Genomic DNA, 87,905 nt, shown 5'->3' with positions numbered 1-87,905 from the left:
CTGGTCCCGGCTCACCCGGGCAAGGCCCGCGGTGCCGCGCCGAGCATGCGGTTGTCGCTCGTCCCGTACGGCTGACGGGCAACAACCGCATGCCCGAGCCGCCAGGACCGATGGTCGGCCTTGCGCTGCACGGCCCTCGCCGCGCCGACACGCACGACCCGGGGACCGCCGTCGGCGGACCACGGCTCTACCTCGGCGAACCGGGCCTCTACCTCGGGCGACCACGGCTCTACCTCGGCGCACCAGGCCTCTACCTCGGGCGACCACGGCTCTACTTCGGTGGGCCGGGGGCGAGCACGGCGGGGGGGTGACGGGACGGCTGAGCGGGCGGGGCGGCGTCGGATGTGAAGGGCGTCAAGGCCGCGCTCCTAGAACTCACGCCCGACAGACCACGGTGACGGCGCGGACAGCCCGAGCACCGACGCCGCCCCGCACGCGGACCCAACCACGAACGGCCCGGCCCGGCCCGAGACGGGCCGGGCGACGAGATCAGGCCTCGGCGGCGGCGAGTGCCTTCTCGGCCTCGGCCTGCGCCGCCGCCTCCTGCTTGGCGGCGCGCTTGGCCGCGCGCTTCTCGCCGCGACGCTCGGCGAGCGTGTAGAGCACCGGCACGACGACGAGCGTGAGCAGCGTGGAGCTGAGCAGGCCGCCGATGACGACGAGCGCGAGCGGCTGGGAGATGAACGCGCCGCCGCCGGTGATGCCGATCGCCATCGGGGTGAGCGCGAAGATCGTCGCGGCGGCCGTCATGACGATGGGCCGCAGACGCTTGCGCGAGCCTTCCATGACGGCGTCGTCGAGCGTGCGGCCGCGCTCGCGGTACTGGTTGATGAGGTCGATGAGCACGATCGCGTTGGACACGACGATCCCGACGAGCATGAGCAGGCCGATGAGGGCCGGCACGCCGAGCGGCGTCGCGGTCGCGAGCAGGAGGAGCAGCGCGCCCGTGGCGGCGAACGGGATCGACACGAGCAGGATGAACGGCTGCAGGAGGCTGCGGAACGTCGCGACCATGACGAGGTAGACGATCGCGATCGCGATGAGGAGGGCCAGTCCGAGGTCGGCGAACGCGTCGGCCTGGTCGGACGCGACGCCACCGATCTCGACGGTCGCGCCGCCCTCGAGCTCGAGGCCGTCGATCGCCGTCGTGAGCTCGGCGGTGAGCGCGCCGAGGTCCTGCCCGGCGGGCGTGACGGAGATCGTCGCGCTGCGCTCGCCGTCGACGCGCGTGATCGAGGTGGGCACCTCGACCTCGGCGACCTCGGCGACCTGCGTCAGCGGCACGGGACCGGCGGCGGTCGGGAGCACGACCTGCTCGAGCTCGGCCACGGTCGCGGGCGCCTGGCCCGCGAGCACGCGCACCTGGACCGGACCGTCGCCGAGGTTCACGGTGCCGACCGGCGCCGGGGACATCGCCCCCGCGACCGTCCCGGCCACCTGCGTCTCGGTGAGCCCGACGGCGGCGGCCGCGTCGCGGTCGACCGTCACCTGGACCGTCGCCTGGGCGGAGGCGAGGTTGTTCGTGACCTGCGCGGCGCCGTCGGTCCCGTCCGCGAGCTCCTGGACGTCGGCAGCCGCGGCGGCGAGGGTCTCGGTGTCGGGGGCGCGGACCACGAGGTCGACCGTCGAGCTGCCGAACGCGGCGTCCGCCCCGGCGACCTCGATGCCCTCGCTCGCCTCGCTGCCCAGGCCGTCGACGGCGTCGCGCACGTCCTGCTGCGCCGCCACTGGGTCGGCGTCGGGGTCGAGCGTGACGGCGAAGGTCGCCGTCGGGGACCCGCCGCCGCCGAAGAACGCCGCCTCGGGACCGCCCGCGGTCCCGACCGTCATCTGCACGGTCGTGACGCCGTCGACGCCCATCAGCGCCTCCTCGACGTCGCGCGCGGACGCGTCCTGGGCGTCGAGCGACGTGCCCGGCGCGAACGACTCGGTGACGGTCAGGGTGTCCTGGCCGGTGTCGCCGAGGAAGTTGGTCTCGAGGCGGGGGACCAGCGCGAGCGTGCCCGCGAGGATCGCGACGGAGACCGTGATGGTGATGACCGGGTGGCGGAGCGCGGCGCGCAGCGTGGGCAGGTACCCGCGCTGCCACAGGCCGCGGCGCTCCTTCTCCTCCGCCGTCGCGCGGGCGCGCTCGCCCGCGAGGCGTGCTGCCTCGGGGTCGGCCGGGACGGGCGGGGACTTGATGAACCAGTACGCGAGCACCGGCACGATCGTCAGGGCGACGAAGAGCGAGGCGAGCATCGCGATGGCGACGGTCACCGCGAAGGGGCGGAACAGCTCGCCGACCATGCCTCCGACGAGCGCGATGGGCAGGAAGACGGCGACGGTGGCCACGGTCGACGACGTGATCGCACCGCCGACCTCCTTCACGGCCCCGACGATCGCGCCGCGCTTCTCCTCGCCGTAGGACAGGTGCCGCTTGATGTTCTCGATGACGACGATCGAGTCGTCGACCACGCGCCCGATCGCCACGGTCATGGCGCCGAGGGTGAGGATGTTCAGCGTGTAGCCCGTGGCGTTCATGACGATGAACGTCACGAACAGCGACAGCGGGATCGAGACCGCGGCGACGAGGGTCGAGCGCAGGGACGCCAGGAAGAGCAGGATCACGACGACGGCGAACACCAGTCCGAGCAGGCCCTCGGTCGCGAGCCCCTCGATGGACTCCTCGATGAACGGCGCCTGGTCGAAGACGACCTCGACGCGCACGTCCTGCGCCTCGAGCACGCCGTCGAGGTCCGCGATCGCGTCCTGGACGGCGTGCGAGACCTCGACGGTGTTGCCGGCGGGCGTCTTGGTGATCGCGACGGCGAGCGCCGTCTCCCCGTCGAGGCGGGAGTACGACGTCGCGGGCTCGGGTCCGGCGGTGACGGTCGCGACGTCGCCGAGCGCGACGGGCGGGGTGCCGGGCGCGGCGGCCGGCGAGAGGAGCGGCAGCGCGGCGAGCTCGTCGACGGTCGTGACGGCGGTGCCGACCTGCACGCTGAGCGTCCGGTCGCCCTCGCTCACGGTGCCCGCGGGGATCACGACGCCGTTGTCCTGGAGGATCGTCGTGACCTGCGCCGGGCTCAGCCCGGCCGCGGCGAGCGCGGCGACGTCGAGGTCGATCGTCACCTGCTGGTCGGCGACGCCGCTCACCGCGACGCTGCGCACTCCTTCGACGTCCTCCAGCACGGGGACCACGCTCGACTCGACCGTCTCCGCGAGGTCGGCGTCGTCGGCGCCGCCCGAGACGGCGAGCTGGATCACCGGGAGGTCGTCGATCGAACCCGTGACGACCTGCGGCTCGACGTCCTCGGGCAGCTGCGACTGCAGGCGCGTGATCGCCGTCTGCAGCTGGGACGCGGCGGAGTCCATGTCGGTGCCGTAGGCGAACTGCACCGTCGTCACGGACATGCCGGTCGACGACGTCGAGGTCACGTCCTCGACCCCCTTGACGGCGCGGGCCGCCGTCTCGACCGGGACGGTGACCTGCTGCTCGACGATCGCGGGCGCCGACCCGGGGTACACCCCCACGACGGCGGCCGTGGGGATCTGGAGGCTCGGGATCAGCTCCTGCTTGAGCGCTCCCATGCTGACGACGCCGAAGATCGCGATCGCGACCGTGGCGAGCGCGACGAGCGCACGGTTGGCCAGCGACAGCCGGGCAAGACGAGACACGGAGCCTCCAGGGGTTCCAGGTCGGGTGGGGAGACGACGTCGGCGTCGCAGATTTCGTGAGCCTAACGCGAAGCATCTGGCGATGGTTCCCCGGTCCTCCCACCGTGCTCGGTGAGAGTCTGCGCCGTGACGCAGCCCGAGCGCCCGGCGGACCCGGACCCTGCCGACGACGAGCGCGCCGCGCTCGTCCGGCGGTTCCACGACGCCCAGGGCCGGCTCGCCGAGCTGCTCCTGGGATCGTGGACCGGCTGGAGGCCGCCGGCGCCCGACCTACCTGAGTCCTGTCGGGCGGGTCGGACCTCTGCCAGCTCCCCTCCGCCACGGTTCCCTCGCGGGCAAGGAGCCTGTCAGGTCGAACACCTGCATCGGGCAGGCAACTGTCTGTAAGGTGCACGCATGAACGTTGCGGGGGGAAACGATCTCGCCGCGCAGGAGGCGCTCGGTGCGATCGAGCTCGAGGTGGCCCAGCTCCAGCGCCGCGCCGAACACACCGGTGCGGCGGGCTCGTCCGGGACGTCCCCTCGGGGCGGGACGCTCGACCGCTCGGGGTACCTCCTGCTCCACGCGCTCGACACCCACGGGGTGCAGGCCGTCAGCACGCTCGCCGAACGGCTCGGGCTCGACGCGTCGACGGTGACCCGGCAGGTCGCGGCACTCGAGCGTGCGGGCCACGTCGGCAGGGCGCGCGACCCGCACGACGGACGCTCCGTCGTCGTGCGGCCGACGACCGACGGCCTCGACGAGCTCGCGCGGCACCGTGCCGCCCGGACCGAGCTCTACGCGGACGTCCTGGGCAGCTGGTCTCGCCTCGATCGCTCGCTGCTCGCCGAGCTCCTCGGCCGCCTCAACGCCGACCTCGACGTGCACCGACGCCGACGCGACGACGGCTGAGGCCCGCGCGGCTCACGGCGTCGGGAGCGACCAGCGCACCAGGCGGGTCACCGCCGCGCCGGCGGGCCTCGCCAGCCTGCGGGGGATCCCTCGGACGTGCGGCATCCCGTCACGGGCCCAGGCGGGCAGCGACTCGCGGGCCGCGAGCGCGAGCCCTGCGTAGAGCGGGCGGGCGGCCCGCGGCAGGGGTGGCTCGACGAGCAGGAACCGCGCGGCGTCGAGCGCAGGCGGCGAGAGCGTGAGCTCGTCGCGGTAGCCGTCGACCGCGGCGTCGAGCGTCCGTCGGGTCAGGGGCGCCTCCTGGACCCCGAGACGACGCCCGACGACGGCCGCCTGCGCCACGTACTCGTCGCAGCCCGAGGCGTCGAGCGGGCGACGCCCGAAGGTCTGGTGCGCGACGAGGAAGCTCTGCGTCTCAGCGACGTGGACCCAGCGCAGGAGGTCGGGGTCGCTCGCGGAGTAGGGCCGGCCGTCGGCGGCGCGGCCCCGCACCCGCTCGTGCACGGCGCGGACGGCGTCGACCGCCCGCTCCGCGTCGTCCGCCGTGCCGAAGGTCGTGACGGCGATGAACGTCGACGTGCGCTGGAGCCGGCCCCACGGGTCACCCCGGAAGCCCGAGTGGGCCGCGACGCCGGCCATGGCGAGCGGGTGCAGGCTCTGGAGGAGCAGCGCGCGCAGGCCGCCGACGAACATGGACGCGTCCCCGTGGACCCGCTGGATCGGTGACCCCGCCGCGAACCAGCGCGGGCCCGGCGTCTCGTGGATGCGGGCCCGCGTCGCGGCCGCGTCCGGCCCGGCGATCCTGCGGAAGATCGCCTCCTCGGCAGCGCCCCGTGCCCGCTCGACGACGTTCTCCATGCCCCGATGCTCGCACCCGGTGCGCGCCCCTGCCTCACAGGCCCGGCGACCTCCAGAAGAACTCGCTCGCGCACCCGTTACGGATCCAGATCCTCGACCTGCTCTCGACCCACGGCGCGCTCACCGCGAGCCGGTTGGCCGGCCTGGTCGGCGAGTCGAGCGGGTCGACGAGCTATCACCTGCGCCAGCTCGCCCGGCACGGCTTCGTCCGTGAGATCCCCGGGAGAGGCACAGGCCGGGAGCGGTGGTGGGAGCGTTCGCCCGGGGGCTTCACCGTGAGCCTCCCCGACGACCGCGCCGACGCCGACACGGCATCGACGCTCGCGGGCACGATGGTCAGCCGCGAGTTCGAGAGCGCCCGCGCGCGCAAGATCCAGGCGTTCCTCGACCGGTCCCCGCCGAGCTGCCCTCGCGGTGGCTCGACGGCGCACGCCTGTCGACCGCGAGCATGTGGCTCACGGCGGAGCAGATGGACGAGGTCGCCGAGGCCTGGGACGCGTTCGACGCGACCCTGCGCCGGTTCCAGGGCCAGGAGCACGTCCCGGGCGCCCGCCCCGTTCAGGTCCACTTCAACGTCTTCCCCACGATCGACGGCAAGGAGAACCCCTCGTGAGCGCCTGCTCCCCCACCCTTCCGCGCACGTCGGACCTGCGCGGGACCGACCGTTTCCTCGTCCACGTCGGGTCGAAGCTGACTGACCTCGGCCGCCGACGCGCCGCCGCGCGCGCCCGTGCGCTCGACGCCCGGCGCGCTGCCGTCGTCGTCTCGACGGCGGCCACCTCGCTCGAGGCCGGCCCCGGCACCGCGCTGGACACGGCGAGCGAGCGCAACCAGGACCGCGCCGCGATGTCCCGAGTGTCCCTCCTTCCCTGAAAGTCCCGTGATTCCACCCGCCCGGGGAGTCCTCCCCATCGACGGGCGCCCGATCTGCTCGGTTATCCTCGTGTGGGCGTTCTGTGGGCACGAGCGCGCATCCCTCACCTGACGCCACCCGGCGCGACACGGCTGGACTGCGCGAGTGCCCCGAACCACGGACTGAGGGAGCATCGGTGGGTCTTCTCACGAGCATTCGCGAGCATCGTCGTGCGGTGGCGTCGGTGAGCACGGTGACGGTGTTCTCGACGGCGTTGGTGGGCCTGGCCATCTTCTACGAGGGCGAGGCGACGGCGGACGTCGACCTGAACGACTCGGGCGTGTGGGTGACGAAGACGTCGGCCGGGCTGCTGGGGCGGTTCAACTACGAGTCACAAGCCCTCGACGGATCGCTCGTGGCCGGGAGCGGGTCGTTCGACGTGCAGCAGGACGAGGGTCGGGTGCTGCTCGACGACGCGGGCGCCGGGACGGCGTCGCCGGTCAACGTGGCGCACCTGAAGCTGGACGGTCAGGTCCGCCTCCCGGCGGGGGCTCAGGTGGCATCGGGGGGTGCGACGACGGCGATCCTCGACGGCGAGGAGGGCCTGCTGTGGGTGCTCCCCTTCGACGGGGCCACGTCGTTCGACGCGGAGAAGCTGGACCCGACGGCGGAGGTCGGGGGCGAGGGTGCGCTCACGGTGTCCGGGGACGGGACGGTGTTCGTCGCCGTGCCCTCGACCGGGACGCTGTGGACCGTCGCCACCACCGACAAGGGCGCGGTCGAGGGCGAGCCTGCCTCGTCGTCGCTCTCGGTGGGCAAGGGCTCCGAGGTCGAGGTGACGGCGGTCGGCGGAGACCCGGTCGTCCTGGACCGGTCCGCGTCGACGCTGGTGCTGCCCGGCGGCACGTCGGTGCCGATCGAGGGCGGGGACGAGGCGCGGCTCCAGCAGCCGTCCGACTCCTCCGAGAAGGTCGTCGTCGCCACGGCGTCCGGGCTCGTGTCGCAGCCGTTGAAGGGTGGCGACGCGCAGACGCGCGCGGCCCAGGGGACGCCGGCCGCGCCCGTGCAGCTGGGCGCGTGCACCTACGGGGCGTGGGGGACGACGGGCCAGGTGATCCGCGACTGCGCCGGCACTGACCGTGACGTCGACGAGCGCCTCGAGGGGATCGACCCGCAGACCCGGCTCGAGTACCGGGTGAACCGGCACGTGATCGTGCTCAACGACCTGTCGGCCGGGACCCTGTGGATGGCGGCGGACGAGTACCAGAAGGTCGACGACTGGGAGCTCGTGATCCCGGAGGAGGCGGAGGGCGAGGAGTCGGACGCCGAGCTGACCAACCCCGAGCAGGTGGACCAGTTCATCGCCGACCGGACGCAGCCGAACAAGCCGCCGCAGCCGAAGGACGACAGCTTCGGGGTGCGCCCGGGCAGGACGACCATCCTCCCGGTCCTGGGCAACGACGTCGACCCGGATGGCGACGTCATGACGGCCTCGCTCGCGGGCGACTCGCCGGACAACGCCACGGTCCAGGCGATCATGGGCGGGGCCGCCGTGCAGGCGGTCGTGCCCGAGGATGCGGAGGGCGCGAGCTCGTTCCGCTACTCCGTCTCCGACGGCCGTGGCGGCGTCGCCGAGGCCGGCGTGAGCCTGAAGGTCTCGCCCTGGGGCGAGAACGCCGCCCCGGAGCAGACCGGCGACCCGGTGCTCAAGGTCGCGCAGGGCGGTGAGGCCACCATCAAGGTCCTGCCCTACTTCAAGGACCCCGACGGCGACGACCTCTACCTCGCCTCCGCGACGGCCACCGTCGCCGGCGACGACGTGCGCTCGCGCCCCGACGGCACGGTCGAGTTCCGCGACGGCGGCGGGTCCACCGGCCGCAAGATCGTCACCCTGCTCGTCTCCGACGGAGAGCTCTCCTTCGAGGGCAAGCTCCTCGTGGACGTGGTGCCCGGCCCGCAGCCGCCGGTCGCGGTCAACGACCACGTCGTGGTGCCCGCCGGCCAGCCCGTGACGGTCGAGCCGCTGCGCAACGACACGGACCCGAACGCCGACGAGCTGCGCCTGGCCTCGGTCTCCGAGTCGGCTCCGGCCGAGATCACCCCCAACTACGACGCCGGCACGTTCACCTTCGTCTCGATGGAGCCGCGCTCTTACGACCTGTCCTACCAGGTGACCGACGGCCCCAACGCGACCACCGGGCTCGTCCGCGTGGACGTGCTCCCGCCGTCGGCCGCCGAGGGCGCCCCGATCGTCGTCACGGACACCGCGCTCCTGCCCACGGGCGGCAAGACGCTCGTGGACGTGCTGGCCAACGACACCGACCCGGCCGGCGGCGTGCTCGTGGTCCAGTCCGTGCGCGTTCCCGACGACGCCGGCGTGTCGGTCGCGATCCTCGCGCACCAGATGCTGCGCATCACCGAGATCCGGCGCCTGGACGGCCCCGTGACGATCGAGTACACGGCCTCCAACGGCACCGAGACGGCGACCGGCCAGGTGCGGGTCATCCCCGTGCCCGCCCCGACCCGGCTGCAGCCGCCCAACGCAGCAGCCGACGAGGTCACGGTCCACACGGGCGACGTCGTGACGATCCCCGTGCTGAAGAACGACACGCACCCCGACGGGCTGGAGCTGTTCCTGCAGCCCGAGCTCGAGCAGGGCGTCGAGGCCGAGCTCGGCGAGGCGTTCGCCTCCGAGGACACGCTGCGCTTCAAGGCAGGGGCCGAGGCCGGCACGGCGTACGCGATCTACCGGGTGCGCGACGCCAACGGGCAGGAGGACTCCGCCCAGGTCACGATCCACATCCGCGACGACGAGGACAACGCACCACCGCAGCCGCGCGAGATCGAGGCCCGCGTGCTCTCGGGCGCGAGCGTGCGCGTCGCGGTCCCGCTCGACGGGATCGACCCCGACGGCGACTCGGTCCAGCTGACGGGGATCGCGTCGCCCGCGTCGAAGGGCACCGCGAGCGTCGTGGACGGGTACCTCGAGTACGCCGCGTCGAAGAACGCGACGGGCCACGACACGTTCACCTACTCGGTGCTCGACGCGCGCGGCGCGACGGCGACCGGCACGGTCCAGGTCGGCATCGCCCGCCCGGCGGAGGCGAACCAGTCCCCGGTCGCGGTGGACGACGAGGTCACGGTCCGGCCCGGTCGGACGGTCGCCGTCGACGCCCTGACCAACGACACCGACCCCGACGGCGACCAGGTCGGCCTCGTGCCTGCCGGGATCGAGGACACGCACGACATGGACGCCGAGGTCGTGACCGACCGCGTCGTCATCACGAGCCCGGCCGAGGACGGGTCGTACACGTTCTACTACGCGATCCAGGACACCTACGGCGCCCGGGCGACCGGCGCGATCACGGTGAACGTCGCGGCCGACGCGCCGCTGCAGCCACCCGTCGCGCGCGACGACGCGGTCCCGGTGGAGGACATCCTGGGCAAGACCGAGGTCACCGTCCCGGTGCTCGACAACGACGACGACCCCGACGGCGCGGCGACCGAGCTCACCGTGACCAGCGACGCGACGACGGCGAGCGTGACCGACGACGGCGAGCTCGTCGTCACCCTCGGCGAGGCCCGCCAGGTCGTCACCTACACCGTGACCGACATCGACGGCCTCACCGCCAAGGCGTTCGTCAAGGTCCCCGGCCTCACCGACCAGGCACCCACCCTGCGCCCGGGCATCACGCCGCTCGAGGTCAACAGCGGGGAGCCGCTGCCGATCGACATCACCGACTACGTCCTGGTCGTCGAGGACCGGACCCCGCGCCTGACCACCGAGGACAAGGTCACGGCGCTCGAGGGCACGCGCGAGGTCACCTCGACCACGGAGATCACCTACACCTCGAACGCCGGGTACGTCGGCCCGGCGGCCGTCACCTTCGAGGTCACGGACGGCTCCGGACCGGACGACCCCAACGGGAACACCGCGCTGCTCACGCTGCCGATCAGCGTGATCCCGCCGGAGAACCTACCGCCGGAGCTCGGCACCCCGACGCTGGACGTCGCGGCGGGCGAGGAAGCCTCGGTCGACCTCGCGCGCTTCGCCACCGACCCCGACGGGGACGCGCTGTCCTTCAAGACCAGCGGGGGCGCGGCGGGCGTCACGGTCACCCTCGAGGGCAGCACCCTGCACGCCCAGGCCACGCCCGAAGTCCCCAAGGGCTCGGTCGTCCAGGTCCCGCTCACCGTGACCGACGGCGAGCACCCGCCCGTCGAGGGCACCGCGACCCTCACGGTCGTCGCGTCCACCCGCCCGCTCGCACGCGCCAACCAGGACACCGTCGACGACGCCCACCAGGGCAAGCCCACCACCGTCGACGTCCTCGCCAACGACTCCAACCCCTTCCCCGACACCCCGCTCGAGCTCGTCGGCGCGGGTGTCGAGACCGGCCAGGGGGACGTGACCTACGCGGGGAACGACGTGACGGTCACGCCGGCGGACGACTTCGTCGGCGTCATGGTCATCACCTACCGCATCCAGGACGCGACGAAGGACGCCGACCGCATGGTCGAGGGCCGCGTCCAGGTCAAGGTGCTCGGCAAGCCGGAGGCGCCCGCTATGCCCACGGTCGAGGAGGTGCGGTCCAAGACCGTCGTGCTGTCCTGGGACCCGCCGAACAACAACGGCGCCGACATCACCGGCTACACCGTGCGCTCCCAGAACGGGTACGAGAAGGCGTGCGGCACCACCACCTGCACCCTCGACGGGCTCACCAACAACGTGAAGTACACGTTCACCGTGTTCGCGACCAACGCCGTCGGCGACGGACCCGCCTCTCCGGCCTCCGAGGAGGCGCGTCCCGACGAGAAGCCCGACCCGCCCGCCGCCCCGACCCTCGAGTTCGGCGACAAGTCCCTCACGGTCGCCTGGACGAACAAGGCGTACACGGACCGGTCCGCGATCGAGACGGTCGACCTCGAGATCTCGCCGGCCCCGCCGAGCGGTGCGATCCAGATGACGTCTCTCGCGGGCACCCAGGTCGTGTGGACGGGGCTCGAGAACGGCGTCGCCTACCGCGTCCGCGTCAAGGCGTACAACCAGGCACCAGACCCCTCGGAGTGGGGCGAGTACTCGGACGAGATGGTGCCCGCCGGGGTGCCGGAGGTGCCGGGGGCGCCGAGCGCCGTCCGCGCCGCGGACACCCCGCTCAACGGTGGCTCCATCGACGTGTCGTGGGAGCAGCCGAACGAGAACGGCGACGCGATCAATCCCTACCGCCTCCAGCGGTACAAGAACGGCGCGGCCGACGGCCCAGCGCTCGAGCTCACCGGGCTGAGCCACAAGGCGACCGGCCTCGACAACGAGTCGTCGTACTCGTTCACGGTCACGGCCGAGAACAAGGCGGGCGAGACCGCTCAGAGTGCGAGGTCGGCGGCCGTCGTGCCGTTCGGACGTCCCGAGGCGCCACCGCAGCCGAGCGTGCAGAACGTCGGCTCCGCGTCACAGAACAGCGGGATCCCGCGAGTGTCGTGGGGAGCGGCCGACGCCAACGGCAGCCCCGTCACGTCGTACACGGTCAAGGTATCTCCGGGTGGTGCGACCAGGCAGGTCAACGGGACGTCCGTCGACTTCACGGACCTGACCCCCGGGTCGTACACCTTCACCGTCACTGCGACGAACCAGGGCGGGACGTCGACCTCGAGCCCGGCGTCGCCGTCGATCAACGCGTACCAGAAGCCCATCGCCCCGGGGATCAGCCCGAACAAGACCGGCGCGACGTCCGGCACGTTCACCATCACGGCGCCGTCGTCCAACGGCGGAAGCGGCGTCACCCAGTACAACTGGCAGCTGTCCGGAAGCCAGAACACGTCCGGTAGCGGGACGACCGTCAACGTCGGCAGCGACTACGACCAGAGCTTCACCCTCATCGCGCAGGCGTGCAACGCCGCCGGGTGCGGCCCGTGGAGCGGTACCAGCACGATCAACACGGACCCGAGGCCCGTCCCGCCGACCATCTGGGTGACCCGTGGCCCGCAGAGAGACACCGGAAGCTCCGGCGACTGCAACGACTACATGTGCACCGTGTTCCGGGTCAACGCGAATGCGACGTTCCCCTCGGGCGAGTACAGGTTCGAGTGCTACTGGGACGGCAACAGCGTCTCAGGCAACTCGTACTCTGCCTGGCTCAACGCGGGCAGCTACGTCGACCTGCCGTGCATCCTGGGCAACCCGTACGGCGGCGCCTCGGGACGAGCGCCCCAGGTGTGGGTGAGCATCTCTCCTGCTCCCGCCGGGATCGTGGTCCAAAACAGGAGCTGGCCCATCATGTGACGGATCTGAGACCCGATCTGCCGTCGGCGAATGTGCCGACGGCAGATCGGCGCCTCGGTCGGCATCACGCCCAGGCACCGTGGTCCCATGACCACGCACCTCTCCGACCGTCCGCCCTTCGCCGACCACGCCCTGCGCCCCGTTGCGGAGGCCGGCCCGCAGTCCGCGTCGTCCTTCGACGACCAGCTCACGACGCGCCTCCTGCACCAGCGCATCGTCGTCCTCGGCACCGCCGTGGACGACGCCGTCGCGAACCGCCTGTGCGCGCAGCTCCTCCTGCTCTCGGCGGAGGACCCGCGCGCCGACATCGCGCTCTACGTCAACTCCCCCGGCGGCTCGGTGAGCGCCGGGCTCGCCATCTACGACACGATGCGGCTCGTCCCCAACGACGTGTCGACCGTCGCGATGGGCTTCGCCGCGAGCATGGGGCAGTTCCTGCTGTGCGCGGGGACGCCCGGCAAGCGGTACGCCCTGCCGCACGCGCGCATCATGATGCACCAGCCGTCCGCGGGCATCGGCGGGACCGCCGTCGACATCGCGATCCAGGCCGAGAACCTCGTCTACACCAAGGGCCTCATGCACCGGCTGACCGCCGAGAGCACGGGCCAGAGCGTCGAGACCATCGCCGAGGACTCCGACCGCGACCGCTGGTTCACGGCGCAGCAGGCGCTCGAGTACGGCATGGTCGAGCGCATCGTCGAGTCCGTCGACGACGTCCGCCCCGCCCGGACGGCCCGGAAGGTGGGCCTGTGATGGCGAGCTACACGATCCCGACCGTCGTCGAGAAGACCCCGCTCGGCGAGCGCGCGTTCGACGTCTTCTCCCGTCTGCTGTCCGAGCGCATCGTGTTCCTCGGCACCGAGATCGACGACGGGGTCGCGAACGTCGTCATGGCGCAGCTCCTGCACCTCGAGTCCGACGCCCCCGACCAGGAGATCGGGCTGTACATCAACTCCCCCGGCGGCTCCGCGACCGCGCTCATGGCGATCTACGACACGATGCAGTTCGTCCGCTGCGACGTGTCGACCATCTGCATGGGCCAGGCCGCGTCCGCCGCGGCCGTCCTTCTCGCCGCCGGGACGCCCGGCAAGCGGTTCGTGCTCGAGCACTCGCGCGTGCTGCTGCACCAGCCGTCGGGTGGCGGCGAGGGCACCATCTCCGACCTCTCGATCCAGGCCGAGGAGATCCTGCGCATCCGGTCCGAGACCGAGGAGGTCCTCGCGCGGCACACCGGCCAGACGGTCGAGCGGCTGCGCGTCGACACCGACCGCGACCTGGTCCTCACCGCGCGCCAGGCCGTCGAGTACGGCGTCGCCGACGCGGTGGTCACGTCGCGCAAGATCACGGCGCGCAACGCGGCCTGACGTCAGCCGCGCCGTCGGAACCAGGACCGGCGGCGCGTCTCCGCCTCCTGGACGGGTCTGGAGCCAGGGTCGGCCTCCTGGGCGGACGTGGAGCGTTGCTCGGCCGCAGACGGCGGGTTCCCCGCGAGCTCCCGCTCAAGCCCGGCCCCCGCCTCCGGCTCGGGCTCGGGCTCGGGCTCGGGCTCAGGTTCTGGCTCGGGCGTCCCGGCACCGGGCGCCGCCCCGTGCTCGACGTCCTCGAGATCGTCCGCCGCGCCGTCGGCCTGTGAATCGCCGTCGCTCGCCGGGCGACCGTGCTCGTCGCCCGAGGCGCCGTCGGTGTCGGGCGCGTCCGTGGGAGGTGTTCCGGCCTCGACCTGGATGCGAGAGATCCTCCGGGCCGCGTCGAACGTCACGACGACCGCGCCGTCGGGCAGCGCGAGCACGAGCCGGCCGCGGTCCTCGGTCAGCGGGAGCGAGCGACCCTCCGCGTACGCGACCACGGCGCGACGGTGGTCGACCACGGTCACCGAGAGCAGTCCCTCGCTCAGCGTCCGCACGACGCGCGGCACGCTCGGCGCGGGCAGCTCGAGGCTCGGGTGCTCGAGGAGGAACCACGCGCGCGTCCCGCTGCCGACGGGCGCGCTGTAGTGCGCGTACGACCCGGTGGTGGCTTTCGCGGCGAGCGCGAGGCGGTACGGCAGGTCGTCCGCGAGCGCCAGCTCGGCCTCGGTCGCCTCACGCAGCCCGGTCGCACGGGTGCGCTCGGCAGCGCGCAGCACGTCCTCGGGGAAGCCGTTGACGTTGTGCCAGGACCACATCCAGCTCCCCGGCCCTGGTGCCGCGGTCCCGAGGAACTGCAGGCGGCACTCCGTGGTGGCTCCGGAGTCGGCCGTGAAGGTGAACGTCCCGGTCGACATCTCGGCGTGCCAGGGGTGGTCGCCGTACCGGTCGACGAGGTGGAGCTGCTGCTCGTGCGAGAGGAACGCGGCGTCGTCGACGAGGTCCTGGAGACGCGCAGGGGTGTCGTGGCGCTCCGGCGCGGCCAGCTCCGCCGTGCCCTGCGCGGTCTGCTGCTCCGTCATGATCCGACCGTAACCGCGCCGCTCGGTCACCCGTGGGGTGCGACACGCGGCAGGACCCGCGGGCCCCGGCCGGCTCTCAGGCACTCAGGCCGCGACGAGCAGCGCGTCGCCGGCCCGCCCGAGGGTGCGGACCGTCGTCGTGCCGCGGGCGACCGGGAGGTCGCGGACGGGTGCGCCCGCCGGTCCGACATGGCGCGGGGCGGACAGCGCGCCGCGCTCCCGGACGGACGACAGCACGCGCACCGGGGCGACGGGCCGCAGCTCCTCGCCGGTGCGCGCGACCAGGTCGACGAGACGGATCCCCAGCGCCCCGCACACCGCGGCGAGCACCTCCGAGGACGCCTCCTTGCGGCCGCGCTCGACCTCGGACAGGTAGGCGGTCGAGACGCGGGCCGAGGCGGCGACGTCGACGAGCGTGCGTCCCTGCGCGAGCCTCGCGCGCCGGAGGATCCCACCGATCACGTGGCGCAGCAGCGGTTCCGGTCGCGCGCCGTCCCGCCGGGCGGTCTGGTGCCCCGTCGTCCCGCTCGTCGCGCCCATCGTTCTCCCCGTCCGTCGTCCGCGCCCGCCGCCTCACCGCGGTGCTCGCCACGCTACCCGCGCCTCGCCCGGGTGCCGAGCACCCGGGCGAGGATCTGCTCCTGGCGTAAGGGACGACGTCGCGTGCCGGGCAGCCACCGTCACCTCCGACGCGGCGCGCTCACCACTGCTCGAGCGACCACGCCATCTGCCAGAACCGGATCTCGTGGCGGCAGCTCAGCTCGAACGCGCGCTCCATGCGCGCACGTTCGGCCGCCCCGGCGTCGGCTGCGAGCGCGTCGAGGCGGGCGCGCAGGTCTCCGAGCACGCCCTCGGTGCGCTCGGCCGCGTAGAACTCCCACCAGCCCGCGAGGGGGTGGTCGTCACCGATCGACCCCGGCGTGGTGGAGCGCTCCGCGAGCCAGAACCGGCGTGCCGACCAGATGTACGTCCACGGGCACGGCAGCAGCGCGGCGAGCAGGACGCCGAGCGAGTCCCGGCCCGCCGCGAGCATGTGGTCTACGTACGCCTGGGCGCTCGGCGCGAGGCGCGTCGTCTGCGCTTCCTCGTACGTCACGCCGAGGAAGTCGCACATCGCGTGGTGGGCGTGCGACTCGTCGTCGAGCAGGAAGCCCGCCTTGTCGTGGAACCAGCCGGCCCACGCGCGGTCCGGGGCGAGCGTCATGCCGAGGCCGTAGCAGCGCAGGTACGCCGTGAGGTACTGGTGGTCCTGGCCCACGTAGTGCCGGACCGCCGCCGGCTCGACCGAGCCGTCGCGCAGGCCGGCGAGGAACGGGTGGTCGTAGAACTCGGTGAACAGGTGCGCATACCGGCGGCCGAGGTCGGCGGTGAAGCCGGCCTCACCGTCCGGGACGAGGACCGTCGGGTCGTCCGCGAGGACAGGGTTCAGGGTGATGGCAGCAGGCGTCGTCATGCCCACGTTCCTCCGCTCGTGCTAGCGAGATCAGGTTCGACGGGTCCGGGCGGCCGTACCGCTCGTCTCAGTCCCTCGGCCCGGGCTCGTCGCCCGGGCGGGACACCCCGCGTGGTTCGTCGGCACCCTAGCAGCGCCTCGCCGGGGTCGCACGACGGTCCGCCGCGCGGGCGCGTCATCGGGGCGCGACGATGGAGGCACCCGAGGACCGACGCGCACCGATGCCGGGAGGCGACGATGTTCCGCAGCCTGTTCCCCATCCTCTCCGTGGCCGACGTGGAGCGGTCGCTCGGCTTCTACCGCGACCTGCTGCGCGGGACGGTCGAGTACGCGTTCCCCGACGACGGCCCGCCCGTGTACGTGAGCGTGCACGTGGGCGACTCGCCGCTCGGCATCGGCCTCGACGACGGCTCGGTGCCCGACGGCGTCGCCCGCACCGCGCTGTGGGTGTACGTCGACGACTGCGACCGCGCCGTCGAGCACCTCGCCGCGGCCGGCGTCCCCGTGATCCAGCCCCCGACCGACCAGCCGTGGGGAGAGCGCGTCGCGCGCGTGCAGGACCCTGACGGCAACGTCGTGGTCCTCGGTCAGGAGACCGCGCCGCCCGCCGAGCCGGACGGGCCGACGGGTCTGTCGTGAGACGCGACGGAGACGTGCCCCCAGCGGGACTCGAACCCGCACTGCGCCGGGTTTAAGCCGGCCGCCTCTGCCAGTTGGGCTATGGGGGCTGCGCCCGACCCTACCGGCACGCGACGAGGGGCGAGCCACGTGCGCGGCCCGCCCCTCGTCGTCGGGCAGCTGTGCCGGGCCGGAGCCCGGCGGAGTCAGGAGGCCTTGGCCGCCGGCGTCCTGTCGTCCGCGTCCACGGTGCCGGCGCCCGACTCCGCGGCCGCCGCCGAGCCCTGGGCGGACTGCTTGACCGGTTCGCCGTCCTTCTTGGGAGGCACGGACGCCGCGCGGAACTCCGCGCGCGGGTCGTGCAGCGAACCGAGCGACACGAGCTCGCGGCCCATGAGGAACTGGCCCATCCAGCCGATGAAGATGCGGATCTTGCGGTTGCCCGTCGGCATCGCCATGACGTGGTAGCCGCGGTGCATGAGCCACGCGAGCGTCCCGCGAAGCTTGAACACGCCGAAGAGCTCGGCGACGCCCTTGTACAGACCGAGCGACGCGACCGTACCGACACTCTTGTGGCGGTACTCGACCGGCGCCTCGCTGTGCAGCTCGAGCGCGAGGTTGTCGGCGAGACGCGTGGCCTCGCGGATCGCGTGCTGCGCGTTCGGGGGGCAGAACTTGCCGGGGTTGAGCACGTCCGGGACGGCGGCGCAGTCGCCCGCGGCCCACGCGTTCGGCACGACGACGCCGTCGGAGTCCGCGACCTGGAGCGTCGGGAGAACGGTGACGCGACCCAGCTTGTCGACGGGGAGGTCGGACGCCTCCTTGATGACCGGGTTCGCCTTGACGCCCGCGGTCCACACGATCGTGTCCGAGTCGAACTCGACGCCGGTCGACGTCACGACGTGGCCGTCGACGCACGAGGACAGGAACGTGCTGAGGTGGAACTCGATGCCGCGCTTCTTCAGCTCGTCGAGCGCGTACAGGGCCATGGGCTCGCTGAGCTCGGGCAGGATGCGCCCGGCGCCCTCGATCATGACGAAGCGGAGGTCCTTCTCCTCGATCGTCGCGTAGTTCTTGGTCGCGTAGCGCGCCATGTCCTCGATCTCGGCCAGCGCCTCGATGCCCGCGAACCCGCCGCCGACGAAGGTGAAGGTCAGCATGCGGCGGCGCAGGTCCTCGTCCCATGTGGACGACGCCACGTCCAAGCGGTTGAGGACGTGGTTGCGGACGGCGATGGCCTCCTCGACGTTCTTGAAGCCGATCGCGCTCTCCGCGAGCCCCGGGATGGGCAGCGTGCGCGACACCGAGCCGAGGCCGACGATGAGGTGGTCGTAGGTGACCGAGTAGTCGTCGCCCTCCTCCGGGTGGATCGTCACGCGGCGGTTGCCGTGGTCGATCCCGACGACCTTGCCCTGGAGCACGTCGACGCCCTTGAGCGCGCGGCGGTGCGGCGCGACGACGTCGCGACCGTCGATCGAGCCCGCAGCCGCCTCGGGGAGGAACGGCGCGTACGTCATGTACGGGCGTGGGTCGACGACGACGATCGCCGCCTCGCGGCGGCCGAGCTTCTTGCGCAGTCGTCGAGCGGCGTACAGACCCACGGAACCACCGCCGAGCACGACGACGCGCGGCACCTTGCGGGGCCGCGGCGAGGCGGTCTGGGCACGGCTGACCGAGGTCAGGTCATTCTGAGGCATGGTTCCAGAGTATTACCGGTTGCGGCACAGGCGAGCCGGAGCGTCCGTCAACCGGGCGTGACGCGCCCCACGCAGCCGCGCCCGCGGGTCGCGAACCGGGCGAAAGCGGGCGACGCGCGCCGGGCGCGCCCGACCGAGACGTGAGGATCCGCCCCGGAATCTCGCAGATCCGGGGCAGATCCTCACGTCTCGACGAGCGAGTTCTCAGCCGATCGCGCCGAGGACCGGGGTGGGCCCCGCGGGCTGCGGCTGTCCGCCGTCCTCGGGCGCTCCGGGTGCGGGCGTGACTGCGTCCTCGGGGGCCGTCGGGTCGTCCGACGGCGCGGGGTCCTCCGGCAGCGCAGGGTCGTCCGGCGGCGCAGGGTCGTCCGACGGCGCAGGGTCGCCCTCGCCGGAACTCTCGCCCTCGTCCGTCGCGCTTGCTCCCGTGCCCTGCTCCGTGTCCTCGCTCCCCGCGCTCGACGGCACGGACGTCGGCGCCTTGAGGAACGGCCAGGGCATCGCGTGCGTCCGAGTCCCGGTCGCGGGGACGGGCCGGCCGTCGGCGTCGTCGTGCTCGATGTCCTCCTCGGCCACCGCACGCAGCGGATAGACGTTCCACCGCTCGCGCCCGTCGGTCGAGAGCGTGGGCTGGAAGTACCAGGAGCCGTCCACGTCCGGGACCGTCCAGGCGCCGAACGCGCCGTCCTCGGTCACGGTGCGGACCTGGCGGCCGCGGTCGTCGAAGATCTGCACGTCGCGGACGGGATCGCCCGCGGCGTCGTAGACGAAGAGGTTCGAGACCTGCGCCCCGTCGACCCACACGCCGTCGCCGCCGGGACCGAACCCGCCGTCGTACGCGACCTGGTGCGTCCCGCCGCTCGCGTCCGCCCAGCCCTGCTGGTACCCGCTGTCCCAGCCGGACACGGTGACCGAGCCGCTCGCCGCCGTCACGTAGAGGACCGTAGGGACGGCGGCCACTGCCGCCGCGACCGAGATCGGGCGCACGAACCTCGGCAGCCACGCCGTGGGCAGCCACCGGCCCCGGCCCCACTGCACGCTCACGACGATCGCCGCCAGCACGACGAGCCGGGCCGAGACGTCGCCGGGCATGACGGCGATCCCGTAGCCGCCGACGAGCGCGAGCAGCAGCGTCGCCACGACCCAGCCGCGCAGGATCCACCACGCAGGGGTCAGCGTCCGCAGGAACTCCATGACGGACGCCCACTGCGGCGTCGAGGTCACGGGGTGCCACAGCGAGCGCCACCCGGACGACAGGATCCCGCCGAGCACGAGCAGCCGCCCTCGTAGGCCGATGCGCGGGCGTCGTCCCGGTCCCGGTGCCGCCGCGGCGCCGAGCCCGGCCGCTGCCCGCAGCTCGGCCGCGTAGGCGGCGGGCGGGCCGAAGAACGCGACGAGGTCGAGCGCCGTGTCGACGTCGCTCGCCCCAGGGTCGAAGGGCCCCGCTCCCCCGGGGACGTCGCCCTCCGGGGCGCCCGGACCGCCGTCGGGCACCTGCCCGCCGGCGTCACGACGGCGCGGGAGCGCGCCGGGTGCGTCGACCACCGCTTCGGCGAGGTCGGCCTCGAGACCGTCGGTCAGGTCCTCGACCTGCTCGGGCCGCAGGTCGGCGAGGTGCGCGCGCACCTGCTGCGCGTACGCGTGGACGTGCCCGTAGAAGGCCAGGCCCACGGGTGGGCCGGGGGGCGTCGTCGTGCTCATCAGGCGGCCACCTCTCCGGTGCGCAGCAGCGCGGACACGGTCCCCGCGAACGTCTGCCACTCCTTGCGCTGCAGGTCGAGCATGGCCCGGCCCTGCGCGTTGATCCCGTAGTACTTGCGGTGCGGGCCGGCGTCGGACGGCACGACGTACGTCGTCAGCGCCCCGCTCGCATACAGGCGTCGCAGCGTCCCGTAGACCGACGCGTCGCCCACGTCGTCGAGCCCCGCCGCGCGCAGCCGGCGCACGACGTCGTACCCGTACCCGTCCTCGTCGGCGACCGCGGCGAGCACCGCGGCGTCGAGCACCCCCTTGAGCAGCTGTGTGGCGTCCACCGCACCCTCTCCCTGTCGAGTCTCCGCCGCCTCCGTGCGACCGTGCTGTGCACACTACCGCGCTCTGCGCAGTACCGCGCACAGCAGTACGCGGAGACTCCGCGATCCTGACGCTGAGCGGACCTCCCGGCCGCCGAGAAGTGCCCTTCCGCCCTGAAATCGCGCGAATCGGGGGCGAGTTCTCACTTCTCGGCGGGACGCGCGCGTTTTCTGGCGGTGCACAGGCCCGACGTCGGGTGGTCCCGTCCACAGGAGCGGCTCTCGTCCGAGCATGGCGGTTCTCGTGCGGCCAGGCTCCCGGTCCATGGACACGCCGCCTCGACCACCGTTCACGCTCGCGGAAGGGAGCGCTGTCGGGCTCTCCGACAAGGCCATGCGACATCCACGCTTCGCGACCCCGACGTCAGGCGTCCGGGTCCCGGCCGAACTCGCCGACGACCTCGTGGTCCGCGCCCGCGCGATGCTCCGTGTCTCGCCCGACGGCTCCGCGATCAGCCATGCCACGGCGCTCCGGCTGCACGACGTCGACCTGCCCACCTCGATCGCACGGGACGAGCGTGTCCACGTCAGCGTCCCGTCGAGCGCGGTCGTGCCCCGCCGGGCCGGGCTCGCAAGCCACACGTTCGACGCGGCGGTGCTGCCCGCACTGACCGTGCGGGGGGTGCTGGCCGTGACGCCGGAGCACGCGTGGCGCCAGCTCGCGGGTTCGCTGTCGATCGAGGAGCTCGCCGTGCTCGGCGACGCGGTCGTGCGGCGGCGTCGGCCGCCGACGACCGTCGCCGCGCTCCGCCGAACGGTGGACACGGCCCCCGCCGGCACCCGCGGGATCGCCCGGCTGCGGGTAGCCCTCGAGCTCGTGCGCGCGGGGACGGACTCGCCGATGGAGTCGCGGACCCGACTCCTGCTCGTGGGTGCAGGACTGCCGTGCCCGCGCATCAACGTTCCGGTCCACGACGCCGCGGGCGCCTTCGTCGCAATGCCGGACATGACCTACCTCGAGGCGAAGGTCGCGATCGAGTACGACGGCGACGTGCACCGCACCGACCGGCGGACCTGGCGTCGCGACATCGCGCGCAAGCAGCAGCTCGAAGAGCTCGGGTGGCGCGTGATCGTCGTGACGGCGGACGACGTCTACCTCCACCCGGAACGCCTCGTCGCCCGGGTCCGCGCGGCCCTACGACGTCCGGTGACCGCCGAGAAGTGAGCTTCCGCCCCGGAATCGCGCGAATCCGGGGCAGATTCTCACGTCTCGGCGGCAGGGACGTCAGGCGATCGACCAGGCGATCCCGTCGAGGATGTCGTGCTCGCTCGTGACGACCTCGGTGAGCGACCCGCCCGCCGCGGCGACGTCGTCGCGCACCCGGCGCACGACCTCCGACCACACGAGCGCGCCGGCGCCGATGACGTCCACCCGGCCGGGGTGCATGAAGCCGAGAGCGGCGCGCTCGGCGCGCGTGCGGTGCAGCAGGTCGTCGCACGCGGCGAGGACGTCCTCCACGGGCAGCACGGACCCGTCGATCCGGTCGCGGTCGTACGCCGCGAGGCCGAGCGCGTGCGCGGTCACGGTGGTCACCGAGCCGGCGAGGCCCACGAGCGTCGTCGCCTGCCCCAGCGGCACGACGGCGGCCGCCTCGTCGAGCGCGGCCCGCACGTCCGCACGCGCCAACGCCACCTCGTCCGCGGTCGGCGGGTCCGAGCGCAGGTGCCGCTCGGTCAGGCGCACGCAGCCGACGTCCATGGAGAACGCGGCGTCGGGGGTCTCGGTGCCGAGCACGAGCTCGGTCGAGCCCCCGCCGAGGTCCACCACCACGTAGGGGCCGGGCCGTACGGCCGCGACCGTCGACGTCGCCCCGCGGAACGACAGCGCCGCCTCCTCCTGGCCGGAGACGACCTCGGGCTCGACACCCAGCGCGTCGAGGACCCCGGCGACGAACTCGTCACGGTTCTCGGCGTCGCGCGTCGCCGACGTCGCGACGAACCGCGTGCGCGTCGCCCCGAGCTCGACGATGACGGCGGCGTAGCGGCGGGCGGCGTCGAGCGTGCGCGCGAGCGCCTCGGGAGCGAGGCGCCCCGTACGGTCGACGCCCTGCCCGAGGCGCACGACCTCCATGCGGCGGTCGAGGTCGACGAGCGTGCCCGCCGCCGCGTCGACGTCCGCGACGAGGAGACGGATCGAGTTGGTGCCGCAGTCGATCGCGGCGACGCGCGAGAGGCCGGACGAGCGCGGAGCCTGGGCCGACGACGTCGTCGCGACGCGGGGCGCCGGCGAGGCGGGGAGAGAACCGGTGGTCATGCGCCAAGCCTGCCACCGCGCACGCCCCGCACGCCCTGTGCGTCTGCCCACCCGCACACGAGCAGTCCGGCTTCGACGGCGCCCGACGGCAGAGCAGACCGGCCACGGGCGAGGCATGATGGCCGCGGCGGCGCCACAGGTCGACGCCGCGAGAGCTGGTGGAGGGGTCATGCAGGAACGGGCGGACGAAGCCCTCGACGCGCTGGGCGCGCTCGGCGCGACGGCGCCTCTCGAGGATCTCGACGAACGGGACGCCGAGCGGCTCGCGATGCTCGAGGCGGCGGCGCAGGCGTCGGGTCTCGGGACGTTCCGGTGGGACCTCACCACCGGAGCGCTGCGCTGGGACGCCGCGCTCCTGGAGACGTTCGGGTACACCGAGGAGACGTTCGGCGGGACCATCGAGGCGTTCGACGCGCGCGTGCACCCCGACGACCTGCCCGCCGTCACCGCGGCGCTGGACCGGGCGATCACGACGTGCGGGGTCTACGAGGCCGAGTTCCGGGTGCTGCGACCCGACGGCACGACGCGCTGGCTCAGCGCGCGCGGCCGGGCGCTGCCCGGCGACGCTGGATCCGCCGAGCAGGTCGTCGGCGTCACGACCGACACCACCGCGCTGCGCGAGGGCGAGGAGCGCATGCACCGCGTCCTCGAGGAGATGACGGTCGGGTACTACTGGCTCGACTCCCGGTGGCGCTTCGGGTACGTCAACGCCGAGGCCGAGCGCATCCTGGGCAGCTCCCGCGACCGCCTGCTCGGCGGCGTGGTGTGGGACCTCTTCCCCGCCGCGGTGGGGTCGGCGTTCGAGGGCTACCGCGAGGTCGCGCGGACCGGGAGGCCGGTCGTCTTCGACGCCTACTACCCGGCTCCGCTCGACGGCTGGTACGAGGTCCGCGCCGTCCCGGAACGCGGCGGGGTCGCGTCGTACTTCACGGACGTCACCGAGCGCCATCGCGCACTCGCCCAGGCGGAGGAGGCACGGGCGCGCTCGGCGCTGCTGGCCGCGGTGGCCGGCGACCTCGCCGAGACCCTCGACCCCGTCCGGGCTCTCGAGACGGTGCTGCCCCACCTCGTGCCCGGCCTGGCGGACTTCGCCATCGCGAGCATCCTCGACGAGGGGACGACCGGCTGGCAGCAGCGACTGCACGACGTCGCGGCGCTGCACGCCGACCCGGACCTGCAGCCGGTCCTCGACGAGTACCGCCGGCTCCGGGTTGCTGCACTCACCCCGACGTCGCTCGTCGCCGAGACCCTGGCGGGTGCCCCCCACGCCCTGCGCGCGGGTTCCCCGCGCCCCGGCGACCTCTTCGCGGACGGGCCGGCCCGCGAGCTCCTCGACCGCCTCGCGCCGCGGGCTCTCGCCGTCATGCCCCTGCGCGGCCGCGGGCGGGTGCGCGGTCTCGTCACCCTCGGGCGCGGTGCCGAGCGCGGCGACTTCTCCGAGTCGGAGCTCGGGACCCTGCGCGACGTCATGGCCCAGATCGGCCTCGCGCTGGACAACGCCCGCCTGAACGCCGTCCAGCGCGACCTGGCCGAGGAGCTCCAGCGCAGCCTGCTCACCGCGCTGCCGGAGCCGGACCACCTGCACCTCGTCGCCCGGTACGCGCCCGCGACGTCCGGGGCGCAGATCGGCGGCGACTGGTACGACGCCTTCCTCGTCCGTGACGGGAGCACCTGCCTCGTGATCGGCGACGTCGCCGGGCACGACCTGCGCGCCGCCGTCGCGATGGCCCAGATCCGCAACGTGCTGCGCGGAGGGGCGCACGCCGTCGTCCAGCCGCCCGCCGCCATCCTGGCGTCCCTCGACCTGGCGATGCACGACCTCGCCGTGGGCACGATGAGCACCGGCATCCTCGCCCGGGTCGAGCAGCCCGAGAGCCTCGAGGAGCACGACCTCCGGACGCTGCGCTGGTCGAGCGCCGGCCACCTGCCCCCGCTGCTCATCGACCCCGAGGGCAGGGCCGAGCTGCTGACCCGGCCGGCGGACCTGCCGCTCGGGATCCTCCCCCGCTCGGACCGCCACGACCACACCCAGCTCATCCGCCCGGAGTCCACCGTCCTGCTCTACACGGACGGGCTCGTCGAGCGCCGCGGGGAGTCGCTGCTCGTGGGCCTCGAGCGGCTGCGCAGCACAGCGGAGTCCCTGGCGGGCGAGACACTCGACGAGCTGTGCGACCGGCTCATCGCCGAGCTCGCCCCGACCCGTGGGGACGACATCGCGATCCTCGCGCTGCGTGCGCACTCGGGCGAGGCCCCTCGCCCGGCCGAGGCGGGCCCCGAGGTCCTTCCCGAGGACCTCGCCGGCCCTGCGGACGGGGCCTGAGACCCGCTCCCGGGGTCGGTCAGCAGGTGCAGCGGTCGGGGCGCCAGGTGCCGCGCACGCGCTCGAGCGCCTCGTCCCCGAGCGGGTTGACGCCCGGACCCGCGGCGAGCGCGTGCCCGACGAGCACGTGCAGGCACTTGACGCGCGTCGGCATGCCGCCCGCCGAGATGCCGTCGATCTCCTCGACGTGACCGAGCGCCTCGCGCTGCGCGAGGTAGTGCTCGTGCGCGCGCCGGTACACGGCCGCGAGCTCCTCGTCCTCGACGAGGCGGTCCGTCATCTCCTTCATCACGCCGTTCGCCTCGAGCGTCGACGCCGCGGCGACGGCGCCCGGGTGCGTGAGGTAGAACGTCGTCGGGAACGGGGTGCCGTTCTCCAGCCGTGGCGCGGTCCGCACGACGAGCGGCCGACCGCACGCGCACCGTGCCGCGATGCCGACGACGCCCCGGGGCGTGCGGTCGAGCTGCTCCGCGAGGGTCTCGAGGTCGTGCTCGGTGACGACAGCGTCCGGGTGGTCGGCGGGGATGGCCAGGCGGGCGTCGGTCACGGCAGGTTCCTTCGGGGCTCGGTCGACGACGTCAGGAGGTGGTGACGTCTCACCCATTCTCCCCGGTCCCGAGAACCTGCTCGTCGCCGGTCGCAGGCGTCTGCTCGTCGACGGCACCGTCCCCGGTCCCGGTGCCCCCGCCGTCGGGGGCCGGCTGCTCGCCCGCGACCTGCACCGACGTCCAGATCGCCTCGTACCACGGCACGCCGTCGTCGTAGCCCTGGACGGGGCCGCCCGTGATCTCCCGACCCGTCTGCGGGTCGACGTCGTCCACCACGGTCTCTGGGTCGAGCACGCGCCAGGGCTGCTCCCCCGGCATGACGAAGTTGAGCCGGTCGCGCGCCTCGCTCTCGACGTACGCGGGGTCGTCCCACCGGTCGAGCTCGGCCTCGAGGCCCTCCTGCGTCGCCTGGGCCTCCGCGAGCTCGCGCTGCAGCTCGCGCAGCTCGCCCGTCTGGTTGACGTACGCGCGCACGGTCGGCAGCAGGAGCACCAGGGCGAGCAGGCCGACGACGGACAGCACCAGCGTGCGGACCGTCACCACCTCAGGGAGGAGGAACCCGTGTCGGCTGCGGCGTCGGTCCTCGCGCGCCGGGCCGGCGGCGCGGCTCGCCGGGCGCGACGCCGAGCCGGCGCGCGTGCTCGGTCGGCGCGCGGCCGACGGGGACGCGCCGGGGGACGTCGCCTTCCGCGCGGGCTGCGGAGTTCCGGAGGGCGCGGACTTGCGCGGCGGCTCCGGCTTCGTGGACGCACCCGGCTTCGGGGACGCACCCGGCTTCGGGGACGTGCTCGGCTTCGCGGGCGTGCTCGGCTTCGCAGAGGAGGCGGGCTTCGCGGACGCGCCCCGGGACGGCCCCGACGCTCCCCGCACCGGGCGCGCGGGGGCACCGGGGCGCGGTGGACGACGCGAGGACGGCATGCCCCGATTGTGCCGCCGCGCAGGGCGTCGCGCGGGCAGCACGCGCGGTACGTCCGGCCGAACGGCGGATCGTCACGACTTCTTCACCCGGACCCGACCCCGCTCCGCCCGCGCCTACGCGCCGTCGCGTCGCGCCTACGCGTGCGCACGACGCGTAGGGACGTCCGGGCGCGTCGTGCACAAAGGTCCGCGCACGACACGACCCAGGACGCGCGAAAGGCCCGGCGGACCGTGCGGTCCGCCGGGCCTCGCCGGGGCGTCAGACGACGGCGCCCGGCGTCGCGATCACGCCTGCGACGACCAGCGCGGGAACGCGCCGCGACCGGCGTAGCGCGCGGCGTCGTCCAGCGCCTCCTCGATGCGCAGGAGCTGGTTGTACTTGTTGATGCGCTCGCCGCGGGCGGGGGCACCGGTCTTGATCTGGCCGGCGTTGGTCGCGACGGACAGGTCCGCGATCGTCGTGTCCTCGGTCTCGCCCGAGCGGTGCGACACCATCGCGGTGAAGCCGTTGCGCTGCGCGAGCTCGACGGCGTCGAGCGTCTCGGTGAGCGTGCCGATCTGGTTGAGCTTGACGAGCAGCGAGTTCGCGGACTTGAGCTCGATGCCCTTCGCGAGGCGCTCGGGGTTCGTCACGAACAGGTCGTCGCCGACGATCTGCACCTTGTCGCCGACCTGGGAGACGAGCTGCGACCAGGCGCTCCACTCGTCCTCGGACAGCGGGTCCTCGATGGAGACCAGCGGGTAGTCGCGGACGAGCTGCTCGTAGTACGCGATGATGTCGTCCGAGCTCGTCGCCTTGCCCTCGAACTGGTACGCGCCGTCCTTGAAGAACTCGGTCGCGGCGACGTCGAGCGCGAGGCCGACGTCCTTGCCCGGGACGAAGCCGGCCTGCTCGATCGCGACGAGGATGAGGTCGAGCGCGTCGCGGTTGCTCGGCAGGTTGGGGGCGAAGCCGCCCTCGTCGCCGAGGCCCGTCGCGAGGCCCTTGCCCTTGAGCACGGACTTGAGGGCGTGGTAGACCTCGGCGCCGGTGCGCAGCGCCTCGCGGAACGAGGACGCGCCGATCGGGGCGACCATGAACTCCTGGATGTCGACGTTCGAGTCGGCGTGCGACCCGCCGTTGAGGATGTTCATCATCGGCACGGGCAGGACGTGCGCGTTCGGGCCGCCGACGTAGCGGTACAGGTCCAGGCCGGCGCTCTTCGCGGCGGCCTTGGCGACGGCGAGCGAGACGCCGAGGATCGCGTTGGCGCCGAGCTTGCCCTTGTTCGGGGTGCCGTCGAGGTCGATCAGGGCGGCGTCGATGAGGCGCTGGTCCTCGGCCTCGAAGCCGATGAGCTCCGGGGCGATGTCGTCGATCACGGAGTTGACCGCGCCCTCGACACCCTTGCCCAGGTAGCGGGACTTGTCGCCGTCACGGCGCTCGACGGCCTCGAACGCTCCGGTCGACGCGCCCGACGGCACTCCGGCGCGGGCGAACGTCCCGTCGTCGAGGACGACCTCGACCTCGACGGTCGGGTTCCCGCGGGAGTCGAGGATCTCGCGCGCTCCAACGGCTTCGATGCTGGCCACAGGTGCTCCTTCAGGGCAGGGCTCACGGGCGCTGCGTCGGCGACCGACCCGGGCACGGAAACCCGGGACGCCGCGTGCGCGCCCGCGACGGTGGTGGGTTTACGACCCCACCCTAGTGCCCGGATGTGACCTGCGCCGCTGCGTCCGGTCCGTGGGCCCGGTGGCGGTGACCTGCGTGGCCGACCGTCACGACGGACGTCGCGCCCCGTCGGCAGCGGGCACGGACGCCTCCGCGGCGACGATCGCGGACTCCACGCGGCGCAGCTCAGCGCGCAGCGCGGCCTCGGCGTCGAGGCCTTCCGCCTCGGCCCGTGCCACGAGGGCGAGCAGCTCTCGCCCGAGGCGCGCCTCCGCCGTCGGGCCGCCGTCCCCGACGCTGCCCGACGGCGCCGCGAGCGCCGAGCTGGCCGTCTCCCCCAGGCCGCCGCGCTCGGTGCGGGAGAGCACCTTCTGCGCGCGGGCGAGCGCGCCCTGCGTGTGGGAGATCCCCTCGAGCACCGACGTGCGCTGCTTCTCCGCCTTCTTGATGGCGTCCCACTGGCGGTGCAGATCGACGGGCAGGTCGGCGACCACCCCGCCGTCTGCGAACACGTGCGGGTGCCGCCGGACGAGCTTGGCGACGAGGTCGGCCGCGACGTCGTCGACCGTGTACGGCTCGGGCTCCTCGCTCGCGATGCGCGCGTGGAACAGGACCTGGAGCAGCAGGTCGCCGAGCTCCTCGCGCGTGCCTGCGCGGTCACCGGTCTCGATGGCCTCGGCCAGCTCGTGCGCCTCCTCCAGGAGGTAGCGCACGAGGGACTCGTGCGTCTGCTCGCGGTCCCACGGGCACCCGCCCGGGGAGTACAGGCGGTCCATGACGGCGACGGCGTCGCGCAGCGGGTCGGTCGGCGTGCGTTCGGGTGCCGGGTCGGTCATCGGCCCATCGTAGGTTCGCCGACCCCGGGGTCGGGTCTACGGCTCCTCCGGGGCGGTTCCCACCGCGGCTTCTCGTCCCCGACCTCGTCGCGCGGGGATCGTCGCGACGACCCTCCTCGGCACTCCCGCGAGCCGCGCGCGCACGTCCGCGCGGCTACCGCTCGTCAGGGCGCGGGACAGCCGGATGGCCGGGACCTCGACCCAGCGGTGCAACGCGGCCCCCGCGACGAGGGCGCACGCGGCTCCCACCACGTACGCGGTGAGGACCGCTGCGGTGCCCGCGCCCATCATCTTGTACATCGCGCCCATGACCACGTCGATGACCGGCAGGTGCACCAGGTAGAGCGAGTAGGAGATCGTGCCGAGAGAGAGCAGCCATGCCCACGGCCGCGCGCTGAGTCGTCGGGTCGCGACGAGGGCCACCAGGAGAAGGGCGGTGACGAGCGCGAACCAGCCCCCGCCCCACGGTGCGGCGCCGCCGGTGATCGTGGCCAAGGCGTTCGCCGCCGCCGCCACGCCGATCGCCGCCGTGGCGGCGACGGGTCCGATGTCGCCCAGCAGGAACCAGCACACCGTCGCGCCGAGGCAGAACGTCCACCAGCTGCCGATGAACCAGGGGCCGGCGTCGACGCCGGCGACGGGGAGCGCCAGGGAGACCAGCCCGAGCCCCCATGCCGCCCAGCGGACGATCCGGCGTCTCCCGGTCGGGGTCCCGCCGCCGAGCATCTTGCCGGCGAGGAGGACGAGCAGGACGACGACGACGTAGAACTGCACCTCCAGGCAGAGCGTCCAGGCGACGGCCAGGACGGAGTCCGTCCCGGCGAAGCCCTGGACGTACAGGGCGCTCGTCGCCACGTCGGCCGCGCCGTAGCTCTGGTACTGCAGACCCGGCACGAACCGTTCGGCGACAGTGACGGCGAGGACCACCGCGATCATCACCCAGTACGGCGGGTCGAGCCGCAGCTGCCGGCGGGCGGAGTACCGCACCGCGTCCCGTGCACGCGGGCCCAGCTCCCGGACGGTGTACGCGATGACGAACCCGGAGAGCACGAAGAACACGGACACACCGCTGCGGCCGTAGTCCGACGCGACGAGGTACGGAGCAGGGAGGAGCTCCGCGAGCTGCGGAGCCTGCGCCGAGCTGCGCGCGAGGTGGAACAGCAGGACCGCGAGCGCCGCGACGCCGCGCAGCGCGTCGACGGTGTGGAACCGCACGGACGCGCCCTCCGTCGGGCCCTCCGCGGTGAGATCGCGCACCCCGTCAGCATGACCCTCCTCCCCAGGTGACCACCACGCCTCCAGGGGGTGAAGATCGCTGCGGCGCGGATGAAGCCACAGGAAGTCGCCGGCAGGTCTCCCGGGCGAGAGGCCCACGGGCACGTCCGCGTCTCTCGCGGCCACCCGACGTCCCCGCGGCGTCGAGGGCAATGGTTGAGCTAACCCCGGTCGGCGACGCAGCCCTCGCTCTCGGTGCCTCCCGGAACCGGACCGACGAGAGGAGCGACCCCGACGGCTGCGGCGAGCCGGTCCGCGTCGGCCGTCGTCGCAACGACGGCGGGACCTGCCTCGACGGGGGCGACGACGTGGACGACGCTCACCGCGCCGCACGTCTCGTGGACGCGGATCCGTTGGACGGTCCCGCGCCGTGCGGGCAGCATGACGGACGTGCCGTCCGCCGCCACGAGCGCGCGGATCGTCAGACCGCCCGGCGCGGACCGGCAGCCGTCTGCCGGACCGCCTCGTCGGGGCGAGGCTCGGAGGTCGATCACCGCGCGTGCACCGTCGTCTTGGGCGATCTCCAGGTGCACGATCGACAACCTCCCGTCCTGCACGACCGCGTCGATCAATCCGTCGCGCGAGCGGATCGGCACCACGGCATGCGCGTCCCCTCGGCCGCAGGCCGGTGCGAGCACGAGCGCGGCACCGGCGAGGACGTGGACCTGGGCACCTCCGCCGCCCGCGCCGTGCGCGGGCGCGGCGACCCGGTGACCCGGTGCCGGCGCGAGGACGAGGTGCGCCGGCCCGCGTCCCTGGACGGTCCAGCCGTCGGGCTGTGCCACGCGGACACGCGCGCCGGCGAGCCGATACTCGGACGACGGCGCGGGGGGAGTCCCCGCATCGCCCAGCTCGTGGTCCCACGCCCCGGCGGACACGGCTGCCGGGACGGCGGCCCACCCGGGCGGCGCGGTGGCCGTCGCGGGCGCGGCCGTCGTCGCACGGACGGCCGACGCAGGGAGCCCGACGAGTCCTGTAGCAGCGACGGCGACCGCGCCCAGGAGGCCGGCGACGGGCAGGGTTCTCGAGAGCGGGGCGAGATGACCGCGACGGTGTCTCATGCCGCGACGGTCCGACCGCCCGGTATGGCCTCGCGCCCCTCCCGGTATGCAGTCGGTATGCGTGCCGTTGACCTGGCCCGACGGGCGCGCGGACAATCCGAGGCATGGGCGTCACGGTGCTCGGCCCGCTGCGTGTCGACGGGAACGGGAGCCTCAGCCCGAGAGAGCGCACGCTCCTCGGTGCGCTGGTCGTGCGCCGCGGGCACGTCGTCAGCCCCGAAGCGCTCGCCGACGCGCTGTGGGGCGAGGCGCTCCCCTCCACGTGGACGAAGCAGGTCCAGGCCGGGATGGGCCGGGTCCGGCGCGCGCTCGGCGAGGGCGCGACGATCGAGACGACGCCGTCCGGCTACCGGCTCGACCTCGCCCCCGACGACCTCGACGCGGCCCGGTTCGAGGCCCTCGTCCTGCGCGCGCGGACGCTCGCGGCCGGCGCCGAGCCCGAGCTCGCCGTCGCCGCCTTCGAGCGAGCCCTCGCACTGTGGACAGGGCCCGCGTACACCGACGTCGGGTCGTGGGCGGACGGGCGCAGCGAGGCGGGCCGCCTGGAGGAGGTGCGCCGCGAGGCGGAGGACGACCTCCTCGAGGCGCGTCTCGCGGCCGGCGGGCACCGCGACGTCGCCGCGAGCGCCGAGGGTCTCGTCCGGGCAGAGCCGTTGCGCGAGCGCCGCTGGGCGGCGGCCGCGCTCGCGCAGTACCGCTGCGGTCGGCAGGCGGACGCGCTCGCGACGCTGCGGCGCGCGCGCCGGACGCTCGCCGACGAGCTCGGCATCGACCCGGGCGCGGCGATCGCCGACCTCGAGCTCCGCATGCTGCGCCAGGACCCCGCGCTCCTGGAGGTCCCCACGCCCGGGACCGCGACGTCGTCGTGCCCCTACAAGGGCCTCGCGCCCTACGAGGAGAGCGACCGCGACGCGTTCTTCGGCCGCGGCGACGAGACCGAGGCGTGCCTCGCGCGGCTCCGGGAGGTGCCGTTGCTCGTCCTCGCGGGGCCGTCGGGGTGCGGCAAGAGCTCGCTGCTGCGGGCCGGGATCCTGCCCGCGCTGGCCGATCGTGCGGTGGAGAGCGTCGTCGTCGTGCCGGGCTCAGACCCGCTGAGCGCTCTCGACGCCGCGCTCGCGGGCGCGCCGGACGGTGCCGTCCTCGCCGTCGACCAGCTCGAGGAGCTGTTCACGCTCCCGGACCGGCCCGACGACGTCACGGCCTTCTGCACCGCCCTCGCCCGGTACGCGGCCGGGTCCGGACCGGTGGTGGTCACGATCCGGGCCGACCACCTCGGCGGGCTCTCCACCGTGCCGGCGCTCGCGACGCTCGCCGAGCGCGGGCTGCACCTCGTCTCGCCCCTGGGCGGCGAACGCCTGGCGGAGGCGATCCAGGGGCCGGCGAGACGGGCCGGGCTCCGGCTCGAGCACGGGCTGACGGAGCTCCTGCTCCGCGACGCGGCGGACGGGCCGGGGTCGCTGCCCCTGCTCTCGCACGCGCTCGCCGAGACCTGGCGGCGCCGAGACGGGACGGTGCTGACGATCGAGGGCTATCGCGCGACCGGGGGCATCTCGGGCGCCGTGGCCCGGTCCGCCGACCGGTTGTACGAGTCGTTGCCCGCGAGCGAGCGCGCGGTGTGCCGGTCGCTCCTCCTGCGCATGGTCACACCGTCCTCCGACGGCCCGGCGGTGCGCCGCCGCCTCGCGAGCGCCGCCCTCTCGGGCGACCCGGCGCGCGACCGGGTCATCGCCCACCTCGTGCGCGCACGCCTCGTGACCGCCGAGGAGGACACGGTCGAGATCGCTCACGAGGCGCTCGCGAACGCCTGGCCCCGGCTGCGGTCGTGGCTCGAGGACGACGCCGCCGCGGTCCGGGTCATGCGGCACCTCGCCACCGCCGCCGAGGGCTGGGAAGCACTCGGGCGCACCGACAGCGAGCTCTACCGCGGTGCGCGCCTCGACGCGGCTCTCGAGTGGAGCGCGGCGACCGACGCCGACCTGACCGCGGTGGAGCTCGAGTTCCTCGACGCGTCACGGCGCGCTCGCGACTCCGAGGCCGACGCGCTGCGCCAGCGGGCGCGGCACGAGAGGCGTCAGAACCGCCGGTTGCGGGGTGCGCTCGTCGGGGTGGCCGGGCTGCTCGCCGTGGCGCTGGTCGCGGGCGGGCTCGCGGTGGCGAACCGCGGCCAGGCCACCGCGCAGCGCGACGCCGCGCGCCACGCCCAGGCGGAGGCGCAGCTCGAGGCGCTCGTGAGCCGGTCGGTGGCCGTCCAGGACACCGACCGGTCGCTCGCCGCGCTCCTGTCCGTCGAGGCGTACCGCCGCTGGCCCGACGACGCCCGCACGCGGTCGGCGCTGCTGTCGACGTTCGTGCGCTCCCCCGGCTTCGTCGGGTACACCTGGGTCGACCCCGCGCTGGGCACCTCGGAGCACGACTCCCTCCACGGGGCGCTGCTCCCGGACGGGCGGACGGCGGTCGTGGCCGTCGACGGGACGCGTCCCGCCGTCCTGGACCTGGAGACCGGGCAGCTCGAGCAACGCTTCGACCACCACCGGGTCGACGAGCACTCAGGAGGTCCCGGCTCGCGGGTCGACGTCGACGACGGTGGGACGGTCGCGGCCGTCCTGACGCGCGGGACCGCGGAGTGCTCCCCGGCGCGCGAGCCCAGCCCGGGCGAGGTCGTGCTCGAGCAGCCGACCGACGGCGAGCCGACGCAGTGCGCGTTCGTCACGACCTACGACGTCGCGTCCGGAGACCGCCTGGTGGGCCCGCTCGCGACCGACACCGACGCCGCCGCGATCGCGCTGAGCCCCGACGCGCAGCGGCTCGCGGTGGTGGACGGGGTGGACGGGGCCGTCGTTCTCCTGGATCCCGTCGACGGGCGCGTGACCCTGCGCTGGCCCGCGCTCCCGTCCACACCGGGCGAGGCGCCGGTGTGGCTCGCCGCCTCCCCGACGTTCGCGCCGGACGGCCTGCTGTACGTCGGCTCGCCGGCGGGCACCGTGCGGGTCCTCGACCCGGCGTCCGGCGCCGTGGTCCGTGCGCTGCCGGCGCCCCCGCTCTCGACGAACCTGCACCTGACGGTCACGCGGGACGGGCTGCTCGTCGGGGTCGGCGACCGGCGGGCCGTCGCCCTGGACGCCGTCACGGGCGACGTCCGCTGGGAGGTCGTGCTCGAGGGCGAAGGTGGGGGCCGCCTCCCCTGCCCGTGGAACGTCGTGTCCGAGCCGACGGGACACCTGTACTGCGGCAGCGAGTTCGGCGAGATCGAGACGCGCGACCTCGCGACCGGCACGGCGACCGGCACGGTCCTGTCGACGCAGGAGGGCGATCCGGGCGGCCTCGAGATCTCTCCCGACGGCACCGAGCTCGTCGCGTGGGGTGGCGACTCGTCCGTGGTCAGCCGGTGGCGGCTCGACGGCACCGGGCCGGTGACCCGCGTCGTCGCGCGCGGTCACCTGATCACGGACAGCTACGACGACGCCGGAGAGCGGATCGTCGTGGCACGGCGCGACCCCGACGCCTCCGGGTTCGAGGACCTCGACGGCTTCGCCGTGTGGGACGTCGCGTCCGACCGGGCCCTCGTGACGCCGCCGGACGGCGTCCAGGACCTCGGGTGGGCCGGGCCGGACCTGCTCGTCGGCTTCGATCCCGAGGCCGAGGCCGTGCCCTTCGTCGATGCCCGCACGGGGGCGCGGACGGGCGCCTTCCTCGACCCCGAGGCGCACGGACCCTTCGTCACGCGATCGGGCCAGGTCTTCGCCTCGACGCCCGACGGCGTCGTGCACGAGCTCGACCCGGCGACCGGCGAGCGCGTCCGGGACGTCCTGACCGTCGAGGAGGTCCCGTCGAGCATCACCGCGTCGAGCGACCCGCCGCTGGTCGCGACGCTGACCCACCCGCCCCCGTTCTACATCGCCCAGTCGGAGACCCGGGTCTACGACCCGGAGACGGGCGAGGAGGTCCAGGACATGGTCCAGGGTGCCTGGGCCTCGGCGATCGGCGACGGCGGCGTGCTCGCGACCGTCGAACGGGGAACTCTCGTCACCCTGCGCGACGCCGCGGGTGCCGGGCCGCGCCGTGAGCTGGCCTCGACGGCCGCGTCCACCCTCGACCTCGGCTTCGACCGCGAGGGCCGGACGCTCGTCGCGACCTCCGCGGACCAGAGCGCGACCGTCTACGACGTGGCGTCGGGCGTCGCGCTCGGGGACCCGATCCCGACGGACTCACCCTTCGTGTCCCCCACCTACCTGCACCCGGACGGCACGTCGCTCGCGACGAGCTCCGCCGAGGGCGTCGCGATCTGGGACCTGGACGCCGCGCACCTCGCGCAGGCGGCGTGCCGGCTCGCCGGTCGCGAGCTCACGGACAGCGAGCGGGACACGTACGTGGCCCTTCCCGGGGACCGACGTGCCACGTGCGAGCGCTGACCGGCTCCTCCAGAGCGAACCGACGGGTGTCGTTCGCGACCGGTGCGAGCGGTGTGCGAGACGATGCGCGCATGCGCACAGTTGCCGTCATCGGCTCCGGGATCGTCGGGCTCGCCGTCGCGGCGCGCCTCGCAGCACGAGGCGACGAGGTCGTCGTGCTCGAGAAGGAGCCGGAGATCGCCCGCCACCAGACGGGCCGCAATTCGGGCGTGATCCACTCCGGCCTCTACTACGCCCCCGGCTCGCTCAAGGCCCGGCTCGGGACCGCCGGTGCGCGCTCCATGACGCGCTTCGCCCACGAGCGCGGGGTCGACGTCCGCACCACCGGCAAGCTCGTCGTCGCGACCGAGCCGTCCGAGCTCCCCGCGCTCGCCGAGCTGGAACGGCGCGGCCAGGCGAACGGCGTGCCGCTCCGGCGTGTGACGGCGGCCGAGCTCCGGGAGGTCGAGCCGAACGTGCGCGGCGTCGGTGCCCTGCACGTGGAGACGACGGGCATCGTGGACTACCCCGCCGTGTGCCGCGCCCTCGCGAACGACGTCGCCGCGCACGGCGGGGACGTCCGCTGCGGCGCGCGGGTGGTGGGGGCCCGGACGGAGCCGCGGCCGTCGGGAGCCCGCGTGCGCGTGCGGTACGAGCGCGCCGCGACCGAGGACGATCGCGGCGGCGAGCGGGAGATCGAGGTGGACGCGCTCGTCGCGTGCGCCGGGCTGTACGCGGACCGGCTCGCCCTCGCCTGCGGGCTGGAGCCGGGCGTGCGCATCGTGCCGTTCCGCGGCGAGTACTTCGACCTCCGGGGCGAGGCGGCGCACGTCGTGAGCACGCCCGTCTACCCGGTGCCCGACCCTCGCTTCCCCTTCCTCGGCGTGCACCTGACGCCGACGCTGCACGGGAGCGTGCACGCGGGGCCCAACGCCGTGCTCGCCCTCGCGCGCGAGGGCTACCGCCGGCGCGACGTCGTGGCGGGTGACGTGCTCGACTCGCTCACGTGGCCCGGGCTGTGGGCGCTGGGGGCGCGCAACCTCGTACCGGGTGCGAGGGAGGTCGTCCGCTCCCTCTCGCGACGCGCCTTCGCCCGGTCGCTGCGCAGGCTCGCCCCGATGATCGAGCCGCGCCACCTCGTCGCGGCGCCGTCGGGCGTGCGGGCCCAGGCGCTCGAGCGCGACGGGCGGCTCGTCGACGACTTCCGGATCCTCACGGCACCGCGACAGGTGCACGTCGTCAACGCGCCCTCCCCCGCCGCGACCGCGAGCCTCGAGATCGCACGGGCCGTCGTCGAACGGCTCGACGCCGCCGTCCCCGCCTGAGTCCCTCGACGGCGGTGCCTGCGCCGCGACGTCAGCGGGCGGCTCCGCCCAGCGAGGCACCCGACGAGGCGACCCCCGACGACGTCCCGACCGCCGCCGCCGCGCTCACCTCTCCGACGATCACGGCGTCGATGAGCTGTCGCGCCCACGTGAGCACCTCGGCGCCCCGGAGCGGCCGACCCCCGATGCGCGCCGTCGTCGGGTACGGGACGAGGAACGCGCGGATCGCCGGCTTGAGGAGCGTGCCCGGGTAGAGCCGCTTGAGGCGCAGCTGCGCCGACTCCGCGAGGTCGACGGGCGCGAACCGGATGAGCTTGCCCTGCGCCGTGACGTCGGTGAGCCCGACGCGGCGCGCGTGGTTGCGGAAGTCGGCGACCTCGAACAGCGCGGACGCGACGTCGGGCAGCGCGCCGTAGCGGTCCACGAGCTCGGCCCGGACCTCCGCGAGCTGCGGCGCGTCGGTCGCGGCGGCGATCTTCTTGTACGCCTCGAGCCGCAGGCGCTCGGTCGCGATGTACGACTCGGGCAGGTGCGCGTCGACCGGGAGCTCGATCGAGATCTCCGGCTGCTCCTCGGGGCCGTCGCCGCGGAAGTTCGCGACGGCCTCCCCGACCATGCGCACGTAGAGGTCGAACCCGACGCCCGCGATGTGCCCGGACTGCTCGCCGCCGAGCAGGTTGCCCGCGCCGCGGATCTCGAGGTCCTTCATCGCGACCTGCATGCCCGCCCCGAGGTCGGTGTGCGCGGCGATGGTCGCGAGGCGGTCGTGCGCCGTCTCGGTGAGCGGCCGCTCGGGCGGGTAGAGGAAGTACGCGTACGCGCGCTCGCGACCGCGGCCCACGCGCCCGCGGAGCTGGTGGAGCTGCGACAGGCCGAGCATGTCGGCGCGCTCGAGGATGAGCGTGTTCGCGTTCGAGATGTCGAGGCCGGTCTCGATGATCGTCGTGCAGACGAGGACGTCGAGCTCCTTCTCCCAGAACGCCCGGATCACCTGGTCGAGCTGGTGCTCGTTCATCTTTCCGTGCGCGACGCCCACCCGCGCCTCGGGCACCAGCTCCCGGAGGCGCGCCGCCTGACGCTCGATCGTCTCGACCTTGTTGTGCACGTAGAACACCTGGCCCTCGCGCAGCAGCTCGCGGCGCAGCGCGGCGGCGATCTGCTTCTCCTCGTACGCCCCGACGTACGTGAGCACGGGGTGACGCTCCTCGGGCGGCGTCGCGAGCGTCGACATCTCACGGATGCCCGTGACCGCCATCTCGAGCGTGCGCGGGATCGGCGTCGCGGACATCGCCAGGACGTCGACGTTGGTGCGCAGCTGCTTGAGCGTCTCCTTGTGCTCGACGCCGAACCGCTGCTCCTCGTCGATGACGACGAGCCCGAGGTCCTTGAACCGGATGCTGCCGGTGATGAGGCGGTGCGTGCCGATGACGATGTCGACCTTCCCCTGCTGCAGGCCCTCGATCGTGTCCTGGGACTCCTTGGCGGACTGGAAGCGCGAGAGCGCCCTGACGGTCACGGGGAAGCCCGCGTACCGCTCCGAGAACGTCTCGAAGTGCTGCTGGACGAGGAGCGTCGTCGGCACGAGCACCGCGACCTGCTTGCCGTCCTGCACCGCCTTGAACGCGGCACGGATCGCGATCTCCGTCTTGCCGTAGCCGACGTCGCCGCACACGAGCCGGTCCATGGGGACCGTCTTCTCCATGTCCGCCTTGACCTCGTCGATCGTCGCGAGCTGGTCGGGCGTCTCGACGTACGCGAACGCGTCCTCGAGCTCGCGCTGCCACGGCGTGTCCGGGCCGAACGCGTGCCCCTGCGTCGCCATGCGTGCCGAGTACAGGCGGATGAGCTCGCCCGCGATCTCCTTGACGTGCTTGCGCGCGCGAGACTTCGTCCTCGACCAGTCCGAGCCGCCCATCTTGTTGAGGCTCGGCGACTCGCCGCCCGTGTACTTGGTGACCTGGTCGAGCTGGTCCATCGGCACGAACAGCCGGTCGCCCGGCTGGCCGCGCTTGCTCGACGCGTACTCGATCACCAGGTACTCGCGCGTCGCCGCGTTGCCGCCCGTGCCGAGCGTGCGCTGCACGAGCTCGACGAACCGCCCCACGCCGTGCTGCTCGTGCACCACGAAGTCGCCCGCCTTGAGCTGCAACGGGTCGACGACGTTGCGCCGCCGGCTCGGCATCTTGCGCATGTCGCGCGTGCTCGTGCCCGCGCGACCCGTGAGGTCCGACTCGGAGAAGACGGCGAGGCGCAGCTCCGGCACCACGAAGCCCTTGCCGGCCATCGCCGGCGTGACGGACACGATCCCGCCCTCGGGCTCCGCGTCCAGGCGGGCGACGAGCCGCGCCGGGGTGTCTGCCTCTCCGAGCTGCTCGACCATGCGCTTGGCCGGCCCGTGGCCCTCGGTCGTGAGCACGAGGCGCCAGCCGGCGTGCTGCAGGCCGCGGATGTCGTCGAGCGCCCGCGACACGTCGCCCCGGTACGACTCGACGTCGCGCGCGCCGATCGTGAAGGTCGGGACGCCGTCGGCGCTCTCCCCCACGTGCGGGGCGGTGGTCGACGACGCACCCGCGCCGCCCGTGGTCGCCGCACCCGCGCCGTCGGCAGCCGCGTCGGGCGGCAGGTCGAGGTCCGGGTTGTCGAGCGCGAAGGACGAGAGCGTCCACCAGCCGAGCCCGCGGCGCTGGGCGACGGCGCGCACGTCCGCGAACGTCTCGAAGGACGCGGAGGACAGGTCGAGCGGCGTCTTGCCGCCCGCGACGGCCCCGGTCCACGCGGCGGCGAGGAACTCCTCGGTCGTCGCGACCAGGTCGTGCGCGCGGCGCCGCACGCGCTCGGCGTCGTCCACGACGAGCAGCGCGTCGTCCGGGACGAGCTCGAGCACCGGCACCATGCGGTCCACCAGCACCGGGGCGAGCGACTCCATGCCCTCGACCGCGACCCCGGCGGCGAGCTTGTCGAGCATCTCGACCGCACCCGGCAGCTCCTCCACCAGGGCGGCCGCGCGCTCGCGGACCGCGTCGGTGAGCAGGATCTCGCGGCACGGCGGGGCCCACAGCCCGTGCTCGGCGATCTCGAGGCTGCGCTGGTCGGCGACCGCGAACCAGCGGATCTCCGACACCTCGTCGCCCCAGAACTCGACGCGGAGCGGGTGGTCCTCGGTCGGCGGGAACACGTCGAGGATGCCGCCGCGCACGGCGAACTCGCCGCGGCGCTCGACCATGTCCACGCGCGAGTACGCCGCGGCCACGAGGCGTTCCGCGACGTCGGTGAGGTCCGCCGTGCTCCCCGCGTCGAGCTGCACGGGCTCGAGCTCGCCCAACCCGTCCACGACGGGCTGCAGGAGCGCGCGCACCGGCATGACGAGGACGCGCACCGGACCCGACGGGCCCACCTCCGCATCAGGGTGCGCGAGCCGGCGGAACACCGCGATGCGCTTGGCCACCGTGTCGGCGCGCGGGCTCAGGCGCTCGTGCGGGAGCGTCTCCCAGCTCGGCAGCACCGCGACGACCTCCGCCAGCTCGTCCGGCAGGTAGGCGCGCACGCTCGCCGCCAGCTCGTCCGCGTCGCGTCCCGTCGCGGTCACGACGACGAGCGGCCGCGCGCCCGTCGCCCAGCCGGCACCGTCGTCGCTCGTGCCGGACGTCGCCCGGGCGCCCGCCATCGCGGCGAGCAGCGGCGGGCGCACCCCCGCCGGGCCGACGACGTCCGCCTCGCCGCGGGCGCGCACGTGCTCGACGGCGGCCGCGGCGGCGGGGTCGGTGAGCAGCGCGGGCAGGATGCCGGTGAGGTTCATGCGGGTGCGGGTCCTTCCGGGGACGTCGGCGGCAGGGGCAGCACGAACGGCCCGGACGAGCGTCAGGGTGGGTGGACGCGTCCGGGCTGGGGCGGCCCCGAGGGGCCGCCAAACAGACTACGCCCGACCACCGACGGCCGACGCGCGACCTGCGTGGGCGTGCGTCGGGCCTGCGGCGGGCCTGCGTCGGGCCTGCGTCGGGCCTGCGTCGGCACCGGATCACCCGGTCGCGCCCTGTCCCGGGCGCGCGGGCGGCCCTAGGCTCGCCGCAGGCCCGGTGACGACAGGCGGCCGGCTGCGGCGGGCGGAGGTACCTCGTGAGCGACCGACGGCTGGTGGGCGCGGTGGGCGCGGTGCTCGGCGCCGCGGCCTTCGGCGCGGTGTACCTCGTCGCGGTCCGGACGACGGGTGGGCAGACGGCCGACGTCCGCGGCCTCGCGCAGCTGCAGGGCGGCGGATACCCCGTGGCGGTCGCGGCGACGTGGGCCCGTGCCGTGCTGCCGGCTGCCCTCGCCCTCGTGTGCCTCGGGCTCGGCGTCCGCGCGCTCTGGCGGCGCCGGTTCCGCGACGTCGCCGCCGCGGTCCCGGTCGCCGTGGTCCCGCTCCTGCTCTCGGGGTGGCTGCGCGACTCGGTGCTCGCCCGTCCCGACCTCGGCGACCTCGGGTACGCGTACAACACCCTGCCCTCCGGTCACGTCAGCGCGGCGGTCGGGCTCGCCGCCGCCGCGGTCCTGCTGTCCCCGGTCTTCGCGCGGCACGCCGCGGCGGCCGTCGCGGTCGTCCTGATCGTCGTCGCCTGCGCGGCCTCGGTCGTCGGGCACGCGCACCGCCCGAGCGACGCGGTGGCGTCGGTGCTGCTCGTCGTGACGGTGGCGGGCCTCGCCGTCGCGCTGCTCGACGTGCCGACCCGACGCGTGGGGCCGGCGCGATTCACCCGTGACCCCGGGTCCGGGCGCCGCTAGCCTGACGGGTGCCGGACGGGCCGGCGGACGGAGGACGACATGCAGATCCGCACCGACGGCGTCACCTGGCAGGAGATCGACGGCGAGCTCGTGGTGCTCGACCTGGAGCGTTCCGTCTACCTCACCACGAACGCGAGCGGCGCCCTCCTGACGAAGCTGCTGGTGGACGAGCGCACGCTCGACGAGCTCGCCGACGCCCTCGTCACGGAGTTCGCCATCGACCGCGCCGACGCCGCACGTGACGCCCAGGCCTTCGTGGACGAGCTCGGGAGCCACGAGCTGCTGCGCTGAGGCGCCGGGCGGCGGTCAGGGGAGCGACGCGGGCAACCGTTCGAAGCCGGCGGGGCGCCGGTCGTGGACGGTGAAGTCGTCCACCACCCAGCCCTCGACCTCGATCCACGCGTGGGCGGCGACCGTGCCGTCGCGCTTCGCCACACCGAGGACGAGCCGTGGCGCGCGTCGGCGCACGACGTGACCGACGACGAGCGCCTGACGCAGGCACGTGCCGTCGACACCGGGGGCGGACAGGACTCGTCGGGCGTCCCGCACGCCTGCCAGCTCTCGCTGGTCCAGCGACAGCGGCGTCGACCGGTCGTGCTCGGCCTCGACCGGTGCGGCCGGTGCGTGCCCGGCGCCGTCGGCGAGCGGGACGCCGAGCCATCGCGCGACGCGCGGCAGCTTCGCCGTCCGCAGACCGATCTCGACGAACGCCACGAGACACGCGGTGCGCGCGAGCCCCGGCCACTGCGTCGGCGGGATCCTGCGCGCGCCGCGTACGGCACGCCGGATCGTCGTGCGGGTGCTCAAGCGGGCGCTCCTGTGCGACGGGGGGACGCGGCGAGCCACGCGACGTGGACGAGGAAGCGCGCGGCCGGCAGCGGCGTGCCGAGCCACTCGCGACGCAGGAGGGCGGGGTCGACGAGTTCCAGGTCCACCCCCGTACCGTCCCACGAGAGCGCGAAGTCCCGCTCGCGCTCGCCCCAGCGGGACGTGTTGAACCGCGCCTTGGTCGTCCGCGCGAGCACGGCGTCCGGGAGCAGGTCGGACGCGAGGCGTCGGAACGTGTCGGTGCGACCGCGGTGGCCTCGCACCCCGCCGTCGGTCGCGAGCGCGGCCACGAACGCGGGGTCGGCGAGCGGATGGACGAGCGTGACGCCGCGTTCGGCCGCACCCGCGGACGTGTTGTGGAGCGCGAGGACGGTGCTCCGGCGCTCCAGGAGCGCGCGCTTGGCCGCTTCCCAGGAGAGCGGGCCGCGTGCGGCCACCGTCTCGCGTGCGAGCACGTCGAGGGCGGCCGGCCGCAGCCACGGTGCCGCGCGGCCGAGCTCCGTGCCCCGGCGCGCGCGCCGCAGCGCGAGCGGCGACGGGTCGAGCGCGTCGAGCGCCGCGAGCACGAGCGCCCGCGACGGGCGGCGCCGCGAGGAGGCGAGGAGGTGCAGCGGGGTCCCGCGGACGGGCGCCACGACGCCGTCGCCGCCCTCTCCGGTGAGGACGTGGGCTCCGTCGGGCAGACCCGCCAGCAGCAGCGGCTGGCTCTGGACCGCCGCGGGCCAGACCAGTCCCCGCCGCTCGAGCGAGGAGACCGAGACGTCGCCGAGGAAGCTCCGCTCGTCCCGCACCTCGACGACGATCCCCTGTGCGAGCCCGAGGTGCGCGAGCACGCGCTCCTGCCACTCGGTCTCGTCCGACTCCGGGACGCCCGGGTAGACGGCCGTGACGGGCACGGGCGACGGCAGGCCCTCGCGCCGCGCCACCGCGGTCGCGACGGCGAGCACGAGCGAGGAGTCGCGTCCGCCCGAGAACAGCACGTGGCAGCGCCCGCTGCGCAGCGCGGGCAGCACCGACCGCTCGAGCGCCACGCGGGCCGGCTCTGCGGCGTCCCGGCGCGGGACACCCGCGACGGTACCGACCGGGGCCGAGAGCGCGACCTCGAGCGGCGTGAGCCGGAGAAAGGGGTCGGGAGAATCGTCCATGGCGGCACCTCGTCGTCGGAGCGTGCTGCGCGGCGCCGTGCGAGGACGCGCGCCGCGCAGCACCGGTTCAGCTCAGGTCGTCGCCCGAGCCAGGAGCCGGGAGCTTGTGCCCCCAGAAGTAGACCTCGTCCTCCCACTCCTTCCACGTGTCCAGACCGAGCGTGAGCCCACGCACGGAACCGACCTTGGAGATCTTGGGTGCCTCGTATGCCATGATTGTCCTCCTCTCAGGAATGCCGTCGTCCAGCCATCTGCAGGACAGCCTTCACGTCGCCTTTGGCGCTTGTTTCCGGCAAGGGCGAGCGTAGAGCGCGGAACATGTGACCAGCCCTTTCGGGGGGTGATTTCACCCGGGTGACAAGGGCTCGCCATGGGCGCCGAGCCAGGCCGCGTGGAGGAGCAGCTCGGCCGCCGAGGGCGGCACCGGGGACGCCCACGCGGCGCGCAGCGCGTCGTGGTCCACGAGCTCGGGGTCGACTCCTGCGCCGTCCCACGCGCGGGCGAACTCCCGCTCGTGCGGACCCCAGCGCGTCGCGTTGAACCACGCCTTGGACGTCCGCGCGAGCACCGGGTCGGGGAGCAGGTCCGCGGCGAGGCGGCGCAGGACGTCGGTGCGGCCCGCGAAGCCCCACGCGCCGCCGTCGACCGCGAGCGCCCCCACGAACCGGGGGTCGAGCAGCGGGTGGACGTAGGTGACGTCGTGGTCGCGTGCGACGACGGCGAGGTTGCCGAGGACGACGTGGGTCGCGCGCGAGCCGAGCAGGCGCACCACCGCGCGGTCCCACCGCAGCGGGGCTGCGTCGTCCGCCGCCAGCCGGCGCGCGGCCTCGCGTGCGGCCGGTTCGCGCAGCCAGGAGGGCACGACGTCGCGGTAGCGGTCGCGCGGGAGGGTGCCGACCGGTCGCAGCGCGCGCGCCGCCTCGGCGAGCAGGCGTCTCGACGGCAGGGCGGGCGTCGCGAGGCGACGCCGCACGAGGTGCAGGGGCGTGCCCCGACGGCGGTTGAGGACGTCGTCGCCCCCCTCACCGGTGAGGAGGTGGCCGCCCGCGGCGTGGACGAGACGGACGGCGTCGGCCTGGGCGACCGCGGGGAAGACGAGTCCACGTCGTTCGAGACCGGACCGGGCGAGGTCGCCGAGCAGGCGCATCTCGTCCGTCACGGGGACCACGACCCGCTCGCGGAGACCCAGATGCTCGAGGACGAGCTCCTGCCAGGCGGTCTCGTCAGCGCCGTCGACCCCCGGGAACGTCAGGGTCAGCGGGACCGGCAGGGGAAGGCCGTCGCGCCGGGCGACGTGTGTCGCGACGGCGAGGACGAGCGACGAGTCGCGCCCGCCCGAGAAGCCGACGAACGTCGGCGCGGACACCAGGGACTCCCGGACGACGTCCTCCAGGACGGCGCGCGCCCCTCCGGTGCGGGGGACCGGAGGGGCGGGCGTCCGACCGAAGACCCAGCCCGCGGCGAGCTCGAGCTCGTCGACACGGGCCAGGCCGTCGTGCGCCGGCGGCTGTGCCGGGCGCGGTGTCCTTCGGGTCTGACGGCCCGGGAGGACCACGTCAGGAGAGCGGGTCGCCGGGACCGCAGCCGTCCTTCCACTGACCGCTGATGTCCTGGCCGAGGCCCGGGTCCTGGTTGGGCATCGCGTTGTCGCTGCCGTGCCCGTACTTGCAGTTCTGCGGGTAGCCCAGGGTGAGCCCCCGGACGGTTCCCACGGTGGTGATCGAGGGCGGTGAGTAGCTCACGGTCCGCCCGCCTTTCTCTCGGGTCGCCCGGCGGGCGACGAGACCGCCGGTCGCGGACGCGCACGGCACGCTCAAAGTACCGAACTACGATCCGGAAAGAGCACGCGTGCGCCGAATTCCACCCGGAGGTCCGCCGAAATTCACCCGTCCGTGCTGGACGACCGTCCAGTGACTGCTCGCCGGCCTTCCGCCGTCACTGCCTCGAAGTAGGCGGCCCGCTCTCCCGCGTCGGGCACGTCCGCCTGCAGGGGGCGGCGCTCGTCGAGCCCGGCGTCGTGCCGGCGCCCCGCCCGACGGGCCGCGGCGTGGTGGTGCGCGAGCACGCCCGCGCTGTCGAGCACACCGCGCCGAGCCGCCGAGTACTCGTTGCCACCCAGCGCGGGGTCGCCGGGGAGACCCGGGAACGGCAGCCGCGCGTCGCGCAGACGCGTGAGCCGCACCCAGGCGGGCGCGGGACCGCGGGGCACCTGGTCGGCGGCGAGCCCCACCACGCGGTGCGCGCGGTCCAGCACCGCCCGCACGCCGAGCCACGTGCCGGACGCCCGCGCGCGCCGCTCGAGCTCGACGACGTCGACGTGGCCCTGCTCGAGCGCGAAGCGCACGTCGGCGAGCCACATGAGCCGGTTCGCACCTGCCTGGGCGGCGTGGAACGCGAGGTGGAGCACCGTGTCGACGGGGTCGAAGGTCGGGATCTCCTGGCCGCCGACGGCGACGGTGCGCCGACGGTCCAGCATCGCGTCGATGTCGAGCGGGAACGCCCGCCGCAGCTCGGCCGGGACGACGACGTGCCAGTGGAGGTCGAGGGGCGTCCCGGCGGGCGTGAGCATCGCGAGCTCCGCGCGCCCGGAACGGCGGACGGCCGGCCAGTTGCGGTCCAGGAGCCGCACACCCCGCTCCTGGAGGAGGCCGACCGCCTCCTCGAACCGCTGCGGCGCGACGACGAGGTCGACGTCGTAGTACTCGCGCATGTTGACCGCGGGCCAGATCGCCCCGGCGAGCACCGGCCCCTTCACCGCGACCCACGGGATCGGCGCACTGTCCAGGACGGCGCCTGCGCCGCGCACGTCGGCGAGCGCGCGGAGGTGCCGCATGAGCTGGTCGTGCTTCGCCTGCTCGAGCGCAGGCCGCCAGCCCTCGGGCTCGTCCGGCCAGGTGCGCGTCAGCCGTTCGACCGCAGGGGTCACGCGGTGCAGCCGCCCCGCGGCCACGACGTCCGCCGCGGCCGTGTCCTGCAGGCCCGGGGGGCACGACGGCACGGCCTCGCCGCGCACGGCGTCGAGCAGCAGCCGCGCGAGGGGCCGCAGCTCGCTGTCCTCCTGCACCGCCACGCCTCTCTCCTGCCTCCTCGGTCCGGCTCCCGCCAGGGGGCCCGACGGCGTGTGCGAGAGTACCGCCCGGCCGGTCGCCCGCGCGGCTCCGCGGCGAGGTTTCACCCGGCCGCTCCACCCCCCGCGCCCGGGCGCGCTGAGACACTGGCGAGGCGGTCGGCCCGACCGTGCGAGCCGAGGAGGACTGCCATGGCCGGCGACGGCGAGACGTTCGTCGACCCGCTGGACCTGCGGGTGCGCGAGCGCAACCAGCGGCGCTCGTTCCGGCGCGGCGCGGCGCTGGTGGCGCGCAGCACGTCCCTCGTCTGGCAGTCGGGGCGCACGCTGTTCCTCGCGCTCGCCGCGCTCCAGCTGGTCGGGGCGCTGCTCCTCGCCGGGCAGGTCCTGGTCGTCGAGAGCTTCCTCGACGCCGTCGTCGCGCTCTCCGACGGCGACGGCGGCATGCAGGGCCTCGTCGGTCCCGTCGCGGCCCTGGCGGCCCTCATGGGCGGTGCGGCGCTCGTGGGCAGCGTGCAGGGGACGCTGCGTCGCTTCCTGGCGGACTCCGTCGCCCGCCGCACGTGGCAGCAGGTCCTCGACGTCGCGACGCGCGTGAGCCTGCGCCAGTTCGAGTCGCCGGCCTTCTACGACTCCCTGCAGCGCGTCAGCGCGAACGCGGCGAGCCGGCCGCTCCAGGTGACCCAGGCCCTGCTCGGCGCGTTCGGCAGCGCCGCGGTCACGGTGACGGTCGGGGCGACGCTCGTCGCCATCCACCCGGCACTCCTCGGGCTGCTCGTCCTGGGCGGGATCCCGCTGCTGCTCACGAACCGCCGCGAGAGCCGCCTCGAGTTCGACTTCTCGGTGCGCCAGACGTACCCCACGCGCGAGCGGGGCTACCTGTCGATCATCCTCACCGGTCGCAACGAGGCGAAGGAGATCCGCGCCTTCGGGCTCGGTCGGGCGCTGCGGGACCGGTTCGACGGACTGTACGGGCGGTACCAGCACGACCTTGCCGCGCACCTACGCCGACGCACGGTGCTCAGCGTCGTGGGGAACCTGGCGTCCGCGGCCGTCGTCGCGGTGACGCTGTTCCTCGTGGTCTGGCTCATCGCGCAAGGGGTCATGACCGTGGCACAGGCCGGCGCGGCGATCGTCGCGATCCGGATGCTCCAGGGCCAGGTCCAGACGCTGCTCGGCTCCGTCCAGGCGATCTTCGAGGCAGGGCTCTTCCTCGACGACGTCGACGCGTTCATGGAGCTCGGGCCGTCCGCCGACGCGCTCGAGTCCGGGAGCCCCGCACCCCGCGACTTCGACGAGATCTCCGCCCACGGGGTCGGCTTCACCTACCCCGGGAGCGACGTGCCGGCCCTGCGGGGCGTCGACGTCACGGTGCGCCGCGGCGAGGTCGTCGCGCTCGTGGGCGAGAACGGCTCCGGCAAGACGACCCTCGCCAAGATCCTCGCGGGGCTCTACGACGCCGACGCCGGGGCCGTGCGCTGGGACGGCACCGACGCGCGGGACATCGACCGTGCGACGCTCCGGGAGCGGGTCGCACCGATCTTCCAGGACTTCGTGAAGTATGCGTTCTCCGCGCGGGACAACGTCGCGGTGGGCGACGTCGAGGCGCCGACCGACGACGAGCGGCTGCGGAACGCCGCCAGGCGGGCCGGCGCCGACGGCTTCCTGTCCGCGCTCCCCCACGGGTACGACACGATGCTCTCGCGGCTGTTCCGGGACGGGCGCGACCTGTCGGGGGGCCAGTGGCAGCGCGTGGCGATCGCCCGGGCGTTCTACCGCGACGCGCCGCTCATCATCCTCGACGAGCCGACCGCGTCGCTCGACCCGCGCGCCGAGCACGAGATCTTCGAGTCCCTCCGCGACGTGCTCGCCGGGCGGTCCGCGGTGTTCATCTCGCACCGCTTCTCGACCGTCCGGTCGGCCGACCGCATCTACGTGCTCGAGAGCGGCCTCGTCGCCGAGCACGGCACCCACGACGAGCTCATGGCCGCCGGCGGCCTGTACGCAGACCTGTTCACGCTCCAGGCGAGCGCCTACCTCGACGCGGAGCGGCCGAAGGGCTGACCGGTCGGCCTCAGCCCGCGACCGCCGCGAGCAACGTCCCCGCGAGGTCGGGGGCGAACGGCGGCCCCCAGGGCACACGCGCCCGGTACACCGGCACCGTGCGCGCGATCTGCGCGACCTGGGCAAAGTGCCGGTCGACGACCGTCTTGTCCTGCCAGCCGAGCAGGCGCGCGTACGTGATGAGCGCGAACACCGCGACGGTCGGCTCGATCCGCTCGACGTCGAGCTCGGTGTGCTCGCGGTCCGGCCACGGGACGACGATCGCGGCGAGCGGCAGCGAGTCGCCGGCGCCCCCGCGCAGGCGCAGGACCTGCCGGGCGTCGGCGCTCGTGCGCACGTCCGGGTCGTCGCCCGCGAACTGCTCGACGAGGACGTCCGCCCCCTTGCGCAGTCGCAGCTCGCTCGCCCCAAGACGCACGGACGGCGGGCCGTCGAGGTCGACGCGCAGCACGTCGTCGGTGATGATCGACCCGCCCGCGGCGCACAGCAGCGTCGCCATGGTCGACTTGCCCATGCCCGACGCCCCGACGAACGCGACCGCCCGGCCCCCGACGTCGACCGCGCTGCCGTGCAGCACCGCGACGCCGCGCAGGTAGAGCTGGAACGACAGGACGGCGCCGGTGACGAGGATCGCGGCGACCCCCGGGTCCGCGCCGTCGCGCAGGTGCACGCGTACCGTCGCGAGGTCGGCCGAGACCCGCACGTCGCACGTGCGGTGGAAGCGCAGGAGGTAGTCCCCGGAGCCCAGCTCGTAGAACGTGTAGAAGGCGCGGTCGCCGTCGGCGTAGTCGAGCAGGACGCGCGCGCCGGCCGGCTCGCTCACGTCGTGCGCCGGGTCGCCCCACAGGACGGTGACGTCGACGGGTTCCGCAGGGTCGGCCGGTCGGTCCTGGTGCAGCGGCAGCTCGGACTCGACGTGCAGCCCGTACAGCCGTACGTGCTCACGCTCGGCGTCGCCCGCCCCGGCCCTGGTCACCACGGCGTCAGGCTAGTCGGCGCAGCAGCCGCCGTGGCCCGCCCGCGGCGAAGTTCACCCCACGACCCGCCGGCTCGTCCGGTCACGCGTAGAGCTCCGCGTACTGCGCGGCGACCTTGTGCCACGTGTACTCCGCGGCCCGCGCCCGTCCCGCGGCGCCGATCGCGCGGGCCGCGCCGCGGTCGTCGACAACGTGCTCGACGGTGCGCGCCAGGGCGTCGACGTCCTCCGGGTCGACCAGGACGCCGGTCCGGCCGTCGTCGACGAACTCCGGCGGTCCGCCACGCGACGTCGCGACGACGGGGACGCCCGCACGCCAGCCCTCCAGCACGACGATGCCGAACGCCTCGACACGGCTCGGCACCACGAGGGCGAGCGCGCCCGCCACGGCCGTGACGACCTCCGGGCGGGACAGCCGGCCCGGCAGCACGACCCGGTCGCCGACCCCCTCGCTCCGGGCGAGATCGCGCAGGGCGTCGAGCTCCGGACCGTCGCCGCCGACGACGAGGCGGACGTCCGCGGGCACGTCGGCCCGCGCGAACGCCCGCACGAGCAGGTCGAACCCCTTGGTCCGCACGGCCCGCCCGACCGCGAGCACGTACCGCTCGGGGAGCCACGGCGGCCGGGGGCCGCCCGGTTCGTCGAGCTCGATGCCGTTGGGGACGACGGTCCCGGAGCCGGGCGGGAGCCCGAACCGCCGCTCGAGGTCCGCCAGCGCGTAGCCCGAGCAGGCCGTGACGGCGCTCGCGTGCGCGAGCGACCGCCGGAGCGCCGTGCGCAGGAGCGCCGACGTGCCGAACACGTCGTTCGCGTCCATGAACGTCTCGCCGTGGCCGGTCACGACGAGCGGCGTCCCGGTCCGCCGGGACAGCGCGTGCGCCCACGGGCCCTGCGGGCCGTAGCAGTGCACGTGCAGGACGTCGGGACGGTCGGCGCCGTAAGCCGTCCGCCACGCCCGCCAGGCGCCCGGCGCCGCTCGCGCGAACGACGCGGCCGACGGGAGCGTCCGGGCGGGCAGCGGGGCGGGCAGGTATCGCACGGGCACGACGCCGTCGAGCGCCTTGGGCGCGCCCTCGTCGCCCTGGTCGACGGACCACACCGCGACACGGTGACCGTCGGCGTGCAGCCGGCGCGCGACGTGCAGCACGTGCTCCTCGACCCCGCCCGCGCGGGGCAGGAAGGAGCTCGCGACGAGCGCGACCGAGACCACGGCTCGCTCCCTCCGACGACCGGTGCCTGCGCTGGCGAAGCGCCGACGCCTGGAAGACTAGGCGCTCCCGTCCCGCCCTCGCGGCCCGTCCCGGGTGAAATGCGAGCCCGGGCGGCGCCGGACCGGGTGAACCCGGGCCAGGCGTCTCGTCCGTGCGGACCAGGGCCGACACAATGGGACTCCCGCGCCCGACGCGGACCCGAGGACGGAGGTGCGAGGTGCCGCGACTGACGCTGGCCACCATCGCCGTCGGCGTACCCATGGGCCAGCAGGTCTACGAGCGTCAGATCTCCGCCCGGGCCGAGCAGGCCCTCGGGGCGGGGGTGACCGTGCGCCGGTCGGTCACGCGCTCGCTGCGGTCACCGCTGCCCGGCACCGCACGGCTCCCGCACTGGGTCCTGCGCGACGCGCCCGCCGGGGTGCGGCGCGCCGTGGGGGCGCTCATGTACCCGCGCACGGACGTCGTCCACCGCATGGGCCTGTCTTTGCCGCCCGCGCGCGTCCCCGAGATCGTCACCGTCCACGACACCGTCGCGTGGCGCTTCCCCGACGAGTCGTCGCCCGAGCCGTTCGCCGCCCAGGAGACCCGGCGGGCACGCGCCGTGATCTCCGTGTCGCGCTTCGCCGCCGACGACGTCGCCGAGCGCCTGGGACTCGACCACGTCCACGTGGTCCACAACGGGGTCGACGAACGGTTCTTCGACGCACGCCCGCTCCCGGCGGAGCAGCTGCGCGCGCTCGGCGTCGACGGGCCGTACGTGCTGCACGCGGGAGGCTCGTCGCTGCGCAAGAACCTCGACGGCCTCGCCGCCGCCTGGCCGAAGGTGCGGTCCGCGCACCCCGACGTGACGCTCGTCCTCAGCGGACCGCCGTCGCGACGCCGCGACGACCTCTTCGGGCCGCTCGGCGGCGCCCTGCGGGTCGGGCTCGTGCCGGACGGCCTCCTCCCCGGCCTGGTCGCCGGAGCGAGCGCCGTCGTCGTCCCGTCGCTCTACGAGGGCTTCGGCCTGCCCGCCCTGGAGGCGATGGCCGCCGGCGTGCCCGTCGTCGCCGCCGACCGCTCGTCGCTGCCCGAGGTCTGCGGCGACGCGGGCATCCTCGTCGAGCCGGACGGCCCGGGGCTCGCGGACGGGCTCGTCCACGCGCTCGCGGGCGGAGCGGCGGTGGACGCCGGGGTCGAGCGCGGCCGCGCCCGCGCCCGGCAGTTCACCTGGGACGCCTCCGCCGCCGCGCACGCCGCCGTCTGGCGCGACGTCCTGGCCGGGCGGGCATGAGCGACGCCCGCACGCTCCGGGTGCTGCTCGTCTCGCCGCTGCGCGGCGTCGACCCGCTCTCGGGAGACGTCACCTACACGGAGCAGCTCCTGGCCTCCCCTCCGCCTGGGGTCGCCTACACCACGTACGACGCGGCCCTGGCCAGCGGCGACCTGGTCGAGCACGGGACGCGGGCGGCCGTCGCCCGCGCGCACGGCTGGGGCCGCGTGCGCGAGCTGCTCCTCGCCGCCTGGCGCAAGGCGGAGGGCCTGGCCCGCAGGGCGGGCCTGGGCTACCGCGAACGCCTGCGTCACTTCAGCGTGGCCGAAGGACGGTTCGACCTCGTCCACGTGCACGTGTTCCACCACCGCTTCCTCGGCGCGACCCCGCCCGTCGTGGCGAGCGCTGCCGGTCCGCTCTCCTGGCTGTACGCCGACGCGTGGGGCTGGTCGTCACGACGGATCGAGCTCGCCGAGGCGTTCGACCGCGTCGTCGGAGGTCTCTGGGACGCGACCATGTGCGCGCGACGCCGCGGACGTTCCGCCCGCACCGTCGTCTTCAGCGAGGACCTGCGCCGTTGGCTGACCGCACGCTCGTGGGACCCGGCCCGGGTCGACGTCGTCCCGAACTACCTGACGGTCCCCGTGGGCGCGGGTCTGAACCTGGTACCCGACCGCACGCCACGACGCCTGGGGTTCGTCGCGAAGGACTTCACGGCCAAGGGCGGCGAGGTCCTGCTCGAGGCGTTCGCCGCCCTGCGGACGCGGCACCCGGAGCTGGAGCTGCTGATCGTCGGCTGCCCCCCTCGGCTGACGCCCCAGGAGTGCGCCCGGCAGGGAGTGACGTGGCTGCCGTTCGTCGAGCGCACCCGGCTGCTGGACGAGGTGCTGCCGACGATCGACCTCGTCGTGTACCCCTCGCTGTGCGACGGGCTGCCCTACGGGCCGATGGAGGCGCTCGCGGCCGGCATCCCGCTGGTCGTCTCCGACTACCGCGCCCTCCCGGAGCTCGTCGGGCCGGATGCCGGTCGCGTCAGCCGGGTCGGTGACGCCGCGTCCGTCGCCGCGGCCGTGGAGGAGCTGCTGGAGCCGGCGGCGTGGCACGCTGCGGCGCGGGCGGCCTCGGCACGCTTCGCCGCCCGCTTCTCGGCCGGGAGCCAGGCGCCGCAGCTGCGCGCCTCGTACGACGCCGCGACCGCCGCCGCGGGCGCGAGCCCGCGCGCCGAGGGGCGGAGGGCCGCGTGACGCACCCGACGCGCGACCCGGCGCCCGACGAGGCGGAGCGTCCGACCCTCTCCCGCGGTCACCTGCAGCGGCTGGCCATCCACGGCGCGTACTGGACGCTCGTGCACACCGCGGTCTCGATGCCGCTCGCGTTCGTCGTGAACATCGTCCTCGCCCGGGTGCTCGGGGTCGAGGACTACGGACGCCTGGCCTACCTCACGTCCGTCATCGCGATCGTCAACAGCATCATCTCGATGGGTGTCGGCACGGGCGTGGTGCAGTTCGGCAGCAAGGCGCACGCCGCGGGCCGGGAGCAGGAGGTCAGGGACCTGCTCTCCACGGCGCAGGCGATCCGGCTGCTGGTCGCGGCGCCGGTGCTCACCGTCGTCGTCGTCACCCTGGTGGACCTCTCCCCGGCGATGCTCGTGACCGCGGTCGTGTTCGGCGTGCTGCTGCCCTCGGTCTTCGGCAGCGCCCTCTACTGCTTCGGCATCGAGAACAAGACGGCGGCAGGCGCGAAGAACGCGATGCTCGTCAACGCCCTCACGCAGGCACTCGTGCTCGTCGCGATCTTCACCGCCGAGACGGCCGACGCCGTGTGGGCCGCGCGACTCGTCGTCGGCGGCATCGGCGTGGCCCTCGCGCTGTTCTACGTCGCGCCGGCCTACCGCCGAGCCGTCCTCACGCCCCGGCTGCGCCGCATGCCGTCGGGGTTCTGGAGGTTCGCGATCCCCGCCGGGCTCGCGAGCGCGACGGCGACCATGCTCTCCTCGCGCATCGAGGTCGTCTTCCTGACGTGGATGTCGGCGACCGAGGCCGCCGGCATCTACGCGCTGGCGTCCGGCCTCGCGGTGCACCTGTTCAGCCCCGCGCAGGCTCTCGTCGGCCCGCTCGTCCCGGCGGTCTCGAGCCTGCACGAGGTCGACCGTGCGTCGGTTGGGCGCGCGCTGTCGCGCACGTTGCGCGCCTCCTCGACGGTGATGGCGCTGATCCTCGCGGGCGCGATGCCGCTGCTGGCCTTCCTGGTGCCGGTCCTCTACGGCGAGGAGTACGTCGGGGTGCCCGAGGTGCTCCTGGTGCTGGGGATCTCCGGCGGTCTCATGGTCATCGTCAGCCCCGTCAAGGCGTTCGTCATGGCTCGCCTGTCCGGGGTGCGGCTGCTGGTCGTGAACCTGTGCGCGCTCGCGGTCAACGTCGCCCTGATGCTCGCCCTGGTCCCCGTTCTCGGGGTGTGGGCGGCGGTGCTCGGCAACGTCGCGGCCGCGCTCACCCAGGTCACGGTCCTCCTGGTGAGCGAGAGCAGGACCTTCGGGGTCGCCGGTCCTGAGGTGCTGCGCTCCGTCGTCCCGTTCCTCCTCGGATGCCTCGCCGGAGGCGCGAGCTGGTTCGGGACGTCACTGCTGGGACTGGGCAGCATCCCGTCGGCCGTGATCGCCACCGTGGCCGGGACCGGTGTCCTGGTGCTCCTGTTGCAGGTCGTCCGCGTCGGCCTGACGCGGGAGGACAGCGCGGCGATCACCGCGGCCCTGCCGCGCGCGGTCGGCAAGATCGCCGGGCCCGTCCTGCGGCTGTGCGCGGCGAACCGCTGAGCGGCTGGGACAGCCCGGACCGACGGTCCCGGACGGTCAGACCCGCGTCGCCGAGAGGACGGATCGGATCCCGCCGGTGACGAGCTCCCGACCCAGCGAGACGGCCTCGCCCACCCGCCCGAGGACGAACTCCGTGGCGCTCGTGTCGGACAACCGGTCCACGACGCCGGCGATCGTCTCGTCGCGGTGGGACGCGAGGTCGTCGGCCGAGACGAGGAGCGCCGAGGCGTCGAGCTGTGAGTACAGCTCCTCGCGCTTGTCCCGTCGGGACCCGTCGGACCCGGAGTTGACGCTCCAGCTCCGCCGCGGCCGGTCGACGACGCAGACGGCGGGCACGCCGAGCCGCCACGCGTTGACCGCGAGGTGGTAGGTGTCGGTGACCACGACGTCGCAGGCGGCGACGCGGGATATCAGCGTGTCGAAGGGGAGCGCGGAGGTGTGCTCGGTCGGCGCGCCCGCGACCGCCGCCCTGGCCTGCTGCAGCCGCGTCCCCCAGGAGGTCGTGATCTCCTCACGCTCCAGGGCGGGCCACGCGAGCCGGAAGCGACGCCGGTCGGCCATGGGCCAGAAGGCCGGCTCGTGCCCCCAGGGGATCCACTGCGGCCGCAGGTCGAGCGACGTCGACAGCCGCCGACCGAGGCCGGCGAGCATCTCGGGCGAGAGCGCCGACCGGCCGAAGAACACCCCAAGGCGACCCGACGACGGGACGCCTGGACCCGGTGGGAGGAGGAACGCGGCGTCGACGCCCTTGGCCGACGCTCCCCCGTTGGCTCCGGCGAGCTGCCCGATCCATGCGGAGTAGGTGTCCCGGAACCACGCGCGGTGCGCGCGACCGACGAACGAGCGCAGGGCGTCCCCGTAGTCGCCCCGGTAGTCCTCGGACGTGTTGAAGCTGAGGGTGGTCCCGAACGTCATCACGCGGGACATCACGTCGTCGGGCTGGCCCTCGAGCAGCAACGACCGGTAGACGAGGTCCCGCGCCTCCGCCGGCGAGCAGAGGCCCATCGTCGTCGAGAGGGTGTCGACGTTAGCCTGGAGGTAGAACGCCATGTGCATGAAGTCGCCCCAGTACACGACCGCGTCGGCGTCCAGGAACTCCTCCAGGTGCCCCCGCAGGTTGCGGTAGACGAGACCGGTGCTCTCGTCGGCGAAGGAGCCGTCGTCGAGGAGGGTCGACCCGCCGACCGGCGTCCGCCACTCGCTCTGGTCCCACAGCCGCCAGTACACGACGTCGTCGAGCCCGAGGGACCTCGAGACCGCGTCGAAGGCCAGGTCGACCGTCGTCATCCCCGTGTTGGGGGCGCCGGGCGAGGCGGTGAGGACGTGGACCTTCTTGCTCCCGAGCTGCTCGGTCATGTACCGCCTCCGACGTCGTGCGAGGTTCTCCTCGCGAGATAGGGCTTCATCCGGCCGCGCCGGACGGTCGCGCGCGGCCCTCGCGCACCTCGAGCATCGCCGCGGCGCCGAGCCCGCCCACGGCGCCGACGACGGTGGTCGCGGAGCGCAGCAGGCCGTTGCCCACGCCGCGCACCACGGAACCCTCGCGGGTCCGAATCCTGCCGACGGCCCGGTACGCGTACCGCAGGTCTCCGCCCGCCTGCCGCAGGGACGCCCGCAGGTTGCGCCGGAACCGGGGGTCGCGTACGCCGACCGTGCGTGCCAGGAGCACGACGTGGTTGCGCTGGCCGTAGTAGACGTAGCGCAGGTCGAACCGCCGACCCTTCGCGTACGGTCCCGCGACGTGCTCGACGACGGCGTCCGGCGTGAACACGACGCGCCACCCGGCGAGCCGCAGCCGCAGGACCGGCTCGGTCTCCTCGCGCAGGCACGTCCCCGGGTAGTTGTCGTGGATGCCGCCGAGCTGCTCGATCGCCTTGCGGCGCAGCGACATGTTCGCGCCGAGCAGGTGGTCGACGTCGACGTCGTGCCCCGGGTCGGCCGCGAAGAAGCCCGTGAGGGAGCCGTCGTCGAGGAACAAGCCGACCCGGTCGGCGCCCTCCGTCTCCTCGCCGGGCTGGCCGTTGAGCGCACGGCCTCCCACCGCGCCGACATCGGCGTCCTCGTAGCGCGCCACGAGCGCCTCCAACCAGCCGGGCGCGGCGTACGCGTCGTCGTCGAGGAAGGCGACGACGTCGCTCGAGACGGCCCGCACGCCGATCGCTCGCGAGGTGGCCGTGCTCCCGACGCCGCGCTCGTTGCGCAGGTAGCGCACCTCGGGGAAGGACCGGACGACGTCGCGCGTCTCGGGCGTCGGGGAGGAGTCCACGACCACGACGTGCTCGGGGGCGACGGTCTGGCGGAGCAGGTGCTCGAGGCACGTCCGCACGTGGTCGGGCCGGTTGTAGGTCGCGACCACGACGGACGCGGTGGTCCCGGCTCCAGGAGGCATGCGACCCATTATTCGGGTGGGGACCCTGGCCACCTACCCCCGGGAGCACAGTTCACCCGGCGGGCACGCGACCCGCGGAGCCCCGGCACGGTTGACTGGGCGCGTGAACGTCGACGACGGCGACGAGGGACGGCGTGAGGTCCACGTCGTCACCCCGGGTGACCACTTCTCCCCGCGCACGGGGTCGGCCGTGCCCACCGTCGTCCACGGTCTGGCGACGGCCGCCGCACGGCGTCCGACCGTCCTCGTCGCGCGCGGGACCTACCCGGACCGGTACGACAGCGCGGACGTCCTCGAGTACGCACCCGCCCGGGCGCCGGGCCGGGCGTGGCGGTACGCCGACGCCGGGCTCGGCCGGCTCGGCGCGCCGCGGCTCGGCGCGCGCCGACCGCTGCGCGCGACGCTCGCGGACCAGCGGGACTGGGCGCCGTCCGTCGTCGTCGCGCACAACGCCCCGCAGCTCGTGCCGCTCGTCGACCGCCGGCACGTCCCGGTCCTCTACGCGCACAACGACCTGCTGCGCAGCTACGGCAGCGCAGAGGCGCGGCGCACGGTGGGCCGCGCCGCGGCGGTCGTGTGCGTGAGCTCGTTCCTCGCGGACCTGGTCCGCGGCCAGGTCGGCCCGCGGCTCGCGGAGCGCGTGGTCGTGGTGCGCAACGGTGTCGACGTCGAGCACTTCCGGCCGCGCGAGCGCCCGCGGGACGACGACGAGCTGCACCTGCTCTTCGTCGGTCGCGTGGTGCCCGAGAAGGGTGTCCACGTGCTCGTCGACGCCCTCGTCCGGCTGGACCGGCCCGACGTCCGGGCGACCGTCGTCGGCTCCCAGGGGTTCGACGCGCAGGCCGGGCCGTCCTCGTACGAGCAGTCGCTGCGTGCGCGGGCCGCCGCGCTCGGCGACCGGGTCACGTTCCTGCCGTTCCAGGACCGCGCGCGCGTCGCGGCGCTGATGCGGGACGCGGACGTCGTCGTCGTGCCCTCGGTGTGGGCGGAGCCGAGCGGGCTCACGGTCCTGGAGGGCATGGCGTCCGGCGCAGCGGTCGTCGCGAGCGCGGTGGGCGGCATCCCGGAGCTCGCGGGCGACGCCGCCGTCCTCGTCCGGCCCGACGACGCGCGAGGGCTGGCCGAGGCCCTCGAGCTCCTCGCGACCGACCGCACGGAGCTGGCGCGACGCCGGGCTCACGCCCGGACGCACGCGGAGGCCAGCTCCTGGCGTCGCGCGCGTGGCGAGCTCGACGTCGTGCTCGCCGCGTCCGGCTGAGGGGTGCGGCCGCCGCCGCTATCCCGTCTGGCGCAACCGCTCCTGCGGCCGGGCCTCACGGATCTCCGGTGCCGGGGCCACGACCCTCGCGGAGGCAGGGACATCCGTGAAGACCACGGCGTTCGGTCCGATCTTGGCGTCGTCCCCGACGGTCACGGGCCCGGCGACGACGCAGCCGACTCCGAGCATGACGCGCCGACCGATGGTGGGGCCTTGGTCGCGGTACTTCGCGGGATCCGTCGAGCGCGCTCCCAGCGTCACGCCGTGCCGGACGAGCGTGTCGTCGCCGATCGTCGCCCACGGGTGGACGACGATCCCGTGCTGGTGCGCGAAGCGGACGCGCCGCCCGAGCCGCACCGTGCTCGGCAGCTCGATGCCGACCGCGTTGCGCACCAGGACGAACGCGAGCCCGTGCACGGCGAGCAGCGCCCGGCGGACCACGGCGGGCAGGGGTGCGACCCGGGCCCACGCACCGACGCGGTGCGTCGCGACGGCGTAGAAGCCCGGCGTGAGGAACCCGTCGCTGTTGACGACGTGGTCCTCGCGGACGAGCCGGAGAAGGCCGGCGAACGTCGTGGGCATGGAGTCGTCGTCGACGACGTCACCAGGCATGGGCTCTCCCTCGTGCGGTGGATCCGGTAGGGCGGGGTGACGTCAGGCTATGCGAGCCGGTGGGCGACGTGGGCGACCCGTGCGGGCGAACTTGCCCGGGTCGGGGAATTCACCCGTCGACCCGAGGCCGCCGTGGCGCGGTCGGCGGTGTAATGGTCCCTGGTCGACACGACCGCACCCAACCCGGCGCCGCCCCTCGGGCGCCGCACGACCGAGGAGTCGACGTGAGGACTCAGGTTTCCGGACGAGTCGGCGGACGGCCGTGATCGTCGGGACGGACGACCCGCTGCCCCCCGACCTGTCGGCCGACGTCTGCATCGTCGGAGGCGGAGTTGCCGGCATCACGCTGGCGCGCGAGCTCGCGGGCTCGGAGCTCACCGTCCTCCTGGTGGACGAGGGCGGGCTCGCTCCGGCCGCGAGCGACCGGCACGTCTACGAGCTCGTGCCGGGCCCCGTCGTGTCGCTCGGCACGAGCGCCGGGAAGACCTTCTACCTCGGTGGCAACAGCAACCACTGGTTCGGCAACTGCCGCCCGCTGGAAGAGCTGGACCTCCAGCGCCGCGAGTGGATACCGCACAGCGGCTGGCCGGTCACCCTGGACGAGCTCACCGGCTACTACGAGCGGGCGCAGCGACTGGCCGGGCTCGGCGATGTCGACCTCTACGACGCCGGCACGACCGGCCGCCGGCTGCCGCCGCGGGCGCGCATGCTCGACACGCCCACGCTGCGCACCCGGGTCGTCCAGACGACCCCCGAGTTCAGCTTCGCGACCCTGCACGCACCGGCCCTGCGGTCGGCCCCGAACGTCACGGTCCTGCTCGGTTGCCACGCGACCACCATCGTCGGAGGCGAGAGCGGCGTCCGGCGGGTGGAGGTCACGCGGGTCGACGGCGCGCGGCGGTCGATCACGGCGGACCGGTTCGTCCTCGCGACCGGCGGGATCGAGAACGCGCGGCTCCTGCTCGCGTCGAACGACGTGCTCGGGCAGATGCCCGCCGCGTCCGCCGACAACGTCGGCAGGTACTTCCAGGAGCACTGGTACTACTCGCTGGCGACCCCGCTGACGCACCGCAGCGCCCGACGACGAGGACTGCCTCTGGACCTGTACGACGGTGGAGCCGGAGATCGGGCCGCCGCCGTGCGGGACGCCCGGGAGCACATCGACGGCGCGAACGTCTGGGCGCAGCTCAGCGTCTCCCAGGAGGTCCAGCGTCGGCTGGAGACTCCGGGGCTCGCGGTCTGGTTCACCAGCAGCGCCACCCCGCCCGCAGGGATCCGGGCGCTCAAGGCGGCGGTCCGGGACGGGACGCGGGCCGCCGCGCTCGCGCGCGCGGCAGCCCGCGTCCTGCGCCACCCGCTGCTCAACGCCGAGTACGTCGTGCACAAGCTCCTGGCCGACGACCGCCCGGCTCGACGCCTCACCCTCATCGTGCAGGTCGAGCAGGCTCCCGACCCGCGCAGTCGCGTGGTGCTCTCCGGGGCGACGGACGCGTTCGGGGCGCCGACGGCCGAGCTGCAGGTCCGGCTCCCGGCGAACGAACGGCGCCAGCACGCGCACGCACTGGTCCTCGCGGCACGCGACCTGCGGCTCGACGGCCGCGCGCTCGCCCGCGAGATGGAGGAGAAGTACCGCGCCGGCGACCTCGGCTTCTTCTGGCACCACGTGGGGACCACGCGCATGGCCGACGATCCCGCGGACGGCGTCGTGGACCGGGACTGCACGGTGCACGGTGTCGACAACCTGTTCGTGGCGGGGTCGTCGACGTTCCCGACGAGCGGGACGGCGGGCCCGACGCTCACGATCATCGCGCTCGCCGTCCGGCTCGCGGACCACCTCCGGAAGACGCCGGCACGCGCGTCGTCGTGACGGCCCGGACCCGCGCCACTTCACCCGTCGCTTCACCCGTCGCTTCTCTGGACGCGCGTCAGGGACCTCACGAGGATGGGTCTACGGGCCATCATCCGGTCCTGGTGCGCCGACCCGGAGGGACCGATGGCTGCGACATGGGAGCCCGTCGAGGTGCCCGTCGCGCCCACGGCCGGGCGGTCGCCCGCAGCGATCGGTCGCGGCAGAGCCGTCGGCCTGGACGTCCTTCGAGGCGTCGCCGTCTCGCTCGTGCTCCTGAACCACGCGTCGTCCGAGCTCGACGGGGCGGGCATGGTCGGGGTCACCATCTTCTTCGCGCTGAGCGGCTTCCTCATCACCGACGTGCTCGAGCGGGGCATCAGGCGGTCGGGCCCCGGCTATCTCCGACGGTTCTACCTGCACCGTGCCCTGCGGCTGTTCCCGCCGCTGCTCCTCATGCTCGCGGTCTTCGCGCTCGTGGAGTCCACGCTCGCACCGAGCGGGCAGCGCGAGGACGTGCCGGGGGCGATGCTCGTCGCGGTGACGTACACCTCGAACCTCCCGGTGGTCGACATCCATTTCGACGCGCTGTTCCACCTGTGGACGCTCGCGGTCGAGGAGCAGTTCTACGTGGTCTGGCCCTTCGTCGTCGCGTGGGTCGTCCACCGCTGGGGACCGCGCCGGACGCTCACCTGGATCTGCTCGCTCGTCCTCGTGGCGGTGCTCGCGACCCTCGCCGTCACCGCCCCCGACGTGTACAAGGTCTACACCCTCCCGACCTCGTGGACCCTGGCCCTGCTGACGGGCGCAGCCGTCTACTACGGTCGGCACCGCCTCGACGCGCTGCTCGACCGCCACGCGGCCGTGACGCGTGCGGCGACCGTCGTCGCCGTCCTCGCCATCGCGGCCCTGTCGTTCGTCGACGCGCCGGGATCGCGGGCGACGACCTACGTCCTCGCGGTTCCCGTGCTCGCCCTGAGCAGCGGGCTCCTGATCCTGCGGATGCGTCGCTGGGGACCGCGGTCGAGCCCGCTGGTCCGGACGTTCGCGGCGCTCGGCACGATCTCCTACGCCGCCTACCTGTGGAACCTGCCGATGACCGTGTGGCTCGGCGAACCGACGACGCTCCCGGCGAACCTCCTTCCGATCCTCGGCACGCTCGCCGCTGCCACGGCGAGCTGGTGGCTGGTCGAGCGACCGGCCCGCTCGCTGCGCTCGCGCCTGGACGAGCGCGCGCGGGCCCACGAGCACGAGCGCCGGCCGGCCGCGCTCTCGCCGACGTCTCCGAACTCCCCAGAGCCCCGACCATCGACCAGAGGTGTGATCTCATGACCGATCCTGCTGACATCCCGGTCGTCATCCTGTGCGGCGGCATGGGTACGCGGCTGCGCGAGGCGAGCGAGCGGCTGCCCAAGCCGCTCGTCGACATCGGCGGACGCCCGATCCTCTGGCACGTGATGAAGACGTACTCGCACTACGGCTTCCGGCGGTTCGTGCTGCTGCTGGGCTACAAGTCCGAGCTCATCAAGCAGTACTTCCTCAACTACCGGACCCTCACGGCCGACTTCACGCTCGACCTCGGCGCAGGCGAGCCGGCGGTGTTCCACACGAACGAGGTCGAGGACTGGTGCGTGACGTTCGCCGAGACCGGCCTCACGACCGCGACGGCCGCGCGCATCCACCGCGCCGCGCAGTACCTCGACGCGCCCCGGTTCGCCGTCACCTACGGCGACGGCATCGGCGACGTCCGCATCGACGAGCTCCTGGCGCAGCACGAGCGGTCCGGGTCCGTCGGCACCGTGACCGGGGTGCACCCGAGCAGCCGCTACGGCGAGATGCACGTGACCGGGACGGCGGTGACCGAGTTCAACGAGAAGCCCACCCTGGCCACCGGCTGGGTCAACGGCGGCTTCTTCCTCTTCGAGCGATCGTTCCTCGACGACTACCTCGTCGACGACCCGGACGAGATGCTCGAGCACCGCCCGCTGCAGAAGCTCGCGCGCGACGGGCAGCTCGGCGTGTACGAGCACAACGGGTTCTGGATGGGGATGGACACGTTCCGCGACTGGACCGAGCTCAACCGTCGTTGGGACACCAACGACGCACCGTGGAAGATCTGGAGCTGACGTGAGACTGGTACCCACCGCGATCGACGGCGTGACGATCGTCGAGCTCGACCTGCTGTCCGACGAGCGAGGGTTCTTCGCCCGCACCTTCGACGCCGACGCCTTCGCGGCAGCCGGGCTCCCGTCGCTGGTCGCGCAGGCGAACGTGTCGTACAACCGTCTCGCCGGCACGGTCCGAGGGCTTCACCGGCAGACACCTCCGCACGCCGAGGGCAAGCTCGTCCGCTGCGTGGCCGGCGCCGTCGCCGATGTCGCGGTCGACGTCCGGCCCGGCTCGCCGACGTTCGGCCAGCACGTCCTCGTCGAGCTGACCGCGGCGAACCGCCGGGCGCTGTTCGTCCCGCCGTACGTCGCGCACGGCTACCAGACGCTCACCGACGACGCCGAGGTGACCTATCAGGTCTCCGGCCCCTACGTGCCCGGGTCCGAGGACGGCTACCGGTTCGACGACCCGGCGTTCGGGATCCCGTGGCCCGCGGCGGTGGCGGTCGTCTCGGCCAAGGACGCGGCCTGGCCCCTGATGTCCGACCGCGCGGAGGCCCCGGCATGACGATCACGACGGACGTCGAGCTCACCCGGCGCGCAGCGGCCGGGCGCCCCGTACGGGTGGGCATCCTGGGCGCGGGCTTCATGGGCAAGGCGCTGATCCTGCAGATCATGGGATCGACCCCGGGCATGACGGTCACCGCGGTGCACTGCCGCGACGCCGGCAGAGGGCGCGAGGCCTTGCGCTGGGCCGGTGTCGAGGACGTCGACGTCGTCGACACGGCGCACGCGGTCGACGCAGCCGTCCGGGCGGGTCGCGTCGCTCTCACGCAGGACGTCGAGGCGCTGACGGCGGCCGACGAGGTCGACGTCGTGGTCGACGTCACGGGCGCGGTGGAGTTCGGCGCCCAGGCCGCGCTGAGCGCCTTCGCGCACGGCAAGCACCTCGTCCTCATGAACGCCGAGCTCGACGCGACGATCGGGTGGGAGCTCGCGTGCCGCGCCGCGGCCGCGGGCGTCGTGTACACCGGGTGTGACGGCGACCAGCCCGGCGTCCAGATGAACCTCCACCGGTTCGTCTCCCGCAAGGGGCTCACGCCGCTGGTCTGCGGCAACATCAAGGGCCTCCAGGACCGCTTCCGCACCCCCACGACGCAGCAGGGCTTCGCGCAGCGCTGGGGCCAGGACGCGCACATGGTCACGAGCTTCGCGGACGGCACGAAGGTCAACGTCGAGCAGGCGCTCGTCGCCAACGCGACCGGCATGTCCGTGCACCGCCGCGGGCTCCTCGGGCGCGACCACCACGGTCACGTCGACGAGCTGACGACGATGTACGACGTCGACGAGCTGCGGGCCCTGGGAGGAGTCGTCGACTACGTCGTCGGGGCCCGGCCCGGCCCGGGCGTGTTCGTCCTGGCGGCGATGGACGATCCCCGCCAGCAGCACTACCTCGAGCTCTACAAGCTCGGCACGGGTCCGCTGTACTCGTTCTACGCGCCCTACCACCTGTGCCACTTCGAGGTGCCGGACACGATCGCGCGCGCCGTGCTGCTCGGAGAGCCGACACTGCACCCCGCCGGCCCGCCGACCGTCGACGTCGTCACCGTCGCGAAGACGGACCTGCCGGCGGGGACGGTCCTGGACGCGCTGGGTGGCTATCACTACTACGGCGAGTGCGAGCGCGCGGACGTCACGGCGCGCGACGGGTTGCTGCCCGTCGGGCTGGCCGAGGGGTGCACCCTCCGCCGACCGGTCGCGCGGGACGAGGTCGTCACGTACGCGGACGTCACGGTGCCCGACGGGCGCCTGGCCGACCGGTTGCGCGCCGACCAGTCCGGGCGACTGGCCGTGCCGTCGCTCGTGTGAGGCCGCGACCCGGGGTGCCGGGCTAGCGACCGGTGACGGCGCGCCGCACGTCTCCGGCAACCCCCCGCCACCGTGGGAGGATCCAGGTCGTCGTCACCGCGGAGAGCGAGCGAGCCGTCTCGCCGGCCGGCAGGTCGGAGGACGTCACCGCCGACCACAGCTCCCCCGCGAGACGTGCGTGCGGGAAGTCGAACCGGACGTTCTTGCCCGGTGCGTGGAACTGCACCTGGCGCGCGCCCTGGGCGGAGAACTGCGTCGAGTGACGACGCTGCAGGAAGAGCTGCTCGGGTACCAGGGCGAAACGCCCACGGCACGCCATCTCCGTCAGGACGACGACGTCGTTCCCGATCGTCGGGCGGAAGCCACGCGTCGTCCGCAGGACCTCCGTGCGGTGGAGCCCGAAGACGAGGTGCGCGGCCTGCGCCCTGAGGAACTCGGCGATGCGCTCGTGCGGTGTCGAGCGGTCTCCCCGCAGGGCCGCGTCGTTCAGGCTCTCGGTCACCAGCCCGTGCTCGTCGATGATCTGCGTCCGCGGGTACGCGAGCACCACCTCTTGACCGCCCGCCCGCAGCGCGTCGACGCAGGCCTCGAGGAAGCGCGGCCGGAGGAGGTCGTCCGCGGCCGCGACCTTGAGCGTCTCGCCGCGGGCGAGGCGGATCGACTCGTTGAAGTTCCAGAGTCCGCCCCGGTTCACGTCGTGGCGGACGTACCGGATCCGCGCGTCCTCGGACGCGTGCTGCCGGCAGATCTCGGAGGTGGCGTCCGTCGAGCCGTTGTCGGACACGACGATCTCGATCTCGTCGAAGGTCTGGTCACGGATCGAGGCCAGGGTCTCGTCGAGGAACCGCTCGCCGTTGTAGACCGGCACGCAGACGCTCACGGGTGGTGCGGCCGCGCTCATGTGCGGACCCTCCCCCCGCCGGCGCGCCGACGTCGACGCGTGCTGTGCGAGGTCACGCCGGCTGCCCCGCCCGACCGCTCAACCTCAGGTCGCCCAGGTCGAGCCGCCCCGACGCGGCGAGCTCCTCGATGCGGCGCAGCCGCACGAAGCGCGGGCCCTCGAAGTCCTCGACCGACAGCCCGCGCTCCCCGGCGTGCTCCCAGATCTGCCGGACCCCGTCCGGCACGGTCCAGCGCGGCGCGAACGCCGGCAGCACCGACGTGATCTTGCCGAAGTCGACGCGGTAGTCGCGCGTGTCCGGGCCGGCGCCCGCCGCGAACGACACCGGGGCGCCGGTGATCTCGCTGACCTGCTCCGCGATGGTCCGCACCTGCACGACGTCCTCGTCGCGGCCGACGTTGAACGCCTCGTCGTGCACGACGTCGCGCGGCGCCTCGAGCGTCGCGAGGAACGCCCGGGCGATGTCCTCCACGTGGACGAGCGGCCGCCACGGCGACCCGTCCGACTGCAGCCGCACCTCGCCGCGCGTGAACGCGGTGCCCGTCAGGTTGTTGACGACGATGTCGGCCCGCAGCCGCGGGGACGACCCGTACGCCGTCGCGTTGCGCAGGTACGACGGCGAGAACGTGTCGTCCGCGAGCGCCGAGATGCCCTCCTCGGCCATGACCTTGCTCTCACCGTAGGGCGTGACGGGCCGGAACGCGCCGTCCTCGGCGACCGCGGCGTCGCCACCCGCCCCGTAGAGCGAGCACGACGACGAGAAGAGGAAGCGCGGTACGCCGGCCTCCTTCGCGGTGCGTGCCATGTGCACCGCGCCGTGCGCGTTCACCGCGTACGTCGCGTCCGGGTTGAGGTGGCCCAGCGGGTCGTTGGAGATCGCCGCGAGGTGCACCACGGCGTCGAACCCCTCGAGGTCGCGGGGCCGCACGTCGCGGATGTCGCCCGTGCGCTGCTCGTAGCCACTGACGGGCGGACCGAAGTCGCACCCGTCGTACCAGCCGACGTCGAGCCCCACCACCTCGTGGCCCGCGGCTCTGAAGAACGGCACGAGCACCGCCCCGATGTATCCACGGTCACCGTCGACGAGCACGCGCACGGCACTCCCCCTCCTCGGGCTGGCTGGTCGGGACCGAACTTACCCATCCTGCGGCACGACGGAAGGCCCCGAGCGGGTGGAATTCGCGCGGACGCACCGCAAATCCGCGGATCGGCACAGATCGACCGGGTGATATCCGCCCCGGGACGACCGCAGCGGGGGCACGCTGGGGAAGAATCGCAGCGTGAAGGTCCTTCGCGTCTCCCACAGCGCCGTCGTGACGGCGTGGCGCGAGCGTGAGCGCGCACTGCGGCGCGGCGGCACCGACGTGCACCTGGTGTCGGCGCGGGCCTGGGACGAGGGTGGCGCGCGGGTGCGGCTCGAGCCCCGGCCCGGCGAGCTCGTCACGGGAGCCCGGACCCTCGGCACGCACCCGGCGCTGTTCGTCTACGACCCGCGACCGCTGTGGCGGCTGCTTGCCGAGCGCTGGGACGTGCTGGACCTGCACGAGGAGCCCTTCGCCCTCGCGACCGCCGAGGTGCTCGCCCTGCGGTGGGCCCGCCGCGCCGTCGACCGGCTGCGTGGCCGGGACCCCGGCCCGGTCGCGCCCTACGTCCTGTACTCGGCGCAGAACCTCGACAAGCGCTACCCGTGGCCGTTCCGGTGGTTCGAGCGCCGGGCGCTGCACGGTGCCGCCGCGGTCTCCGTGTGCAACGACGAGGCGGGCCGCGTCGTGCGCCGCAAGGGGGCGCGCGGGCTCGTCGAGACGATCCCCCTCGGGATCGACCCGGACGTCTTCCACCCCGGGTCGGCGCCCACCGGCTCGGCGTCCCCCGGGACCACGCCCCGCGGCGGCCGGGCGCTCGTGGGCTACGCCGGGCGCCTCGCGCCGCACAAGGGCGTGGACGTCCTGCTCGACGCGGTCGCCGCCGACGACCGTCTGGAGCTGCACGTCGCCGGCGACGGCCCGCAGGGCGACGCGCTGCGCGAGCGTGCCCGCCCGCTGGGCGACCGGGTGCGCTTCGTCGGGACGCTCGCCGACGGCGCGATGGCCGACTTCTACCGCACGCTCGACGTCCTCGCGGTGCCGTCGCGCGAGACGCCGGGCTGGGTCGAGCAGTTCGGTCGGGTCGCGGTCGAGGCGATGGCCTGCGGCGTCCCGGTCGTGGCGACGAGGACGGGTGCGCTGCCCGACGTCGTCGCGGACGCCGGCGTGCTCGTCCCGCCCGACGACGCGGAGGCCCTGCGCACCGCCGTCGTCCGCGTCGTCACCGACCCGGAGCTCGCCGCCTCCCTGCGCGAGGCCGGGCTGCGACGGGCCGCCGCGTGCACGTGGGAGCACGTCGCCGACCGGTACCGGGAGCTGTACGCGGCGATCGACGCACGGACGTCCTCCCCGCCGGCCCGTGCGGGACGCGAGCACGAGGACCCCGAGGTCGTCCTGGTCGCGTACGGCGCGCCCGAGCTCGTCGAGAGTGCGCTCGCGCCGCTCGTGGGCAAGCTCCCGCTCACGGTCGTCGACAACTCCTCCCTCCCCCGGATCCGCGAGATCGTCGAGCTGGCCGGCGGGCGGTACCTCGACCCGGGACGCAACGGGGGCTTCGCGGCGGGCGTCAACCACGCCCTCGCGCACCGCCAGGAACCGGGGCGCGACGTCCTCCTCCTGAACCCCGACGCCGTGGTCTCGCTCGACGACGTGCGCCGCCTCGTCCGGACGCTGCACGCGTCCGCGCGGACGGCGAGCGTCGGCCCGGCGCAGGTCGACGGCGACGGCCGTCCCGCGCGCGTCGTGTGGCCCTACCCGTCGCCGTGGGCGACGTGGGTCGAGGCCGTCGGGCTGGGGCGGCTGCGCCCCGTGCGGCCCGACCGGAGCTTCGTCGTGGGTTCCGTGCTGCTGCTCTCCGCCGACGCGCTCGCCGACGTCGGCCGGTTCGACGAGCGCTTCTTCCTCTACGCCGAGGAGACCGACTGGGCGTACCGCGCGAACCTGCGCGGCTGGCGCCACGTCGTCGACCGGGGCGTCGTGGCCGTCCATCTCGGCGGGGCGACGAGCTCGGACCCGGTCCGGCGCGACACCCACTTCCACGCGTCCCAGGAGCACTTCCAGCGCAAGCACCACGGCGCGGCCGGCTGGTGGGTCGCGCGCGGGGGCGCCGTCGTCGGCTCCGCCGCGCGGTCGGTGCTCACGCGCGGGGAGGCACGGGAGAGCGCCCGACGACGCCTGCGCCTGCACGTCCGGGGTCCCGCCGCGGCCGAGCAGCGGTATCGGGTACCGGGGTCGTCGTGATCCGCCGGTCGCTCGCGTGGGTCGTCGGGACGGTCGTCGTCGCGGCGCTGCTCGCGCTCGTCGGATACCTCGTGCCCGCCTACACCCCGTACGCGGTCGGGGCCGCCGCGGTGGTCCTCGTGGTCGGGCTGACGGCGTACGAGCCCGTCGCGCTGCCGGTCCTCGCCATGCCCGCCGTCATCGTGGTCCAGCGCGTGAGCGCCGGCGGGGTGGACCTCACCCTGAGCGACCTCGCGGTGTTCGCCGCGTTCTGGGCCGCCCTCGTCCTCGGGCCCCGGCCGTTCTCCCGGCCCATGCGCTCGCTGCTGTGGCTCACCGCCGTCTACCAGGTCGCGACGCTCTTCACCGTCGTGGCCAACCCCTACCTCGCCAACACCGTCGAGTGGTTCCACGCCTGGCTGTCGACGGGCGGCGCCCTCGTCGTGGGCTGGGCCGTGGGCCGCGCGGGCCGCGCGCGCGTCGCCCTCACGCTGCTCATGGTCCCGTGCCTCGTCATCGCGGCGGCCACGTGCGTGACGGCGCTCCAGAACCTGGCCATCGGGTACGACGGCCCGGTCTATCTCTCGTGGCCGTACGGGATGCACAAGAACTTCGTCGGGTGCGTGCTCGGCATCGCCGCCCTCGTCGCCTACGCCCGGCCGTGGTGGGTCGGCTGGCCCCGCTGGTTCGCGCACCTCTCGTTCGCCCTGTGCACGCTCGGCGTCGTCGCGTCCCAGGCACGCCAGGCCCTCGTCGGCCTGGCCGTCGGCGTCATGATCATCACGCTGCGCTCGGACCCCGACCGCAAGAGGTCCAAGCTCATCCTGCTCGCGGCGATCCCGGCGATCTGGTTCGTGTGGCTCGCCGTCCAGGAGCAGCTCTCGTCGGACAACGAGTTCAACTCCGCGAACCAGCGGCTCACCTGGTACCAGCAGGCGCTGGAGGTATGGCGCACCAGCCCGTGGTTCGGTGTGGGCCTGCGGTGGTGGACCGCCGGGCGCACGGAGTACGGCTTCCAGCCACCCAACGCGGAGCTCGAGGTGCTGTCGTCCGCCGGGCTGGTCGGCCTGCTCGGGTTCCTCGTGCTCTTCGGGGGGAGCGTCGTCGTGCTGTGGCGCATGAACCCCCGGTTCGGCACCCTCGCGCTCACGGTGCTCCTGTCCCGGTTCGTCCAGGGCCAGTTCGACCTCTTCTGGTCGGCCATCGTCGTCACCCTCCCCTTCGCGGTCGCCGGGGTGTGCGTTGGCGCCGAGGCGTACGCCCGCTCCCGCGAGGCGTTCCGCTCCGGCCTCGTGACGATCGACCCCGACGGCGACCTGCCGTCCGTCCGTGAGATGGAGACCGCACGCCGATGAGGATCCTGCAGATCGTTCCCACCCTCGGCCCTGGGACGGGGGTCGGCGCGGTCGCCCACCACCTGGAGCAGGAGTGGGACCGGCTCGGTGTCGAGACCGCACGGTTCACCCTGGCGGACGCGGCCGGCTCGTGGCTGCCCGAACCGGGGACCGGTGCGCGCGGCAAGCTCGTGCTCGCCGCCCGCGTGGTGTGGTTCTCCACCGTCGGCACCGTGCTCGCGCGGCGCCGTCTCGACCGGCTCGGCCGCCTCGGCGACGTCGTCGGGGTGTGCCACAACGACGCGCTCGCCGGCGACGTCTACGTCAACCACGGCATCCTCCAGGTCGCGATGCGCTCGCGCGGCGCCTACGCGCTGCGGATGCTGCGCAACCCCATGCACCTGTTCATCGCCGCGCGCGACCACCTGCGCTACTCCGGACGCACGCACCGCCTCGTCGTCGACCTCGTCGCCGAGGACGACGCCGCGCTGCGCCGGACCTACCCCCGGCTCCGCCCCCCGACGGTCGTCCTCGGCAACGGCGTCGACGTGGAGCGGTACGTGCCGCCGACCGCCGCCGAGCGGGAGCGGGCCCGGCGCGACCTGGACCTGCCGGACGGCACGACCCATCTCGTCTTCGTCGGCCACGAGTACGAGCGCAAGGGCCTGCCCGTCGTCCTCGACGCCCTCGAACGGCTCGACCCCGCCGTCCACCTCTCGGTGGTCGGCGGCACCGACTCGATGGTCGCGGCGCTGCGGGGCCAGGTGGAGGGCCGGGGCCTGACCGGACGCGTCCACCTGCACGGCGCCCTCGGCGACCCGCGCCCGGTGCTCGCCGCGGCCGACGCGCTCGTCCTGCCCAGCACCTACGAGTCCTTCGGGCTCGTGGTCCTCGAGGCGCTCGCGTGCGGCGTCCCCGTCGTCGCGACGGCGGTCGGCTGCGTGCCCGACGTCGTGACGGACGGCGTCACCGGTCACGTCGTGACGGGCGACCCCGCCGCCGTCGCCGCCGCCGTGCGGGACCTCGCGGCCCGCGACCGGGCGGCGCTCTCGGACGCGTCCCGCACCGTGGCGCTGGAGCACTCGTGGACCGCCGTGGCCCGCCGCTACCTCGACGTGCTCGAGGCGCTGCCGCCGCGGTCCGGGACTGCGGGCCGCACGAGGTCGCGCGCATGAGGGTCCTGCACGCGGTGCGGTCCGACGGGTTCGCGGGCGTCGAGCGCCACGTCGCGACCCTCGCGCGCGCCCAGGCGGAGCGCGGCGACGATGTCGTCGTCGTGGGCGGCGACCCGACCTGGATGCGCACGGCGACGGGTGCAGGCCCGGTCCGCGTCGTACCCGCCGCCACGACCACGGCCGTGCTGGGTGCGCTGCTGACCCACGGCCCGGGCGCCGACGTCGTGCACGTCCACATGACGGCCGCCGAGATCGCGGCGGCCGTCGCGACGTTCACCCGGCACGGCGTCGGCCCCGTCGTCAGCACCCGGCACTTCGCACGGCCCCGCGGGACCGGACGCCTCGGTCCCGCCGTCGCGGCGGTGGCCCGCCGACCCGTGGCGGCCCAGCTCGCGATCAGCCGGTACGTGGCCGACGCCGTCGAGGGGCCGTGCACCGTCGTGCACCCGGGGGTCGAGGACCGCGACCCCGGTCGCCCCGCCGACGGACGCGACCCCGTGGTGCTCGTCGCCCAGCGCCACGAGCCGGAGAAGCGCACGGACCTCGCCCTGCACGCCTTCGCGGCGTCCGGCCTCGGCGGGGCCGGCTGGCGCCTCGACCTCGCGGGAGACGGCGCCCTGCGGCCGCAGCTCGAGTCGCTCGCCGACGAGCTCGGCATCGCTCCGCACGTGCGCTTCCTCGGGCGTCGCGACGACGTCGACGCCCTCATGGCCCGCGCTGCCCTGCTGCTCGCGCCGTGCCCCGTCGAAGGGCTGGGGCTGAGCGTCCTCGAGGCGATGGCGAGCGGCCTGCCCGTCGTCGCGGCGGCGGCCGGGGGCCACGTCGAGCTCCTCGAGGGCCTCGACCCGACGGCGCTCTACGACCCGGCGGACGCCGCCGCAGCCGGTGCCGCGCTCTCCGCGCTCGCGGCCTCGCCCGGCCGGCGCGAAGCACTGGGGCACGCCGCCCGTGCGCGCCGGCGCGACGAGTTCAGCATCGCCGCCTGGGTCGACGGCACGACGGCGGTCTACCGCGCGGTGCTGGGGCGCGCATGACCGACCTCGTGGTGGTGTCCCTGGAGACGTGGGACGCCGTCTGGCGCCGCAACCAGTACCTCCTCGCCGGGATGCTGCGCGCCGACCCGCACCTGCGCGTCCTGTTCGTCGAGCCGTCGGCGGACCCGCTGTTCCAGGTGAGCCGCGGCCGCGCACCGCGCCGGGGCCGGGGGCTGCGCAGGGGCCCGCTGCCCGAGGGCGTCGGGCCGGGCCGGCTGTGGCTGCTCGAGCCCACCAAGGCGCTCCCACGCCGGCTCGACCGCCGGGTGGACGAGCGGCTCGCCCGGGCGACCGAGCGGGCCGCCCGCCGGCTCCGGATGGACTCGCCCGTCCTGTGGGTCAACGACCCCTCCGGCGCCAGGATGCTCGCCCGCACACCCTGGCCCGCGCTGTACGACGTCACCGACGACTGGCTCGCGGCCGACCGCAGCCCCGACGAGCACGACCGCCTCGTCGCGGACGAGGACGCCCTGCTGGAGCACTGCGCCGAGGTCGTGGTCTGCTCGCCGGGCCTCGCCGCCACCAAGGGGGCACGGCGCGACGTCACGCTCGTGACCAACGGCGTCGACCTCGAGCGGTACCGGGCGCCGTACCCCCGCCCGCCGGACCTGCCCGAAGCACCCGTCGCACTCTACCTGGGCACCGTCCACCCCGACCGCTTCGACCTGCGGCTCCTCGAGCGGACCGCCCGGCACCTCGACGGCACCGGCCGGGTCGTGCTCGTCGGGCCGGTCGTCGACGTGGACCGGACGACGCTCGCCCGGCTGGAGCACGCGGGCGTCGTGATGCTGGGCAGCCGGCCCCGCGACGACGTCCCCGCCTACCTCCAGCACGCGGACGTCCTCCTCGTCCCCCACGTCGTGTCCGCGTTCACGGAGAGCCTGGACCCGATCAAGGCCTACGAGTACCTGGCCGCCGGGAGGAGCGTCGTCTCGACGCCCGTGGCGGGTTTCCGCGACCTCGCCGCCGAGCAGGTCGTCGTGGCCGACGCCGCCGCCTTCCCGGACGCCCTCCGCGCCGCTCTGCGGGAGCCCTCGGCGGCGGTCCTGCCACCCCCGCCCGGCCTGCCGACCTGGCAGCGTCAGGCCGCGCTCATGGCCGACGTCGTCGCCCGGGTCGCGCGGCACGTCGCCACACCGCGGTGACCGCACGCGCCGTCGACCCGACCGTCAGGCGCTCCTGCACCTCCCGCCACGCCCGCCGTGCGCGCTCCTCGGCCTGATCGGGACGGTCCAGCGCCGCCACGACCGCGGCGGCGAGGGCCTCCACGTCACCCGGGGGCACCAGGAGGCCGAGGGCCTGCGGACCCCGACCCACGATCTCGGGCACGCCGCCGGCGTCCGTCGCGACCACCGGGACGCCGCGCGCCATGGCCTCGGCGACGACCTGGCCGAACGGCTCCGGCACGGGCGAGGCGTGCACCAGGACGGTCATCCGGTCGAGCTCCTGTGCGGGGTCGTCGACCCTGCCGGTCCACACGACGGCGTGCGCCACCCCGAGCGCCTGCGCCTCGGCGCGGACGCTCTCCTCGTAGCCGTCCTCCCCGAACGTCGTCGCCCCGACCACCCGGAACGTCGTGCCGGGGTGCCGCGCCAGGACCAGCGGGGCCGCACGGACCAGCTCGCGCTGCCCCTTCGTCGGGCTGATCCGCCCGACGAGCCCCACGACCGGCGGTCCTCCCGGCCGCTCGCGCGGGACCGCCCGCACCTGGCCAGGCTCCAGGCCCGGACGGGCGACCGTGGACCGGCGCGGCAGGGTGGCCGCCGTCGCGAGCGAGTTCGTCACGAGCGCTCGCGGCAGCCACGACGCCAGCCGCACCGCGACGACGAGCGGCCGCGGGAGGTAGTCGGGGGCGATCCGGTCGTGCACGTGCCAGACGAGCGGACGTCGCGCCAGCGCGGCCGGCACCAGAGCGAGGAGGTCCGCCTTGAGCGAGGTCGTGTGGACGACGTCCGGCTCGGCCTCGCGGATGACCCGGTGCAGCGTGCGCTGGAAGCGGAGGGCCGCCCGTGCCCGCCGCAGCTGCCCGCCGCGCACGGACCCGAGCTCGTCGCGGGACGCACGGCCGAGCGCCGGGTCGATCGCGACCACCTGCACGTCGACCCCCCGAGCCGTCAGCAGCCCGACGAGCGGCCCGTCCGCGAAGAGGACGCACCCCACCGAGACCGACGTGTCCAGCGCGGTGCACAGCCGGACCAGCGCGAGCTCCGCGCCCCCGAGCTCCGCGGTGTGGTCGAGCACGAGGACCCGCACGGTCCGCGGGTCGGGCGTGCTCACCATCGGAAGGGTCGGCGCCGGATCCCCGCGGTGTCGCTCTCGGTCTCCTCGGGGAGGTCCGCGGCGCTCTCCTCGGACGCCGGGACCTTCGCCCACTGCGGCTCGAGCCGGCGCCGCTGCGCCCTGCTCTCCGCGGACCCGCGCGGCTCGGCGTCGGGCTCGGCAGCCGGTTCTGCGGCGCCGGTCCCGGTCGTGGCCGGCTCGTCCGGCGGACCGGCGGCGTCCGGCTCGCCCGCCGTGGCGTCGGGCGCCTCCGCCGTCGCGACGAGCGGGGCGTCCGTCCCGTAGGACGTCGCGTAGTGCATGCGCCGGTCGCCCTTCACCCCGGCGAGGGCGACGCCGACCAGGGGCACGTGGTTGATGCGCAGCCTCTCGGCCGCCTCCTGGAGCACGGCGCGGTCGGTCCGCTCGAGCGAGGCGACGAGGACGACGCCGTTGGCGTAGCCGCCGAGGATGGTCGCGTCGGCCGCGGCCAGGACCGGGGGCGCGTCCACCACGACGATCGCCCCCTCGTCCTTCAGGCGCTCGACCATCGTCCGGACCTGGGCCGTCGCGAGGAAGTCGGCCGGGTCCATCTCCTCGTCGTGCACCGGCATCAGACGCAGGTTGGGGATGCGTGTCGGACGCAGCTCGAGCGCCGAGCCCTGCCACCCCGTCGGGGCCGGGAGCAGCTCCGCGAGCTGCGGCCTCCGCAGGTCGCCGCACAGGACGATCGTCGGCCGACCGCTCAGCGCGAACGAGGCCGCGAGGTTCGCCGTGATGAACGCCCGGGGAGCGTGCGGGTCGGCGGCCGTCACCATGACGACGGCGTGCGGGGCGTCGCCGAGGGACACGCGCACCGCCGTGCGCAGCTCGCGGACGGACTCGGTGAACGGTGAGGCGTGCCGGCTCGAGACCGGCAGGTTGCCGGTCCGACGGAAGTCCTTGTCCGCACCGCGCACGTCGTAGAGCTCGGCGAGCACCGGCGTCTGGGCGAGGCCGGCGGCCTCGCCCGGACCACGGACGCGCAGGTCCAGCCCGCGCCGCGCGAAGGCCAGCCCGACCCCGGCGAGCAGACCGGTGAGCACCGCCAGCGCGAGGACGACCAGAGAGGGCATGCCGAGCGGCACGGCCGACGTCGCCGGGTCCACGAGGACCGCGGGGCTCACGATCGACTCGAACGTGCTCCGCAGGGCCGAGATCGACTGGTACTGCTCGACGATCGTGTCGCGCTCGGCGAGGGCGAGCGGGTCGGCCGCGTCGGCGGCGAGCTCGGCCTGGATGGCGTCGAGCTGCACACGCAGGGCCTCGCGTCGTTCGTCGAGCGCGGCGACCTGCCCGTCGAGGACGGTGGGGAGGTGGGCGATGTAGGCCTGCGCCACGATGTTCGCGCGCACGACCGCGACCTCGGGCGTCCCCGCCTGGGCGACCACGGACATGGTCCGGGTCTCCGGGTCGTAGAAGGCCTGCACGGACGCCGCGAGCGCGCGGGGCGCCGTCCCGTCGCCGAGCTCCGTGGCCGCCGGCTCGATCACGGCGGGAAGTCGCACGATCTCGGGGTCGGTGTCGACCGTCACGGAGGAGGCCTGCTGGTTCGCGCCCGGCACGGACTCGGCCGCGACGACCTGCACCGAGGCCGTCGACTCGTAGACCGTGTCCTGGCGCTCGACGTAGAACGCGGCGCCGGCGACGACGACGAGCACGGCGACGAGGACGTAGTACTTGCCGTCCCAGATCGTCCGGAGGAACTCCCTGATCGTCATCGGCCACCTCCTCCGCCGGACGCTCGTGAGGCGGCCTCCGGGCGGCCGGACACCACGCCGCGAAGCCGCTCGACGAACCGGTCCCGGCCGAAGCCCGCGACGTGCTCCCTCACGGCGTCATCATCCCACGGTCGCGCGGCCGACACCTCGACGGCCGCGGCGACGAGATCGGGGCGGGGCGCATCGAAGAAGACACCGTTGACGCCGTCGGAGACGGTGTCGAGGTACCCGCCGTCGCGGAGCACGACGCTCGGGCGCCCGAACGCGCCCGCCTCGAGCGGCGAGAGCCCGTAGTCCTCGTACGACGCGGCCACGAGGGCCGAGGCGTTGCGGTAGACCCAGCGCAGCGTGGCGTCGTCGACACGGCCCAGCAGGTGCACGCGGCCCCGCGCGGTCCGCCCGCCGGGCGCCGCGCTGCGCTCGGCCAACGCCTGGAGCCGGCCGCGGTCCGGGCCGTCGCCGACGACGACGAGCGTCCGCCCGGTCGCCTGCGCGGCCTCGATCACGACGTCGACGTTCTTGTACGGCAGGAGCCGCGCGACGCACAGCAGAAACCCGGGCTCGACGCCTGGGACCTCGCGCTCCTCACCGGTCGGGAGCATCGCCGGCGGTGGCGGGAGCACCTCCGCCTCGATGCCGTACGCGTCGCGGACCGCCCGCTGCGTGACGGTCGAGTTGGCGAGGTACACGTCCGCACGTCCTGCGGCCGCGACGTCCCACCGGCGCAGCCCCGGGGAGACGAGGCCGAGCGCCGCGGCCGCCGCCCGCCGTCGGGCCCGGTGCGCGACGGACCCCTTCGCGGGCCCGAGGTAGCGGTCGCGCTGGTAGAGCCAGCGAGCCGGTGCGTGGCAGTAGACGACCGTGCGCCGCGCACCGCGGTACCCGTGGGCCCAGCCGGTGGAGGACGCGACGAGCACGTCCGCGTCGACGCGCTGGCGGTCCACCGCGGGGGCGAGGAACGGGAGCGCCAGGCGGTGGTGGCGCCGCAGGATGCCCGCCCGGTCGAGCGCGGACGTGCGCAGGTCGAGCCCCTCGAACTCGGGGAACGTCCCCGCGGGGTCGTACAGCGTCGTGTACATCGGCGAACCGGGAAAGGCGTCTGCCAGCAGCAGCGCCACCCGCTCGGCACCACCCCGCTGTGTCGCGTAGTCGTGCGCGAGCGCGACACCGTGGGTCATCGGTCCTCCTCGCGAGCGCAGACGTCCAGCCTAGGTCGGCGAGGCCGCTGCGAGAGGGGGACGAAGGGACGTCACCCGGGTGAAAACGGGCGTCCTGGCATGCCCGTACGGTCTCGGGCACGCTCGCACGGCGCGCGGTCAGGCCTTGGTGTGGAACTTCCCCTGGGCCGCGAGGAGGCCCTCGGTGAGCAGCATCTCGACGGCGTCCGCGGCGTCGTCGAGCAGGAACGGCAGCTCCTTCGCCTCGGGCCCCTTGAAGTCCTTGAGCACGAAGTCGGCGGTGTCCTGGCGGCCCGGCGGGCGCCCGACACCGGCTCGTACGCGCACGTAGTCCTTGGTAGCCAGCGCCTTGGTGATGTCGCGCAGACCGTTGTGGCCGCCCTCGCCCCCGCCGATCTTGAGCTTGACGGTGCCGAACGGGATGTCGACCTCGTCGTGGACCACGACGACGTGGTCCGGCTCGATCCCGTAGTACCTCGCGAGCCCCGAGACCGGGCCGCCCGAGACGTTCATGTACGTCGTGGGCTTCGCGAGGACGACGCGCGGCCCCGGTCGCCCGCCGGGCAGCATGCCGAGGCGCGCCTCCGCGACCACGGCCTGCGCGCGGGGGTGGCGCGCGAACCGCGCGGCGGCACGGCCGGCGAGGACGTCGAGGGCCATGTGTCCGACGTTGTGACGGTTGCCCGCGTACGTCGGGCCGGGGTTCCCGAGCCCGACGACGAGCCACGGCTGGTCGGTCATGTCAGGGCAGCCCTTCGTCGTGGTTCAGAGGGAGGTGCACGCAGCGCCCGGCACCATGAGGTGCCGGGCGCTGCGCGGGAGATCGGTGCAGCTCAGTGCGAGGTCACTCGCCCTCGGCGGCCGGCTCGGCCGACTCGTCGGCGCCGGCGTCGCTCGCCTCGCCCTGCGGCTCGGTGATGGCGACCACGAGGAGGTCGGCGTCGGCGGTGAGCACCGTGCCCTCGGGGAGCGGGACGTCGCCCGCGAGGATCTGCGAGCCGGCCACGAGGCCCTCGATGGAGACCTCGATCGACTCGGGAAGGTGCGTCGCCTCGGCCTCGACCGCGAGGGTCTGCAGCTCGACGATGTGGATCGTGCCGGGCGCGGACTCGCCCGTCACGACGACGGGGATGTCGACGGCGACCTTCTCGCCCTTCTTCACGAGGAGCAGGTCGACGTGCTCGATGACGTTGCGGACCGGGTCGCGCTGGACGTCCTTCGTGATGGCGAGCTGTGCCTTGCCCTCGAGCTCGATGGAGAAGAGCGCGTTCGAGTGCTTGAGCGCCATCATCGTGTCGTGACCCGGGAGGGTCACGTGCAGCGGGTCGGTGCCGTGCCCGTAGAGGACGGCGGGAATCTTGTCGGCGCGGCGGATGCGGCGGGCGGCACCCTTGCCGAACTCGGTGCGGGCCTCGGCGACGAGCTTGATCTCGGACACGTGGATCACTCCTGGAAGAACGTTGCGGGCCGGCCACCAGTGGGGAGCGGTCGGCTGTCCGGACGGTGAGAAGCCACCCGGACGGGCGGCTGCGTCGGCGCGGGACGTGTGACGGGCGCGCAGGAGGACGACCGCCCAGTCGATAACGGAGATCCAACAGGTCTGGCTGACACTCGCGGTCCCGCGCCGCCGGTGTGCTCACCGGTCCAGCGCTGCCGGCCGTCAGACGTCCCTCGCCGAGGCAACCTGACTACTGTACCCGGGCGCGGCGGCCCGGCGAAACCGGACGGCCACCCGACGTTCAGCCCGACGTCGCACCCGCCGTCGCCGCCACCGTCACGCCGAAGAGGATCACCGCGGTGATCTCGTCGACGTAGGCCTTGACCGCCGCGCTGGCCCAGCTCGACCGCGCGATCTCCTGCGCGCGCCGGTCCACCTCGCGACGGCGGGCACCGCTCCACTCCTGACCTGCGTCCACGACGCCCGGCGCGCCCCGGTCGCCGCCCGCGGCGAGGACGCGCCCCGCCTGCCCCGTCGCGGACAGGATGGCGACGAGCGCGGCCGTGCGCTCGTCGGGGACGCCGCCGTCGACCAGGACCCGCCACAGGTCGGCCCGGACGGTGTCCTCGTGGCGCGAGTCGGCGGCGGGCCAGCGGGTGGTCGGGAAGATCCCGAGCACCCGACCGTCCTCGCGCCGCAGGACGCCCCGGTCGGCGAGCGAGGCGATCGCGCGCGACGCCGGCCTGAGCTTCGCGAGGGGTGCGACCAGGGCCTTCGGCGTCGATCCCTCGCGAGACCGGACGACGGCGAGCGACTCGTCGAGCAGCGCGTTGCCCGTCGGAGAAGGGTCGCGCACGACGATGCGCCCGACCCGTCCGCCGTTGCCGTCGCCCGCGAGGTCGACGCGGCCCAGGAGCGCGAGCTCGACCAGCAGGGCACCCGCGGCGACCTGCTCACGGTACGAGGCGTCGATGACGGCCTTCCCGGTCACGTCGTCGAGCGTGAGCAGCAGGTAGTCCTCGAGGATGAGCATGCGTCCACGCTACGACCCGCCGCAGACGCCGACCCCTGCCGTTTGTCACGGCTCGGACGTGCTCGTCCCCCACGCACGGATCGAGCACGCGCAGGGTCAGTCCGCGAGCTCCCAGCGCACGGTGACGCTCGCGCGGACCTCCTGCGTCCCCGGCTCGACGACGAGCGCGTCGCTCGCGACCTTCGCCGCGAGCATCCGCGGCACCGGACCCGGGCCCCCGAGATCCTCACGGATCTCGACGACGGGCCCGAGCGAGCGCCCCGCGAGGCGCGCGTACTGCTCGGCACGCGACCGGGCGTCGGCGAACGCGGCGTCACGCGCCGCGACGGCGAGCGGCCCCGGGTCGCCGACGGAGAGGCTCGTCGAGTCCAGCCGCGCGACGGGACCTGCGGCGTCGAGCGCCGCACGGACGACCTCGCCGCACGCCGCGACGTCGCGCACGGTCGCGCGGAGGGTGAGCCGCGCCGTCGTGCGCGGGCCCTCCTCGCGCTGCTCGGTCCACGTCGACGTCTGCGACGTGCGGACGTCCGCCGGCGCGACCCCGGCCGCGACGAGCGCGTCGCGCGCGGCGGCGAGCCCCGCGTTCGCGCGGTCGAGCGCGTCCTGCACGCCCGGGGCGCTCGCCTCCGCGCCCAGCTCGACGACGGCGACGTCCGGCGCGGCCGTCACCGCGCCCTGACCGGTGGTCGTCACTCCCGAGGTGCTCATCGCCCGCCTCCCACTGCGTGGACCGTCAGCTGTTGCCGTCGAAGAGCGAGGTGACCGAGCCGTCGTCGAACACCTCGCGGATCGCCCGTGCGACGAGCGGCGCGATGGACAGGACCTTGAGCTGCGGGAACTGCTTGTCCGCGGCGATCGGCAGCGTGTCGGTGATGACGACCTCGCTCGCGCCGCACTCGGACAGGCGCTGCGCGGCCGGGTCGGACAGCACGCCGTGCGTCGCGGCCACGACGACCGACCTCGCGCCCGCGGCGAGGATGACCCGGACGGCCTCCGCGATCGTGCCCCCGGTGTCGATGAGGTCGTCCACGAGCACGCAGTCGCGGCCCTCGACCTCGCCGACGACGCGGTTGGCGACGGACTGGTTGGGGCGCGTGATGTCGCGCGTCTTGTGGACGAACGCGAGCGGCCCGCCCCCGAGCTTGGCCGCCCACTGCTCGGCGACGCGGATGCGGCCGGCGTCGGGCGAGACGACGGTGACGTTCGACGTGTCGACGCGCGTGCGCACGTAGTCGGTGAGGATCGGCATCGCCCACAGGTGGTCGACGGGACCGTTGAAGAAGCCCTGCGTCTGCGCGGCGTGCAGGTCCACGCTCATGAGGCGGTCGGCGCCCGCGGCGGTGAACAGGTCGGACATGAGGCGGGCCGAGATCGGCTCGCGGCCGCGGTGCTTCTTGTCCTGGCGGGCGTAGCCGTAGAAGGGCTGGACGACCGTGATCGTGCGGGCCGAGGCGCGCTTGGCGGCGTCGACCATGAGCAGCTGCTCCATGATCCACTGGTTGATCGGCGCGGTGTGGCTCTGCAGGATGAACACGTCCGCGCCGCGCACGGACTCCCCGAAGCGGACGTAGATCTCGCCGTTCGCGAAGTCGTACGCGGTCGTGGGCAGCAGGTCGATGCCCAGCTCCCGCGCGACGTCGTTGGCGAGCTCGGGGTGCGCGCGTCCCGAGGCGAGGACGAGGGACTTGTCCCCGTTTCCGGCGATCGTGCTGCTCATGCGGGTTCCTTCGGTGGGGTCCGGTGACGGGGTCGGGGTCGTGGGGTCAGTCCGTCGCGCGCGCGGTGCGCAGGGCGTCGAGCGTGCTCTCGAGGTCGGGGCCGGGCGGGGGCGGCGTCGGGCGCTCGGCCGTGGCGGCCGCGCTCTGGTCCGCGAGCTGAGCCTGGGCCTGCGCGCCGATCGGCGGAGCCTCGGGGTCGTTCGCGCGCGCGGCCGCGGCCGCGTCGGCGGCTGCCGTGCCCGGGCGACGGCGCTCGACCCAGCCCTCGATGTTGCGCTGCTGCCCGCCGCTCACGCCGAGTGCGCCCGCGGGCACGTCGCGGCGGATGACGGAACCCGCGGCGGTGTACGCGCCGTCGCCGACGCTCACCGGGGCGACGAACATGTTGTCGGCGCCCGTGCGCGCGTGGGAGCCGATCACGGTGCGGTGCTTGTGCACGCCGTCGTAGTTGACGGTGACCGACGCGGCGCCGATGTTCGTGTGCGCGCCGATCGTCGCGTCGCCGACGTACGACAGGTGCGGGATCTTCGACCCCTCGCCGATCTCCGCGTTCTTCGTCTCGACGAACGTGCCGATCTTGCCCTGGGCGCCGAGCACCGTGCCGGGGCGCAGGTAGGCGAACGGGCCGACACTCGTCCCCGCGCCGAGCACCGCGAGGCTGCCGTGCGTGCGGGTCACCGTCGCACCGGCGCCGACCTCGGTGTCCACGAGCGTCGTGTCCGGGCCGACCGTCGCGCCCTCGGCGACGACCGTCGCCCCGTGGAGCTGCGTGCCGGGGAGCAGGGTCACGTCGCGCGCGAGCTCGACGTCGACGTCGACCCACGTCGTGGCCGGGTCGACGACCGTCACGCCCGCGCGCATCCAGTCCTCGAGGATCCGGCGGTTCATCTCGGCCCGCAGGACGGAGAGCTGGACGCGGTCGTTGACGCCCTCGACGACCGTCGGGTCGTCGGAGACGAGCGCGCGCACGGCACCGCCCTCGGCGCGCGCCGCCGCGACGACGTCCGTGAGGTAGACCTCGCCCTGCGCGTTGTCGCGCCCGAGGGTGGCGAGCCCGCGACGCAGCACCGCGGCGTCGAACACGTAGATCGAGGCGTTGATCTCGCGGATCAGCAGCTCCTCGACGGAGGCGTCCTTGTGCTCCACGATCCGCTGGACGTCGCCGGACGCGTCGCGCACGACGCGCCCGTAGCCCGTCGCGTCGTCGAGCTCGGTCGTCAGCAGGGTCACCGCGTTGCCGTCCGTGACGTGCGCCGCGAGGAGCTGGGCGAGCGTGCCGCCGTCGAGCAGGGGCGTGTCGCCCGCGGTGACGACGACCGGGCCCTCGAGCCCGTCACCGAGCCCGCGCCCCTCCTCGCCGTCGGGCACGCCGTGGAGCAGCGCCTGGGCGTGCGCCTTCGCGTCGAGCGCGGTCAGCGCGCACTGCACCGCGCGACCCGTCCCGGGGATCTCGTCCTGGTCGACGACCAGCGCCTGGGGGTCCACCCCCTGCGCGTGCTCGGCGACGCGGTCCCGCTCGTGCCGCACGACGACGGCGAGCAGCTCCGGGTCGAGAGAGCGCGCCGCGACGAGCACGTGCCCGAGCAGGCTGCGGCCCGCGAGCGTGTGCAGCATCTTCGGGGTGGACGACTTCATCCGCGTCCCCTCGCCTGCGGCGAGGACGATCACGGCAGCGGGGGCGACGCTCGCGTCGATTCCCTGCTGAGCTTCCATGGGTGTTCCCCTCGATCTCGGTGGCACGAAGCTCCGCCCCCAGGACTCGAACCTGGACCAAGGGCACCAAAAACCCTTGTGCTGCCGATTACACCAAGGCGGACCGGACCCGGTCACGCGTCCGTCCCGGCTGTTCCCGGGCCGCCGCGGGGCGGGGTGGGTCGGGGAACAGTCTGCCAGGTCGGCCTCCGTGCACGACGACGCAGGGTGTCCGACTCGCCCCATCCGCACCGTGGCCCGCACCACAGCACGGCATGATGGTCCTCGTGGCCGAGCCCCGACGTACCCCCCGTTCCCGCATGACCGCGAGCCAGCGGCGCGAGCAGCTGCTCGTCGTGAGCCGCGGGCTGTTCGCGGAGAAGGGGTTCGAGGGGACGAGCGTCGAGGAGATCGCGGCCCGCGCGGAGGTGTCCAAGCCGGTCGTGTACGAGCACTTCGGCGGCAAGGAGGGCGTCTACGCCGTCGTCGTGGACCGCGAGGTGCAGGCGCTCACCGCTGCCCTCTCCGGCGCGCTCGACCAGGGTGGCCACCCCAAGGTCCTGCTCGAGCGGACCGCGCTGGCGCTGCTGTCGTACATCGAGGCGTCCGAGGACGGTTTCCGCATCCTCGTGCGCGACTCCCCCGTCGCCCAGGCCACCGGGACGTTCTCGAGCCTCATCGGCGACGTCGCGGCTCAGGTGGAGCACCTGCTCGCCCACCAGTTCCGCACGCGCGGGCTCGACCCCAAGGTCGCGCCGATCTACGCGCAGATGCTCGTCGGGATGGTCGCGCTCACCGGCCAGTACTGGCTGGACGCACGCTCGCCGAAGAAGACGGAGGTCGCCGCGCACCTGGTCAACCTCGCGTGGAACGGGCTCGCCGACATGGAGAAGCGACCCCGGCTGATCACGGACGCGAAGGGCTAGCCCCGGGCGAAGCCCGCGACCCCCCCTGCTCCCGCTGGGGAAGGTCATGACGAATGTCCCGGGTGCCGGGGCCGCACCGGTGGTTTGCTGACCCCATGGCGACACTCGAGATCGACTCGCTGACCAAGTCCTACGGCGCGGTGCACGCGTTGCGCGGAACCTCCTTCGACGTGCGCGAGGGCGAGATCTTCGGCTTCGTCGGCTCCAACGGCGCCGGCAAGACGACGACGATGCGGATCGTGCTCGGCGTGCTCGCCGCTGACGGGGGCGAGGTCCGCTGGGACGGCCGACCGATCGACCTCGCCGCGCGCCGCCGCATCGGCTACATGCCCGAGGAGCGCGGCCTCTACCCGCGCATGAAGGTCGGCGAGCAGCTCGTCTACCTCGCGCGGCTGCACGGGTTGTCCGGCGCGGACGCCAAGGACGCGATGGAGCGCTGGACCACGACCCTCGGCGTCGACGCGCGCCGCGGCGACGAGGTGCAGAAGCTCTCGCTCGGCAACCAGCAGCGCGTCCAGCTCGCCGCCGCGCTCGCGCACGACCCCGACCTGCTCGTGCTCGACGAGCCGTTCAGCGGCCTCGACCCCGTCGCCGTCGACGTCATGAGCGGGGTGCTGCGCGACCGCGCGGACGAGGGTGTCCCCGTCGTCTTCTCCTCCCACCAGCTCGACCTCGTCGAGCGCCTCTGCGACCGCGTCGGGATCATCAAGGACGGCGCGATGGTCGAGGTCGGGACCATCGACGAGCTGCGCCGGACCGAGACCGAGCGATGGGTGGTCGACGGGCCGCCCGGGGCGACGTGGATCGGCGCGGTGCCCGAGGCGCGGGCCGTCCGCCTCGAGGGGTCACGCACCGTCGTCGAGCTGTCGCCGAGCGGCGGCCCGATCGGGGGCGCGAGCAGTGACGGCACGGCCGGCCGGGAGCAGGCGGTCCTGCGCGCGGCGCTCGCCGCGGGGCCGGTGCACGAGTTCGCGCCGGTCCGCCCGTCGCTGACGGATCTCTACCGCGACGTGGTCAGCGCCGAGGGCAGCACGGCGGGCGCCACCGCCGAGACCGTGGAGGTGGGGGCATGAGCACGGGACAGCAGACCACAGGGCGTCGGCCCACGGGACGGCGCACCGGCACGGGCACGGCGACGACGTTGTCGTCCTGGGGCGCGATCCGGCTCGTCGCGAGCCGCGAGATCATGACGCGGCTCCGCTCGAAGTCGTTCGTGTGGCTCACGGTCATCCTCGTCGGCGCCGTCGTCCTCGGCGGGTTCGTGCTGAACCTCGCGGGCTCGTCCGAGCCGACGGCAGAACGCGTCGGCGTCACGTCGCAGACGGCGCCGCTCGCCGGCGACATCGAGGCGACGGGCACCGCGCTCGGGACCGACATCGAGACCGTCGACGTCGCGGACGAGGCAGCGGGCGAGGCCCAGGTCCGCGACGGCGACCTCGACGCGCTCGTCACCGGCGCACCCGAGGACCCCACCGTCGTCGTGGAGTCCGAGCTCTCGACCGGGCTCACGGCGGTGTTCACGACGCTCGCCCAGCAGACCGCCCTGTCCGACGCCGTCGCGAGCCTCGGCGGCGACCCCGCCGAGGTCGCGGGCGACATGGCGACCGCCGAGCCGACCGTGCGGACCATCGGCGAGCCGAGCGAGTTCGACCCCGCCCGCTACGTCACCGGCCTCGTCACCGGTGTCCTGCTCTTCATGGCCATCATGATCAGCGGCCAGCTCATCGCGCAGGGCGTCGTGGAGGAGAAGACGAGCCGCGTCGTCGAGCTCCTGCTGTCCACCGTGCGACCGTGGCAGCTCATGGCCGGCAAGGTGCTCGGCATCGGGCTCGTCGGCCTGGGGCAGGTCGCGCTCGTCGTCATCGCGGGCGTGGGGACCGCCCTGGGGCTCGGGCTGGTCGACACCGAGACGATCGACCTCGGGACCGCCGCCGCCTGGGCGCTCGTGTGGTTCGTCGTCGGGTTCGTCAGCTACGCGCTGCTCATGGCCGGTCTCGGCGCCCTGGTCTCCCGCCAGGAGGACGTCGGCGCCGTGACCACCCCCGTCACGTTCCTCATGATCGTGCCCTACATCGTCGGGGTGTCCGTCGCCCCGTGGGCCCCGGACAACCCGCTCGTCGTCTGGCTGTCGTACGTCCCGCTGTGCTCGCCGCTCCTCATGCCCGTGCGCATCGCCCTCGGCAGCGCCGAGACCTGGGAGGCGCTCCTCGCCCTCGGTCTCTCGATCGCGCTCATCCCGGTGCTCGTGTGGCTCGCCGCGAAGATCTACTCCAACGCCGTCCTGCGCACCGGCGCCCGCGTGAAGCTCAAGGACGCCCTGCGCGCCGCCTGACCCCGAGGTGCCACCCCCGATCGCGCGAGGGAGAACCCCGATCGCGCGAAGTAGAACCGTGGTCTGCCGAAGTAGAACCGTGGTCGCGCGAGGTAGAACCGTGGTTCTTGTGTCGGACGGCACGTGGTCGGGTTGGGAGGGCGGGGTGGGTGGGGGCGCCGCGTCTACCATCCGCGCCGCTCGTTCCTCGCGTCGCTCCCGCCAGGCCCGACCACGACGCGGCGCCCCCACCCACCCCGCCC

General features: G+C 74.2%; 70 protein-coding genes, 2 tRNA genes, 1 pseudogene and 1 riboswitch. Of the genes and pseudogenes, 33 read left to right on the top strand and 40 right to left on the bottom strand.

Going from position 1 to position 87,905, the window contains the following annotated elements:
- Positions 1 to 311, top strand: a 311-nt coding sequence (locus AC4H2H_RS13550; protein ID WP_494371335.1) for a hypothetical protein, incomplete at its 5' end; no start/stop codon positions are given.
- A 178-nt stretch (positions 312 to 489) separates the two neighbouring features.
- On the opposite strand, the gene AC4H2H_RS13545 is transcribed toward AC4H2H_RS13550, so the two are convergent.
- Complete coding sequence (locus AC4H2H_RS13545) at positions 490 to 3,660, bottom strand: efflux RND transporter permease subunit (protein ID WP_494371334.1); 3,171 nt, start codon at positions 3,658 to 3,660, stop codon at positions 490 to 492.
- 396 nt (positions 3,661 to 4,056) lie between these two features.
- Between AC4H2H_RS13545 and AC4H2H_RS13540 the strand changes: the two genes are divergently transcribed.
- Complete coding sequence (locus AC4H2H_RS13540; protein WP_494371333.1) at positions 4,057 to 4,551, top strand: MarR family winged helix-turn-helix transcriptional regulator; 495 nt, start codon at positions 4,057 to 4,059, stop codon at positions 4,549 to 4,551.
- Positions 4,552 to 4,563: 12 nt separating this feature from the next.
- On the opposite strand, the gene AC4H2H_RS13535 is transcribed toward AC4H2H_RS13540, so the two are convergent.
- Positions 4,564 to 5,409 (bottom strand): oxygenase MpaB family protein, encoded by an 846-nt coding sequence (locus AC4H2H_RS13535; RefSeq protein WP_494371332.1) that lies wholly within the window; start codon positions 5,407 to 5,409, stop codon positions 4,564 to 4,566.
- On the opposite strand from AC4H2H_RS13535, the pseudogene AC4H2H_RS13530 reads away from it, so the two are divergent.
- The 6 genes and pseudogenes from AC4H2H_RS13530 to AC4H2H_RS13505 form a co-directional block, all read left to right on the top strand.
- Positions 5,385 to 5,612: pseudogene (locus tag AC4H2H_RS13530) on the top strand (helix-turn-helix domain-containing protein); the annotation flags it as partial. The gene AC4H2H_RS13535 and the pseudogene AC4H2H_RS13530 sit on opposite strands and share 25 nt — an antisense overlap.
- A gap of 245 nt (positions 5,613 to 5,857) precedes the next feature.
- Complete coding sequence (locus AC4H2H_RS13525; protein WP_494371337.1) at positions 5,858 to 6,022, top strand: hypothetical protein; 165 nt, start codon at positions 5,858 to 5,860, stop codon at positions 6,020 to 6,022.
- The gene (locus tag AC4H2H_RS13520) at positions 6,019 to 6,282 is read left to right on the top strand and encodes a hypothetical protein (RefSeq protein ID WP_494371336.1); all 264 of its coding nucleotides are present in this window, start codon (positions 6,019 to 6,021) and stop codon (positions 6,280 to 6,282) included. The genes AC4H2H_RS13525 and AC4H2H_RS13520 overlap by 4 nt, the downstream gene beginning before the upstream one ends.
- 224 nt (positions 6,283 to 6,506) lie before the next feature.
- Positions 6,507 to 12,542, top strand: coding sequence for an Ig-like domain-containing protein (locus AC4H2H_RS13515; RefSeq protein ID WP_494371331.1), 6,036 nt, complete (start codon positions 6,507 to 6,509; stop codon positions 12,540 to 12,542).
- 87 nt (positions 12,543 to 12,629) lie between these two features.
- Positions 12,630 to 13,295 (top strand): ClpP family protease, encoded by a 666-nt coding sequence (locus tag AC4H2H_RS13510; protein WP_494371330.1) that lies wholly within the window; start codon positions 12,630 to 12,632, stop codon positions 13,293 to 13,295.
- Positions 13,295 to 13,906, top strand: a complete 612-nt coding sequence (locus AC4H2H_RS13505) for a ClpP family protease (RefSeq protein WP_494371329.1) — start codon at positions 13,295 to 13,297, stop codon at positions 13,904 to 13,906. The genes AC4H2H_RS13510 and AC4H2H_RS13505 overlap by 1 nt, the downstream gene beginning before the upstream one ends.
- 2 nt (positions 13,907 to 13,908) lie before the next feature.
- On the opposite strand, the gene AC4H2H_RS13500 is transcribed toward AC4H2H_RS13505, so the two are convergent.
- From AC4H2H_RS13500 to AC4H2H_RS13490, 3 genes are all read right to left on the bottom strand, one after another.
- Positions 13,909 to 14,970: a DUF6882 domain-containing protein gene (locus AC4H2H_RS13500; protein WP_494371328.1), complete on the bottom strand. Its 1,062-nt coding sequence runs from the start codon at positions 14,968 to 14,970 to the stop codon at positions 13,909 to 13,911.
- Between the two features lie 84 nt (positions 14,971 to 15,054).
- Positions 15,055 to 15,510, bottom strand: a complete 456-nt coding sequence (locus tag AC4H2H_RS13495) for a helix-turn-helix domain-containing protein (protein WP_494371327.1) — start codon at positions 15,508 to 15,510, stop codon at positions 15,055 to 15,057.
- A gap of 160 nt (positions 15,511 to 15,670) precedes the next feature.
- Positions 15,671 to 16,423, bottom strand: coding sequence for a TenA family protein (locus AC4H2H_RS13490; RefSeq protein ID WP_494371326.1), 753 nt, complete (start codon positions 16,421 to 16,423; stop codon positions 15,671 to 15,673).
- Positions 16,414 to 16,543, bottom strand: a riboswitch (TPP riboswitch). (Overlaps the previous gene by 10 nt.)
- Positions 16,544 to 16,660: 117 nt before the next feature.
- Here AC4H2H_RS13490 and AC4H2H_RS13485 point away from each other — a divergent pair.
- A complete protein-coding gene (locus AC4H2H_RS13485) occupies positions 16,661 to 17,062 on the top strand; it encodes a VOC family protein (protein ID WP_494371325.1) in 402 nt (133 codons plus the stop codon).
- Positions 17,063 to 17,077: 15 nt separating this feature from the next.
- Here the strand turns inward: AC4H2H_RS13485 and AC4H2H_RS13480 are convergent.
- From AC4H2H_RS13480 to AC4H2H_RS13465, 4 genes are all read right to left on the bottom strand, one after another.
- A tRNA-Leu gene (locus AC4H2H_RS13480) sits at positions 17,078 to 17,151 on the bottom strand.
- A gap of 96 nt (positions 17,152 to 17,247) precedes the next feature.
- Positions 17,248 to 18,738: an NAD(P)/FAD-dependent oxidoreductase gene (locus AC4H2H_RS13475; protein ID WP_494371324.1), complete on the bottom strand. Its 1,491-nt coding sequence runs from the start codon at positions 18,736 to 18,738 to the stop codon at positions 17,248 to 17,250.
- A gap of 204 nt (positions 18,739 to 18,942) precedes the next feature.
- On the bottom strand, positions 18,943 to 20,439 hold the full coding sequence (locus AC4H2H_RS13470) for a hypothetical protein (RefSeq protein WP_494371323.1): 1,497 nt from the start codon (positions 20,437 to 20,439) through the stop codon (positions 18,943 to 18,945).
- On the bottom strand, positions 20,439 to 20,771 hold the full coding sequence (locus AC4H2H_RS13465) for a PadR family transcriptional regulator (protein ID WP_494371322.1): 333 nt from the start codon (positions 20,769 to 20,771) through the stop codon (positions 20,439 to 20,441). Before AC4H2H_RS13465 ends, AC4H2H_RS13470 begins: the two co-directional genes overlap by 1 nt.
- A gap of 304 nt (positions 20,772 to 21,075) precedes the next feature.
- Between AC4H2H_RS13465 and AC4H2H_RS13460 the strand changes: the two genes are divergently transcribed.
- Positions 21,076 to 21,975 carry an endonuclease domain-containing protein gene (locus AC4H2H_RS13460; RefSeq protein WP_494371321.1) on the top strand — a complete coding sequence of 300 codons (900 nt, stop codon included), beginning with the start codon at positions 21,076 to 21,078 and terminating at the stop codon, positions 21,973 to 21,975.
- A gap of 60 nt (positions 21,976 to 22,035) precedes the next feature.
- Here the strand turns inward: AC4H2H_RS13460 and AC4H2H_RS13455 are convergent, their stop codons facing one another.
- On the bottom strand, positions 22,036 to 23,064 hold the full coding sequence (locus tag AC4H2H_RS13455; RefSeq protein ID WP_494371320.1) for a Ppx/GppA phosphatase family protein: 1,029 nt from the start codon (positions 23,062 to 23,064) through the stop codon (positions 22,036 to 22,038).
- Between the two features lie 169 nt (positions 23,065 to 23,233).
- Between AC4H2H_RS13455 and AC4H2H_RS13450 the strand changes: the two genes are divergently transcribed.
- Complete coding sequence (locus AC4H2H_RS13450) at positions 23,234 to 25,384, top strand: SpoIIE family protein phosphatase (protein WP_494371319.1); 2,151 nt, start codon at positions 23,234 to 23,236, stop codon at positions 25,382 to 25,384.
- Positions 25,385 to 25,403: 19 nt separating this feature from the next.
- Here the strand turns inward: AC4H2H_RS13450 and AC4H2H_RS13445 are convergent, their stop codons facing one another.
- The 6 genes from AC4H2H_RS13445 to AC4H2H_RS13420 form a co-directional block, all read right to left on the bottom strand.
- Complete coding sequence (locus AC4H2H_RS13445) at positions 25,404 to 25,931, bottom strand: DUF501 domain-containing protein (protein WP_494371318.1); 528 nt, start codon at positions 25,929 to 25,931, stop codon at positions 25,404 to 25,406.
- Between the two features lie 49 nt (positions 25,932 to 25,980).
- The gene (locus tag AC4H2H_RS13440; RefSeq protein WP_494371317.1) at positions 25,981 to 26,472 is read right to left on the bottom strand and encodes an FtsB family cell division protein; all 492 of its coding nucleotides are present in this window, start codon (positions 26,470 to 26,472) and stop codon (positions 25,981 to 25,983) included.
- A gap of 663 nt (positions 26,473 to 27,135) precedes the next feature.
- Positions 27,136 to 28,422, bottom strand: coding sequence for a phosphopyruvate hydratase (eno, locus tag AC4H2H_RS13435; protein ID WP_494371316.1), 1,287 nt, complete (start codon positions 28,420 to 28,422; stop codon positions 27,136 to 27,138).
- A gap of 186 nt (positions 28,423 to 28,608) precedes the next feature.
- Positions 28,609 to 29,337: a nucleoside triphosphate pyrophosphohydrolase gene (locus AC4H2H_RS13430; RefSeq protein WP_494371315.1), complete on the bottom strand. Its 729-nt coding sequence runs from the start codon at positions 29,335 to 29,337 to the stop codon at positions 28,609 to 28,611.
- A 36-nt stretch (positions 29,338 to 29,373) separates the two neighbouring features.
- Positions 29,374 to 30,594, bottom strand: a complete 1,221-nt coding sequence (locus AC4H2H_RS13425; RefSeq protein WP_494371314.1) for an acyltransferase family protein — start codon at positions 30,592 to 30,594, stop codon at positions 29,374 to 29,376.
- A 179-nt stretch (positions 30,595 to 30,773) separates the two neighbouring features.
- Positions 30,774 to 31,673 carry a hypothetical protein gene (locus AC4H2H_RS13420; protein WP_494371313.1) on the bottom strand — a complete coding sequence of 300 codons (900 nt, stop codon included), beginning with the start codon at positions 31,671 to 31,673 and terminating at the stop codon, positions 30,774 to 30,776.
- Positions 31,674 to 31,777: 104 nt separating this feature from the next.
- Between AC4H2H_RS13420 and AC4H2H_RS13415 the strand changes: the two genes are divergently transcribed.
- Both AC4H2H_RS13415 and lhgO read left to right on the top strand, forming a co-directional pair.
- The gene (locus AC4H2H_RS13415) at positions 31,778 to 36,082 is read left to right on the top strand and encodes an nSTAND1 domain-containing NTPase (RefSeq protein ID WP_494371312.1); all 4,305 of its coding nucleotides are present in this window, start codon (positions 31,778 to 31,780) and stop codon (positions 36,080 to 36,082) included.
- Between the two features lie 71 nt (positions 36,083 to 36,153).
- Positions 36,154 to 37,386 carry an L-2-hydroxyglutarate oxidase gene (gene lhgO / locus AC4H2H_RS13410; protein ID WP_494371311.1) on the top strand — a complete coding sequence of 411 codons (1,233 nt, stop codon included), beginning with the start codon at positions 36,154 to 36,156 and terminating at the stop codon, positions 37,384 to 37,386.
- Between the two features lie 31 nt (positions 37,387 to 37,417).
- Here lhgO and mfd read toward each other — a convergent pair whose 3' ends face one another.
- Complete coding sequence (gene mfd / locus AC4H2H_RS13405) at positions 37,418 to 41,182, bottom strand: transcription-repair coupling factor (RefSeq protein ID WP_494371310.1); 3,765 nt, start codon at positions 41,180 to 41,182, stop codon at positions 37,418 to 37,420.
- A 317-nt stretch (positions 41,183 to 41,499) separates the two neighbouring features.
- On the opposite strand from mfd, the gene AC4H2H_RS13400 reads away from it, so the two are divergent.
- Positions 41,500 to 42,144: a phosphatase PAP2 family protein gene (locus tag AC4H2H_RS13400; RefSeq protein ID WP_494371309.1), complete on the top strand. Its 645-nt coding sequence runs from the start codon at positions 41,500 to 41,502 to the stop codon at positions 42,142 to 42,144.
- 39 nt (positions 42,145 to 42,183) lie between these two features.
- Positions 42,184 to 42,435 (top strand): PqqD family protein, encoded by a 252-nt coding sequence (locus tag AC4H2H_RS13395; protein WP_494371308.1) that lies wholly within the window; start codon positions 42,184 to 42,186, stop codon positions 42,433 to 42,435.
- A gap of 15 nt (positions 42,436 to 42,450) precedes the next feature.
- On the opposite strand, the gene AC4H2H_RS13390 is transcribed toward AC4H2H_RS13395, so the two are convergent.
- The 6 genes from AC4H2H_RS13390 to AC4H2H_RS13365 all read right to left on the bottom strand — a co-directional run bounded on the left by AC4H2H_RS13390 (position 42,451) and on the right by AC4H2H_RS13365 (position 47,187).
- Entirely contained in the window at positions 42,451 to 42,951 is a 501-nt protein-coding gene (locus tag AC4H2H_RS13390) for a lasso peptide biosynthesis B2 protein (protein ID WP_494371307.1), read from the bottom strand.
- The gene (locus tag AC4H2H_RS13385; protein ID WP_494371306.1) at positions 42,948 to 44,117 is read right to left on the bottom strand and encodes an asparagine synthase-related protein; all 1,170 of its coding nucleotides are present in this window, start codon (positions 44,115 to 44,117) and stop codon (positions 42,948 to 42,950) included. Before AC4H2H_RS13385 ends, AC4H2H_RS13390 begins: the two co-directional genes overlap by 4 nt.
- Before the next feature lie 67 nt (positions 44,118 to 44,184).
- Complete coding sequence (locus tag AC4H2H_RS13380; RefSeq protein WP_494371305.1) at positions 44,185 to 44,331, bottom strand: lasso RiPP family leader peptide-containing protein; 147 nt, start codon at positions 44,329 to 44,331, stop codon at positions 44,185 to 44,187.
- A 132-nt stretch (positions 44,332 to 44,463) separates the two neighbouring features.
- Positions 44,464 to 45,672 (bottom strand): asparagine synthase-related protein, encoded by a 1,209-nt coding sequence (locus AC4H2H_RS13375; protein WP_494371304.1) that lies wholly within the window; start codon positions 45,670 to 45,672, stop codon positions 44,464 to 44,466.
- A gap of 1 nt (position 45,673) precedes the next feature.
- Positions 45,674 to 45,859 carry a hypothetical protein gene (locus tag AC4H2H_RS13370; protein ID WP_494371303.1) on the bottom strand — a complete coding sequence of 62 codons (186 nt, stop codon included), beginning with the start codon at positions 45,857 to 45,859 and terminating at the stop codon, positions 45,674 to 45,676.
- Between the two features lie 140 nt (positions 45,860 to 45,999).
- Positions 46,000 to 47,187, bottom strand: a complete 1,188-nt coding sequence (locus tag AC4H2H_RS13365) for a nucleotidyltransferase family protein (protein WP_494371302.1) — start codon at positions 47,185 to 47,187, stop codon at positions 46,000 to 46,002.
- Between the two features lie 189 nt (positions 47,188 to 47,376).
- On the opposite strand from AC4H2H_RS13365, the gene AC4H2H_RS13360 reads away from it, so the two are divergent.
- A complete protein-coding gene (locus AC4H2H_RS13360; protein ID WP_494371301.1) occupies positions 47,377 to 49,248 on the top strand; it encodes an ABC transporter ATP-binding protein in 1,872 nt (623 codons plus the stop codon).
- Between the two features lie 10 nt (positions 49,249 to 49,258).
- On the opposite strand, the gene AC4H2H_RS13355 is transcribed toward AC4H2H_RS13360, so the two are convergent.
- Together AC4H2H_RS13355 and AC4H2H_RS13350 are read right to left on the bottom strand one after the other, a co-directional pair.
- Positions 49,259 to 50,227, bottom strand: a complete 969-nt coding sequence (locus AC4H2H_RS13355; protein WP_494371300.1) for a hypothetical protein — start codon at positions 50,225 to 50,227, stop codon at positions 49,259 to 49,261.
- 79 nt (positions 50,228 to 50,306) lie between these two features.
- Positions 50,307 to 51,434: a glycosyltransferase family 4 protein gene (locus AC4H2H_RS13350; RefSeq protein WP_494371299.1), complete on the bottom strand. Its 1,128-nt coding sequence runs from the start codon at positions 51,432 to 51,434 to the stop codon at positions 50,307 to 50,309.
- A 218-nt stretch (positions 51,435 to 51,652) separates the two neighbouring features.
- On the opposite strand from AC4H2H_RS13350, the gene AC4H2H_RS13345 reads away from it, so the two are divergent.
- From AC4H2H_RS13345 to AC4H2H_RS13335, 3 genes are read left to right on the top strand one after another with little or no spacing between them, the layout of a single operon-like run.
- Positions 51,653 to 52,708, top strand: coding sequence for a glycosyltransferase family 4 protein (locus AC4H2H_RS13345; protein ID WP_494371298.1), 1,056 nt, complete (start codon positions 51,653 to 51,655; stop codon positions 52,706 to 52,708).
- Complete coding sequence (locus AC4H2H_RS13340; RefSeq protein WP_494371297.1) at positions 52,705 to 53,931, top strand: glycosyltransferase family 4 protein; 1,227 nt, start codon at positions 52,705 to 52,707, stop codon at positions 53,929 to 53,931. Before AC4H2H_RS13345 ends, AC4H2H_RS13340 begins: the two co-directional genes overlap by 4 nt.
- On the top strand, positions 53,928 to 55,499 hold the full coding sequence (locus AC4H2H_RS13335) for an oligosaccharide flippase family protein (protein WP_494371296.1): 1,572 nt from the start codon (positions 53,928 to 53,930) through the stop codon (positions 55,497 to 55,499). Before AC4H2H_RS13340 ends, AC4H2H_RS13335 begins: the two co-directional genes overlap by 4 nt.
- Before the next feature lie 36 nt (positions 55,500 to 55,535).
- Here the strand turns inward: AC4H2H_RS13335 and AC4H2H_RS13330 are convergent, their stop codons facing one another.
- Together AC4H2H_RS13330 and AC4H2H_RS13325 are read right to left on the bottom strand one after the other, a co-directional pair.
- Positions 55,536 to 56,855, bottom strand: coding sequence for a hypothetical protein (locus AC4H2H_RS13330; RefSeq protein ID WP_494371295.1), 1,320 nt, complete (start codon positions 56,853 to 56,855; stop codon positions 55,536 to 55,538).
- A gap of 46 nt (positions 56,856 to 56,901) precedes the next feature.
- The gene (locus AC4H2H_RS13325) at positions 56,902 to 57,888 is read right to left on the bottom strand and encodes a glycosyltransferase family 2 protein (RefSeq protein ID WP_494371294.1); all 987 of its coding nucleotides are present in this window, start codon (positions 57,886 to 57,888) and stop codon (positions 56,902 to 56,904) included.
- 103 nt (positions 57,889 to 57,991) lie between these two features.
- On the opposite strand from AC4H2H_RS13325, the gene AC4H2H_RS13320 reads away from it, so the two are divergent.
- Positions 57,992 to 59,146 carry a glycosyltransferase family 4 protein gene (locus AC4H2H_RS13320; RefSeq protein ID WP_494371293.1) on the top strand — a complete coding sequence of 385 codons (1,155 nt, stop codon included), beginning with the start codon at positions 57,992 to 57,994 and terminating at the stop codon, positions 59,144 to 59,146.
- An 18-nt stretch (positions 59,147 to 59,164) separates the two neighbouring features.
- Here AC4H2H_RS13320 and AC4H2H_RS13315 read toward each other — a convergent pair whose 3' ends face one another.
- Complete coding sequence (locus AC4H2H_RS13315) at positions 59,165 to 59,758, bottom strand: serine O-acetyltransferase (RefSeq protein ID WP_494371292.1); 594 nt, start codon at positions 59,756 to 59,758, stop codon at positions 59,165 to 59,167.
- A 262-nt stretch (positions 59,759 to 60,020) separates the two neighbouring features.
- Between AC4H2H_RS13315 and AC4H2H_RS13310 the strand changes: the two genes are divergently transcribed.
- The 5 genes from AC4H2H_RS13310 to AC4H2H_RS13290 all read left to right on the top strand — a co-directional run bounded on the left by AC4H2H_RS13310 (position 60,021) and on the right by AC4H2H_RS13290 (position 65,581).
- Positions 60,021 to 61,625: an FAD-dependent oxidoreductase gene (locus AC4H2H_RS13310; RefSeq protein WP_494371291.1), complete on the top strand. Its 1,605-nt coding sequence runs from the start codon at positions 60,021 to 60,023 to the stop codon at positions 61,623 to 61,625.
- 126 nt (positions 61,626 to 61,751) lie between these two features.
- Positions 61,752 to 62,936, top strand: coding sequence for an acyltransferase family protein (locus AC4H2H_RS13305; protein ID WP_494371290.1), 1,185 nt, complete (start codon positions 61,752 to 61,754; stop codon positions 62,934 to 62,936).
- Positions 62,933 to 63,730, top strand: coding sequence for a glucose-1-phosphate cytidylyltransferase (locus AC4H2H_RS13300; protein ID WP_494371289.1), 798 nt, complete (start codon positions 62,933 to 62,935; stop codon positions 63,728 to 63,730). The genes AC4H2H_RS13305 and AC4H2H_RS13300 overlap by 4 nt, the downstream gene beginning before the upstream one ends.
- A 1-nt stretch (position 63,731) precedes the next feature.
- Positions 63,732 to 64,280, top strand: a complete 549-nt coding sequence (gene rfbC, locus AC4H2H_RS13295) for a dTDP-4-dehydrorhamnose 3,5-epimerase (protein ID WP_494371288.1) — start codon at positions 63,732 to 63,734, stop codon at positions 64,278 to 64,280.
- Complete coding sequence (locus tag AC4H2H_RS13290) at positions 64,277 to 65,581, top strand: NAD(P)H-dependent oxidoreductase (protein ID WP_494371287.1); 1,305 nt, start codon at positions 64,277 to 64,279, stop codon at positions 65,579 to 65,581. The genes rfbC and AC4H2H_RS13290 overlap by 4 nt, the downstream gene beginning before the upstream one ends.
- Positions 65,582 to 65,603: 22 nt before the next feature.
- On the opposite strand, the gene AC4H2H_RS13285 is transcribed toward AC4H2H_RS13290, so the two are convergent.
- Together AC4H2H_RS13285 and AC4H2H_RS13280 are read right to left on the bottom strand one after the other, a co-directional pair.
- A complete protein-coding gene (locus AC4H2H_RS13285; RefSeq protein ID WP_494371286.1) occupies positions 65,604 to 66,482 on the bottom strand; it encodes a glycosyltransferase family 2 protein in 879 nt (292 codons plus the stop codon).
- A gap of 52 nt (positions 66,483 to 66,534) precedes the next feature.
- Positions 66,535 to 67,578 carry an NAD-dependent epimerase/dehydratase family protein gene (locus AC4H2H_RS13280; RefSeq protein ID WP_494371285.1) on the bottom strand — a complete coding sequence of 348 codons (1,044 nt, stop codon included), beginning with the start codon at positions 67,576 to 67,578 and terminating at the stop codon, positions 66,535 to 66,537.
- Positions 67,579 to 67,762: 184 nt separating this feature from the next.
- Between AC4H2H_RS13280 and AC4H2H_RS13275 the strand changes: the two genes are divergently transcribed.
- The 5 genes from AC4H2H_RS13275 to AC4H2H_RS13255 are packed head-to-tail and all read left to right on the top strand — an operon-like array spanning position 67,763 to position 74,472.
- A complete protein-coding gene (locus tag AC4H2H_RS13275; RefSeq protein ID WP_494371284.1) occupies positions 67,763 to 69,805 on the top strand; it encodes a glycosyltransferase in 2,043 nt (680 codons plus the stop codon).
- Positions 69,802 to 71,139, top strand: coding sequence for an O-antigen ligase family protein (locus tag AC4H2H_RS13270; RefSeq protein WP_494371283.1), 1,338 nt, complete (start codon positions 69,802 to 69,804; stop codon positions 71,137 to 71,139). The genes AC4H2H_RS13275 and AC4H2H_RS13270 overlap by 4 nt, the downstream gene beginning before the upstream one ends.
- A complete protein-coding gene (locus AC4H2H_RS13265) occupies positions 71,136 to 72,293 on the top strand; it encodes a glycosyltransferase family 4 protein (protein ID WP_494371282.1) in 1,158 nt (385 codons plus the stop codon). Before AC4H2H_RS13270 ends, AC4H2H_RS13265 begins: the two co-directional genes overlap by 4 nt.
- The gene (locus AC4H2H_RS13260) at positions 72,290 to 73,327 is read left to right on the top strand and encodes a glycosyltransferase (RefSeq protein WP_494371281.1); all 1,038 of its coding nucleotides are present in this window, start codon (positions 72,290 to 72,292) and stop codon (positions 73,325 to 73,327) included. The genes AC4H2H_RS13265 and AC4H2H_RS13260 overlap by 4 nt, the downstream gene beginning before the upstream one ends.
- Positions 73,324 to 74,472, top strand: a complete 1,149-nt coding sequence (locus AC4H2H_RS13255) for a glycosyltransferase (RefSeq protein WP_494371280.1) — start codon at positions 73,324 to 73,326, stop codon at positions 74,470 to 74,472. The genes AC4H2H_RS13260 and AC4H2H_RS13255 overlap by 4 nt, the downstream gene beginning before the upstream one ends.
- Here the strand turns inward: AC4H2H_RS13255 and AC4H2H_RS13250 are convergent.
- The 10 genes from AC4H2H_RS13250 to AC4H2H_RS13205 form a co-directional block, all read right to left on the bottom strand.
- Positions 74,420 to 75,604 (bottom strand): glycosyltransferase, encoded by a 1,185-nt coding sequence (locus AC4H2H_RS13250; RefSeq protein ID WP_494371279.1) that lies wholly within the window; start codon positions 75,602 to 75,604, stop codon positions 74,420 to 74,422. The two genes, AC4H2H_RS13255 and AC4H2H_RS13250, sit on opposite strands and share 53 nt — an antisense overlap.
- Entirely contained in the window at positions 75,601 to 77,346 is a 1,746-nt protein-coding gene (locus tag AC4H2H_RS13245) for a polysaccharide biosynthesis tyrosine autokinase (RefSeq protein WP_494371278.1), read from the bottom strand. Before AC4H2H_RS13245 ends, AC4H2H_RS13250 begins: the two co-directional genes overlap by 4 nt.
- Positions 77,343 to 78,524 (bottom strand): glycosyltransferase, encoded by a 1,182-nt coding sequence (locus AC4H2H_RS13240; protein WP_494371277.1) that lies wholly within the window; start codon positions 78,522 to 78,524, stop codon positions 77,343 to 77,345. Before AC4H2H_RS13240 ends, AC4H2H_RS13245 begins: the two co-directional genes overlap by 4 nt.
- A gap of 138 nt (positions 78,525 to 78,662) precedes the next feature.
- Positions 78,663 to 79,265 carry an aminoacyl-tRNA hydrolase gene (pth, locus tag AC4H2H_RS13235; protein WP_494371276.1) on the bottom strand — a complete coding sequence of 201 codons (603 nt, stop codon included), beginning with the start codon at positions 79,263 to 79,265 and terminating at the stop codon, positions 78,663 to 78,665.
- 103 nt (positions 79,266 to 79,368) lie between these two features.
- Positions 79,369 to 79,962, bottom strand: a complete 594-nt coding sequence (locus tag AC4H2H_RS13230; protein ID WP_494371275.1) for a 50S ribosomal protein L25/general stress protein Ctc — start codon at positions 79,960 to 79,962, stop codon at positions 79,369 to 79,371.
- A gap of 301 nt (positions 79,963 to 80,263) precedes the next feature.
- Positions 80,264 to 80,995 (bottom strand): GOLPH3/VPS74 family protein, encoded by a 732-nt coding sequence (locus AC4H2H_RS13225; RefSeq protein ID WP_494371274.1) that lies wholly within the window; start codon positions 80,993 to 80,995, stop codon positions 80,264 to 80,266.
- Between the two features lie 96 nt (positions 80,996 to 81,091).
- Complete coding sequence (locus AC4H2H_RS13220) at positions 81,092 to 81,703, bottom strand: SIMPL domain-containing protein (protein WP_494371273.1); 612 nt, start codon at positions 81,701 to 81,703, stop codon at positions 81,092 to 81,094.
- A gap of 25 nt (positions 81,704 to 81,728) precedes the next feature.
- Positions 81,729 to 82,712, bottom strand: coding sequence for a ribose-phosphate diphosphokinase (locus tag AC4H2H_RS13215; protein WP_494371272.1), 984 nt, complete (start codon positions 82,710 to 82,712; stop codon positions 81,729 to 81,731).
- A gap of 46 nt (positions 82,713 to 82,758) precedes the next feature.
- Positions 82,759 to 84,426 carry a bifunctional UDP-N-acetylglucosamine diphosphorylase/glucosamine-1-phosphate N-acetyltransferase GlmU gene (glmU, locus tag AC4H2H_RS13210; RefSeq protein ID WP_494371271.1) on the bottom strand — a complete coding sequence of 556 codons (1,668 nt, stop codon included), beginning with the start codon at positions 84,424 to 84,426 and terminating at the stop codon, positions 82,759 to 82,761.
- A 31-nt stretch (positions 84,427 to 84,457) separates the two neighbouring features.
- Positions 84,458 to 84,529: transfer RNA gene (locus AC4H2H_RS13205), tRNA-Gln, on the bottom strand.
- Positions 84,530 to 84,725: 196 nt separating this feature from the next.
- Between AC4H2H_RS13205 and AC4H2H_RS13200 the strand changes: the two genes are divergently transcribed.
- The 3 genes from AC4H2H_RS13200 to AC4H2H_RS13190 all read left to right on the top strand — a co-directional run bounded on the left by AC4H2H_RS13200 (position 84,726) and on the right by AC4H2H_RS13190 (position 87,663).
- A complete protein-coding gene (locus AC4H2H_RS13200) occupies positions 84,726 to 85,331 on the top strand; it encodes a TetR/AcrR family transcriptional regulator (RefSeq protein WP_494371270.1) in 606 nt (201 codons plus the stop codon).
- A gap of 95 nt (positions 85,332 to 85,426) precedes the next feature.
- Positions 85,427 to 86,404, top strand: coding sequence for an ABC transporter ATP-binding protein (locus tag AC4H2H_RS13195; protein WP_494371269.1), 978 nt, complete (start codon positions 85,427 to 85,429; stop codon positions 86,402 to 86,404).
- Positions 86,401 to 87,663 (top strand): ABC transporter permease, encoded by a 1,263-nt coding sequence (locus tag AC4H2H_RS13190; protein WP_494371268.1) that lies wholly within the window; start codon positions 86,401 to 86,403, stop codon positions 87,661 to 87,663. The genes AC4H2H_RS13195 and AC4H2H_RS13190 overlap by 4 nt, the downstream gene beginning before the upstream one ends.
- Positions 87,664 to 87,905: the final 242 nt, after the last annotated feature.

The organism is Cellulosimicrobium sp. BMG9.22, assembly GCF_059159975.1.
Note: the sequence above shows the minus strand (reverse complement) of the source record. Positions and strands in the feature narration are given on the sequence as shown.

Excerpts from the sequence above, each read along its gene's own strand:
- AC4H2H_RS13540 (WP_494371333.1), top strand. The coding sequence starts at position 4,057 with ATGAACGTTGCGGGGGGAAACGATCTCGCCGCGCAGGAGGCGCTCGGT.
- AC4H2H_RS13535 (WP_494371332.1), bottom strand. The coding sequence starts at position 5,409 with ATGGAGAACGTCGTCGAGCGGGCACGGGGCGCTGCCGAGGAGGCGATC.
- AC4H2H_RS13525 (WP_494371337.1), top strand. The coding sequence starts at position 5,858 with ATGTGGCTCACGGCGGAGCAGATGGACGAGGTCGCCGAGGCCTGGGAC.
- AC4H2H_RS13510 (WP_494371330.1), top strand. The coding sequence starts at position 12,630 with ATGACCACGCACCTCTCCGACCGTCCGCCCTTCGCCGACCACGCCCTG.
- AC4H2H_RS13505 (WP_494371329.1), top strand. The coding sequence starts at position 13,295 with ATGGCGAGCTACACGATCCCGACCGTCGTCGAGAAGACCCCGCTCGGC.
- AC4H2H_RS13500 (WP_494371328.1), bottom strand. The coding sequence starts at position 14,970 with ATGACGGAGCAGCAGACCGCGCAGGGCACGGCGGAGCTGGCCGCGCCG.
- AC4H2H_RS13495 (WP_494371327.1), bottom strand. The coding sequence starts at position 15,510 with ATGGGCGCGACGAGCGGGACGACGGGGCACCAGACCGCCCGGCGGGAC.
- AC4H2H_RS13490 (WP_494371326.1), bottom strand. The coding sequence starts at position 16,423 with ATGACGACGCCTGCTGCCATCACCCTGAACCCTGTCCTCGCGGACGAC.
- AC4H2H_RS13485 (WP_494371325.1), top strand. The coding sequence starts at position 16,661 with ATGTTCCGCAGCCTGTTCCCCATCCTCTCCGTGGCCGACGTGGAGCGG.
- AC4H2H_RS13475 (WP_494371324.1), bottom strand. The coding sequence starts at position 18,738 with ATGCCTCAGAATGACCTGACCTCGGTCAGCCGTGCCCAGACCGCCTCG.
- AC4H2H_RS13470 (WP_494371323.1), bottom strand. The coding sequence starts at position 20,439 with ATGAGCACGACGACGCCCCCCGGCCCACCCGTGGGCCTGGCCTTCTAC.
- AC4H2H_RS13460 (WP_494371321.1), top strand. The coding sequence starts at position 21,076 with ATGGACACGCCGCCTCGACCACCGTTCACGCTCGCGGAAGGGAGCGCT.
- AC4H2H_RS13455 (WP_494371320.1), bottom strand. The coding sequence starts at position 23,064 with ATGACCACCGGTTCTCTCCCCGCCTCGCCGGCGCCCCGCGTCGCGACG.
- AC4H2H_RS13450 (WP_494371319.1), top strand. The coding sequence starts at position 23,234 with ATGCAGGAACGGGCGGACGAAGCCCTCGACGCGCTGGGCGCGCTCGGC.
- AC4H2H_RS13430 (WP_494371315.1), bottom strand. The coding sequence starts at position 29,337 with ATGACCGACCCGGCACCCGAACGCACGCCGACCGACCCGCTGCGCGAC.
- AC4H2H_RS13420 (WP_494371313.1), bottom strand. The coding sequence starts at position 31,673 with ATGAGACACCGTCGCGGTCATCTCGCCCCGCTCTCGAGAACCCTGCCC.
- AC4H2H_RS13415 (WP_494371312.1), top strand. The coding sequence starts at position 31,778 with ATGGGCGTCACGGTGCTCGGCCCGCTGCGTGTCGACGGGAACGGGAGC.
- lhgO (WP_494371311.1), top strand. The coding sequence starts at position 36,154 with ATGCGCACAGTTGCCGTCATCGGCTCCGGGATCGTCGGGCTCGCCGTC.
- mfd (WP_494371310.1), bottom strand. The coding sequence starts at position 41,182 with ATGAACCTCACCGGCATCCTGCCCGCGCTGCTCACCGACCCCGCCGCC.
- AC4H2H_RS13395 (WP_494371308.1), top strand. The coding sequence starts at position 42,184 with ATGCAGATCCGCACCGACGGCGTCACCTGGCAGGAGATCGACGGCGAG.
- AC4H2H_RS13385 (WP_494371306.1), bottom strand. The coding sequence starts at position 44,117 with ATGGACGATTCTCCCGACCCCTTTCTCCGGCTCACGCCGCTCGAGGTC.
- AC4H2H_RS13380 (WP_494371305.1), bottom strand. The coding sequence starts at position 44,331 with ATGGCATACGAGGCACCCAAGATCTCCAAGGTCGGTTCCGTGCGTGGG.
- AC4H2H_RS13360 (WP_494371301.1), top strand. The coding sequence starts at position 47,377 with ATGGCCGGCGACGGCGAGACGTTCGTCGACCCGCTGGACCTGCGGGTG.
- AC4H2H_RS13340 (WP_494371297.1), top strand. The coding sequence starts at position 52,705 with ATGAGCGACGCCCGCACGCTCCGGGTGCTGCTCGTCTCGCCGCTGCGC.
- AC4H2H_RS13330 (WP_494371295.1), bottom strand. The coding sequence starts at position 56,855 with ATGACCGAGCAGCTCGGGAGCAAGAAGGTCCACGTCCTCACCGCCTCG.
- AC4H2H_RS13325 (WP_494371294.1), bottom strand. The coding sequence starts at position 57,888 with ATGCCTCCTGGAGCCGGGACCACCGCGTCCGTCGTGGTCGCGACCTAC.
- AC4H2H_RS13315 (WP_494371292.1), bottom strand. The coding sequence starts at position 59,758 with ATGCCTGGTGACGTCGTCGACGACGACTCCATGCCCACGACGTTCGCC.
- AC4H2H_RS13305 (WP_494371290.1), top strand. The coding sequence starts at position 61,752 with ATGGCTGCGACATGGGAGCCCGTCGAGGTGCCCGTCGCGCCCACGGCC.
- AC4H2H_RS13300 (WP_494371289.1), top strand. The coding sequence starts at position 62,933 with ATGACCGATCCTGCTGACATCCCGGTCGTCATCCTGTGCGGCGGCATG.
- AC4H2H_RS13290 (WP_494371287.1), top strand. The coding sequence starts at position 64,277 with ATGACGATCACGACGGACGTCGAGCTCACCCGGCGCGCAGCGGCCGGG.
- AC4H2H_RS13285 (WP_494371286.1), bottom strand. The coding sequence starts at position 66,482 with ATGAGCGCGGCCGCACCACCCGTGAGCGTCTGCGTGCCGGTCTACAAC.
- AC4H2H_RS13265 (WP_494371282.1), top strand. The coding sequence starts at position 71,136 with ATGAGGATCCTGCAGATCGTTCCCACCCTCGGCCCTGGGACGGGGGTC.
- AC4H2H_RS13260 (WP_494371281.1), top strand. The coding sequence starts at position 72,290 with ATGAGGGTCCTGCACGCGGTGCGGTCCGACGGGTTCGCGGGCGTCGAG.
- AC4H2H_RS13255 (WP_494371280.1), top strand. The coding sequence starts at position 73,324 with ATGACCGACCTCGTGGTGGTGTCCCTGGAGACGTGGGACGCCGTCTGG.
- AC4H2H_RS13245 (WP_494371278.1), bottom strand. The coding sequence starts at position 77,346 with ATGACGATCAGGGAGTTCCTCCGGACGATCTGGGACGGCAAGTACTAC.
- AC4H2H_RS13240 (WP_494371277.1), bottom strand. The coding sequence starts at position 78,524 with ATGACCCACGGTGTCGCGCTCGCGCACGACTACGCGACACAGCGGGGT.
- pth (WP_494371276.1), bottom strand. The coding sequence starts at position 79,265 with ATGACCGACCAGCCGTGGCTCGTCGTCGGGCTCGGGAACCCCGGCCCG.
- AC4H2H_RS13225 (WP_494371274.1), bottom strand. The coding sequence starts at position 80,995 with ATGCTCATCCTCGAGGACTACCTGCTGCTCACGCTCGACGACGTGACC.
- AC4H2H_RS13220 (WP_494371273.1), bottom strand. The coding sequence starts at position 81,703 with ATGAGCACCTCGGGAGTGACGACCACCGGTCAGGGCGCGGTGACGGCC.
- AC4H2H_RS13215 (WP_494371272.1), bottom strand. The coding sequence starts at position 82,712 with ATGAGCAGCACGATCGCCGGAAACGGGGACAAGTCCCTCGTCCTCGCC.
- glmU (WP_494371271.1), bottom strand. The coding sequence starts at position 84,426 with ATGGAAGCTCAGCAGGGAATCGACGCGAGCGTCGCCCCCGCTGCCGTG.
- AC4H2H_RS13200 (WP_494371270.1), top strand. The coding sequence starts at position 84,726 with ATGACCGCGAGCCAGCGGCGCGAGCAGCTGCTCGTCGTGAGCCGCGGG.
- AC4H2H_RS13195 (WP_494371269.1), top strand. The coding sequence starts at position 85,427 with ATGGCGACACTCGAGATCGACTCGCTGACCAAGTCCTACGGCGCGGTG.
- AC4H2H_RS13190 (WP_494371268.1), top strand. The coding sequence starts at position 86,401 with ATGAGCACGGGACAGCAGACCACAGGGCGTCGGCCCACGGGACGGCGC.